116 protein-coding genes and 1 tRNA gene (2 of these 117 cut by a window edge) are annotated in these 115,343 nt (G+C 48.1%); 97 read left to right on the top strand and 20 right to left on the bottom strand.

Features of this window, described 5'->3' with window-relative positions:
• The 5 genes in view from DHU66_RS01160 to DHU66_RS01140 are tightly spaced (at most 5 nt apart) and all read left to right on the top strand, a layout consistent with a single transcriptional unit that may run on beyond the window.
• Positions 1 to 19 carry the final stretch of a lysylphosphatidylglycerol synthase transmembrane domain-containing protein gene (locus DHU66_RS01160; RefSeq protein WP_108774072.1) on the top strand. Its footprint begins 1,097 nt before the window's first position, so 19 of the gene's 1,116 nt are visible here — the last part of the coding sequence; the start codon falls outside the window, past its left edge; the stop codon is at positions 17 to 19.
• Entirely contained in the window at positions 16 to 2,013 is a 1,998-nt protein-coding gene (locus DHU66_RS01155) for a glycosyltransferase (protein WP_108774071.1), read from the top strand. The genes DHU66_RS01160 and DHU66_RS01155 overlap by 4 nt, the downstream gene beginning before the upstream one ends.
• Positions 2,006 to 2,950 carry a 3'-5' exoribonuclease YhaM family protein gene (locus DHU66_RS01150; protein ID WP_108774070.1) on the top strand — a complete coding sequence of 315 codons (945 nt, stop codon included), beginning with the start codon at positions 2,006 to 2,008 and terminating at the stop codon, positions 2,948 to 2,950. The genes DHU66_RS01155 and DHU66_RS01150 overlap by 8 nt, the downstream gene beginning before the upstream one ends.
• Before the next feature lie 5 nt (positions 2,951 to 2,955).
• Positions 2,956 to 4,272, top strand: a complete 1,317-nt coding sequence (locus DHU66_RS01145) for a Mur ligase family protein (RefSeq protein WP_108774069.1) — start codon at positions 2,956 to 2,958, stop codon at positions 4,270 to 4,272.
• Positions 4,263 to 5,009: a type 1 glutamine amidotransferase gene (locus DHU66_RS01140; protein WP_108774068.1), complete on the top strand. Its 747-nt coding sequence runs from the start codon at positions 4,263 to 4,265 to the stop codon at positions 5,007 to 5,009. The genes DHU66_RS01145 and DHU66_RS01140 overlap by 10 nt, the downstream gene beginning before the upstream one ends.
• Before the next feature lie 24 nt (positions 5,010 to 5,033).
• Here the strand turns inward: DHU66_RS01140 and DHU66_RS01135 are convergent, their stop codons facing one another.
• The 4 genes from DHU66_RS01135 to DHU66_RS01120 form a co-directional block, all read right to left on the bottom strand.
• Positions 5,034 to 5,537 carry an NUDIX hydrolase gene (locus DHU66_RS01135; RefSeq protein WP_108774067.1) on the bottom strand — a complete coding sequence of 168 codons (504 nt, stop codon included), beginning with the start codon at positions 5,535 to 5,537 and terminating at the stop codon, positions 5,034 to 5,036.
• A complete protein-coding gene (locus DHU66_RS01130; RefSeq protein WP_108774066.1) occupies positions 5,537 to 5,932 on the bottom strand; it encodes an HIT family protein in 396 nt (131 codons plus the stop codon). The genes DHU66_RS01135 and DHU66_RS01130 overlap by 1 nt, the downstream gene beginning before the upstream one ends.
• 124 nt (positions 5,933 to 6,056) lie before the next feature.
• Positions 6,057 to 7,010, bottom strand: a complete 954-nt coding sequence (locus DHU66_RS01125; protein WP_108774065.1) for a peptidylprolyl isomerase — start codon at positions 7,008 to 7,010, stop codon at positions 6,057 to 6,059.
• Positions 7,010 to 8,065, bottom strand: a complete 1,056-nt coding sequence (locus DHU66_RS01120; protein ID WP_108774064.1) for a peptidylprolyl isomerase — start codon at positions 8,063 to 8,065, stop codon at positions 7,010 to 7,012. Before DHU66_RS01120 ends, DHU66_RS01125 begins: the two co-directional genes overlap by 1 nt.
• A 217-nt stretch (positions 8,066 to 8,282) precedes the next feature.
• Between DHU66_RS01120 and sufC the strand changes: the two genes are divergently transcribed.
• The 8 genes from sufC to DHU66_RS01080 all read left to right on the top strand — a co-directional run bounded on the left by sufC (position 8,283) and on the right by DHU66_RS01080 (position 14,965).
• Positions 8,283 to 9,125 (top strand): Fe-S cluster assembly ATPase SufC, encoded by an 843-nt coding sequence (gene sufC, locus DHU66_RS01115; protein WP_108774063.1) that lies wholly within the window; start codon positions 8,283 to 8,285, stop codon positions 9,123 to 9,125.
• Entirely contained in the window at positions 9,122 to 9,928 is an 807-nt protein-coding gene (locus tag DHU66_RS01110; protein ID WP_108774062.1) for a SufD family Fe-S cluster assembly protein, read from the top strand. Before sufC ends, DHU66_RS01110 begins: the two co-directional genes overlap by 4 nt.
• Complete coding sequence (locus tag DHU66_RS01105) at positions 9,916 to 11,136, top strand: aminotransferase class V-fold PLP-dependent enzyme (RefSeq protein WP_108774061.1); 1,221 nt, start codon at positions 9,916 to 9,918, stop codon at positions 11,134 to 11,136. Before DHU66_RS01110 ends, DHU66_RS01105 begins: the two co-directional genes overlap by 13 nt.
• 12 nt (positions 11,137 to 11,148) lie before the next feature.
• Entirely contained in the window at positions 11,149 to 11,604 is a 456-nt protein-coding gene (sufU, locus tag DHU66_RS01100; protein WP_108774060.1) for a Fe-S cluster assembly sulfur transfer protein SufU, read from the top strand.
• Entirely contained in the window at positions 11,601 to 13,019 is a 1,419-nt protein-coding gene (gene sufB, locus DHU66_RS01095) for a Fe-S cluster assembly protein SufB (RefSeq protein ID WP_108774059.1), read from the top strand. Before sufU ends, sufB begins: the two co-directional genes overlap by 4 nt.
• Complete coding sequence (locus tag DHU66_RS01090) at positions 13,012 to 13,560, top strand: 5-formyltetrahydrofolate cyclo-ligase (RefSeq protein ID WP_108774058.1); 549 nt, start codon at positions 13,012 to 13,014, stop codon at positions 13,558 to 13,560. The genes sufB and DHU66_RS01090 overlap by 8 nt, the downstream gene beginning before the upstream one ends.
• 10 nt (positions 13,561 to 13,570) lie before the next feature.
• A tRNA-Val gene (locus DHU66_RS01085) sits at positions 13,571 to 13,642 on the top strand.
• Between the two features lie 102 nt (positions 13,643 to 13,744).
• The gene (locus tag DHU66_RS01080) at positions 13,745 to 14,965 is read left to right on the top strand and encodes an MFS transporter (RefSeq protein ID WP_108774057.1); all 1,221 of its coding nucleotides are present in this window, start codon (positions 13,745 to 13,747) and stop codon (positions 14,963 to 14,965) included.
• Between the two features lie 170 nt (positions 14,966 to 15,135).
• Here DHU66_RS01080 and proC read toward each other — a convergent pair whose 3' ends face one another.
• Genes proC through proB form a run of 3 tightly spaced genes read right to left on the bottom strand, consistent with a single transcriptional unit; the run spans position 15,136 to position 17,965 of the window.
• A complete protein-coding gene (proC, locus tag DHU66_RS01075) occupies positions 15,136 to 15,948 on the bottom strand; it encodes a pyrroline-5-carboxylate reductase (RefSeq protein ID WP_108774056.1) in 813 nt (270 codons plus the stop codon).
• Positions 15,945 to 17,186 carry a glutamate-5-semialdehyde dehydrogenase gene (locus DHU66_RS01070; protein WP_108774055.1) on the bottom strand — a complete coding sequence of 414 codons (1,242 nt, stop codon included), beginning with the start codon at positions 17,184 to 17,186 and terminating at the stop codon, positions 15,945 to 15,947. Before DHU66_RS01070 ends, proC begins: the two co-directional genes overlap by 4 nt.
• Positions 17,183 to 17,965 (bottom strand): glutamate 5-kinase, encoded by a 783-nt coding sequence (gene proB, locus DHU66_RS01065; RefSeq protein WP_108774054.1) that lies wholly within the window; start codon positions 17,963 to 17,965, stop codon positions 17,183 to 17,185. The genes DHU66_RS01070 and proB overlap by 4 nt, the downstream gene beginning before the upstream one ends.
• Positions 17,966 to 18,051: 86 nt before the next feature.
• Here proB and priA point away from each other — a divergent pair, with 86 nt between their 5' ends.
• From priA to DHU66_RS01025, 8 genes are read left to right on the top strand one after another with little or no spacing between them, the layout of a single operon-like run.
• Positions 18,052 to 20,220, top strand: a complete 2,169-nt coding sequence (gene priA, locus DHU66_RS01060) for a replication restart helicase PriA (protein ID WP_108774053.1) — start codon at positions 18,052 to 18,054, stop codon at positions 20,218 to 20,220.
• Between the two features lie 2 nt (positions 20,221 to 20,222).
• Positions 20,223 to 21,443, top strand: a complete 1,221-nt coding sequence (gene rsmB, locus DHU66_RS01055) for a 16S rRNA (cytosine(967)-C(5))-methyltransferase RsmB (RefSeq protein ID WP_108774052.1) — start codon at positions 20,223 to 20,225, stop codon at positions 21,441 to 21,443.
• Positions 21,444 to 21,466: 23 nt separating this feature from the next.
• Entirely contained in the window at positions 21,467 to 22,510 is a 1,044-nt protein-coding gene (gene rlmN, locus DHU66_RS01050; RefSeq protein ID WP_108774051.1) for a dual-specificity RNA methyltransferase RlmN, read from the top strand.
• A complete protein-coding gene (locus DHU66_RS01045; protein WP_108774050.1) occupies positions 22,510 to 23,259 on the top strand; it encodes a Stp1/IreP family PP2C-type Ser/Thr phosphatase in 750 nt (249 codons plus the stop codon). Before rlmN ends, DHU66_RS01045 begins: the two co-directional genes overlap by 1 nt.
• The gene (gene pknB / locus DHU66_RS01040) at positions 23,256 to 25,100 is read left to right on the top strand and encodes a Stk1 family PASTA domain-containing Ser/Thr kinase (protein WP_108774049.1); all 1,845 of its coding nucleotides are present in this window, start codon (positions 23,256 to 23,258) and stop codon (positions 25,098 to 25,100) included. The genes DHU66_RS01045 and pknB overlap by 4 nt, the downstream gene beginning before the upstream one ends.
• Position 25,101: 1 nt before the next feature.
• Positions 25,102 to 25,959 carry a ribosome small subunit-dependent GTPase A gene (rsgA, locus tag DHU66_RS01035; protein ID WP_108774048.1) on the top strand — a complete coding sequence of 286 codons (858 nt, stop codon included), beginning with the start codon at positions 25,102 to 25,104 and terminating at the stop codon, positions 25,957 to 25,959.
• A gap of 1 nt (position 25,960) precedes the next feature.
• Complete coding sequence (rpe, locus tag DHU66_RS01030) at positions 25,961 to 26,608, top strand: ribulose-phosphate 3-epimerase (protein ID WP_108774047.1); 648 nt, start codon at positions 25,961 to 25,963, stop codon at positions 26,606 to 26,608.
• The gene (locus DHU66_RS01025; RefSeq protein ID WP_108774046.1) at positions 26,605 to 27,210 is read left to right on the top strand and encodes a thiamine diphosphokinase; all 606 of its coding nucleotides are present in this window, start codon (positions 26,605 to 26,607) and stop codon (positions 27,208 to 27,210) included. Before rpe ends, DHU66_RS01025 begins: the two co-directional genes overlap by 4 nt.
• Positions 27,211 to 27,256: 46 nt before the next feature.
• Here the strand turns inward: DHU66_RS01025 and rpmB are convergent, their stop codons facing one another.
• A complete protein-coding gene (gene rpmB, locus DHU66_RS01020) occupies positions 27,257 to 27,475 on the bottom strand; it encodes a 50S ribosomal protein L28 (RefSeq protein WP_108774045.1) in 219 nt (72 codons plus the stop codon).
• Positions 27,476 to 27,634: 159 nt separating this feature from the next.
• On the opposite strand from rpmB, the gene DHU66_RS01015 reads away from it, so the two are divergent.
• The 21 genes from DHU66_RS01015 to DHU66_RS00915 all read left to right on the top strand — a co-directional run bounded on the left by DHU66_RS01015 (position 27,635) and on the right by DHU66_RS00915 (position 48,222).
• The gene (locus DHU66_RS01015; protein ID WP_108774044.1) at positions 27,635 to 28,900 is read left to right on the top strand and encodes a cell division protein FtsA; all 1,266 of its coding nucleotides are present in this window, start codon (positions 27,635 to 27,637) and stop codon (positions 28,898 to 28,900) included.
• Positions 28,901 to 28,915: 15 nt separating this feature from the next.
• Positions 28,916 to 30,043 carry a cell division protein FtsZ gene (gene ftsZ, locus DHU66_RS01010; protein WP_108774043.1) on the top strand — a complete coding sequence of 376 codons (1,128 nt, stop codon included), beginning with the start codon at positions 28,916 to 28,918 and terminating at the stop codon, positions 30,041 to 30,043.
• A gap of 57 nt (positions 30,044 to 30,100) precedes the next feature.
• Positions 30,101 to 30,373 carry a hypothetical protein gene (locus DHU66_RS01005; protein WP_108774042.1) on the top strand — a complete coding sequence of 91 codons (273 nt, stop codon included), beginning with the start codon at positions 30,101 to 30,103 and terminating at the stop codon, positions 30,371 to 30,373.
• A gap of 198 nt (positions 30,374 to 30,571) precedes the next feature.
• Positions 30,572 to 31,855: a hemolysin family protein gene (locus DHU66_RS00995; protein ID WP_108774040.1), complete on the top strand. Its 1,284-nt coding sequence runs from the start codon at positions 30,572 to 30,574 to the stop codon at positions 31,853 to 31,855.
• 20 nt (positions 31,856 to 31,875) lie between these two features.
• The gene (locus DHU66_RS00990; protein WP_108774039.1) at positions 31,876 to 32,613 is read left to right on the top strand and encodes an RsmE family RNA methyltransferase; all 738 of its coding nucleotides are present in this window, start codon (positions 31,876 to 31,878) and stop codon (positions 32,611 to 32,613) included.
• Complete coding sequence (mtaB, locus tag DHU66_RS00985; RefSeq protein WP_108774038.1) at positions 32,594 to 33,871, top strand: tRNA (N(6)-L-threonylcarbamoyladenosine(37)-C(2))-methylthiotransferase MtaB; 1,278 nt, start codon at positions 32,594 to 32,596, stop codon at positions 33,869 to 33,871. Before DHU66_RS00990 ends, mtaB begins: the two co-directional genes overlap by 20 nt.
• Positions 33,868 to 35,337 (top strand): UDP-N-acetylmuramoyl-L-alanyl-D-glutamate--2,6-diaminopimelate ligase, encoded by a 1,470-nt coding sequence (locus DHU66_RS00980; RefSeq protein WP_108774037.1) that lies wholly within the window; start codon positions 33,868 to 33,870, stop codon positions 35,335 to 35,337. Before mtaB ends, DHU66_RS00980 begins: the two co-directional genes overlap by 4 nt.
• The gene (gene deoC / locus DHU66_RS00975) at positions 35,324 to 35,959 is read left to right on the top strand and encodes a deoxyribose-phosphate aldolase (RefSeq protein ID WP_108774036.1); all 636 of its coding nucleotides are present in this window, start codon (positions 35,324 to 35,326) and stop codon (positions 35,957 to 35,959) included. Before DHU66_RS00980 ends, deoC begins: the two co-directional genes overlap by 14 nt.
• A gap of 68 nt (positions 35,960 to 36,027) precedes the next feature.
• Entirely contained in the window at positions 36,028 to 36,210 is a 183-nt protein-coding gene (gene rpsU / locus DHU66_RS00970) for a 30S ribosomal protein S21 (RefSeq protein WP_108774035.1), read from the top strand.
• Between the two features lie 68 nt (positions 36,211 to 36,278).
• Complete coding sequence (locus tag DHU66_RS00965) at positions 36,279 to 37,244, top strand: PhoH family protein (RefSeq protein ID WP_245309309.1); 966 nt, start codon at positions 36,279 to 36,281, stop codon at positions 37,242 to 37,244.
• Positions 37,245 to 37,481: 237 nt separating this feature from the next.
• Positions 37,482 to 38,924: a transposase gene (locus tag DHU66_RS00960; protein ID WP_108774034.1), complete on the top strand. Its 1,443-nt coding sequence runs from the start codon at positions 37,482 to 37,484 to the stop codon at positions 38,922 to 38,924.
• Between the two features lie 301 nt (positions 38,925 to 39,225).
• Entirely contained in the window at positions 39,226 to 39,468 is a 243-nt protein-coding gene (locus DHU66_RS11990) for a hypothetical protein (protein WP_135358279.1), read from the top strand.
• A 51-nt stretch (positions 39,469 to 39,519) separates the two neighbouring features.
• Positions 39,520 to 40,344 (top strand): hypothetical protein, encoded by an 825-nt coding sequence (locus DHU66_RS00955; protein ID WP_108774033.1) that lies wholly within the window; start codon positions 39,520 to 39,522, stop codon positions 40,342 to 40,344.
• Positions 40,345 to 40,376: 32 nt separating this feature from the next.
• A complete protein-coding gene (locus DHU66_RS00950) occupies positions 40,377 to 41,243 on the top strand; it encodes a hypothetical protein (protein ID WP_108774032.1) in 867 nt (288 codons plus the stop codon).
• Positions 41,244 to 41,255: 12 nt separating this feature from the next.
• Positions 41,256 to 41,813: a hypothetical protein gene (locus DHU66_RS00945; RefSeq protein ID WP_108774031.1), complete on the top strand. Its 558-nt coding sequence runs from the start codon at positions 41,256 to 41,258 to the stop codon at positions 41,811 to 41,813.
• A 37-nt stretch (positions 41,814 to 41,850) separates the two neighbouring features.
• Positions 41,851 to 42,696 carry a hypothetical protein gene (locus tag DHU66_RS00940; RefSeq protein WP_135358278.1) on the top strand — a complete coding sequence of 282 codons (846 nt, stop codon included), beginning with the start codon at positions 41,851 to 41,853 and terminating at the stop codon, positions 42,694 to 42,696.
• 5 nt (positions 42,697 to 42,701) lie between these two features.
• Positions 42,702 to 43,361 carry an ABC transporter ATP-binding protein gene (locus DHU66_RS00935; protein WP_108774029.1) on the top strand — a complete coding sequence of 220 codons (660 nt, stop codon included), beginning with the start codon at positions 42,702 to 42,704 and terminating at the stop codon, positions 43,359 to 43,361.
• A gap of 164 nt (positions 43,362 to 43,525) precedes the next feature.
• Positions 43,526 to 44,869, top strand: a complete 1,344-nt coding sequence (locus tag DHU66_RS00930; RefSeq protein WP_108774028.1) for a replication-associated recombination protein A — start codon at positions 43,526 to 43,528, stop codon at positions 44,867 to 44,869.
• Positions 44,870 to 45,009: 140 nt separating this feature from the next.
• Complete coding sequence (locus tag DHU66_RS00925; RefSeq protein WP_108774027.1) at positions 45,010 to 46,038, top strand: LacI family DNA-binding transcriptional regulator; 1,029 nt, start codon at positions 45,010 to 45,012, stop codon at positions 46,036 to 46,038.
• A 94-nt stretch (positions 46,039 to 46,132) separates the two neighbouring features.
• A complete protein-coding gene (locus tag DHU66_RS00920; protein WP_108774026.1) occupies positions 46,133 to 47,311 on the top strand; it encodes an ABC transporter ATP-binding protein in 1,179 nt (392 codons plus the stop codon).
• Positions 47,312 to 47,385: 74 nt separating this feature from the next.
• Complete coding sequence (locus tag DHU66_RS00915) at positions 47,386 to 48,222, top strand: HAD family hydrolase (protein WP_108774025.1); 837 nt, start codon at positions 47,386 to 47,388, stop codon at positions 48,220 to 48,222.
• Here DHU66_RS00915 and DHU66_RS00910 read toward each other — a convergent pair whose 3' ends face one another.
• Entirely contained in the window at positions 48,223 to 49,587 is a 1,365-nt protein-coding gene (locus DHU66_RS00910) for an MATE family efflux transporter (RefSeq protein ID WP_209451708.1), read from the bottom strand.
• Positions 49,588 to 49,771: 184 nt separating this feature from the next.
• Between DHU66_RS00910 and DHU66_RS00905 the strand changes: the two genes are divergently transcribed.
• The 11 genes from DHU66_RS00905 to ltrA all read left to right on the top strand — a co-directional run bounded on the left by DHU66_RS00905 (position 49,772) and on the right by ltrA (position 60,083).
• Positions 49,772 to 50,209: a hypothetical protein gene (locus tag DHU66_RS00905; RefSeq protein ID WP_108774023.1), complete on the top strand. Its 438-nt coding sequence runs from the start codon at positions 49,772 to 49,774 to the stop codon at positions 50,207 to 50,209.
• A 106-nt stretch (positions 50,210 to 50,315) separates the two neighbouring features.
• Positions 50,316 to 50,564 (top strand): TM1266 family iron-only hydrogenase system putative regulator, encoded by a 249-nt coding sequence (locus DHU66_RS00900; protein ID WP_108774022.1) that lies wholly within the window; start codon positions 50,316 to 50,318, stop codon positions 50,562 to 50,564.
• Between the two features lie 17 nt (positions 50,565 to 50,581).
• Positions 50,582 to 51,037 (top strand): rRNA maturation RNase YbeY, encoded by a 456-nt coding sequence (gene ybeY, locus DHU66_RS00895; protein ID WP_108774021.1) that lies wholly within the window; start codon positions 50,582 to 50,584, stop codon positions 51,035 to 51,037.
• Entirely contained in the window at positions 51,027 to 51,371 is a 345-nt protein-coding gene (locus DHU66_RS00890) for a diacylglycerol kinase family protein (RefSeq protein WP_167836196.1), read from the top strand. Before ybeY ends, DHU66_RS00890 begins: the two co-directional genes overlap by 11 nt.
• Complete coding sequence (gene era / locus DHU66_RS00885; RefSeq protein WP_108774019.1) at positions 51,368 to 52,261, top strand: GTPase Era; 894 nt, start codon at positions 51,368 to 51,370, stop codon at positions 52,259 to 52,261. The genes DHU66_RS00890 and era overlap by 4 nt, the downstream gene beginning before the upstream one ends.
• Entirely contained in the window at positions 52,254 to 53,000 is a 747-nt protein-coding gene (recO, locus tag DHU66_RS00880; RefSeq protein WP_167836195.1) for a DNA repair protein RecO, read from the top strand. Before era ends, recO begins: the two co-directional genes overlap by 8 nt.
• 57 nt (positions 53,001 to 53,057) lie before the next feature.
• A complete protein-coding gene (locus tag DHU66_RS00875; RefSeq protein ID WP_108774017.1) occupies positions 53,058 to 54,440 on the top strand; it encodes a glycine--tRNA ligase in 1,383 nt (460 codons plus the stop codon).
• A gap of 22 nt (positions 54,441 to 54,462) precedes the next feature.
• Positions 54,463 to 56,229, top strand: coding sequence for a DNA primase (gene dnaG, locus DHU66_RS00870; protein ID WP_108774016.1), 1,767 nt, complete (start codon positions 54,463 to 54,465; stop codon positions 56,227 to 56,229).
• A complete protein-coding gene (rpoD, locus tag DHU66_RS00865; RefSeq protein ID WP_108774015.1) occupies positions 56,210 to 57,499 on the top strand; it encodes an RNA polymerase sigma factor RpoD in 1,290 nt (429 codons plus the stop codon). Before dnaG ends, rpoD begins: the two co-directional genes overlap by 20 nt.
• On the top strand, positions 57,496 to 58,173 hold the full coding sequence (locus DHU66_RS00860; protein ID WP_108774014.1) for a tRNA (adenine(22)-N(1))-methyltransferase: 678 nt from the start codon (positions 57,496 to 57,498) through the stop codon (positions 58,171 to 58,173). Before rpoD ends, DHU66_RS00860 begins: the two co-directional genes overlap by 4 nt.
• Positions 58,174 to 58,775: 602 nt before the next feature.
• A complete protein-coding gene (ltrA, locus tag DHU66_RS00855; RefSeq protein WP_108774013.1) occupies positions 58,776 to 60,083 on the top strand; it encodes a group II intron reverse transcriptase/maturase in 1,308 nt (435 codons plus the stop codon).
• A 117-nt stretch (positions 60,084 to 60,200) separates the two neighbouring features.
• Here ltrA and rpsT read toward each other — a convergent pair whose 3' ends face one another.
• A complete protein-coding gene (rpsT, locus tag DHU66_RS00850) occupies positions 60,201 to 60,464 on the bottom strand; it encodes a 30S ribosomal protein S20 (RefSeq protein WP_108774012.1) in 264 nt (87 codons plus the stop codon).
• Positions 60,465 to 60,614: 150 nt separating this feature from the next.
• Between rpsT and fmt the strand changes: the two genes are divergently transcribed.
• The 14 genes from fmt (at position 60,615) to tyrS (ending at position 74,477) form a co-directional block, all read left to right on the top strand.
• Positions 60,615 to 61,556, top strand: a complete 942-nt coding sequence (gene fmt / locus DHU66_RS00845) for a methionyl-tRNA formyltransferase (RefSeq protein WP_108774474.1) — start codon at positions 60,615 to 60,617, stop codon at positions 61,554 to 61,556.
• On the top strand, positions 61,553 to 63,376 hold the full coding sequence (gene lepA, locus DHU66_RS00840) for a translation elongation factor 4 (protein WP_209451707.1): 1,824 nt from the start codon (positions 61,553 to 61,555) through the stop codon (positions 63,374 to 63,376). Before fmt ends, lepA begins: the two co-directional genes overlap by 4 nt.
• Positions 63,369 to 64,469 carry a radical SAM family heme chaperone HemW gene (gene hemW / locus DHU66_RS00835; protein WP_108774472.1) on the top strand — a complete coding sequence of 367 codons (1,101 nt, stop codon included), beginning with the start codon at positions 63,369 to 63,371 and terminating at the stop codon, positions 64,467 to 64,469. The genes lepA and hemW overlap by 8 nt, the downstream gene beginning before the upstream one ends.
• A gap of 1 nt (position 64,470) precedes the next feature.
• On the top strand, positions 64,471 to 64,872 hold the full coding sequence (locus tag DHU66_RS00830) for a hypothetical protein (RefSeq protein WP_108774011.1): 402 nt from the start codon (positions 64,471 to 64,473) through the stop codon (positions 64,870 to 64,872).
• 109 nt (positions 64,873 to 64,981) lie between these two features.
• Positions 64,982 to 65,248, top strand: coding sequence for a 30S ribosomal protein S15 (gene rpsO, locus DHU66_RS00825; protein ID WP_108774471.1), 267 nt, complete (start codon positions 64,982 to 64,984; stop codon positions 65,246 to 65,248).
• 46 nt (positions 65,249 to 65,294) lie between these two features.
• Entirely contained in the window at positions 65,295 to 65,948 is a 654-nt protein-coding gene (locus DHU66_RS12395) for a GIY-YIG nuclease family protein (RefSeq protein WP_245309306.1), read from the top strand.
• Between the two features lie 154 nt (positions 65,949 to 66,102).
• Positions 66,103 to 68,334 carry a polyribonucleotide nucleotidyltransferase gene (gene pnp, locus DHU66_RS00815; protein WP_108774009.1) on the top strand — a complete coding sequence of 744 codons (2,232 nt, stop codon included), beginning with the start codon at positions 66,103 to 66,105 and terminating at the stop codon, positions 68,332 to 68,334.
• A 53-nt stretch (positions 68,335 to 68,387) separates the two neighbouring features.
• The gene (trmB, locus tag DHU66_RS00810; RefSeq protein WP_108774008.1) at positions 68,388 to 69,053 is read left to right on the top strand and encodes a tRNA (guanosine(46)-N7)-methyltransferase TrmB; all 666 of its coding nucleotides are present in this window, start codon (positions 68,388 to 68,390) and stop codon (positions 69,051 to 69,053) included.
• A 15-nt stretch (positions 69,054 to 69,068) separates the two neighbouring features.
• Positions 69,069 to 69,767 (top strand): hypothetical protein, encoded by a 699-nt coding sequence (locus tag DHU66_RS00805; RefSeq protein ID WP_108774007.1) that lies wholly within the window; start codon positions 69,069 to 69,071, stop codon positions 69,765 to 69,767.
• Positions 69,768 to 69,849: 82 nt separating this feature from the next.
• Positions 69,850 to 70,743, top strand: a complete 894-nt coding sequence (locus tag DHU66_RS00800) for a hypothetical protein (RefSeq protein ID WP_108774006.1) — start codon at positions 69,850 to 69,852, stop codon at positions 70,741 to 70,743.
• Positions 70,744 to 70,921: 178 nt separating this feature from the next.
• On the top strand, positions 70,922 to 71,296 hold the full coding sequence (locus tag DHU66_RS00795; protein WP_108774005.1) for a hypothetical protein: 375 nt from the start codon (positions 70,922 to 70,924) through the stop codon (positions 71,294 to 71,296).
• Positions 71,289 to 71,978 carry an MlaD family protein gene (locus DHU66_RS00790; RefSeq protein WP_108774004.1) on the top strand — a complete coding sequence of 230 codons (690 nt, stop codon included), beginning with the start codon at positions 71,289 to 71,291 and terminating at the stop codon, positions 71,976 to 71,978. Before DHU66_RS00795 ends, DHU66_RS00790 begins: the two co-directional genes overlap by 8 nt.
• The gene (locus tag DHU66_RS00785; protein ID WP_108774003.1) at positions 71,975 to 72,967 is read left to right on the top strand and encodes a LacI family DNA-binding transcriptional regulator; all 993 of its coding nucleotides are present in this window, start codon (positions 71,975 to 71,977) and stop codon (positions 72,965 to 72,967) included. The genes DHU66_RS00790 and DHU66_RS00785 overlap by 4 nt, the downstream gene beginning before the upstream one ends.
• A gap of 262 nt (positions 72,968 to 73,229) precedes the next feature.
• Complete coding sequence (gene tyrS / locus DHU66_RS00780) at positions 73,230 to 74,477, top strand: tyrosine--tRNA ligase (protein ID WP_108774002.1); 1,248 nt, start codon at positions 73,230 to 73,232, stop codon at positions 74,475 to 74,477.
• 66 nt (positions 74,478 to 74,543) lie between these two features.
• Here the strand turns inward: tyrS and murC are convergent, their stop codons facing one another.
• Positions 74,544 to 75,962, bottom strand: coding sequence for a UDP-N-acetylmuramate--L-alanine ligase (gene murC, locus DHU66_RS00775; RefSeq protein ID WP_108774001.1), 1,419 nt, complete (start codon positions 75,960 to 75,962; stop codon positions 74,544 to 74,546).
• 130 nt (positions 75,963 to 76,092) lie between these two features.
• On the opposite strand from murC, the gene DHU66_RS00770 reads away from it, so the two are divergent.
• From DHU66_RS00770 to DHU66_RS00760, 3 genes are read left to right on the top strand one after another with little or no spacing between them, the layout of a single operon-like run.
• Complete coding sequence (locus tag DHU66_RS00770; RefSeq protein ID WP_108774000.1) at positions 76,093 to 76,611, top strand: hypothetical protein; 519 nt, start codon at positions 76,093 to 76,095, stop codon at positions 76,609 to 76,611.
• A 3-nt stretch (positions 76,612 to 76,614) separates the two neighbouring features.
• Entirely contained in the window at positions 76,615 to 78,174 is a 1,560-nt protein-coding gene (locus DHU66_RS00765) for an MATE family efflux transporter (protein ID WP_108773999.1), read from the top strand.
• Positions 78,171 to 78,863 (top strand): pseudouridine synthase, encoded by a 693-nt coding sequence (locus tag DHU66_RS00760; RefSeq protein WP_108773998.1) that lies wholly within the window; start codon positions 78,171 to 78,173, stop codon positions 78,861 to 78,863. The genes DHU66_RS00765 and DHU66_RS00760 overlap by 4 nt, the downstream gene beginning before the upstream one ends.
• Here DHU66_RS00760 and ispH read toward each other — a convergent pair.
• Entirely contained in the window at positions 78,838 to 79,740 is a 903-nt protein-coding gene (ispH, locus tag DHU66_RS00755; protein ID WP_108773997.1) for a 4-hydroxy-3-methylbut-2-enyl diphosphate reductase, read from the bottom strand. The genes DHU66_RS00760 and ispH overlap by 26 nt on opposite strands.
• A gap of 53 nt (positions 79,741 to 79,793) precedes the next feature.
• On the opposite strand from ispH, the gene DHU66_RS00750 reads away from it, so the two are divergent.
• From DHU66_RS00750 to DHU66_RS00705, 10 genes are all read left to right on the top strand, one after another.
• Positions 79,794 to 81,161: a DEAD/DEAH box helicase gene (locus DHU66_RS00750; RefSeq protein WP_108773996.1), complete on the top strand. Its 1,368-nt coding sequence runs from the start codon at positions 79,794 to 79,796 to the stop codon at positions 81,159 to 81,161.
• On the top strand, positions 81,158 to 82,039 hold the full coding sequence (locus tag DHU66_RS00745; RefSeq protein ID WP_108773995.1) for a deoxyribonuclease IV: 882 nt from the start codon (positions 81,158 to 81,160) through the stop codon (positions 82,037 to 82,039). Before DHU66_RS00750 ends, DHU66_RS00745 begins: the two co-directional genes overlap by 4 nt.
• A 114-nt stretch (positions 82,040 to 82,153) precedes the next feature.
• The gene (locus DHU66_RS00740) at positions 82,154 to 83,653 is read left to right on the top strand and encodes an amino acid adenylation domain-containing protein (RefSeq protein WP_209451706.1); all 1,500 of its coding nucleotides are present in this window, start codon (positions 82,154 to 82,156) and stop codon (positions 83,651 to 83,653) included.
• A 14-nt stretch (positions 83,654 to 83,667) separates the two neighbouring features.
• On the top strand, positions 83,668 to 83,907 hold the full coding sequence (locus tag DHU66_RS00735) for an acyl carrier protein (protein ID WP_108774469.1): 240 nt from the start codon (positions 83,668 to 83,670) through the stop codon (positions 83,905 to 83,907).
• 4 nt (positions 83,908 to 83,911) lie between these two features.
• Positions 83,912 to 85,495, top strand: coding sequence for an MBOAT family O-acyltransferase (locus DHU66_RS00730; RefSeq protein ID WP_108773994.1), 1,584 nt, complete (start codon positions 83,912 to 83,914; stop codon positions 85,493 to 85,495).
• A gap of 14 nt (positions 85,496 to 85,509) precedes the next feature.
• Positions 85,510 to 86,553 (top strand): SGNH/GDSL hydrolase family protein, encoded by a 1,044-nt coding sequence (locus DHU66_RS00725; protein ID WP_108773993.1) that lies wholly within the window; start codon positions 85,510 to 85,512, stop codon positions 86,551 to 86,553.
• Positions 86,554 to 86,568: 15 nt separating this feature from the next.
• A complete protein-coding gene (gene asnB, locus DHU66_RS00720) occupies positions 86,569 to 88,413 on the top strand; it encodes an asparagine synthase (glutamine-hydrolyzing) (protein WP_108773992.1) in 1,845 nt (614 codons plus the stop codon).
• Between the two features lie 14 nt (positions 88,414 to 88,427).
• A complete protein-coding gene (locus DHU66_RS00715; RefSeq protein ID WP_108773991.1) occupies positions 88,428 to 89,447 on the top strand; it encodes an immunoglobulin-like domain-containing protein in 1,020 nt (339 codons plus the stop codon).
• A 14-nt stretch (positions 89,448 to 89,461) separates the two neighbouring features.
• Positions 89,462 to 90,019 carry a hypothetical protein gene (locus tag DHU66_RS00710; RefSeq protein ID WP_108773990.1) on the top strand — a complete coding sequence of 186 codons (558 nt, stop codon included), beginning with the start codon at positions 89,462 to 89,464 and terminating at the stop codon, positions 90,017 to 90,019.
• A gap of 22 nt (positions 90,020 to 90,041) precedes the next feature.
• Positions 90,042 to 91,256 carry a transglutaminase domain-containing protein gene (locus tag DHU66_RS00705; RefSeq protein ID WP_108773989.1) on the top strand — a complete coding sequence of 405 codons (1,215 nt, stop codon included), beginning with the start codon at positions 90,042 to 90,044 and terminating at the stop codon, positions 91,254 to 91,256.
• A gap of 70 nt (positions 91,257 to 91,326) precedes the next feature.
• Here the strand turns inward: DHU66_RS00705 and ispG are convergent, their stop codons facing one another.
• On the bottom strand, positions 91,327 to 92,403 hold the full coding sequence (gene ispG, locus DHU66_RS00700; protein WP_108773988.1) for a flavodoxin-dependent (E)-4-hydroxy-3-methylbut-2-enyl-diphosphate synthase: 1,077 nt from the start codon (positions 92,401 to 92,403) through the stop codon (positions 91,327 to 91,329).
• A gap of 92 nt (positions 92,404 to 92,495) precedes the next feature.
• On the opposite strand from ispG, the gene rpmG reads away from it, so the two are divergent.
• The 3 genes from rpmG to DHU66_RS00685 all read left to right on the top strand — a co-directional run bounded on the left by rpmG (position 92,496) and on the right by DHU66_RS00685 (position 94,499).
• Entirely contained in the window at positions 92,496 to 92,648 is a 153-nt protein-coding gene (gene rpmG / locus DHU66_RS00695; protein ID WP_108773987.1) for a 50S ribosomal protein L33, read from the top strand.
• 37 nt (positions 92,649 to 92,685) lie between these two features.
• On the top strand, positions 92,686 to 93,297 hold the full coding sequence (locus DHU66_RS00690; RefSeq protein ID WP_108773986.1) for an MBL fold metallo-hydrolase: 612 nt from the start codon (positions 92,686 to 92,688) through the stop codon (positions 93,295 to 93,297).
• Positions 93,298 to 93,446: 149 nt separating this feature from the next.
• The gene (locus DHU66_RS00685; protein ID WP_108773885.1) at positions 93,447 to 94,499 is read left to right on the top strand and encodes an IS1595 family transposase; all 1,053 of its coding nucleotides are present in this window, start codon (positions 93,447 to 93,449) and stop codon (positions 94,497 to 94,499) included.
• A gap of 84 nt (positions 94,500 to 94,583) precedes the next feature.
• On the opposite strand, the gene DHU66_RS00680 is transcribed toward DHU66_RS00685, so the two are convergent.
• The 4 genes from DHU66_RS00680 to DHU66_RS12390 form a co-directional block, all read right to left on the bottom strand.
• A complete protein-coding gene (locus DHU66_RS00680; RefSeq protein ID WP_108773985.1) occupies positions 94,584 to 95,306 on the bottom strand; it encodes a PrsW family intramembrane metalloprotease in 723 nt (240 codons plus the stop codon).
• A 62-nt stretch (positions 95,307 to 95,368) separates the two neighbouring features.
• Entirely contained in the window at positions 95,369 to 96,280 is a 912-nt protein-coding gene (locus DHU66_RS00675; RefSeq protein WP_167836194.1) for an RluA family pseudouridine synthase, read from the bottom strand.
• Positions 96,261 to 97,637, bottom strand: a complete 1,377-nt coding sequence (rlmD, locus tag DHU66_RS00670; protein WP_167836193.1) for a 23S rRNA (uracil(1939)-C(5))-methyltransferase RlmD — start codon at positions 97,635 to 97,637, stop codon at positions 96,261 to 96,263. Before rlmD ends, DHU66_RS00675 begins: the two co-directional genes overlap by 20 nt.
• A 39-nt stretch (positions 97,638 to 97,676) precedes the next feature.
• Entirely contained in the window at positions 97,677 to 97,967 is a 291-nt protein-coding gene (locus DHU66_RS12390; RefSeq protein WP_245309304.1) for a hypothetical protein, read from the bottom strand.
• Here DHU66_RS12390 and DHU66_RS00665 point away from each other — a divergent pair.
• The 8 genes from DHU66_RS00665 to DHU66_RS00630 all read left to right on the top strand — a co-directional run bounded on the left by DHU66_RS00665 (position 97,966) and on the right by DHU66_RS00630 (position 106,655).
• Positions 97,966 to 99,009 carry a BMP family lipoprotein gene (locus tag DHU66_RS00665; RefSeq protein WP_245309302.1) on the top strand — a complete coding sequence of 348 codons (1,044 nt, stop codon included), beginning with the start codon at positions 97,966 to 97,968 and terminating at the stop codon, positions 99,007 to 99,009. The genes DHU66_RS12390 and DHU66_RS00665 overlap by 2 nt on opposite strands.
• 127 nt (positions 99,010 to 99,136) lie before the next feature.
• Positions 99,137 to 100,684: an ABC transporter ATP-binding protein gene (locus DHU66_RS00660; RefSeq protein ID WP_108773981.1), complete on the top strand. Its 1,548-nt coding sequence runs from the start codon at positions 99,137 to 99,139 to the stop codon at positions 100,682 to 100,684.
• Positions 100,681 to 101,811, top strand: a complete 1,131-nt coding sequence (locus tag DHU66_RS00655; RefSeq protein ID WP_108773980.1) for an ABC transporter permease — start codon at positions 100,681 to 100,683, stop codon at positions 101,809 to 101,811. The genes DHU66_RS00660 and DHU66_RS00655 overlap by 4 nt, the downstream gene beginning before the upstream one ends.
• Positions 101,808 to 102,749: an ABC transporter permease gene (locus tag DHU66_RS00650; RefSeq protein ID WP_108773979.1), complete on the top strand. Its 942-nt coding sequence runs from the start codon at positions 101,808 to 101,810 to the stop codon at positions 102,747 to 102,749. The genes DHU66_RS00655 and DHU66_RS00650 overlap by 4 nt, the downstream gene beginning before the upstream one ends.
• A 69-nt stretch (positions 102,750 to 102,818) precedes the next feature.
• A complete protein-coding gene (locus DHU66_RS00645; protein ID WP_108773978.1) occupies positions 102,819 to 104,036 on the top strand; it encodes a class I SAM-dependent rRNA methyltransferase in 1,218 nt (405 codons plus the stop codon).
• 62 nt (positions 104,037 to 104,098) lie between these two features.
• On the top strand, positions 104,099 to 104,557 hold the full coding sequence (locus DHU66_RS00640) for an NINE protein (RefSeq protein WP_167836192.1): 459 nt from the start codon (positions 104,099 to 104,101) through the stop codon (positions 104,555 to 104,557).
• 76 nt (positions 104,558 to 104,633) lie between these two features.
• The gene (locus DHU66_RS00635; protein ID WP_108773976.1) at positions 104,634 to 105,152 is read left to right on the top strand and encodes a CarD family transcriptional regulator; all 519 of its coding nucleotides are present in this window, start codon (positions 104,634 to 104,636) and stop codon (positions 105,150 to 105,152) included.
• Between the two features lie 3 nt (positions 105,153 to 105,155).
• Positions 105,156 to 106,655, top strand: a complete 1,500-nt coding sequence (locus DHU66_RS00630) for an alpha-amylase (protein ID WP_108773975.1) — start codon at positions 105,156 to 105,158, stop codon at positions 106,653 to 106,655.
• Between the two features lie 47 nt (positions 106,656 to 106,702).
• Here the strand turns inward: DHU66_RS00630 and DHU66_RS00625 are convergent, their stop codons facing one another.
• Together DHU66_RS00625 and DHU66_RS00620 are read right to left on the bottom strand one after the other, a co-directional pair.
• Entirely contained in the window at positions 106,703 to 107,434 is a 732-nt protein-coding gene (locus DHU66_RS00625) for an NAD-dependent protein deacylase (protein ID WP_108773974.1), read from the bottom strand.
• The gene (locus DHU66_RS00620; RefSeq protein WP_108773973.1) at positions 107,431 to 108,417 is read right to left on the bottom strand and encodes a helix-turn-helix transcriptional regulator; all 987 of its coding nucleotides are present in this window, start codon (positions 108,415 to 108,417) and stop codon (positions 107,431 to 107,433) included. Before DHU66_RS00620 ends, DHU66_RS00625 begins: the two co-directional genes overlap by 4 nt.
• Positions 108,418 to 108,513: 96 nt before the next feature.
• Here DHU66_RS00620 and DHU66_RS00615 point away from each other — a divergent pair, with 96 nt between their 5' ends.
• The 4 genes from DHU66_RS00615 to DHU66_RS00600 are packed head-to-tail and all read left to right on the top strand — an operon-like array spanning position 108,514 to position 111,682.
• The gene (locus DHU66_RS00615) at positions 108,514 to 108,996 is read left to right on the top strand and encodes a hypothetical protein (RefSeq protein WP_108773972.1); all 483 of its coding nucleotides are present in this window, start codon (positions 108,514 to 108,516) and stop codon (positions 108,994 to 108,996) included.
• A complete protein-coding gene (locus DHU66_RS00610) occupies positions 108,993 to 110,177 on the top strand; it encodes a cation diffusion facilitator family transporter (protein WP_108773971.1) in 1,185 nt (394 codons plus the stop codon). Before DHU66_RS00615 ends, DHU66_RS00610 begins: the two co-directional genes overlap by 4 nt.
• Positions 110,174 to 111,082: a DMT family transporter gene (locus DHU66_RS00605; RefSeq protein WP_108773970.1), complete on the top strand. Its 909-nt coding sequence runs from the start codon at positions 110,174 to 110,176 to the stop codon at positions 111,080 to 111,082. The genes DHU66_RS00610 and DHU66_RS00605 overlap by 4 nt, the downstream gene beginning before the upstream one ends.
• A 42-nt stretch (positions 111,083 to 111,124) precedes the next feature.
• Positions 111,125 to 111,682 carry a hypothetical protein gene (locus DHU66_RS00600; protein WP_108773969.1) on the top strand — a complete coding sequence of 186 codons (558 nt, stop codon included), beginning with the start codon at positions 111,125 to 111,127 and terminating at the stop codon, positions 111,680 to 111,682.
• A gap of 149 nt (positions 111,683 to 111,831) precedes the next feature.
• Here the strand turns inward: DHU66_RS00600 and htpG are convergent, their stop codons facing one another.
• Complete coding sequence (gene htpG / locus DHU66_RS00595) at positions 111,832 to 113,850, bottom strand: molecular chaperone HtpG (protein ID WP_108773968.1); 2,019 nt, start codon at positions 113,848 to 113,850, stop codon at positions 111,832 to 111,834.
• Between the two features lie 159 nt (positions 113,851 to 114,009).
• Here htpG and DHU66_RS00590 point away from each other — a divergent pair, with 159 nt between their 5' ends.
• Together DHU66_RS00590 and DHU66_RS00585 are read left to right on the top strand one after the other, a co-directional pair.
• Positions 114,010 to 114,516 (top strand): helix-turn-helix domain-containing protein, encoded by a 507-nt coding sequence (locus DHU66_RS00590; RefSeq protein ID WP_108773967.1) that lies wholly within the window; start codon positions 114,010 to 114,012, stop codon positions 114,514 to 114,516.
• 50 nt (positions 114,517 to 114,566) lie between these two features.
• Positions 114,567 to 115,343: the 5' portion of a fumarate hydratase gene (locus DHU66_RS00585; protein WP_108773966.1), read on the top strand. 63 nt of this gene lie beyond the right edge of the window; the window shows 777 of its 840 coding nt (coding positions 1–777); its start codon is at positions 114,567 to 114,569; the stop codon falls past the right edge of the window.

The raw sequence follows: 115,343 nt of genomic DNA, 5'->3' as shown, positions 1-115,343 counted from the left end.
CAAGGAGGAAGAGCGATGAGAATCGGTCTGTTTACAGATACCTATCCGCCCGAGATCAACGGTGTTGCCAACAGTACTTACATCCTGCGCACACAGCTTGAAAAGATGGGCCATGAAGTTTATGTCATCACAACCAATTCCTCTGGCAAAGTAGCATCTCACTGGGAAGATGACGGCCATACACTGCGGCTGAAAGGAGCAGAACTCAAGTTCCTCTACGGCTATGTGGCAACGTCACCTTTTCATTTTCTTGCCCTGCAGGAAATACGCAAACTGAATCTGGATATCATCCATGACCAGACCGAATTCGGGGTAGGCATCTTTGCCCATATCTGTGCCATGCAGTTAGGCATTCCGCTTGTGTCCACATACCATACAACCTATGAAGACTACACGCATTATGTCAATTTCATCCATTCCAGAACGGTAGATTCCTATGCAAAAAAAGGTGTTGCCAAAGTATCACGTCTGTATGGCGATGCTTCCATCTCCGTTATTGCGCCATCCCAGAAGACAAAGGACATGCTGATTGGGTATCATATCCGCCGTGATATTGATGTGATTCCTACCGGTCTGGATCTGGATGAATTTCATCCATCTCTCCATGATGCTCGCAAAACAGCTGAAATCCGCACAAAATATGGCTTTTCTGCTGATGATACCGTAATTGTATCAGTTGGCCGCATCGCCCAGGAGAAATCTCTGGATGTCGTCATGCAGGGATTTGCCAATACAGTCAAAGCAGGATTGTCTGTCAAAATGCTGATTGCAGGGGATGGCCCTGACTTTGGCCGCATGAAACAGATGGTTGCAGATCTTGATCTGGAGAAGGATATCGTCCTGGCTGGTGCTGTACCCAGAAAAGACATTCCGTCACTGTACCGCGCCTGTGATCTGTTTGCGTCTGCTTCACTGAGTGAGACACAGGGCATGACATTTATTGAAGCCCTTGCATCTGGTCTGCCATTGCTGGTGCGCTATGATGAAGTGCTGCAGGATCTTGTCAGCGAAGGGGAAGACGGCTGGTTTTTCAAAGATCCGGATGACTTTGTGACCAAGCTGAAAGTGTTCCTTTCTTTGTCAAAAGAACAGAAAGCGAAGATGACCGCTTCTTCCCTGAAACATGTGGAGCCTTACAGTGCCCGGATTTTTGGCGAAAAAGTGTATGCTGTCTATGAAAAAGCCATTGAAATGTATCATGATGTCAGCACAATCGATGATGTACAGGTAAAAGATTCCTTTGTGCAGCTGTATCTGATCAATGGCCGCAAGGAAGAGCTGCGTCTGCAGGTGACAATGGATGACTATGCCAACCTTGGTCTGCGCAAAGGCGGTACAATTGCCAATACGACCGTAAAACACCTGCAGGAAAAAGAAGCTGGTGTCAGGGCATACCAGGGCTGTGTGCGCCGGATTGCGATCAAAGACCGCACCCGCAAGGAAGTGTATGACTGGCTGAGTCAGGAAACGCCATGTGATATTACGACGATTAATAAGATCGTTGAGAAGCTGGAGAGCAGGGGCTATATCGATGATGAGCGCTACTGCCGTGATGCGGTTCACAGCATGCGTGCTTCGTTAATGGGTACAGACCGGATTGTGCGCAGTTTGATGAATAAGGGACTGCCTGCCGCCCTGGTCCACCAAGTGATCGAGGAAGAACCGGATACATCCATGGAAGACTGCATGCTGGCAGCACAGAAAATGGCTGGCTCGATGAAGCATGACTCGATCCGGAAGATGAAATATACGCTGTCTGGCAAGCTGGTCCAGCGCGGCTTTACCCGTGAGCAGGCAGAAAGAGCGATTGCATCGCTGGATCTGGGCCGTCAGGAAGAACGGGAAATGGACAATCTCAAGCACTGTGCAGCCAAAGCAAAGCGCCGCTATCAGAGTAAATACAGCGGCACAATGCTGCGCAACCGGGTATTCCGGTACTGTGCTGCCCAGGGCTATGACGGTGATGATATTTATGCCGTCATGGATGGAATGGAGTGGAATCAGGATGACTAAAATCAAGGATTTTAAACCGCAGGAGCGCTATGCAATTCCCCTGCTGATCAAAGATGTTAAAAATGGAACAACGAATAAAGGCGCAGCGTATCTTACCATTACAGTGGCAGATAATACCGGCATGATCGATGGTAAATTCTGGGATGTCAAGCCAGAGGATACAGCTGTTATCCATGTCGGCCATGTAGAAGAAATCTCCTTTGAAGTGCTGGATTACAAGAACAGCCTGCAGCTGCGTATCAATCATGTGCAGGATCTGGACCAGTCAGCAGTGGATCTGGAGTCATTTGTGGCCGCGAGTACCAGATCGCTTGCAGACAGGCAGGCAGAGGTCAAAAAGTTTGTCTACAGTATTCATAATGAAAACCTGCGCAAACTTGTGGTCGGTGTTCTGCGGATGACAGCAGACAAATACTTTACATACCCGGCTGCCTCTAAAATTCATCACAACTTTCTGGGCGGTCTGTCTGAGCATTCTTTGTCCATTGCCGAAATGTGCGAGGAAGTATGCAAACACTATCCCCAGCTGAATCGGGATCTTCTGATTGCCGGGGCATTGATTCATGATGTTGGCAAGACTATCGAAATGAGCGGACCGATCACAACAGAATATACACTGCAGGGACGTCTGGAAGGCCACATTTCCATTGCCAATGGGATTCTCAGTGAAGTAGCAGACTCTCTTGGCATGGAAGGCAGTGAGGAAGCTGCGCTGCTACACCATATGATCCTGAGCCACCACGGTCACTATGAATACGGTTCACCGGTACTGCCGATGGTGCAGGAAGCGGAAGTATTGTCTTTGATGGACAATCTCGATGCCCGTATGAACACACTGAAGCAGGCACTGGATTCTACCGCTGCAGGAAACTGGACGGGCAAACTGTTTGCCCTGGATAACAGGCAGTTCTATAAACCAACACTGAAAAAGGAGTGATGCATATGGATATGCGGCTTGCACTTGTGAAAGGTGTCTCCTCTCTGCTGAAAAAGGCAGGCAGGGGAGGTTCTTTTCCCGGCACCCTGGCACTCAGGATGGATCCGGATTTCATTGCCCGTTTCCAGATGCCGGAAATTGTCATTCTGGTAACCGGCACCAATGGTAAAACAACAACCCAGAATCTGATTGCCCAGTCATTGCGCGCAGCCGGCCTGAAGGTCATCAACAATGCCCGCGGTGACAATCTGAATGTGGGCATTGCCTCTTTGCTGGCAGCCAACAGTGATATGCATTACCGCATCAAAGCAGATGCTGCGGTCATTGAAGTCGATGAGCTGACCCTGTACCGGCAGTTTTCCCATCTGCATCCCACTGCACTTGTCGTGACGAATTTCTTCCGGGATCAGTTGGACAGAGCAGGAGAAATGGAAACGATCATCCGGAAAATCATGGCTGTCACAAAGGACTTTACCGGGGATCTCATCCTCAATGGCAATGATCCCAATGTTCTGCGAATCGGCCTGCATGCAGAAAAAGCCAGAAAACATTACTTTGCCGTAGACCGCTGCTCCATTTCACAACAACAGACCAATGAGGCAAGTGAAGGCAAATTCTGCCCGGTCTGTGGAAATCGTCTGCACTATGAATACTATCAGTATTCCCATATTGGAAAATTCTGGTGTGAACATGATGGATTTGGCAAAGTGCCATATGATATTGAAGTTACGGATATTGATTTCCAGCATGGTACCTTTACTGCAGACGGCAATTCCTACAAGTCGTTTGTCAATACGATTTACGGTGTGTATAACTGTGCTGCTGTATTAACGGCGCTGAAGGTGTATCATATTGATCCTGCCTGTGCCAACAAGGTTTTTGGCAGCTTTGTGATGAAAGAAGGCCGCAATGAGCTGTTCAAGCTGTCTAAGCCATGCATCATCAATCTGGCCAAGAATCCGACTGGTACCAATGAAGTACTGAAGTATATTCTCAGCCGTCCCGGTGACAAGAACATTCTGATTCTGCTCAATGACAATGACCAGGATGGACATGATGTGAGCTGGATCTGGGATGCTCATTTTGAACGGCTGAATGTGCCGGAGGTAAAGAGGATTGTCTGCAGCGGTACACGTGCCTATGATATGGCTCTGCGGCTGAAGTATGAAGGTCTTGAGGACCGCATACATGTGGAAGAAAATGCCGAGAAAGCTGTGAAATGGCTGGATGATGCCAATCTGGACAGCTATGTGATCTCTACGTATACCGCTCTGCACAGTACCAGGGCACTGCTTGCAAAGGAGGCACAGAAATGGAACTGAGAATTTTGTGGATGTACCATGATCTGATGGACCTCTATGGCGATAAAGGCAATGCTGAAGTGTTGCGTGTAAGAACGGAGAAAAGAGGTATTCAGTGTACGATTGATACGTGCACAATCGGTGAGAAAAGAAATATTCCGGATTATGATATCTTCTTCATGGGCGGCGGTGCTGACCATGAGCAGGAATTGATCTATCACGATCTTGTCCAGCGCAGGGATCAGATTGCCGCTGCCATGGATGCGCATACGGCATTTCTGCTGATCTGCGGCGGATATCAGCTGTTTGGAAAGTATTACCGCGATCAGGATGGCGGTATGATCCAGGGTCTTGGCTTCTTTGACTACTACACGGAGGCGAGTGACCGTGACCACCGCTGCATCGGCAACATTGCCATCCAGGCAGCGATGGATGGTGAAACCTTTGATGCCGTTGGTTTTGAAAACCATGGCGGCCAGACCATGCAGGTATCCACACCGTTTGGAAAAGTATTAAAAGGCCATGGCAATACATATGACGGCGGCTGGGAAGGCTTTGTCAATGATGATGTCCTGGCTACATATATGCATGGGCCGCTGCTGCCAAAGAATCCTAAGATTGCGGATCATATCATTGCCAGAGGCTTAAGAAAACGGTATGGCAGCGTGAAGCTGGCTCCGCTGGATGATACACTGGAAAACAAGGCAAGAGATGTGATGCTGGAACGGCTTGGCGTCAAAGAGAAGGAAGACAAATGAAAAGAGGACGATGGTCCTCTTTTTCTATTGCAGGAATGATGGCTGCGGCAGCGTAACTTGCAGGTTCTTCTTCAGCAGGTAATATTCCAGAATCTCCTGGTGGGTAATTGCAAACTGATAATCAGGCAGATCCTGAGGATCAACCCATCGCAGCTCAATAGAGCCTTTTCCTACTGTTGTTTCTGGGATTTCATCCAGATCTGCAAAGAAGGCAAACGAGACAATACGGTAAATATTGCCATCCAGGAAGGAAACGATACGGCTCGGATCATCAAATACCTTCAGCTCATTGAGCTGATCATGGTACAGATGAATGCCGGTCTCTTTGATTGCCTGGCGGATGGCACAGTCACGGAAGGTTTCAGTGTCATGCAGATCACCGGAGACAATACCCCAGCGGAAATTGTCTGCCCGCTGTTCCAGAAGAATCTTGCCTTTGGCACAGATCACCAGAGCAGAACCAAAGCGGGTAGGGCAGTTGGGATCCGGAGCAAAAGGATCATGCAGGTAATAGAGTGCCGTAGGCATTACCCCTTGACCTCTTTGAGTACTTCATCCAGATCCTGCGGTGCACTCTTGCCGAACGTGAAATGGCACGCATCATCCTTGCCATAGCGCGGAATGATATGCACGTGCATATGATCAACCGACTGACCGGCAGCCTCACCAGTGTTATTCAGAATGTTCACACCAACAGCACCTGTATTTTTCACAATCTGGCGGGCTAATTTTGCCGTTACAGCCATGACCTTGGCAACGGTCTTGTCATCTGCCTCCAGAATATTTCTGACATGCTTTTTCGGCATGACAATTGTATGCCCTCTGGTAACCTGAGAAATATCCAGAATCGCAATCACATCCTCATCTTCGTATACAACTTTTGATGGAATCTTATGGGCAATGATATCGCAGAATACACACATAATTCATTTCCTCCTGGCTTTTATTATAACATTCTGCCTGCGTGTTGATATGCATTCATGGCATATGAATGCCATCCGCGCAACAAAAAAACAGGAAGTGAAAACACTTCCTGTCTGGTCATGCTCAATTGCTGGAAGATGCGGAAGCAGAAGCACTTGCGCTGGCAGAGAAGGAAGCCTCCGCAGAAGCAGTAGATTCTGCCATATCCTGAACCAGATTATCAGGGTAGGATGCCTTGATCGCATTGTACAGCGTAATGTCATAGACATGGAACTTATACTTGCGGAAGTAGTATGTGGTCGCATCAGAGCTGACATTACTGATGGAAGACAGCGCAGAGACGATGTCATCATGCATGCTGTCTGTATCATTGCTGTCTACCTTGACCAGGTAATAGGTACTTCCATCAGAGCCTGTGACTTCATTCCAGCCATCATCCGGCGTCAGGGAAGACAGAATCGCTCTGACCATGGAATCAAGAGAAGAAGACTGGGTTGTATAGATCTCTGATGTACCATCAGAAGAACTGTTGTGGTTGGAAGCCGCAGTAGCCGCATCGGATGTACCGGCCTTGAGCTCATCCAGAGCCGCATTGGCATCATCAAGACTTGTAAAAGACAGCACCGTTGCCTTGCAAGGCTTGTACATACTGATCAGATCATCCCACTTGGCTTCAATGTACTTGTCCGTCAGCTGGGAAGCGAGCAGAGAAGGAATCAGATAGTCATTCAGGTAATCATCCTCGCTCATGTTGGACTGTTCCAGATAAGAAGTGAAGGTGTCACCATACATGGACTTATATGTATTCAGTGTAGACTCGGCCTGGGCTTTGATGTCATCTGTAATTTCAACTTCCTGGGATGCAATGGTATTGGTCGCATTGTTGATGGCAGTGGAAGCACCGGCCATGTTTACCATCGTCTCATACACATTGCCTTTGGTAACTTTCTTTTTGCCAACCGTAAACAGGACGGTAGAGCTGTCCTTCAGCTTTGCACTTGCATCTTTGCAGCCGGCAAGTGTCAGGGCCATTGCCACAGCGGCACTGGCAAGGATTGCTTTTCTCATTTTCAGCATCAGTTTGTACCTCCTGCACTGGCAGATGCCGATGCACTTGCAGATGCAGAAGCTTCCGGAGAAGCAGTTGCACTTGCATCAGAAGAATCATCTTCTACACCATAGGCAGCCTTGATCTCTTTCTCCAGATCATCGTTGCCATTGAAATCAATGCCAAGCTCCTGTGCCTTTGCCCAGATGGCAGTATTCTGCAGGGTTGTATCGTATGTTGAAACAAGAGATTCATACGGAGAGTCAACCTTGCCATTTGACTCGAGTGTATCTGCTGTCGAAGCATCACAGTAAATCTTGAAGTAGCCAAAGCTGCTGGACTTGACCCAGTCAGATGTCTCGCCCTCGTTCAGTGCAAGGGCAGCTGACAGGAATGCAGAATCAAGCGATGTTGTGTTCTTGTCGATGACACCAAGCAGGCCGCCGTTGCTGGCAGTGGAAGTATCTTCGGAATACTGGGTTGCCGCATCAGAGAAGCTTGTGCCGCTGGACAGAGCCTGATCGACTGCATCCATGCGGGACTGCTCATCATCGGTTGGCGTATCCGTGACATTGCTGGAATCCGTGAACTTGATCAGGATATAGGATACTTCCCGGATCTGCAGATCATCGAAATGATTGGCAGCATATTCACCGGATACTTTGTTCAGCTTGATCTGGGTAATCAGATAGTCAGTCAGATCAGTGTAGCCGGTGGAAGCCAGATCGCTGGCCAGCTGGGTTTCTGAACTGGAACCATAGCTGGAACTGTAATTGGACTTGATGGATTCAGCCTGCGACTCTGCCTTTTTCTTGATCTCCTTGGTTGTCTTATAGGAACTGTCTGCCACAGCCTTCTGGAACAGTGACAGGGCAGCGTTATTGCCGCTTGACTTGTACAGATCATCATAGAACTGAGAAGCCGTCTCATCGGTATCATTTACCGAATACACAACGTCTTCACCATCGGAAGTCTTTCCTTTCAGTTTTCCCTTGTTCGTATCGTAAATGTAATACACACTGATGCATGCAAAAATCACAATGATCAGTGCTACGAACCAGTTCTTTTTCAAGAATTTGCCCATAGAGCCTCCTTTAATTCATTATGAAAAAAACGCTAGATCATTATAAAATAGCGTATATCTTTTTGCAATTTTGCCTGTCTGAATTTTCTTTCACATTACACGTTCCAGAATGTATGAAAAAGCAGGACAAAATGCCTGAAAAAGGGCATAAAGCGTCTGCCAACATTTCCTAGTAAATTGATGTTATAATCATGCACGGTTGAAAACAGGAGGAATTATGAGAACTCTCGAGATAAAAGATCTTCATGTTTCCGTTGAAGATAAGGAGATTCTGAAAGGAATCGATCTGACGGTAAATGAAAAAGAAGTACATGCACTGATGGGCCCGAACGGCAATGGCAAGTCCACACTTCTTGCCGCGATCATGGGCCATCCGAAATATAAAGTGACACAGGGATCCATTACATATGATGGTAAGGATGTACTGGCAATGCCGGTGGATGAAAGATCCAAGGCAGGCCTGTTCCTGGCCATGCAGTATCCACAGGAAATCCCTGGTGTTACCAACAGCGACTTTTTGAGAGCGGCCATGAATGTACGCCGTGACAAGCCGGTCCCTCTGTTCACATTTATCAAAGAAATGGAGAAGACCATCAATGATCTGCAAATGAAGCCGGATCTTGCCCATCGCTTCCTGAATGAAGGCTTCTCCGGCGGTGAAAAGAAGCGCAATGAGATTGTCCAGATGGAAATGCTCAAGCCAAGCTTTGCCATGCTGGATGAGCTGGATTCCGGTCTGGATGTTGATGCATTGCGGATTGTTTCCGATGCCATCAACCGGATGCACAAGGAAACAGGCATGTCGCTGCTGGTTGTTTCCCACTATGAAAGATTCTATGAGCAGATTCAGCCGCATTTCACACATGTCCTGGTGGATGGCCGCATTGTCATGAATGGTGAAGGCGACCTGGCTGGAAAGATTGACCAGGAAGGCTATGACTGGATCTATGCTGAGACAGGTGCCCAGCCTGCAGCTGAGGTTGAAGAAAAGAAAGTACAGCCTGTATCACTCGGTACATGTGCGGTTCGTCAGGCCGCCGAAGGAGCTGCGCGCAAATGACGCCGATCCATGTCAATATGGATATCGCCCTGCAGCCTGGCTACAGTGCTTATGAGATTGATTCAGACCGTGATCTGGAGATTACATTCCGCGGCAGTGAGCAGAGTGATGTCTTTGTGTCTGTGAAAAAATGCGGTGCTCTGCGCATCCGCACTTATGCTGCAGCCGGTGCAAAAATCTCCTATCTCTTCTGGAACAATACAGATCAGAAGCTGAGCGTCGATGAATCACACGAAGTCATGGGTAATGGAGATCTGACGGTTGCCTATGGCGAGTGCAATCAGGCTGAAACAGACCGCAATGTGTATGTTGCCCTGCGGCAGAATCATGCCAGGGCATTGCTCTCCAGTGCAACCCTGGTCAACTGCCGCAAGAATTACAATATGCAGGTTGTCAACTATGCACCGGATACCTATGGCGATATCAAGAACTATGCGGTTGTTCTGGAAAAAGGAAATCTGATGATTGATGCCATTGGCAAGATCGTCAAGGGTGCCCATGGCGCCCAGTCCCATCAGACAAGCCGTGCCCTGGCATTTGCGCAGGGACAGCGTGCTGAGATTCTGCCGGAGCTGCTCATTGATGAAGATGATGTGCAGGCAAGCCATGCTCTGAGTATGGGAACCGTGGATGAAGACCAGATGTACTACATGATGAGCCGCGGTCTGAGCCGCTCACAGTGCACCTCTCTGATTTCTTCCGGCTACCTGATGCCGATTGCCAGAACGCTGGATAATCCGCAGCTGCAGGAGATGCTTGCCAAGGAAATGGAAAGGAAGATGAACGCATTATGTTCGATGTAGAGAAAATCAGAAGAGACTTTCCGATGATCGTGAACAATCCCGATCTGATTTATTTCGACAATGCGGCAACTTCCCTGAAACCGCAGTGTGTGATTGATGCCGTAACGGATTACTATACGAAGCATACATCCAATGTACACCGCGGCGACTATGCCATTGCGGCTGAAAACGACCGACTGTATGATGGTGTCCGCAAGATCATTGCAAAATTGATTAACTGTGATCCGGATGAAGTTGTGTACACACACAATGTCACCCAGTCTATGAACCAGATTGCCTGGGGCCTTGCCCATGACTTTTTGAAAAAGGGTGATGTGGTGCTGATCTCGGAAGCAGAACATGCCTCCAACGTGCTGCCATGGTTCCGCCTGCAGCAGGAAGCCGGCATCCGCTTTGAATATATTCCGACTGATAAGGAAGGCCGTATTCACCTGGAAGATTATGAGAAGTGCTTCCATGAAGGAGTCAAGGCTGTCTCTCTGGCTGAAGTGACCAATGTGCTTGGCTCTGTGCAGCCGATCAAGGAAATGAGTGCCATTGCACATAAACATGGTGCTTATATGATCGTGGATGGTGCCCAGAGCGTGCCGCATATGAAGGTGGATGTCAGGGATGCAGATATTGACTTCCTTGGCTTTTCTGCCCATAAGATGTGCGGCCCCGGCGGGGTTGGCATCCTCTATGGCAAGAAGGAACTGCTGGACAGAATGAGTCCGATGTTAATGGGCGGTGATATGAATGCACGTTTTGCCAATGATGGTTCCTGCATCCTCAAGGAAACACCGGTCAAGTTTGAAGCCGGCACACCGAATATTGAGGGTGTCATCGGCACTGGTGCAGCTGCCAATTATCTGATGGATATCGGCCTGGATCATATCCATGCCTATGAAAAAGAGCTGCGTGCCTACTTCTGTGAGAAGATGCAGAAGCTGGATAACATTATTCTCTATAATCCTGACAATGAATACGGCCCGATTGATTTCAATGCTAAGGGCGTCTTTGCCCAGGATGCGGCCGGCTATCTGGCAAGTAAGAATATTGCGGTGCGCAGTGGCAATCACTGTGCAAAGCTGCTGCACAATATCATCGGAACGGATCAGACGATTCGTGCTTCGCTGTATTTCTACAATACAAAGGATGAAGTAGACCGCTTTGTGGAAGAGGCTAAGAACATCAACCTTGAAAATGCGGTTGGTATCTTCTTTTAAGAGGTGAATGTCATGAGTGATGAAAGCAGTTTGTTAAATGATCCGGAAGTTCTGCGCGAGCTGATCATGGATCACTATCAGTATCCACATAATCATGAGCTGACCAAGGATGCTGGCTATCAGTCCAGACATATGGCCAGTGACAGCTGCATTGATGATATTACCGTCCAGAGCAAGATCAAGGATGGTGTGATTCAGGATATCCGTTTTGACGGCATTGCCTGCACGATCTCAACGGCAAGCACAAGCATGATGACGGATCTGCTCAAGGGCAAGAGTGTCAAGGAAGCTGAGAAGATCATTGCCAATTACTTTGCGATGATCGAAAACAAACAGTATGATCCGGATGTTCTGGAAGAGGCGGTTGCCATGAAGAATGTTTACAAGCAGGCTAACCGCATCAAGTGTGCGACAATTGGCTGGAAAGCCATGCAGGAAATGATTGAAGAAAGTGAGGCGAAGAAATGAGCGAAGCCAATCGCAATAACGAGGCCATTTATTCGCAGGATGATTATAAATACGGATTCCATGACGATGATGTCAAGGCCGTCTTTGATACTGGCAAAGGCCTGAATGAAGACATTGTCAGAAAGATCTCTGCCTATAAGCATGAACCGGAATGGATGACAGAATTCAGAGTGAAGGCCTTCCATACTTTTGAAAAACTGCCTATGCCCAAATGGGGACCGGATCTGTCTGAGATTGACTTTCAGGATTTTACATACTTCAAGACGGTCTCCAATGAAGCTGAAAAAAGCTGGGATGAAGTACCGGAAGAAGTCAAGAATACGTTTGAAAAGCTTGGCATTCCTCAGGCAGAGCGTCAATATCTGGCTGGTGTGACAACCCAGTATGAGTCTGAGGCTGTCTATCATAACATGCTGGATGAAGTGCAGCAGAAGGGTGTCATCTTCCTTGACATCGATTCCGGCCTGCGTGAATATCCGGAACTGTTCAAAAAGTACTTTGCGACCATTGTTCCACCGACGGATAACAAGCTGGCTGCCTTGAACAGTGCTGTCTGGTCTGGCGGTTCCTTCATCTATGTACCAAAGGGTGTCAAGCTGGAGAAGCCGCTGCAGTCCTACTTCCGGATCAATTCGGAATCCATGGGACAGTTTGAGCGTTCCATCATCATCGTGGATGATGGCGCAGAGTGCTCTTATGTAGAAGGATGCACAGCACCGCAGTATTCCAAAGATTCCATGCACGCTGCCGTTGTCGAAGTATTCGTCGGCAAGGGGGCAAAGTGCCGCTATTCCTCTGTGCAGAACTGGTCCGGCAACATCCTGAACCTTGTTACCAAGCGTGCCAAGGTAGATGCCCATGGCACCATGGAGTGGATTGACGGCAACATCGGATCACGCATTTCCATGAAATATCCTGCCTGCATTCTGGCAGGTGAGTATGCCCATGGCCTGTGCATTTCCATTGCCGTTGGCTCTCACAACCAGTTCCAGGATACCGGTGCCAAGATGATTCATCTGGCGCCTCATACATCCAGTTCCATTGTCTCCAAGTCGGTCTCCCGCAATGGCGGTGTGACCAACTTCCGTGACTGGATCCGCTTCAGTAAGAAAGCAGACTTTTCCAAGACCAAGATTGAGTGCGATACACTGATCCTGGATGAGAAGAGCCGGAGTGATACGATTCCGCTGAATATCAATGAGAATGCGACCAGCACCATTGAACATGAAGCAACCGTATCCAAGATTTCTCAGGATGAGCTGTTCTACCTGGAAAGCCGCGGTCTGAGCGAAGCGCAGGCTACGGAAATGATCGTCATGGGCTTCCTGGAGCCATTTACACGTGAGCTGCCGATGGAATATGCAGTCGAGCTGAATCAGCTTCTGAAGATCGACATGACAGACTCCATTGGATAAACAGACTGCCAGGAAAACGGGCCTGCAGGCCCGGAAAGCACTGTCATCCCGGGAAAGAAAAGCGATGAGTATGGCAATTGTTCAGAAGCTGCTGCCATATCTTGATGACATTCACTCCATTGGCGTCTATCTGCCAATGAAAGAAGAAGTGGATATCAATCCGCTGATCCAGACATGCTTTGCCAAAGGCATTCATGTCTTTGCCCCGGTCGTGCGCAAAGGCACCCTGATCTTCCATCAGATCACATCGAATACGGTTTACGCGACATCCAGGTTCGGTGTTCAGGAACCAGTTGATACATCGATTCAGGATGTGGAGAACATCGATCTGTTTGTTGTGCCGCTGTCTTCTTTTGATGCAGCGTGCCACCGGACAGGATACGGAAAAGGGTACTATGACAGTATTCTCAATCGTGTCAGACACAAGATTGGTGCGGCCTATTCTGTGCAGCAGGTGGATGAGATTGCCGTAGAACCGCATGATGTCACGCTGGATGGGATTGTGACAGAAAAGGGTTCCATATTTGTGAAACCATGGTAAAATAGTCAGCGGAGAATTAGCTCAGCGGGAGAGCATTCGCTTCACGTGCGAGGGGTCATGGGTTCGAACCCCATATTCTCCACTGATGATGAGGATTCATGAATCGGAAAGATTGATGAATCCTTTTTGTGCTTGCAGGGACTCTTTGGGAATCATAATATATATGTCTGTTTGAGGTGAGGCTATGACACAAGTACAGAGAAAAGGACCGACATTCCGCTACGGTGTGATCCAGGCAGGTTTCTGGATTGACTATCTGATTATCAACAGTTTCGCTGCTGTCTTTCTTTCCGGCCGCGGTTTTTCTACCGCAGCCATCGGCGGCATCACATCAGCCGGCGCACTGGCAAGCTGCGTGCTGCAGCAGGTATCCGGCGATATTGCAGACCGCTCCAAACGGCCTTTGAAGCATATGATTGCAGGCTTCTTTCTTGCCTGCACCGCATGCTTTGCACTGCTGAAAGTTTTCCCTGAAGTCTATGCATCCACACTTGTTTTCTATACAGTGGCGTTTACACTGCAGTCAAGCATTGCACCATTGCTCAACTCATTATGCCTGCAGTTTACCAACCGCGGTTATGACATGAACTTTGGTTTAGCCAGGTCCATGGGATCCTTTGGCTATGCGACCGGCGCCTTGATCATGGGACAGGTGACCGAGCATTATGGTGCCGAGATTATCTTGCCGATTTACATGGCAATCTACCTGATTCTGCTGCTGGTACTGGCAAGCATTCCGGTACCTGCTGCCGCAGTAACCAAACCAATTGCCGGCAATGAAATCCTGAAAGATGAAAAGCCAAGCACCATGAAGGAATTCTTCCACAAGTACCACCGCTTTGAACTGCTGATGGCAGGCTTTGTGCTGGAATGGTTTTTGAACTCTCTGCTTGGCACCTACATGATTTACTTCGTGAGATACTTTGGCGGCGGGCAGGCAGACATGGGACTTGCCTTTGCGGTCATGGCATATTCTGAAATACCGGCTGTGATGTTTGGCACCAACCTGATGGGCCGCATCGGTGCCGATACGATGCTGCGGATCTCCGGCTTCGGCGGCATCCTCAAAGCCATTCTGTTCCTGGTTTCACCAAACATCCATTTCTTTGTCTGGTGCAACATCGCCCATCTGCTGTATTCCGGTTTCTATCAGGTCGCCGCTGTCTATTATGTGTACCGCATCGTTGGTGTCGGCGATATCGCCAAAGGGCAGGCAATCATGGGTATTGCGACCGGCGGTGTCTGCATGATGCTGGCAAACCTGATCGGCGGCTTCCTGCTGGAAAGGGTGTCGATCCCGTTTATCCTGACCATCGGCCTTGTGGCAAATATTGCAGCATTTGTTCTGATTTATCTTGCGACTGATCCAAAGCGGTTCCCGAACGAAAAGATTCGTTCTCTTTGATGAGATGCCTCCTGCCTTCATGCAGGAAAAAGAAAGGCGGCTGACCCAGCCTAAACGTCTTTTACCGCTATAGACGGGGTATGCGCCGCAATAAAATCAAACAGAAAAGCCGTCATTGTGATCACTTTACTTTGGATCCAATGGCGGCTTTGTGTGTATTCCCGTGATTTTCAATGGGACAGTTCTTCGGCACGTTTGACGCACTTTTCATCTGCTTCATGAATGATGGAAGCCAGGTTCAGTTCTTTGAACGTGTTGATCGCTTCAATGGTAGTGCCGCCCTTGGACGCCACTTCATTGATGAACTCTTCAATGGGCTTGCCGGCATTCTGCTTGAGAAGATTGCCGGATCCAATCACGGTCTGCACCAGCAGGGCACGGGCAGCTTCCTCATCAATACCGCGTGACACGGCATCCTTGAGAATGCACTCAATGAAGTAATATACGTACGCAGGCACAGAGCCATGAACAGCCACAATTGCATTCATCTGGTCCTCCGGAATGGTGCGGGCAACACCCATGCCGGCAAACATCTGGAATATGAAGTCATACTCATCGGCCTTGCAGTTTTCTGATTTGCACAGGGCAGTGGAACCTTCACCAATCTGCAGCGGTGTATTCGGCATGGCACGGATGACCTGTGTATCCTTGCCAAGAATGGACTGGATATGGGCAATGGACAGACCGGTCACAATGGACAGCAGGCACTCCGGCTGATGTTCCTTGAGCTTTTCCAGAACAGCATCGGCCTGGGTGGGATTGACTGCCAGCAGGACGATATGGGCATTTTCAGCCACATCAGCCTCATCTTTGGCCAATCCAAAGCGCTCTCCTTTGGCTGTCTTCATATTGGTGTCATGGTGGTCATACACAACCAGCTGGTATCTTTCCAGATACTCCTTGGCAACAGCACCGCGGGCAATTGCCATGCCCATGTGGCCGCAGCCGATAAAACCAAGCATGTACTTCTTCGTCGTTCTCATCTGATTTCTCCTTTCCCTTCCAGGTGATATGTATAAGTCGTCAAAGCCTCCAGTCCCATAGGACCGCGGGCATGCAGTTTCTGTGTGGAAATACCGATCTCAGCACCAAGCCCAAACTCAAAGCCATCTGTAAAGCGGGTAGAGGCATTGTGATAGACACAGGCACTGTCAACGCCGGCAAAGAACAGCTCTTTTTCAGCATCACTTTCCGTAATGATGGCATCAGAATGGTGGGTGCCATGCTTTTCAATATGATTGATCGCTGCCAGCGTGTCATCCACAATCCCGACATTCATGATGAGATCATTGTATTCCGTATCAAAGCTGTCTTCCTTTGCCGGCAGAATCAGATCACTCAGTGCACAGCATTCTGAATCACCATACATGGTCACAGCATGTTCCCGCATGATTGCGGCAATATGGGGAATGTAGGATCTGGCAATTTCTTTTTCCACCAGCAGCGTCTCCATCGCATTGCATACAGAAGGGCGCTGGCATTTGGCATTGACAATAATTCTGTCTGCCATCTCCGGCTGTGCAGTATTTTCCACATACACATGACAGATGCCGGCACCTGTTTCAATGACCGGCACCTTTGCATTGGCAACAACTGCCTGAATCAGTCTTCTCGATCCCCGGGGAATCAGTACATCGATCGACTCACGTGCCTGCATCAGGGCATCCGTCTCTTCATGAGAGATCGGATCACACAGCATGACGCTGTCCTGACTGACGCCATTGTCCTGCAGTGCTTTCTTCATGGATGAAATGATCGCATGGGAAGAACGCCATGCCTCTTTACCGCCCTTGAGCACACAGGCATTGCCGGATTTGATGCACAGTGCCGCACAGTCAGCCGTCACATTGGGGCGTGCCTCATAAATGATCGCAACGACGCCAAGCGGTACGGAAATCTTCTGCAGATGAATGCCGCTTTTCAGCGTTCTTTCTTCCAGTATCCGGTTTAATGGATCTTCCAGATCGATCAGATTTTCGATGCCGACGGCCATCTGTTCCAGCCTGGGGGCATCCAGGCTGAGCCTGTCCAGCATAGACTGGCGCATGCCGTTTGCTTTTGCATCCTGGACATCTGTTTTGTTTGCATCAAGAATCACGGACATGTCATAGCGCAGATTGACGGCAAAATCTCTGAGAATCTGATTGCGAACGTCAAGAGGAAGCTGGCGTACTTCCCGGGAAGCCTTTTTTGCCCGTGCTGCGGTTTCCAGTGCTTTCATTGTGCATCTCCTATCTCAAACAGCGTACCGCGCTGATGGCCGTCACTGATGTCATACAGAATGTGCGGATCTTCACCAGAGGCAATGATGACCGGAATGTGCTGCTTTGCGGCAATGGAAACGGCATGCAGCTTGGTCACCATGCCGCCGGTGCCGTTTTCCGTATGAGAACCGCCGGCTGCATTGATGACAGCATCCAGATCATGCACAACCGGAATCAGACGTGCTTCCGGATGGACACTTGGATCCGCTTCATAGAGGCCTTCAATATCAGAAAGAATGATTAAAAGATCTGCATCACACAGACATGCCACAACAGCAGACAGCGTATCGTTGTCACCATAGACAATTTCTTCTGTTGCAATCGAGTCATTCTCATTGATGATCGGAATAGCATGGGTCTTGAGCAGTTCCTGGAAGGTCGCAATGACATTGCGGCGTGCTTCTTCATTCTCCGTAACATCCTTTGTTAACAGCAGCTGTGCTGTCGTAGAACCGTACTCCATGAAATAGCGGTCATAGATGGACATCAGCTCACACTGGCCGATTGCTGCGGCAGCCTGTTTGCCAGCCATCGTTGCCGGCCGTCTGCCCCAGCCGATTTTATGGGCACCGACCATGATGGCACCGGATGTCACCAGAATCACATCATGGCCTTCATTTTTCAGATCTGTCAGAATTCTGGCAAAACGCTCAATTTTGCGCAGATTCAGCGTGCCGTCGCTGCGGCAGATTGTAGATGTACCGACTTTGACGACAATACGTTTCCATGCTTTCATGAAATACCTCTTTCCTGTCTGTCTTATTATACACACCTGCCTGAACCACCTGTGCAGAGTCTTTGCAAAAATAGTAAGATAAGGCCATGAGAATACTGGAGTGCTGGATCGAACATCCCGTTCGTTCCATCGATCGAACATTTACGTATTTATGCACAGAAGAAGTGCAGCCCCTGTGCCGGGTGATGGTTGATTTCAACCACCGCCGTACCATTGGCTTCGTGGAAAGTGTCCAGGAAACAGATGAGACACCGGATGAGATCGCAAGACGGCTGGGCTACCAGGTCAAGATGGTTTCTTCAATACTGGACCATGAACCGCTGCTGTCAGAAGAACTGCATGATCTGGCATTTGCCATGAAGGAAATGACGCTGTCTCCTACCATATCCTGTTTCGCATGCATGCTGCCGGGGATCATCAAGCCGTCTCTGTCTTCCAGTGAGAAAAGGGCGGTCACAGAGCGCTGGGTCAGCGTTTCAGATCAGGAGACATCTTTGACGCCAAAGCAGCTGGAAGCATGGCAGTATGTGCAGGCTGCCGGCCGGATGCCATACCATCAGCTGCGCAGGAAATATCCCAATCAGGCCAGGAAACTGATTGAACTGGGCGCTCTGCGGATCGAAGAACGGCAGCGTCAGAGCGAAGAAATCGATGTGCAGTGCAAGCCTGGTCTGCAGCTGACACCTGCCCAGCAGAACGCAATGGATCAAATTCTCTCTCATCCGGAGGGCGTAACTCTGCTGCGGGGGGCCACCGGCTCAGGCAAAACCGAAATCTATCTGCATCTTGCCGCAAAACAGTTATCCTGCGGCAGACAGGTATTGATCCTTGTGCCGGAAATCTCTTTGACACCGCAGATGGTAGAGCGGGTCACATCACGCTTTGGCAATGCCGCAGCCATCTATCACAGCGGTCTCAATGCCCAGCAGAAATACGAGCAGTATCTGAAAGTCAGATCCGGCAGGGCAGGAATTGTTGTCGGTACGCGCAGTGCCGTCTTTCTGCCGTTTGCCAATCTTGGCCTCATCGTGATGGATGAAGAACATGACGGTTCCTATAAACAGGACAGCATGCCTGCCTATCACTGCCGCGATATTGCCATATGGCGGGGAAAGTATCATCACTGCATGGTCCTGCTTGGCTCAGCGACACCGTCTCTGGATTCCTATGCCAGAGCACTGCGCGGGGTATATCATCTTGTTGAGCTGGATGAGAGGATTAACCAGACACCTGCCCGTGTATCCATCATTGATATGAAACAGGAAATCAGAAAGGGCGGCGATGGCATCATTTCCCGTCCTCTGCAGGAAAAGATGGCAGCCGTGCTTGCTGCAAAAAAGCGGGTGATTCTGATGTTGAACAGAAGAGGCTACAGCCCGCAGCTGCGCTGCCGTTCCTGCGGGGAAGTCATCCTTTGCCCGCATTGCGAGCTGGCCATGGCATATCACCGTGATGAACGTCTTTTGAAATGCCATGCCTGCGGCACCGTGATGAAAGTGCCGCCGCGCTGTCCATCATGCAAAGCACAGGACGGGTTCATGACCTACGGCTTTGGCACAGAAAAACTGGAAGAAGAAGTGCACCGGCTGTTTCCTGATGCCCGCACCATCCGCATGGATGCAGATACAACTTCACACAAGGATGCCCATCAGAAACTGCTGGCTGCCTTTGGCAGGGGTGAGGCAGACATTCTGCTTGGCACCCAGATGATTGCCAAAGGACTGGATTATCCGGATGTGACGCTTGTTGGTGTCATTAACGGCGATGCCGGCATGGCCCGCAATGATTTCCGCAGCTGTGAGAGTGCATTTGATCTTCTGATGCAGGCTGCCGGCCGCAGCGGGAGAGGCGAAGATGCCGGCGAAGCCGTGTATCAGGTCTTTGATCCGGACCATTATGCTGTGCAGTGTGCTGCCAGGCAGGATTACCGTTCCTTCTTTCAGCATGAGATGCAGTTCCGCCATGCCGGCCAGTATCCTCCCTACACCTATCTGATTTCACTGACAGTGGCCAGTGCCAATGAACGCCAGGCAATGCAGGATGCTGTATGGCTGCGCGATCATCTGCATGGAAACTATAAAACGATCGGGGTGATATCACTCTTGAAGCTGCGGGATCTGTTCCGCTGCCGGGTGATTCTCAAGGGAAAGAATCTGGATGAAATGCGGCATGATACAGCGGCTTTGCTGCAAAGTGACGGCACGGGCCGCATCAACCGCATTAAAGTGGATGTCAATCCGCTTGTACTGGAGTAGATATGGACACAAGAAAACAAGCATATGAAATACTCTGCCGGGTAGAAAAAGACAATGCCTATGCCGGCCTGCTGTTGCGGCATGTACAGGCCGATGCCAGGGAAACAGCCCAGATCACAAACCTGGTATATGAAACACTGCGCAATCAGATTCTGCTGGAGGCACAATGGCAGCCTTATGTACAGCATAAAGTGCGCAAAGAAACAGCAGTTCTGCTGAATCTTGGTGCCTGCCAGCTGTTTTTCATGGACAGCGTACCTGCCTATGCTGCGATTAACAGCACGGTATCTCTGGCAGCCAGAAAAGAGCGCGGCTTTGTCAATGCTGTTCTGCACAAAGTGCAGCAGGCCGGCCTGGTTCTGCCTGTGGATGACTTTGATCATACCGGCATCCGCTACAGCCATCCGCAGTGGCTGCTGGCGATGTGGAAGGCACATTATGGCAAAGAGAAGGCACTGGAAATTGCAAAGGCAGACCAGCAGGCATCCCGCGTATATGGACGGATCAATACCCTCAGGCATGGAGAAAAGCTGCGCAGTGATTCCCGCTGCCACTTTGTCAATGAGCTTTCCTTCACAGCTGATTTCTCGCCCGCGGCTGATCAGATGCTGAAAGAGGGAACGTATGTGATCCAGGATGTGCACTCAGCAATGGTACCGCTGTTATTGGATGTACATCCGGGCATGAAGGTGCTTGATGTATGTGCTGCCCCTGGCACCAAGACACAGGAAATTGCGATGCTGATGGAAAACAGGGGAGAGATCACGGCCTGTGATCTGTATCCTGCCCGCTGTGAACTGATTGATGAACTGATGAAACGCACCGGTGTCAGTATTGTAAAGACAGTTGTGCATGATGGCAGAACGGCATGGGATGAAAAGCAGAAATTTGACCGTATTCTGCTGGATGCCCCGTGCTCGGGCTTAGGCGACCTGTCCCATAAGCCGGAGATCCGCTATCGGGTGAGTCCGCAGAGCCTGGATGAGATTGTGCAGATCCAGCAGGAAATTCTTGATGCCATGGCACCATCCCTTGCGGATGGCGGCATTCTTGTCTATAGTACGTGTACATTGAATCGCAAGGAGAATGAAGGACAGATTCATGCCTTCCTGAAACGCCATCCGGAATATCATCTGTTACAGGAAAAGACCTGGTTTCCGGGTGAAGGGGATGGCTTTTATGGCGCAAAGTTAATCAAAGCAGAGAAACGGAAAAGATCATAAAAAAGATGGTAAAATAACGGTGTATGCAGACAATATATGATTTTGATTTAAAAGGACTGGAAGAGATGCTTGGCACACTTGGCCAGAAGCCATATCGTGCAAAGCAGCTTTTTATGTGGCTCTATCGTAAAAGAGCAAAGACATTTGATGAAATGACGGACCTGCCGGCAGCGTTGATTGAGGAGCTGAAGAAGCGCTTTGTCATCATGCCATTGAAGGAGATTGATCGGCAGGTAGCCCATGACGGCACGATGAAGTTCCTGTTTGAAATGCAGGATGGCTCCAGTGTGGAGAGTGTTCTGATGCACTTTGCCTATGGAGAGAGTCTGTGTGTTTCTTCACAGGTTGGCTGCAATATGGCCTGCACATTCTGTGCATCAGGCCTTTTGAAAAAGCAGCGCAGCCTGACAGCAGGAGAGATGGTTGGTGAGGCGATGTTTGTACAGGAACTGCTGGATGAGGATCAGCGCAGACTGGACAACATTGTCATTATGGGGACGGGTGAACCGTTTGATAACTATGACAATGTGATGCGCTTCTGTGCCATCATTAACAGTGATCATGGTCTGGCTATTGGTGCCCGCCATATTACAATCAGCACCTGCGGCATTGTGCCCCGCATCAATGATTTTGCGGATGCACACCTGCAGTACAACCTGGCAGTTTCCCTGCATGCAAGCAATGATGCCCTGCGAAGGAAACTGATGCCGATTGACAAGGCATATCCGATGGATCAGCTGATGGCAGCTCTGAAGCGTTACAGTGAGAACAATCACCGCCGGCTGACCTTTGAGTACATTCTGCTGCGCAATGTCAATGATCATGATGAAAATGCGATTGAACTGGCCAATCTGATCCGCGGCATGAATGCTTATGTCAATCTGATTCCCTATAATGAGGTTAACGAGAATGGCTACCGTACAACCGATGCCAGAACTGCCCTGCATTTCTATGATGTGCTGATGAAGCATGGCGTCAAAGCAACTCTGCGCACAAAGCATGGTGAAGATATTGATGCGGCATGCGGACAACTGCGGGCAAAGCATGAAAGGGAAAAAGAAGCATAATGAAGTATTACGGCATGACCGACCGCGGCAAGATGCGGAAAACCAATCAGGACAGCTATGTCATCGCCTGCAATGAGGCAGGGGATGTTTTCGCGCTTGTGTGTGACGGCATCGGCGGCAATCTCGGAGGAGATGTTGCCAGCCGCATGGCGGTCAGCTGGTTTTCGGTTGCGTTCTCTGAGAATAAAGGCTTTGCCAGCGAGGAAGATGCCCGTGCATTCATTGCCAATGGCATCCGTATTGTGAACAAGCAGATCTATGATCTGGGCCAGGCCCGCCAGGACCTGCATGGCATGGGTACAACCCTGTGCGGCGCGATGCTGACAAGAGTGGGCAGATTCATCGTCAATGTCGGTGATTCTCGTGCCTATGGGTTCAAGAATAATGGCGAATTCCGCCAGCTGACCATGGATCATACACTGGTCAATGACATGATCATGCATGGCGAACTGACGAAGGAACAGGCCAGGACCTTTCCCCGTAAGAATGTTCTGACCAATGCGGTTGGCGTATGGGACAGTGTGCGCAGCGATATTGATGTACACCATGAGGACCTTAATGGGATTCTATTGTGTTCTGACGGCCTGCATTCGTATGTCGATGAAAAAAAGATCCGCTCGATCGTTCTGGACAAGGAATTTGATCCTGCCCTGCGGTCACGCAAGCTTGTAAAAGCAAGCCTGGATGCGGGTGGATTTGATAATGTGACAGTGATTCTGATTGATCTGGAGGAGGGTGACATGATATGAGCGGCAAGAATATGATTGCCAACCGGTATGAAGTGATTCAGCATATTGGCCAGGGCGGCATGGCAGATGTCTTCCTTGCTATTGATACCATTCTCAACCGGCAGGTTGCCATCAAGATTCTGCGAGCCGACCTCTCCACAGATGCGGTCAGTATCCTGCGCTTTGAGCGGGAAGCACAGGCAGCAACTGCCCTTGCCCATCCCAATATTGTGGAAATCTATGATGTTGGTGATTACAAGGGACATCATTATATCGTCATGGAATATGTTCCCGGCAAGACACTGAAACAGATTATCCGGGAAAGAGGACCGCTGCTCAATGAAGAAACAGTGGACATCATGAAGCAGCTTGTCAGCGCTATTTCAGAAGCGCACAGCCGCGGCATTATCCACCGTGATATCAAACCGCAGAATGTGATCATCAAATCAGACGGAACCCTGAAGATCCTGGATTTCGGCATTGCTACTGCCAAAGGATCCATGCAGCTGACCCAGGCCAACAATGTCATGGGATCCGTGCATTATCTGGCTCCGGAGCTTGCCAAAGGCGAACCGGCAACGGTGCAGTCAGACATCTATGCCCTTGGCATCGTCATGTTTGAAATGCTCACCGGAGATGTGCCGTTCAAAGCAGACCAGGCAGTACAGATTGCATTGATGCATATGCGTGATCCGCTGCCCAATGTCCGCCAGATCAATCCGAATGTGCCGCAGCCGATGGAAAACATCATTCTCAGGGCAGCTGCCAAGAATCCGGCAGACCGCTATCAGAGTGCGGCTGATATGCTGGCAGACCTTTCGACATGTCTTGATCCGGCAAGGGCCAATGAACCAAGAATTGAAACAAGGCCTTTTGCGGATATCAAGATGACACAGGGGAAGAGTTTTGATGAAGGCAGACCGACAGATGAAGACGATGACGATGAGGAGGAAGAGGATGATGATGCACTGTTTCCTCATTTCCATCACAAGGAGAAACAGAAAGAAGAAAAGAAGAACAAGCCTGAAAAGAAACATCGTTTTCTGCCTAAATTCCTGATTATTCTGGTGATATGTGCTATTGCGGCAGCCGGTGTATATGCGGCTGGACGCAAAGGGTATATCTCACTTGGGTCCGCGACTGTTCCGGATCTTACCGGCATGAGCCTGGAAGATGCTGCCGCGGCCTGTGAAAAGAGCGGCCTCGTTCTGGACCAGGACAATGTGACTTATCAGCTGACTGAAGATACGGAAAAGGGTATCATCCTTTCCAGTGATCCTTCCTCTGGGACAAAGGTAGACCGCAAGAGCACAGTTACCGTAACCGCATCCAGCGGCATTGGTAAAAAGATGGGGGACTACACGGGACAGGATGTTGATCAGGCAGCCGAAGAATTACAGAAATACTCCCATCTGACTGTGAAAACAGAAGCCAAAGACAGTGATGAAACACCAGGCACTGTCATTTCACAGGAAGGCATTGCGGCAGGTGACCTGTTTGATCCGGATCAGGACAATACAATCACGCTTGTCTATTCCGCTTATGACAGCTTTGTCATTCCAACTTCCATCATTGGCATGGATGTCAATTCGGCAGCTTCTCTGCTAGAAAGCATGGGTGCCCAGGCATATGCCTCCGAAATTGATCCCTCTACGCTGTCTGATGATGAACTGAACGATATTTCCAAAAACAATCTGGTTGGCACAGTCAAGTATTCCAGTCCCTCTGCGGGCAGCACCTATACGCAGAAGGGAAACAATGCCATCACGCTGTATTACTATTCTTATCAGGATGTAACAACCTCTGATCAAAACCAGACAGGCAGCAGTGATGCCTCCGCTTCGCAGACAGATGGGAACTAGCATGCAGGCAAGAATCATCAAAATCGTATCCCGTGAGTATACCCTGTATACAGAAGAAGGCATGCGGGTAAAAGCAGTTCTGGCTGGCAAGATCCGCCTGCAGACAAAACCGGTTGCCGGCGATCTGGTCGAATGTGAAGAAATTTCAGGCCAGTGGACCGTGCAGAAAATTCTGCCCAGAAAAAGCTATCTGATCCGGCCGGCATGTGCCAATGTCGACCAGGCACTGATTGTCATGAGCACGCATGATCCGGAGTTCTCTTCTGCTCTTGTGGACAGGCTGTCCTTTCTGATTGTACAGGCAGGCATTACGCCGGTGCTGATTGTCACCAAGTGTGATCTTGGCATGTCGGATGAAACAAAACGGGCCATTGAAGAATATGAGCAGGGCCCGATCCAGGTGATCCGCTCCCAGAAGAATTATCTGGAACCGGCACTGGCTGATGTGCTTAAAGGAAAAATCTCCGTGCTGACCGGACAGAGCGGTGCCGGCAAGAGCAGTCTTCTCAACCATCTGGATCCTTCTTTCCATCTGGCAACACAGGAAATTTCCAAGGCACTGGGAAGAGGAAAACATACAACCCGTCACAACGAACTGCATGCCGTTGCCGGCGGTCTGGTCGCGGATACGCCTGGCTTTTCATCGCTGGATTTCAGCCGCATGGACAAACATGAACTTGCCCAGTGCGTCCTGGATTTCCGTCCCTATCTCGGCCAGTGCCGCTTCAATGACTGCATTCATGAAAACGAGCCTGGCTGTGCGGTGAAAGAGGCTGTGCAGGCAGGAAAAATCCCGGCCAGGCGCTATCAGAATTATCTGGATGTTCTGAAACTGATTCAGACAAGAAGGGAGTATTAATATGATTGTATCACCGTCTGTTTTATCACTTGACTACAGCCGTTTTCCCCAGCAGATTGATGAACTGAACAAATCCGGTGCACAGTGGCTTCACTTTGATGTCATGGACGGCCACTTTGTGCCGAACCTGACTTTTGGACCAGATATCCTCAAAGCTTTTGTGCGCACCTCGCCGCTGTGCAAGGACGTGCATCTGATGGTCACAGATCCTGCCTTTTTTGCGGATGTCTTTCTGAAAGCAGGTGCTGATCTTGTGACGTTTCATTATGAGGCAATGGACGACAAAGCAAAGATGAAGGAACTGGCAGCACATATCCACGAAGCCGGGGGAAAAGCAGGCATTGCCATCAAGCCGGCAACCGATGCGGCTGTATTGAAGGATCTGCTGAAGGATTTTGATCTGTTCCTTGTCATGTCTGTCAATCCAGGATTTGGCGGTCAGAAGTTCATGCCCCTGGCCCTGGATAAGATCCATACCCTGCGCACATGGCTCAATGATGTTAACCCAGATGCCCTGGTGGAAGTGGATGGCGGCATCAACGCACAGACCGGTGCCCAGTGTGCCCAGGCCGGTGTGGATGTACTGGTGGCAGGTTCCTATGTGTTCAAGAATGATATTACGACGGCTGTCAGGAGCCTTCAGAAATGAAAAAGGTACTGATTGCTTTGAAGCTGGCAGATCAGCTGCCAGCAGAAAAAGCAGATCTGATCGGATGTGACAAAGGAGCACTGACGCTGGCACAGCAGCATCGTCATATGGTGTGTGCCGTTGGTGATTTTGATTCGGTCAGGGAAGAAGACATTAGTCTGATTGCACAGTGGTGCGATCAGATCATCCGCCTGAACCCGATCAAGGATGATTCGGATTCCGAGCATGCCGTCAAAACGGCCATTGATCTTGGATACGACCACATTGTGATGTGCGGTGCCTTTGGCGGCAGGGCAGACCATGCCCTGGTGAATCTGCGCCTGCTCTGGAAGTATAAAGACTGTCTGGAATTATGGGATGCAGAAAATGATGCCTATGTAATCGGACCGGGCAGATATGAAATCAGGAAAAACGGGTATGACTACATCTCCTTTTTCACATGGGAAGATGCCGCTGTCACACTGTCAGGTTTCAAATATCCTCTGACAGACCGCACCCTGACACCATCCGATCTGTATACGGTATCCAATGAAATTCTCAAAGATGAGGGAATTGTGGAAGTGAAGAGGGGCCATGTCATGGTTCTGCAGTGCAAAGACTGACAAATGCAAAAAAAAGAGAATCCGTCGGGATTCTTTTTCTTCTTGCTTATTCAGCAGCAGCTTCAGCTGTCTTTGCCTTCCTGCCTGTTCCCTTCAGTGTCTTGAGAGCACGGGCAGAGATCTTAACGGTCACAGGCTTTCCATCTACGACCATATGAACCTTCTGAAGGTTAACGTTCCACTTGCGGCGAGTTGCGCGCAGGGAGTGTGAACGTCTGTTTCCTGACATAGCTTTCTTACCGGATACGGCACAAACTCTGGACATACCATAACCTCCTTCACATAATGCTAAAATACTTTATCATGCTTCAATTTCATTTGCAACAAAAAACAAAGTGTACGACTGGTTGACAGGGAAAAATCCTAGGCCCTGTGAAGGAAGTGTGATAATATAACTTTTGTTAAGGAAGGGAGCGGCTGGCAAGTGAACGATAAACAGATTTTTGCGGCAGTTGAAGTCAGCGACCATGAGGTGCGCCTGATTGTCGGTGAATTCTTCAATACCCGTTTTAATATTATTAAAGTAGAACGCGTCGCCTGCAGCGGCTTTGATGGGGTAAAGATTACGGATCCCGCTGCCGTGACCAGTGCCGTGAAGCAGGCAGTGGATAATGCACATAAAATGATTGGCGCGTCAATCAAGAGTGCCATCCTGGCAATGCCGTCGTATGGCATGAAGCGCTACAGCTTCAAATCAACGGTTGATATTACCGGTATTGACCAGACAGTGACAGTGCAGGATGTGCGCAATGCAATGGCAAAAGCGCAGAATATGGATATTGGCAAAGACTATGCGCTGATCCAGACTGTCAATGTGCGCTATACCGTCAATGGTATTTCTACCCGTCGGATTCCGATTGGTGAAAAGTGCTCATCGCTGTCCGTCGATATTGATCTGCTGTGTGCAAACCGTACGCTGTCCTATGAAATGTGCAGCTGCGTAGAAAAGGCTGGCATCAAGATCATGGATATCTTCCTGGATGTCTATGCGGCCGGCAAGGAGGCGGCGCTGTTTGAACAGTCAGTCAATCAGCAGATGATTGTGCTGAAGGTAGAGCGCCAGTCCACATCACTTGGCTTACTGCGCAAGGGCAGGCTGACAACTGCAATGGTGATGCCGATTGGTATTGGAACCATTGCCGGATCTTTGACAGATCAGTATGGGATATCGCCGGAAAATGCCGTTGAACTGTTTAAATACAGTGCTGTTCTCAACAATCCGAACCCATCTGACAATCCGGTACATATCTGGTCAGCAGGCGGAAAAACACATACAATTACGGAAAAGGAACTGATTGACTGTGTGATGCCAGGCGTAAATGCATGGGCCTCCTATATCCAAAAAACGTGCGCCCCGATATTGCAAGCGGGCCAGACTGCTGTTATTATTACAGGCGAAGGCGGCGAGACACAGGGGCTTGCAGAAGTGCTTGGTACTAAGCTGCAGGTCAATGTCCGCAGCTATGTGCCTGATACTCTGGGGGGCAGAAACGCCGGGCTGACGACAAGCCTTGGATTGTTCTATGCATATCAGGATCGTCTGCCGATCACCGGCTATACCGATGACAGCATTGATATGGATGCATTTATCAAGGCTGTATCCTACAGAGATAAGAAAAATGAAGGGAACGTTAAAGAGGACACTTTGACAAGTAAGCTCAAGGGCCTGTTCCTGGATAATAAAAGGTAATGTGAGGTAGAATTTATGGCAGACTTAACGTATAACCAGGTAGCAAAGATCAAGGTTTTCGGCATTGGCGGTGCCGGCGGAAATGCAGTGAACCGGATGGTGCAGGAAGGTGTTCAGGGCGTTGAATTTTATGTAGCCAACACTGATGTACAGGCTCTGGATGTTTCGCCTGTCGCCAATAAGATTCAGCTTGGCAAGGAAGGCCTGGGCGCTGGCGGCAATCCGGATAATGGACGCAAGGCAGCTGTGGAGAGTGAAGATGCAATCCGCAAGGCACTGGAAGGCGCTGATATGGTATTCCTGACAGCAGGTCTTGGCGGCGGCACTGGTACAGGTGCTTCTCCTCTGTTTGCCAAGATTGCGAAGGAACTTGGATGTCTGACAGTTGGTATTGTTACCAAGCCGTTCTCCTTTGAAGGCAAGCGCAGAATGGTACAGGCTGAGCAGGGTCTGGAACAGCTGAAAGAGTATGTGGATTCCCTGATCATCATTTCCAATAACAAGGTACTGGATGTGATCGGACACATTCCGTTCGAAGATGCATTCAAGGAAGCAGACAATATTCTGCGTCAGGGTGTGCAGACCATTACAGATCTGATTGCAGTTCCGGCAATGATCAACCTCGACTTTGCGGATATCAAGAGTGTCATGCAGGGACAGGGCTCTGCACTGTTCGGCATTGGCATGGCAGATGGTGAGAACAAGGCTAAGGAAGCTGCTGAGCGTGCCATTCAGTCACCGCTGCTGGAAGCACAGATCAAGGGTGCCAAGAATGCCATCATCAACGTAACTGGCGGTGCCAGCATGTCTGCATATGATGCCAGTGAGGCAGTTGACTATATCCGTGAGGCAGCCGGCAATGATATCGATATCATCTTCGGTGTTGCCATCAACGACAAGATTGGTGATTCCATCATCGTTTCCATCATTGCGACCGGCTTCGATCTGCCGCGTCCGGAAATGATTGAGAGTGACAAACCGGCCAAGGATACGCAGCCGATTATCGGTGCCAAGCCTGCTGATCCGGGTGTTGTTCCGGAATCCAATGATGATGATAACCTGGGCTTCAATTCCTCTTTTGACAGCAATGCCAAAGAAGAGGATGACGATGACGGTATCCCGGGTTTCTTCAAGAGAAACTGACATGAACCGGCTGCGGCCGGTTTTCTTTTTCTCTGCGCTATGCCCAGGAAGGAGCCAATGTCAAGAAGACTGAACAAGCTGGAAGAGCTTGCCCAGGATGCTGAAAAGCGCGGCTTTGCCGTAAAGATCACACCGGTGAAGCGAGACGTGGATACAGGTGCGATCTGGACCGTATTCTGGATGAGGCTGTATCCGCTTATGGAACGGTTGACATTCTTGCCTTCCTTGCCAGTGAACAGGGATCCTGCATCAATGGTCAGATCATTGAGATCGGCGGCGGCATGGGCCAGGTCAGCCCAGCCACAATCATGGCTGCCTTTGGTGCCATGAAGAAGGATTGAATGAGATCAAGAGGATCTTCCGCAATGCAGGCAGATCCTTTTCTTATGCTTCTGTATCAGCACTGGCTGGTTTGCCTGTCAACAGCCATAATGCTATAATTGCACCACTGAAAGGTGATGCAGAAAATATGGATGATTCTTCCTGTTGTCCGCTTTGTTGGAAGCTGAAAATGAAAGGGTGGCAGAAATGAGCAAAACAAGTGAGTATCTACTGGCACTGATTGTACTGATTGCCTTGTCAGGTTTGTTTTCTGCCATTGAGACTGCTTATTCCAGCGTGAACCGGATCCGTCTGAAAAATATGGAAAATGACGGCAATGCCGAGGCTGGTGTTGTTCTGGAAATTCTGGATCATTTTGACCGTTTTCTGACAACGATTCTGATTGGCAACAATATTGTCAATATCGCCTCTGCAACTATCGGTACACTTCTGTTTACAAGCTGGCTGGGATCTGGAAACGGACCGACGGTCTCAACGATTGTGATCACAATTGTGGTGCTGGTATTTGGCGAGATCATGCCAAAGACACTGGCAAGCCGCATTCCTGAGCGGATTGCCGTACATACGGTAGGATTTGTTCATTTCTGCGAATTTATCTTCACACCGCTGTCGTTTCTCTTCAACCTGCTGCAGAAATTGATGTCGCACTTTATCAAAGTCAAAGATGATGATTCTGACTTCCAGGATGAACTGATCACGATGGTGGATGAAGCTGAAAAAGACGGCGATCTGGAAGAGCATGAGAGTGATCTGATCTCAGCGGCTATTGAATTCAATGATCTGGATGTCAAAGATGTTCTCACCCCGCGGGTAGATGTACTTGCCATTGACATCACCACACCGCCCAATGAGATTGAAAAGACATTCCGCTACAGTTCCTTTTCACGCCTGCCGGTCTATGAGAATTCCATTGACAACATTGTCGGCGTGATCCATGAAAAGGACTTCTATGCCCAGATGAAGTATGAGCACTGCCCGATCCGCAAGATCATCAAACCGGTGATTTATACAAGTACCAATGTCAAGATTTCCACTCTGCTGAAACAATTGCAGGGTGCCAAGCTGCATCTTGCCGTTGTGCTGGATGAATACGGCGGCACCCAGGGTATCATCACACTGGAAGATATCATTGAGGAACTTGTTGGTGAGATCTGGGATGAGCATGATACCGTCAAGGAATATTACCAGAAGATCGATGAGACAACATATCTGGTCAAGGCAGACGCAGATGCGGATGATATGTTTGAGCGCTTTGGCGTCGATGTGGATGACGATGAAGACGATGATGACTATATCACGGTATCTGGGTGGGCCATTCACGAACTGGAACATATTCCCCGGGTTGGCGAGCAGTTTGACTTCAAGAATCTGCATGTCACCATCACCAAAGCTGATCAGCGAAAAGTCATTGAGCTGAAGGTTGAAATCAAAAATCCACAGAAGAAACAGGAGGAACAGGAAAAGGAATAATCCTTTTCTTTTCAGTCAGTATGCAGCAGTATTTTGCCAATGTGCCGCTTGCCGCAGGAAAGCCGTATTTCTTTACAAAAGAACAGGCCCATCATGCCAGTGATGTTGTCCGCCTGCATGAAGAGACAGTGCGTCTTGTCTATGAAGGAAAGGCCTGGTTTGCCCGCACTGCCAGGGTGGATGGACAGTTTGCGGCGATCGTGGAAAAGGAAGATCCGCAGATACATGAATGTGCCTGTGAAATGACTTTATGCATGGCTTTGATACGCCGGGAGAAATTTGAACTTGTTCTGCAGAAAGCAAGTGAAATCGGCTTTTCCAGAGTGGTGCCGTTTGTATCAAGCCGCTGTGTTGTCAGGGAAAAACAGGATAAAAAGGAGCGTGTTGCTGCCCGCTGGCAGACGATTCTGCTGGAAGGGGCACAGCAGTGCAAACGCAACATCGTTCCTGAACTTGCAGAGACGATTCCCTTTGATCATCTGGATCGGGTGCAGGCAGAATTAAAAGCAGCTGCCTATGAAAATGCCTATGGCACATCGGCACGGCTTTCCCATCTGTACCATGGCCAGAAAAGCGCTGCTGTTGTCATCGGCCCGGAGGGCGGTTTCAGCCCTGATGAGGTACAATGGCTCATGGACCATGGCTATCAGGCCGTGACACTTGGATCCAGAATACTGCGGGCAGAGACGGCTGCGATCTATGCCGGCAGTGTGCTGAGTGAGGCAGCAGGAGATCAGAATGAAGTTTTCAGTATGTAATTTAGGCTGCAAAGTGAATGCATTTGAAGCAGAAAGCATTGCCCACACGCTGGAAGAAGAAGGCTGGCAGAGAGAACCTTTTGAACAGAGTGCCGATGCTGTGCTGATCTTCACCTGTGCAGTGACCAACATGGCTGCACAGAAAAGCAGAAAGATGTTGCACCGGGCAAGGCGGATCAGCCCCAATGGTGCCATTGCCATGATCGGCTGTTATGCCGAAGTGGCAGATGAAGCCCTCCAGGATGCGGATCTTGTCATTGGCACCCGTGAAAAGAAGAATGTGCCGCAGCATTTGAAGGAATACATGGAAACACACCGTCGCATTTCCCTGCGCGGCGGTCTGGATCATCTGACGTTTGACAACCTGCAGACAACCCAGTTTGAAAATCACACCCGGGCCTATCTGAAAGTGCAGGATGGCTGCTGTCAGTTCTGCTCCTACTGCATTATTCCCTATGCCCGCGGCAAAGAAAGATCCATGGCACCAGATGCGGTGACCGCCGAGGCAAAGCGTCTCAGTATCCATTATCCTGAGATTGTGCTGGCTGGCATTCATACCGGCCGCTATGGCAGAGAATATGGCGTGACGCTTGCCCAGTTGATGAAGCGTATTCTGCAGGAAGCACCGGATCTGAAACGGCTGCGGATTTCTTCCATTGAACAAAATGAAGTCACAGATGAACTGATTGAACTGATCAGGGAAGAACCGCGCATTGCCCGCCATCTGCATATTCCTCTGCAGAGCGGCAGTGATTCTGTTTTGAAACGGATGAGAAGACCCTATGACACAGCTGCCTATCTTGCCAAACTGGAAAAGATCCGCAGCGAGATCCCGGACATTGCCATCTCCTGTGATTTGATTGCCGGCTTCCCGGGAGAAACAGAACAGGAGTTTGACGAAACACTGGCCTTCCTGCAGAAGTGTCAGTTCTCATTCATCCATGCCTTTCCGTACTCCATGCGCCAGGGCACGGTGGCAGCCGGGATGAGGGATCAGATCGATCCGCGCATTAAAAAAGAGCGTACCCGCAGAGTCCTGGAACTTTCCCAGAAACTCAGTGATGCGTATCAGCAGCAGTGGATTGACAAAGATGTACAGGTGATTGTGGAAACGCATAAAGACGGATATTCTGTTGGCCATGCGTCTCAGTATTTTCCTGTCAGTATCAGAGGGAGCCTGCCAAGAGGCATGTATGATGTACATGTGCAGGCATATGAATCGCATGCCTTGTATGGCTGCGCGAAGGAGACCATATGAAACTTTCAGCATTATTTGAGAATGTACCAGATATTGAGATCAAGAGCCTGATGGCAGATTCCCGTACCAAACGGCCGGATTCCATCTTTTTCTGTGTCAAAGGCATTATGAGCGACGGTCATAACTTTGTAGACCAGGCCATTGCCAATGGCGCAAAAGCAATTGTCTACAGTGAACCGCTGGACCACATGCGTGATGACATTGTCTATATCAAAGTCAAGGATGTCACTGCTGCTTTCAATGCCGTGGCAGATGCCTTCTATGGCTACCCGAGTCATGATCTGCTGATGTTTGGCGTGACCGGCACCAATGGCAAGTCATCCATTTCCTGCATCATCCGCGATATCATGAATGAGATTGAGCCAACCGGCTATATCGGCACCATCTCGATTGAATACGGCAATGTCAAACTGCCGCCGCTGCTGACAACACCGAACATCGATGATCTGCATGGCATTCTGCGCGACATGGTAGATGCCGGCATGAAGTCATGTGCTCTTGAAGCAAGCTCCATCGGCATTGAACAGGGCAGGGTAGATGCCATTGACTTCGATGTCGCGGTTTTTACCAACCTGACTCATGATCATCTTGATTATCATGGCACCATGGAAAAATATTTCCTGGCCAAGAAGAAACTGTTTGACCATCTCAAACCAGATGCCATTGCCATCACCAACGTGGATGATCCCTATGGAATGCGTATTGTCAAAGACTGCCCGGCCAGAGTGATTACCTATGGCGTCAACCATAAGGCAGACTACCAGGTAACCAAGTACCAGCTGCTTGCGGACAAGACAAGAATCACACTGAAAATCGGCGACATGGAATATGAAATTGAGACAAATCTTGTCGCAAAGTTCAATGTCTACAACCTGGTTGCGGCTATTGCAGCATGCCACAGCAAAGGCATTTCAATCGAAATGATGCTGCCGCAGATCCGCCATCTCAAGCAGATTGAAGGCAGAATGGAACGTATCGATGAAGGCCAGCCCTTCAACATCATCGTTGACTTTGCCCATACACCGGACGGCATTGAGCAGGTATGCCAGTTTGCCAGTGCCATCACGCCAAAAGGAAAGCGTATCATTGCCATTACCGGCAGTGCCGGCAAGCGTGATACGGAGAAGCGCCCTCAGTTTGGCGAGATTCTGGACCGCTATACGGACATGATTATTCTGACGGAAGATGATCCCCGTGATGAAGATCCGATCGAAATTGCGCATGAAATTGCGGCTGGTATCAAGAAAACGAATTATATTATCATTGAAGACAGATATGATGCGATCCGTCAGGCAGTTGAACTTGCGGATCCCAACGATACGATCATCATCTTAGGCAAGGGAGATGAAAAGTTCATCTACCGTGAATTCGGCCGTGAACCTTATGAGGGAGATGATGCCATCGCCCGGGAGGTTCTCCATAAATACTATTTCACTCAGGAGGGAGAAGAAAATGAAGAGAAGTAAGTATATCGATCACACTCTGCTCAAGCCGGACACAACCAAAGAACAGATCATTCAGTTGTGCAAAGAGGCAAAAGAATACGATTTTGCGTCTGTATGCGTCAATCCATGCTGGATTGAAACAGCCAGAAAAGAACTTGCAGGCAGTGATGTCAACGTCTGTGTGGTGATTGGATTCCCGCTTGGTGCCATGACCAGTGCTTCCAAGGTATTCGAAGCAAAGGATGCCATTGAAAGAGGCGCAGATGAAGTTGATATGGTACTCAATGTCGGCTGGCTGAAAGACGGGGATGATGCAGCTGTCACCAACGAGATCAAAGCTGTCAAGGAAGCAGTTGGCAGCCATGTTCTCAAGGTAATCATCGAAGCATGCCTGCTTACCAATGATGAGAAGGTCAGAGCATGTCAGGATGCAGAAAAAGCTGGTGCAGACTTTGTCAAGACAAGCACGGGCTTCTCAACAGGCGGTGCTACAGTGGAAGATGTTGCGCTGATGAAGAAGACGGTTGGTGACCGTCTGAAGGTAAAGGCAGCAGGTGGTATTCGCACAAAGGAAGCCATGGATGCCATGATTGCGGCTGGTGCTGAAAGAATCGGCACAAGCAATGGCACCAAACTGATGTAAAAATCATTTGCTTTCAAAATGAAGCTTTGCTATAATCGGAACGTTGAAACAGAGAGGGGGTTTGGAAGATGGCTAGAGTTGTCGTAAAAGAAAACGAGAACCTTGATGATGCGCTGCGCCGTTTCAAGCGTCAGGTATCCCGCAATGGAACCCTCGCTGAAGCTCGCAAGAGAGAGTATTATGTCAAGCCGGGCGTCAAGAGGAAGCTGAAGTCTGAAGCTGCACGCAAGGCACGCAGAAGAGGTAAGTAAAAGATGAAGCGAAAGCTTCTCTTTTTTTATACAATTGAAGCAGGTGAATTGACAGGAGGCATACAGCTTTGAAAGAAAAGAGAACACTGGCAGTTGAGGATCTGGGCGCGGATGAAGCAGCAGCTCTGCTTGGGGCAAATGACCGCAATCTGCAGATCATCAGTGATGCATTTGATACAAGAGTGAGTTTCCGGGATCATACCTTCATGCTTGATGCATGCGAACATGATACCCTTTCGCAGATTGAAAAGGTGCTGCAGGCTCTGCGGCAGATCAGCAGTTCTGGAAAAGAAGTCAGTGAGCAGAATGTGCGCTATGCCATCCGCCGCATCCAGTCACACCAGGATGTCCAGTTTTCCAACTTTGAAACCGTGACCGTATGCCGTACATTTTCCGGCCGTCCCATTTATCCCAAGACCCAGGGACAGTACGACTTTGTCAAAGCTATGGCAGAAAAACCGGTTGTTTTTGCCATCGGGCCTGCCGGTACCGGCAAAACGTTCCTGGCAGTCAGTGCTGCCGTTGCTGCACTGAAGAAGGAAGAAGTACGCCGCATTGTCCTGACCCGTCCGGCTGTGGAAGCAGGTGAAAGCCTTGGCTTTCTTCCTGGTGATCTGAAAGAAAAAGTCGATCCGTATCTGACACCGTTATATGATGGTCTGCATGAAATGCTTGGCAATGAGCAGACAGAAAGACTGATGGAAAAGGGAACCATTGAAATTGCTCCGCTGGCCTATATGCGCGGCCGTACCCTCAACGATGCCTTCGTTATTCTTGACGAGGCACAGAATACAACAAGTTCCCAGATGAAGATGTTCCTAACCAGACTTGGTTTTCATTCTCATATGGTCATCACAGGTGATGTCACCCAGATTGATCTGAATGAAAGAGTGGAGAGCGGTCTTCTTTCAGCACGGAGAATTCTGTCAGGTATGGATGATATCGCCATCCTTGAACTCAGTGCTGATGATGTCGTCCGGCATCCACTGGTTCAGAAAATCATTGAAAGGTACAGCCGCTTTGAAAGGCATTAAGTCAAGCTGAAAAGATTTGATATCTCATCATTCATTTGTACCAGCAGGAAAACAAATGTATTCCCCCCATGATTCCTAGAGCGTTGTCGAAAACTCTTAGGAGTACAGGCAACGCTCTTTTCTCTGTGCTCCTCATTTCATAATCCCCCCACTTTTTCGCTGTCAACTCTTGACAAAATTTCAAGCGTGCCCTGCTCGCTTCGCTCGCTTTTCTTGAAAAGGTGGGAGGTGAGTGAAATGCTCAAACATATCTCTTCGTCCCTGGAATATCGTGCTTTCCTTAGGGATGAAAAAGATCATCTTGGTTATGCTCAGCTTAAACGACTGGATACTTCTAAGTTCCATTCTGCTTTGCATAAGCTTCGGAAGCTGGACGTCGATCTTGCCGTAGATGTTCTGTTTCCTCTCTACTCTGTTACCGGCCGTCCGGCTCATGACCCCGCTGTGCTCATCCGGTCCTTCATTCTCATGCAGCACCTCGGGTATTTGTCCATTCATAACTGGTGTGCAGATCTGTCTTCTGATTTTCTGCTTCAATGGCTGATTGGCTCTTTCTCTCCGCCTGGTCCTGCTTCTCATTACGACTTTATCAATCGTTTAACGCACTCAGATCCACATCTCTCTGATCTGCTGCAGCAGGGTTACTATACGAAGCCTTCTCAAAAGAAACCCAAGAACCATGACAAGCTGATTAACTATTCACATTCCGAAACCTTATTTCTCGCTGACAAATATAAAAACGGCGCCGAATGGGATCGGGATCGGATGATCTACACACTTCAGTCTCTCTTCAATGCACTGGCTGTGATTCCTTCTTCCGACATGGGATTCATTGAGTCGAATAATCTCATCTTGTCCGGAGAGGGTTCTTCGCTTCACATCCACGCCTCTCCATTTGGCCACAAAGTCAAATTGGATAAGGATGGAAATCCTCTCGTCCGCTATTCTGCACCTGACGCTGACATCGGATGGGACAGTGATCTTGAGTCCTACTATCTCGGCTACACTCTTTACAACATCTCGTACCACAATCCCCATAGATCAGTAGACTTGCCTATCTATATCGATCTTGAGAAAGCCTCACGGCACGATGCTTTGACCACCATATCTGCCTCAGCACGTCTGTTTGACATGAATCCCGATATCCACCCGCGATACATGTGCTTTGACGCAGCTTCTGACAGTCTTGCCATCTTTCAGTTCTTCCGTCACAAGAATATTATTCCAATCATCGACCGCAATCAACGGTCTGCTGGGGACAATCCCTTTGATAAGTTCAAGCTGAATGAGAATGGCGTGCCTGTTTGTCCGAATGGAACACCGATGTATGACTATGGCTACGACATTCAGAGAAAGCGCAGAAAATTCCGCTGCCCACTCAGGATGAATAAGATTTCCTCCTGTCCATTTGCGAATGAGTGCAGTTCTTCCGCTTATGGAAGAACGATATACGTCAATGACGGTGATGACATCCGGCTCTTCGGACCTGTTCCATACAGGTCTGAAAAGTGGAAAGAGATTTACCGGAACAGAACTTCGACAGAAAGAATGAACACCAGAATCCTGAACGACTATCATCTTCACCAGATGAAAATCCGTAATGGATCCAAGCATGCTTTCTTCGCAATCTTTGCCGGCATCAATATCCATCTTGATGCCTGGATAAAGGATGAGCTGTAAGCATTGAAGATTCAGTTTTGAAAGAACGAGTTCCAAAGTTGTTTTTATTGCGCCTTGGCCGCAATTTTTTATATCTCCGGCTTCTCAGCCGTCAGATACCTATCAGTTGCCTTCCGGGTTTTCGACACTACTCTCCTATTCTTGCAGCATTGAAGATGCATATACTGAAATAATTTAATGGCGAACAAAAAAACGATCTTACGTTGTTGAATGTATCCGGTTACATTACTATACTAATTAGTAAATCAAGGATTTCTGTAAAAATGTAAAGGAGATTATTATATGATGGGGCGATACAAGAATGGAGACAGGGGCTATTGGCGCATATAACATTACAAGAACCAGGATGGCTTTTTCAATTTTTTATCTAACAGATAGTGCAGGTTTACCCACAATCATGCCAGAAGCCTCAAAAGAAAACGGTTATTCTACTGCTGGAGTTTATGGTTATAATCAATCTTCTGCAGGCACTGCATCTGGCTACTGGAGTCCTGACAGTGTGTATGAATCTGGCGTATTACCAGCATCTGACTATCTGAAGTAAGAATATAAGGGCGGTGTTTTCATTGCCCTTGTTTTTGCAAAGGAGGCTGTGATGAAAAAGAAAAACAATGTCATATTTATTATGGCTGGGATCTTTCTGCTTTGCGTCTTTGCCTATGTAAACCGCTCCTTTCTCAAAAACAGTCTTTTATCATTAATTCCATCGAAGACTGCCAAAGCCATAGAGCCTACTCCATATCCTGAAGATCACCTGTTAGAGTCGATACATAACGGTTATCTGGAAGTGATGAAGAATCCCAAAGCGGGAATCAATCAATATGAAAACAAAGCGATTCAACGGATCTATGAAAGAGACAAGAACCTTAACGAATATGAAGCCAAAGATTTTTCGGATGTGCAGACAGGCAATCTGCAATTGAAAATCATCGATTATTTTGTGAGCGACAATATGGAAGAAGCCAGTGATGGAAAAGTTACAGGTGAGGGGTTAAATAAACATTCCTTTGGTTATAACATGGCATTTGATGACGATGGCAGGCTGAAGCCGCAATATACATTACTGACGGTAGATATGGATATAACAAATACAGGCGAAATCGTTCATTATATGTCGACGTATTGGGATTTTCTGACGGTATATATTCTGGATGATCAGGGAGAATGGTATTATTGGAATAAAAAGAGTTCATACCTTAGAAAAGAAGAAGACAGCTTTGTGGAAATGGGACCAAATAATTATGTGATCTATGATTTGCAGAATGGCGAAACGAAAACGGTACGCTACATATTTGCTATTCCCAAAGAAGTGTTTGATACCGGTCTCCATATCGGCTTGTTGGCAACAACATCGGCTCCTTTAATGGAAACCCATGATGAGGATGCATATACGATGTGGATGCTTAGAGGAATTCAATGAGAGTTTTGATTCTTCAGCCAAGGAGTGTAATCATGGAAAAGCTATTGAAAATTGACTTGAAACGGATTCTTCACAGCAGGCGTTTCTGCATTTTGATATTGGTTGAGATTGCAGTTGTTGTGCTCTCATATGTTTGGAATACATATCCCTATGGACAAACGCTTTGGAATGTGGCGAAACAGCCTTTTGCACCGGCACCGGAATTTCATGTGAGCTGGCTTGAAGCTTATTATCCTTTTACCTGGTATGATAAATGGATTGGCGCTGGTATGGGGGATTCGATTTTGGACCATTTCTATTTCATTGCGATGCCGCTGTGCGCGGCTTTTGCCATGGGAGACTATGTCACAAAAGACCATACGACAGGATATGTGAAACAAGTGTTCCTGCACGTTGGCAGAAAACAATACTATGCGGAAAAGGGAGTATGCAGTTTCCTTGTTGGTGGAATTACCATTCTGATACCGCTGATTGTTAACATTTTCCTGAATGCTGCTCAGTTTTCTTCTCTTGTACCGATGGTGGAACAGGGATTTGGGGTAGTCGTCCATGGGCATGTATTCAGCAGGCTGTACTATTCCCATCCGTTCATTTATATTCTGATTTATCTTTTCAACAGTTTTATGTATGGCGGTGCATTCTCGGTGCTTGCCTGTGCGGTTGGAATATTTGTTTCCAATGCATTTATTCCTCTTCTGTTTCCGTTTCTGGTCTATTTATTTCAGAATTCTCTGATGACAGCCCTGCAGCATCCTGAATTTGCGTTTGATGCATTGATCACAATGAATCGCGCCTATATCAGTTCTTATCTGTTTTGTCTGCTGGGGGCATTGTGTATTCTGGTACCTGGAATTCTGGGACTTGTTTATGCAGGCAGAAATGATGAGACGATCGGATAGGAGGCAGAACAAATGCTGAAGAAAATCATTATTGGTGTTGTGACAGTATTTTTTGCCTTTTGTTCCATTCTGATTGTGAAGCAGCATATTCGTTATCCCAGGGGCACGCAGGTGGTGTATGCAATGCAGGAACCATTTACAATCGGACCCTTTCAATTGGAAGTGACTGATGTTGAGGGACTTTCATTGACGGAATTTTGCGATTTGTATGACCTGCATATGAAAGAAGAGGACTTTGAGGCTTCTTATAATATACAGGTGATCCTGGCGAGACTGCGGGTGACAAATCAATCCGAGAATGAACAGAATGTTCCTTTTTCAGGCGTGATGATCAGCTCGCCGGATTATGCCAACAGTATAGAATTATTCTCGTCTATGGATATTAACGATATTGGGGAGGAGGGGCTTGTTTTGCAGCCGCAGGAAACAAGGGAAATCCTGCTGCCCTATATTGAATATGGTGATAATTATGGCGTAGCTGAGGGGAGTCTTCTGGATCAGGTTCCTCTGCGTCTGAGTTTCAGGCTCTATCCTGAAAAGACGGTGGTAAAGCTGAATGACCTTTGGTGAAATTATGCATAAAGGAAAAAGTTTTGGGCAGGAAATTTTGAAATTATCATCGCGTGACATCCGCACCGGCATCTATCAGAACAGATGGAAATATCTTTGGGCAATTCCGTTGATTCTCATTTTCTTCTTTAATTTCCGTGAGCATGTCAATGGTTTCTTTAGCTATTGGCCGCATCAGTTTGAACCCAGCTATATGGATTTCTGCCTGTACCTGTTCAAAGGAAAAGTGTTTACACTGCCGGATCCACATGTAAAGTATGAAATACCGATCATGTGGCTGACGACACAGATGTATGCCCTGTATATCATTGGCAGCTATCCAAGCGATGACAGAACCAGGCTGGGACAGCAGTATCTTCTGCGGTGCACCCATTCGACAAGCTGGTATCTGGCGAAGATGATTTACGGCCTTGTTTCTATCGGTTTATTTTATCTGGAAATTCTTGTCATCGCGTTTTTACTGACAGTTCCGATATCAAAAGAAGTATTTACAGCACATCCTGAGCTTGTGCGGATGTGCTCCAATATCCATCTGGAAAGACATACAGCTTTGGATCTGTACCGGAGCGTCTTTGTGATGCCGTGGCTGACGGCGGAAACGATGGGACAGGCATATATCTTCCTGCAGCTGTTAATCCGGCCCGCCTATGCATTTCTGGCATCACTGTTATATATCCTTTGCTCGGATTTCTATATGTCCAAATTTCTGATCGGGAACTATTCCATGATTGTAAGAAATGTGCAGGAAAATACCTTTGACGGTATGACAATGGATAGCGTGGATCCGGCTGCCGGCATATGGATTGAACTATTGTGTATAGCAGTTTTCTGGGCTGTCGGGAAGTTTATTCTGAAGAAATACGACTATCTGGAAAGAGAGTGAGAGAGATGACGCGGATCAATGTAGTAAACTATAGCAAAATCATCAAAGGCAGAGTCATTCTGGAAGATGTAAATTTATCTCTGGAAAGCGGCAGAATCTATGGCCTGAAGGGAGTAAATGGCAGCGGCAAGACGATGCTGCTGAGAGCACTTTGCGGGCTGATCTATCCAACCAGCGGCTATGTGGAAGTGGATGGCGAAAAGCTGAGGAAAAATATCTCTTTCCCGCGGTCTGTAGGTGCCCTGATTGAATCACCTGCTTTTCTTGACAACTTTACCGGATATAAAAATCTGGAAATGATTGCCTCTCTCAAGGAAATTGCTTCCCGACAGGACATTGAAGAGGCTTTGGCAGAGACAGGGCTTGATCCTCATGATGCAAGAACATACAAAAAGTATTCACTTGGCATGAAGCAGAAGCTCGGTCTGGCGTGCTGCTTCATGGAGAAACCGGATATCATCCTGCTGGATGAACCGTTTAATGCCCTGGATGAGGAAAGTGTTGAGAAAATCAAGAAAATCATGATCAGGCATAAGGAAAGGGGTGCATTGATTGTCCTTGCCTGCCATGATGGCCAGTCTTTACTGTCATTGTCGGATGAGATCTACAATGTCGTGGAAGGAAGGGTAACCAAAGCAGACAAGGATACTTCTGGTCAGGACTGAATGCAGGAAGGATGCGGGCGTGATCCTGTACCTTCCTGTTTTCTTTTGGAGAAGTTACACGCTTTGAGCCAGATTGACTACAATGAAGAAGAAAAAGCGATGAAAGATGCACGGTGTCATGTATCTGCCTGCGTGATTGCATCGCTGAAGGAGTTATGAATTCTATGGAACAGCAGTCTCTCTTTGATGATACGAGTTCCTCCAGACCGCTTGCCGACCGTATGCGGCCATCGGATTTATCAGAATATATAGGCCAGCAGCAGCTGCTTGGCAAAGGAAAAATCCTGCGCAGGATGATTGAGACTGACGAGGTTCAGTCCATGATTTTCTGGGGACCTCCCGGCACTGGCAAAACAACGCTTGCCCGCATTATTGCCCATTCCACCCGATCAGATTTTATCAATTTTTCTGCTGTTACTTCCGGTATTAAGGAAATCCGCCAGGTGATGGACAAGGCAGAGCAAAGCAGGAAAATGGGCAGAAAGACCATCCTGTTTGTAGATGAGATTCATCGTTTCAACAAGGCCCAGCAGGATGCGTTTCTTCCCTATGTAGAGCGCGGTTCTGTCATTCTGATCGGAGCTACCACGGAAAATCCTTCTTTTGAGCTGAATAACGCTCTGCTGTCCCGCTGCAGGGTATTTGTGCTGGAACCATTGTCAAAAGAAAGTCTGGTGCAGATTGAAAAGCATGCCCTGACGGATGAAAGGGGATTTGGCACATGGCAGGTGACGATCGATGACAGCCTGCTTGAATTGATTGCCTCTTATGCAAACGGAGATGCCAGAACCGCTTTGAATACCCTGGAGCTTTCGGTCATGAACGGTGCCGGTTCAGGCAGAGAGTCCGTTGTGACTAAAGAGATTGTCGATCAGTGCATTCAGGAAAAGACACTGCTGTATGACCGCAATGGCGAGGAACACTATAATCTGATTTCTGCACTTCATAAATCCATGCGGAATTCGGATGCGGATGCAGCTGTCTACTGGCTGGCAAGAATGCTGGAAGCGGGAGAAGATCCACAGTATATTGCCAGGCGTGTTGTCCGCTTTGCCTCAGAAGACATCGGCATGGCAGATTCGGGAGCACTCACCGTTGCGATCAATGCCTATCATGCCTGTCAGTTTCTTGGCATGCCGGAATGCTCTGTCCATCTGACCCATGCTGTGGTGTATTGTGCCATTGCCCCCAAATCAAATGCTTTATACCTTGCGTATACAAAAGCTGCCCAGGATGCCAGACACATGGAAGCAGAACCGGTTCCTCTGGCTTTGCGCAATGCCGAAACAAATCTGATGAAGAATCTTGGCTATGGGCGTGATTACCAGTATGCCCATGACTACAAGGAACATATTACCGGTCTGCAGTGTCTGCCGGATTCTCTGGAGGGGATCCACTATTATGTTCCGACAGACCAGGGACTTGAAAAGCGTGTGCAGGCACGCAAGCAGGAACTTGACCGTCTTCGCATGGAGATGCGGAATAACCAGCACCAGAAGCCGCATTGAAGCATCTGAGGAAAACAGCTTTATACCAGAAATTGATACGCTGCCATGTCAAAAGTGATTGACAATCTGGCAGCGCTTTCATAGAATAATAACTGTAAACGTTTCCGGTAATGTTTACAACGGTTAGACAGGAGGCCCGGATGACAACAATCAAGGATATTGCAAGGCTTTCCGGGTACAGTATCGGGACAATCTCAAGAGTGCTGAACAATCATCCTGATGTATCGGAAGAAACACGTAAAAAGGTACAGGAGGTCATTGAACGCGAAGGCTATCAGCCCAACAGCAATGCCAAGCTGCTCAAGCAGAGAACGTATTCCAGTATTACGATTCTGGTCAAAGGACGCATGAATGTCTTCTTTGGATCCATTGTTGAAAACATTCAGACACTGCTGAGAGAGAATGGCGAAGAAGCAGTGGTGGAGTACATTGATGACTTTGCCAACGAAGTGCTTGCGGCAGTGCAGATCTGTCTGGAAAGAAGGCCGAAAGGGCTGATCTTCCTTGGCGGCAACATCGAGTATTTTCGCCATGATTTTGGCAAGATTGAGGTGCCGTCGGTACTGCTGACTAACAGTGCGGCAGGTCTTGGCTTCGATAACCTTTCATCCTTCACAACGGATGATACGGCAGCTTCTCAGGAAGCCATCGATTATCTGATCCGGGCAGGACATACACGGATCGGCATCATCGGTGGTTCCGCCAATGAAACAGATGAAGGCCACATCGACTTCCAGAGACTGGCAGGCTGTGAAAAAATCTTTGCCCGCCACAAGATCCCGTTTGATCCTGCACTGCAGTATCAGCCATGCAGATTCTCTCTGCGCGACGGCTATGAGGCTGCTGATATTCTTCTGCACCGTGATCCGTCTTTGACGGCAATCTTTGCCATGGGCGATATTATTGCCCTTGGTGCCATGCGGGCTGCTGTTGACAGCGGCCGGCGCATACCGGATGATCTGTCACTGATCGGCTATGATGGCATTTCCTATGCCAGGTATTCCATTCCGCGTCTTTCGACCATTCGCCAGGATGCGCAGAACATTGCCCGCAGGGGCGTGGAAGACCTGCTGCTGAGAATCAATTACGACCGCAGACCTGTTCATGAAACGGTTGGGTTCAGGGTCATCGCCGGTGAGACAGTCAAGCCATTGAAAAAGGCTTACTGAGGGAAGGAAGAACCCTCTGCCAGCAAACGGAAAGCAGGGCATTTGTCGCGGACCGTTTCAAAATTCTTTCACTGTTTGAAAGGGGCAAAAAAACATGTCAACAGTAGAGTTAAAGCACATCGAAAAAATCTATCCAAACACCGAAGGCAAGAAGAAACATCATCATGAGAAGAAGACAAATCTCAAGGTGACAGAAGAAGGCGTTGTTGCCGTTGAAGACTTCAACCTTTCGATCGCGGATCATGAGTTCATTGTTCTGGTCGGTCCTTCCGGATGCGGCAAGTCCACAACCCTGCGTATGGTTGCCGGCCTTGAGGAAATCACCAAGGGTGATCTTCTGATTGACGGCAAGAGAATGAATGATGTTCAGCCTAAGGACCGTGATATCGCCATGGTCTTCCAGAACTACGCACTGTATCCGCATATGACGGTGCGTCAGAATCTGGAATTCCCGCTGAAACTGCGCAAACTGCCGAAGGATGAAATTGATAAGAAAGTCAATCAGGCTGCTGAAACGCTGGGCATCACCCAGTATCTGGACAGAAAGCCAAAGGCTTTGTCCGGCGGCCAGAGACAGAGAGTTGCCATCGGACGTGCGATTGTCCGTGATCCGAAAGTACTGCTGATGGATGAGCCGCTGTCCAACCTCGACGCCAAACTGAGAAACCAGATGCGTGCTGAGATCATCAAGCTGCGTCAGAGAATCGATTCCACCTTCATGTATGTCACCCATGACCAGACCGAAGCCATGACCCTCGGCGACCGTATCGTCGTCATGAAGGATGGCCGCATCCAGCAGGTTGGCACACCGCAGGAAGTCTATGATCATCCGCGCAACCTGTTCGTTGCAGGCTTCATCGGCATGCCGCAGATGAACTTCTATGATGGCCGTCTTGTCAAGGATGCCAATGGCAAATATGCTGTAACGGTTGGTGCTGCCAAGGTTGTTCTTTCTGAAGACAAGCAGAAGAACCTGGCTGCTCACAATGTGGCAGAACAGGATGTCACCGTCGGTGTCAGACCGGATCATATCTCTCTTGAGAATGTACCGGGTGCCATGATTGAAGGCAAGGTAGATGTTTCGGAAATGATGGGCTCTGCTTACCATCTGCATATCAATGCGGAGGGCCATGACAGCATCATCATTGTGCCGACTCTTGATCTCGATGGCAGACACTATCAGCTTGGCGATACCGTTGCCTTTACATTCTCCGGCAACGTTGTCCATGTCTTTGGCAAAGAATCCGGACTGAATCTGGAATTCGCTGACTGAAAGCACTATACTGACAATCACAAAGTCAGGGAGCACGTTGATGGCGTGCTCCCTTTTCAAACAAGAGGTGTTTTATGCGGCAGTACGACAATTATATTTTTGATTTCTACGGCACCCTGGTGGATATCCTGACAGATGAAGAGAGCCAGGACCTGTGGCGGCGCATGGCTGAATTCTACAGCTGCTATGGCGCTGACTACAAGCCAAAGATCCTGCATGAAGAATATCTGATGATGGTTCATGATGAAGAAAACATCCTGCGCAGAAAGAAACAGTGCAATGATGTCGAGATCAATCTTGGCCGCGTTTTTGCAAGACTGCTGCTGGAATCCCCGTTCAATCATTACGTATCGCTGTCTGTCTGCGGCAGAAACGTCTATGATCTGCGCCGCCGGGCACACTCAGAAACGATTGATGAAATTGCAGGCAGCGAGTGGGCCATTGCGGTCGGCAACTTCTTCCGCATCCTTTCACGCAAACATCTGCGCGTATATCCCCATACATCTGCCGTATTGCGCAATCTGAAACGGCGTGGAGCCAGAGTCATCCTGTTTACCAATGCCCAGTCTTTGTTTACAATGCCTGAGATCGATGCCTCCGGCCTGAAGCGCTATTTTGACGCCATTTATATCTCATCTGACTATGGCCTGCGCAAACCAGCAGCTTCCTTCCTGCAGCAGCTGGTCAAAGAACAGGAACTTGAGACTGCCAATACGCTGCTGATCGGCAATGAAGTGGATACGGATATCCGCTGTGCCCTGTCAGAAGGCATGGATACTGTCCTGCTTCATGGCTCTCATGAGGATGAAAAAAAGCTGCGCAGTCTTCTGGGGCAGATGACAGGTACAGTGCCCATGGTGAAAACGGCAGCCGATATCAGAATTCTTGAAACAGAAAAATCAGAACAGTGATTACTGTTCGATAACAGCAGTGCTTTCAGCGGATCCGCCGGGCACTGCTTTTTTCATGATGAGCCAGGAAATGACAGCACTGAGTGCTTCACTCACCCAGAAGGCATGGAAGACACCTGCCGCGCCAAACAGATGTGACAGAAGGAAGGCGAGCGGCACAATCAGAATCACATACCGGAATAAAGAAATCCACAATGACTGGGTGCCCTTGGATAAACCTTCCAGAGCACCAGAGGCGGTCACGGAAACAGCCGATACAATGAAGCCTGCAGCAATGATGCGCAATGCCTGGCTGCCAGCCCGGATGGTTTCTGTATTGGATGTAAACAGGCCCATCAGCCAGTCAGGATATGCCATGAAAAGGAACGTGCCGGCACCCATCAGAATCAATATCATGACCAGCACAATCGAGATGATCTTCTTCACACGGTCATATTCTTGGGCACCATAGTTAAAGCCAAGCAGGGGCCGCATACCCTGAATGATGCCGGAGGAAGGCAGATAGAGGAATGTCTGCAGTTTGTAATAAATGCCAAGCACCAGAATATAGACCGGCGCAAACCGGGCAAGAATGCCATTGAGGCACGTGATCAGAAGGGATGGAAGCGCCAGATTCAACGTGGCCGGAATACCCACAGCATAGATTCTTCCGGCCATCTTTGCATCGTCTTTGCAGCGGTGCATGCCAACATGTACAGGCAGCGGGCGGCGGTGATTGCGGATGATGTAGATCAGCAGGCTTACCATCTGGCCAAGACCGGTTGCCAGAGCTGCACCTTCCATGCCCATTCTGGGAAAGAAGCCAATGCCAAAGATCAGGACAGGATCCATGACGATATTAAACAGACATCCTGCTGCCAGGGATACCACTGTCACATTCATCTGTCCCACAGCCTGGAACACTTTTTCAAAGGCAATGCCGCTGTTACTGACAAAGCTGAAAGCAAACGCCACAACGGCATAGCGCACACCATAAGAAATAATCTGCGCATTGTCTGTAAACATGGCCAGAAACCCTGGCATGACAAGAGTTCCCAGTATGCCAAGTACAAGGCCGTGCACAACCGAAAGCCGCATGCCAAGTGAAGCAGCCTGATCTGCCTTTTTCTGCTTTCCGGCACCAAGATAAAACGAAATGATGGCATTGATGCCGACACCATAGCCAATCGCAGCAGCCCCGATCAGGTTCTGGATGGGATATACCAGTGATAATGCGCTCATTGCATCCTCACCCATCTTCGCCACAAAAAAACTGTCGACAATGTTATAAAGACTGTTAACCAGCATTGACAGCATCATCGGAATGGTCATGGTCAGTATCAGCGGTACCAAAGGCCGCTCTTTCATTGTATTTCCCTGCATCATATCCCTCCTTTTGGCCAAAAAAAATCCACATGGCCTGATGTCGTGTGGCGAAAAGGTGATTGTTCATCCGGAAAAATCCACTCGTGTTTTTTCGGCTGTATTATACAAAATGAAGCTGGTGTGTCAAGGCATGCTTGCACCGCACATCAGGAAAGCATACCATACATGCAAAGGAGAGCAGTGTATGCACAAGATTGAACTCAAAGAAGAAGACAGCTCCATGGCAGTCGGCGTACTGACCGCCGGTATTTTTACGGTTATTTTGGTCATGTACCTGTTCAGCTCAAAGGAAACCAAAGAGGCAGCAGGCGCCATGATCTGGCTGGTACTGACTGTTGCGCTCATCGGCTGGGGACTGATTTATGATCATTATAAATCCGGCATGATCTTTGAAGAGGATGGGATCCGCCTGGTACAGGCATTTGGCAAAAATCACTACTGGGCATATTCTGATGTCAGTGAAGTGATTGCCAGAAAAAAGATGTTCATGATCTATGATGCCAGCGGCAGGCGGGCAGCCGTTTTCGGTGCCCGTCTGGACAAACATCCGGAAATTGTGGATCTGCTGGAAGAAAAACATGTGCCGCTGCAGATGCTGGATGTGCATACGAAAAATCAATAAATCCTGTTTTGCATCCGGGTTGATGGGCAACAGTGCGCAGGAAGGAAACAGGCAGCTGTGCTATCATTAAGAAAAGCAGATATCTGCATGGGAAGAAGGAGAGAATATGGAAGAGAGCAGAATTGCAATGCTTGCCATTGTCGTAGAAGACACCAACCAGGTCAGCAGCCTGAATGAAATCCTGCATGAATACAGTCAGTATATTATCGGCCGGATGGGACTGCCTTATCCCAAACGGAATATTTCACTGATCTCAATTGCCATGGATGCGCCGGGTGATGTCATTTCTGCACTGTGCGGCAGACTGGGCAATCTCAGCGGCATTACCGTCAAAGCAGCATATTCCCGTTTGTAAGCATAGAGGGAAAAATCATGGAAATTACGATTTATAACCGTACCAATGAGGATGTGCAGGGATACCAGGCACTGTTTGAAAAGATTGGTGCAGCAGCTGAGAAACAGCTTCATCTGTCCCAGACATGCGAGATCAGTGTGACTTTTGTACGCTCTGCCGCGATTCATAAGATCAACCGGGATTACCGCGGCATTGACAGGCCGACAGATGTCATCAGCTTTGCCATCAATGACAGTCCGGATCTGATTGATGATGGTGAAAAAGATCTGGGCGATCTGTTCATCAATATCAACTATGCCCGCCGCCAGGAAAAGGAATACGGCCACAGCCTGAAGCGGGAAGTCTGTTTCCTGTTCACACATGGCCTGCTGCACTGCCTTGGCTATGACCACATGAAGCCGGAAGATGAAAAGGTCATGTTTGCCCTGCAGGAAAAGATTCTGGATCCGATTGTGCCGCGCGATGATCAATAAGTTTAAAGCTGCTTTTGCCGGTATCGCAGACGGCCTTGGCCACCGTTCTGTCCGTATCCAGTATGAACTTGCGGCATGTGCACTTGCGGCAGGCTGCATCATGAAACTGACTGCCGGGGAATGGGTGGCTGTCATCATCTGTATCGGCATGGTGATCACAGCTGAAATGCTCAACACATGCATCGAAAAAATCTGCGATATGTACAGCACGGAAATTGATGCACGCATCAAGGTAATTAAAGATATTGCGGCAGGTGCTGTGCTTGCGGCATCTGCGGCAGCCCTTGTGACGGCGATGGTCATTCTGGCAGTACATTTGAAAGGAAACATATGAGAAGTGGATTTGTTGCCCTGGCTGGCAGGCCGAATGCCGGCAAAAGTACTTTGATCAATGCCCTGGTCAAAGAAAAAGTAGCGATTGTTTCACCCAAGGCACAGACAACACGCTCTGAGATCAGAGGCATCTATACAGACTCTGACTGTCAGATTGTTTTCACGGATACACCCGGTATTCATAAGGCCAAGGACAGACTTGGCGCCAGAATGAACCGCGAATCCGCCGATGTCATCCAGGGCGTCGACCTGATTTATCTGGTCGTGGATGGCAGTGCACCATTCTCTTCCGGAGATGCCTATGTTCTCAACATGGTAAAGCAGGCAGGCGTACCTGTCTTTCTGATCCTGAATAAGGTAGATATGATGTCAAAGGAACAGATACTGCAGATTCTTGGCCAATGGCAGCAGCGCTATGACTTTGCCCAGTATTTTCCACTCAGTGCGAAATTTTCTTCCTCCTTTGAGGATCTGATCAAGACAACGGCATCCTATCTGCCTGAGGGCGGTCTGCTGTATGATGCCAAAGAAGTCACGGATGAACCTGAGAACTTCCGCATTGCGGAAATCATCCGTGAGAAGGTGCTGGAATGCACGGAAAAAGAAGTCCCGCATGCCTCTGCTGTCATTGTTGAAAGCAAGAAATTCACAAAAAAAGGCTGTGAGATTCAGGCTATGATCCTGGTGGAAAGAGAAGGCCAGAAGGGCATCATGATCGGCAAGGGCGGATCGATGCTCAAAAAGATCGGCTCCATGGCCAGAGTGGATCTGGAGAAGCTGCTGGGTGTCCATGTCTATCTGACACTGTTTGTCAGAGTAGAAAGCGAGTGGCGCTCCAAGGACGCCCGTATTTCTGAATACGGCTATGGCGGTGCCTTCCGCGATGAATGACCGTTTGGACGTCATCATTCTCAAACAGAGTGATTACCGGGAAAAAGATGTGCTTCTCAGCGTGCTGAGCAGAGAATATGGCAAGATCAGTTTTTCGGCGCCCGGTGCCCGGAAAATCACCAGCCGCAACGGTGCTTCACTGCTGCCATATACCTCTGCCAGCTTTCTTTTTGACTACCATCCCGGCAGGACCATGTTCCGGCTGCGCACAGCGGAAACCATTGCCCTGCGCCGCCATTTGCATGAAGACCTGGATGCTTCAGCAGGGGCTGCCGTGCTGTGTGAATGTGCGGATGCCTTACTGCTGCCAGGCGAGCAGAGCCTTTCTTCACAGATGTATGATCTGCTGAAACAAAGCCTGGACATGCTGGATCACGGTGATGACATGACGGCTGTGCTTGCTTTATATCTGGCTGATGTGCTGCGCATTTCCGGCATGGCACCGGACGTCGATGAATGCACGGTATGCGCAAAGAAAGAAGTCAGTGCCCTGTCCGTGCAGGCAGGGGGCTTTTTATGCCGCGATGATGCCGCCAGGCTTGGCGTGCCGCTTTCTCCAGCCGCTGATTTAAAGCGTTTCCGCCTCATCTGCAAAGCTGGTCTGCATCACTATGATGCCGTAATGCAGGCAGGGGGTGCCAGCTGGGATGATGTCACCACCCTGGTGGACTTTCTGCACCAGTACGGCGGCATCACGCTGCGCTCTTTTGCATTCCTGCAGGAGCTTTATGCACATTGAAAGGTAAAGAGGGAAGTGTTAAACTGTTAGCGTTTAACAAAATTTCAGGAGGATAGCATGGAAAAGGAAAAAACGTTTGATCTCATTGTCTCACATGCAAAAAATACAGGATTTGTATTTCAGGGATCCGAGATCTACGGCGGTCTGAGCAACACATGGGACTTTGGCCCCTATGGCGTCATGCTCAAGGATAATATCAAGCGCGCATGGCAGAAGAAGTTTATTCAGGAAGATCCCAACAATGTTGAGATTCAGGCAGCGATTCTGATGAATCCGAAGGTCTGGGAAGCATCCGGCCATCTCAAGGGATTCTCTGATCCGCTGATGGACTGCCGCGAGTGCCATACAAGACACCGCGCCGACCAGCTGATTGAAGAATGGTCCAATGGCAAGGTCAGCTGTGAAGGCTGGACCAATGAACAGATGGAAAAGTTCATTGAAGACAACAAGATTCCGTGCCCTGACTGCGGCAAGCATAATTTCACACCGATCCGTCAGTTCAATCTGATGTTCAAGACATTCCAGGGCACTGTCGAAGATGCCAAGAGCACCGTTTATCTGCGTCCGGAAACAGCCCAGGGCATGTTTGTTGATTTCAAGAACGTACAGCGTGCCTACCGCAAGAAGCTGCCGTTTGGCATCGGCCAGATCGGCAAGTCTTTCCGCAATGAGATTACACCTGGCAACTTTATTTTCCGTACCCGTGAATTTGAACAGATGGAAATGGAATTCTTCTGCTATCCGGGAGAGGATGACAAGTGGTTCCCTTACTGGCGGCAGTTCTGCATGGACTGGATCCTGTCTCTGGGCGGAACGAAGGAAATGCTGCGGTTCCGTGATCATGCCAAGGAAGAGCTGAGCTTCTATTCCAAGGCCACAACCGATATTGAGTATAAGTTCCCGTGGGGCTGGGGCGAGCTTTGGGGCATCGCTGACCGTACAGATTACGATCTGGGACGCCATCAGGAAGCTTCCGGCAAGGATCTGACCTATCTTGATCCGACCACCAATGAGAAGTTTTTGCCGTATGTCGTGGAACCGGCTGTCGGTGTGGAAAGACTGTTCTTCATGTTCTTCACTGATGCATATGATGAAGAAAAGCTGGAAAATGGCGATACCAGAATCGTCATGCATTTCCATCCGGTTCTGGCACCGGTCAAGGCAGCTATTCTGCCGCTGAAGAAGAAAGCACACAGTGAGAAGGCACAGGAGATTTACCGCTCTTTGTCCTATGATTTTGCTGTTGCATATGATGATGCTGGTTCAATCGGCAAACGCTACCGCCGTATGGATGAAGTAGGAACGCCTTACTGCATCACGGTGGATGATCAGACGATGGAAGACGGTACGGTAACCATCCGTGACCGTGATACCATGGCACAGGAAAGACTGAGCGTAGAGGAGGTCCGTTCCCGCATCAACAAGGCCATTCGTTTCTGATACTGATTAACAAAGGGGGCCCATGGCATATCTTTCTGAAGATGAAATCAATGCTGTTCGCGCCAAAGCAGATATCGTAGATGTCATTTCCCATTATCTGCAGGTACACAAACAGGGCAGGATGTATAAAGCAGTCTGCCCTTTTCATGATGATCATGATCCTTCCCTGAACATCAATCCTGACATGCAGATCTATAAATGCTTTGTCTGCGGCGCCGGCGGCAATGTCTTCTCCTTTGTACAGCGCTATGAGCATGTCTCCTTTCCAGAAGCTGTTGGAAAAGTGGCCGACATGATCGGCTTCCCACTGTCTTCATCACCGGTAAAGAAAAAAAGGGAGGTTGATCCTCATCGTCAGAAGCTGTATGATGCCCTGCAGGAAACCATCAACTACACGATGTATGAACTCAACAGCACCGATGGTGCTGCTGCCCGTAGCTATCTGAAAGGCCGCGGCATGGATGACCATACACTGGAGCGGTTTCAGATCGGCTGGAATCCGGAAGGGGATTCCCTGACCCGTTTTCTGCATGCCAAGCACTATGAAGATCAGACGCTGACGGCAGTCAATGTCTCACGGATTACTTCACAGGGCATGCAGGATGTCTTTGCAAGCCGTATCACCTTTCCCATACACGATGCCTATGGCAATCCGGTTGGCTTCAGTGCACGTACGATGGACCCTGACAATCCAGCCAAATATATCAATACGACGCAGACCGAGATCTATGTCAAAGGCCAGCTTGTCTACAATGCCCATCAGGCAAAGGAAGAAGCACGCCGGGCAGGCAGAATCTATATCTGTGAAGGCGTGACAGATGTCATTGCCTTTGACAGAGCAGGCATTGCCAATGCAGTCTGTACACTGGGCACTGCCTGTACCCAGGAACAGATCCGTCTGATCCGCCATCTGGCACCGCTCCTTGTGTTCTGCTATGATGGCGATCAGGCAGGCCAGAATGCGACCTGGCGCGCTGTCCAGATGGCCAGAAAAGAAAACTGTGAGGTTGCGGTCATCGACAACCGCACCGGCAAGGATCCGGATGAAATCCTGCGGCAGGACGGGAAAGAAGCACTGCAGAATCTGGCTGCGAAGGAAATTTCCTGGATGGACTTCTATCTTTCCTACATGGAAAAGCGCACCAATCTGAATTCCTATCTGGAGAAAAAAGAATTCATTACCCAGGCCAGCCAGATTGCGGAAACCATCACCGATGAAATGGACCGGAAATATCTGCTGGATCAGGCATCCAGAATCACCGGAATCCAGGCGGTCTATACCCCCAGGCAGGAAGAGATCAGCGTACCGATGACATCATCGCAGCTTCATGTTTCCCATGTGGCGCCGGCCGCAGGCAACGACAAGGCTGAGGAGCAGATTCTGATGATGATGCTCAAATATCCCGGGGCATCCAGAATCTTTGAAGATGAACTTGGCTATCTGCTCAATCCGCAGCGCCAGACCCTGGCTGTGATGATTCTGGAAATGGTGCACCAGCAGGGCAAAGCCGATCCGCAGGTATTGATGGATCGCACCCAGGATCAGCAGATTCGTGATCTGATCAGCGCGCTTGTGTGCAGCGAGGCCTATGAGATGGACTTTGATGCAAGCATGTTGTCAGGCGCGATCCGCCGCGTGAAAATTACCTATCTGCAGAATGAAGCAGATGCCTATAAACAGCAGCTGCTGACGGATCTGAATCCGCAGAGCAGAGCGCTGCTGATGAAGCAGTATACAGAATGTGTCAGCCAACTAAGGAGGTACCTGGATGAAGAAAACAAGCAGTGAGAAAAAAACGGACAGTGCAGCCCGCCATGGCGCTGCTTATGGAGGGGCATCTTCTGCAAAGAAGAGCGGCGTCATTGATCCCTATGTGCATGAAGCAGGCGGCAGCCGGATCAAAACACTTGATGAACTGAAGCAGGATTATGCCGCAGTCTACCAGCATGACGGCGTGCTGTATCAGAAAGATGTCATGGCCTCTTTGGAAAATCTGGATCTGGACGATGATGAGATTGACAGCCTGTGGACATGGTTTGCGGACAATGACATTGATGTCGCTGAAGACGATGATATTGGCGATGAACTTGCTGAAGAAGAGGAAGATGCGCCTGACTCTCTTGGCGATGATGAGGAAGAAGGAGATGTTGAGGACCGCGATCAGATCGGGGAACTTCTGAAAAAGAAATATGCTCCGGAAGAGCTCGTCAATGCCAGTGCGGCAACGCAGCTGAATGATCCTGTCAAAATGTATCTGAAAGAAATCGGCAGAGTGCCGCTGCTGAAGCCGGAAGATGAGCGCGAAATTGCCAGGCGTGTGGAAGAAGGCGATGAAGAAGCACGCAATATTCTGATCTCCAGCAACCTGCGCCTTGTTGTTTCCATTGCAAAAAAGTATGTTGGCAGAGGCATGCTGTTTCTGGATCTGATCCAGGAAGGCAACATGGGACTGGTCAAGGCAGTAGAAAAGTTTGACTACCGCAAAGGCTTCAAGTTTTCAACATATGCTACCTGGTGGATCCGGCAGGCAATCACCCGTGCCATTGCGGATCAGGCCAGAACCATCCGTATTCCTGTCCATATGGTAGAAACCATCAATAAGCTGACCAGAGTGCAGAGACAGCTCGTGCAGGAACTGGGCCGAGAGCCAACTGCTGAAGAAATCTCTGCCAAGATGGACGGCATCTCACCAGCCAAAGTCCGGGAAATCCAGAAGATCGCTCTGGAACCTGTTTCGCTGGAAACACCAATCGGTGAGGAGGATGACAGCCACCTTGGTGATTTCATCGAAGACAAGGATGCCATGAGCCCGGATGAATATGCCAACAATCAGCTGTTGAAAGATGAGATCGACAATGTCCTTTCGGGCCTGACTGACCGTGAAGAGAAAGTGCTGCGGATGCGGTTCGGCCTGTATGACGGCAAGCCAAGAACACTGGAAGAAGTTGGCAAGGAATTCAATGTGACAAGGGAGAGAATCCGCCAGATTGAAGCAAAGGCACTGCGCAAACTGAAGCATCCGAACCGTTCCCGCAAACTTAAGGACTTCATGGAATGATGAAGCGCCTGCAGGTACTGACAGATATGGTGCCTTCCGGGCTGGTCACTGCCGATATTGGCACAGATCATGCCTGGCTGCCTGTTATGCTTGTCGAACAGCACAAAGCCGCACGTGTCTATGCATGTGATGTGCGCAAGGGCCCCCTGCATCAGGCGGCTGCCAACATTGTCGCAAACCACATGGAGAAAGAAATCACGCTGGTTTTGAGCAATGGGTTTGCCAACGTGCCGCAGGATGCACAATGTGCGGTCATTGCCGGCATGGGTGTGCATACGATCATTTCCATTTTGGATGCAGACGCAGACAGGACAGCACAGTTTGCCATGATTATCACAGAAGCCAATGATGATCCCATCACCATGCGCAGGTGGATTGCTGCAAAGCAATACAAAATCACGGATGAACGGGTGCTCAGTGAAAACAGGCATGACTATACAGCCATTGCTTTTGTGCCAAAGAAGACAGATGTGCCATATACAGAAGAAGATCTGATTCTTGGCCCCATCCTGTCACAGCATCCGGAAGAAGGCTATATCAGCTTTCTCAAACGGCGTACACAGAAGCTGCATTACATCCTGTCATTGCGCAAAGATGAAAGCAGCGATACAAAAAAGCTGCGCGCAGAAGCATCGATCATGGATGCCTTCCTGCAGGATGCAGACATTATATGAAAAAACGGCTGGGGGTTATTCCTCAGCCGTTTCATAGTGTGTCGGGCATGGCACACATCTAGCCTGCAATAGAGGCAGGCCGCGGGTATTTGTCGCCAAGCGAAGTGAACTACCAGCCGAGGGTGAATAACCCAGAGCGAAAGCAGTAGCTAGCATATTTCTGAGCTTACGTACAGAAACCTGATTGAGGCCATAAGGCGGATAAGGCTGCTATGCAAGCTGAAGTCCAAAAGACAAACGTAAAGCCGACCGGTAAATCAGGAAGCTATGGAAATTACAGATGTGTGTCTTACCCCGAGAGATCCTGCGGACAGATGAACCTAAACACAGGGAAACCGAGACGCTTTTAAACAGCTATCGTTATCATCTGGTCGGATAAAGGTCTATCGCAGGAAGTCAGCTGAGGTCATAGTAGTGATGAAGCTTCTGTAACGGAAGTGGAGCGAAGGACCTAATGTTTGTATAGTGTGCCCCACTATACGCAATGTTCGGATAGTCCGAAAGGGAGGATAAGCCTACAGCAGAGGATCGTAACCTCTGACGGCAAAGGGCCCCGGGATGATTCTGAATAATCTACAGATAGAAAGGAATGGCACAGCGGTATGGAATTAATTGAAGTGATTCTGAGTGACGAAAACTTGGAAGAAGCGATCAGAAGGGTTAAGAGAAACCGTGGCGCGGCCGGCGTGGACGGCATGAAAACCAGTGAGCTGGATGAGTATTTCTCTAAACATAAAGAAATAATCAAACAGCAGATCCGGAACATGCAGTACAGACCGAAACCAGTCCGCAGGGTCTATATACCCAAGCCCAATGGCAAGCAAAGGCCATTAGGTATTCCGTCAGTCGCAGACCGGGTGGTACAGCAGGCAGCAGCCCAGGTACTCAGCGGCATCTACGACAGCACATTCAGTGACCATAGTTATGGATTCAGGCCAAACAGAAGCGCACATGATGCGATGAAGGATGTCCTGAATAATCTGAACAGCGGATACGACTGGGTGATTGATCTCGACATCGAAAAGTATTTCGATACGGTGAATCATGACAAATTAATCTCCATTTTGAGAGAAAAGGTAAACGACAAGAGAACGTTACACCTGATCCGGTCCTTTCTGAAGGCTGGCGTCATGGTGAACGGACTCGTATCACCAACTGAACTAGGCGTTCCGCAAGGCGGACCCCTCAGTCCGATACTTAGCCTTATTTATCTCGATAAATTTGACAAAGAACTGGAGAGCAGAGGACTGCATTTTGTGCGGTACGCAGATGACTGCGACATCTTCGTGAAGAGCGAAATGGCGGCAGACAGAGTGATGAAGTCGGTAGCCTCATGGCTGGAACGAAAGCTGTTTCTGAAGGTCAGTCCAACCAAGACAAAGGTGGTCAGGCCAACACACAGCGAGTTCCTAGGCTTTACGTACTGGAAGGCAAAAGACGGATGGCACTGCAAACCGAGTGATGACAGAAAGAAACGGCTGATGGCGAAAACCAAGGCTGTCCTGCAACGCAAGGAAGCAATATCCAGACCTCTGGCCGTCACATTCACAAAACTGAATCAGATCGTCAGAGGATGGATCAATTATTTCATCATCGGAGATATGAAGGCTTTCCTCGATGAATATGGACAGTGGATGCGGCACAAAGTCAGAGTCATCATCATCAAGCAATGGAAGAAACCGAAGCGTATAGACACAAATCTCCAAAGGCTTAACGCTATGTTCCATTGTAATTTCACCGATGAAGATACATACAAGGTAGCCAACTCACGCCTAGGATGGTATCGGAGGAGTGGAATGGATGTGGTAAATTACGCTCTCAGCCCGAAAGTACTGGCCCTGCCAAGTAGGAAAACAGGTCGACCAGGACTGGTCAACCCGTTGGAATACTACCTCAATAATCGTAAGTAAATACAAACGTAGCGCCGTATACGGAAAACCGTACGTACGGTGCAACGGGAGGGTCGAGCCGCTAACGCGGCTCACTCTACCCTATTACAAAAAAGAAGACCGCAGTCTTCTTAATTATCAGGCGATGTTATTAACAGCTTTCTGCAGTCTGGATTTCTGACGGGCAACATAATTCTTCTTCTTGAAACCACTGACGATTGCCTTATCAAGAAGTTTATTTGCCTGGTTCATAGCTGTCACGGCTGCATCCTTGTCATTTGCAGCAGCTGCAGTCTTGACTGCCTTGATTGCTGTTTTCAGAGCACTCTTTTCACCAGCGAGGGCATTCTGTCTCTTCAGATTTGTGAGTGCACGCTTTTTCTGCGACTTAATATTTGCCATTTATAACACCTCCGTTTCTTCAAGCAGATGGAATTATAACAAAGCGGTTTTCAAATTGCAATGAAAACAGCAGCCATGCTGTATTTTGTGAATAAGATGTGCTTTAATGGCAAATTTAGTATAATTGGCGGGACAAAGGAGGACATCCTCATGTTTAACGAAAGAATTGTGTTCTTCGGTACATCTGAATTTTCACGCGGCATTCTGGAAACACTTGTAAACGAATCATACAATGTTGTGGCTGCTGTTTCTCAGCCGGACCGTCCTTCCGGACGCCATCATGTCCTGAAGCCTACGCCGGTTCATGCCTTTTGTGATGCCCATGGCATCTGCTGCCTGCAGCCACAGTCTTTGCGCAAAGAATTTCAGCAGGTACTCGATACAAATCCGGACCTCATCCTGACATGTTCCTATGGGCAGATGGTTCCAGAGGCGGTTCTGAAGGCACCGCGGCTTGGCTGCCTGAATATTCACCCATCGCTTCTGCCAAAATACAGAGGCGGTGCACCAATGCATTTTCCTATTTTTAATGGTGATACAGAAACCGGTGTCTCTTTGATGGAAATGGTCAAAGCTATGGATGCCGGCAGAGTTTATGCCCAGGTGCGGGTTCCGATCGGCCCGGATGAAACCGAAGCGCAGCTGGAAAAGAAACTGCTTGAGACTTCGATTCAGATGGTAAAGGATGATCTGCCTGCCTATCTGGAAGGAAAGCTGCCGGGTACACCCCAGGATGACAGCAAGGCAACATATTGTTCCAATATTCCGCCGGAAATGGAAGAAGTTCATTTCCGCACTGAACCCATTGATGCTTTATACAATCACATCCGTGCACTGATTGACTGGCCGATCCCATATGGCCGCATTGAAGGCAGACGGGTCAGAATCTTTGCGGCTGGCAAAGAGAAAAAGGAAGTGTCTGCAGAACCGGGCACCGTACTTGGCTTTGCGGATCATGCCATGCTGGTGGCAGCCAATGGCGGCATCATCCGCATCTATGAACTGCAGATGGAAGGCCGCAAACGGATGAGCGCAGATGCCTTTGCCAATGGCTATGCGCGCGAATTGACAGGAAAGAGATTTGATGCATGATTGATCAGTCACATATCAGAAATTTCTGTATTATTGCCCATATTGACCATGGCAAAAGTACACTTGCTGACCGCATTCTGGAAATGACAGATACGGTCAAGGAACGCGACATGAAAGCACAGATCCTGGATGACATGGATCTGGAAAGAGAGCGCGGCATTACCATCAAGCTCAATGCCGTGCAGCTTTCCTATACAGCAAAAAACCATGAAACGTATCTGTTTAATCTGATTGATACGCCAGGTCATGTCGATTTCAGCTATGAAGTATCACGCTCCCTGGCTGCCTGTGAGGGCGCTGTCCTGGTCGTGGATGCTACCCAGGGCGTACAGGCACAGACCCTTGCCAATACGTATCTTGCTTTGGACAATGACCTGGAAGTGATTCCTGTCATTAACAAGGTAGACATGAATAATGCCAGACCCGAAGAAACAAAGCGTGAAATCGAAAATATCATCGGCCTGGACTGCTCGGATGCCCCTGAGATTTCAGCCAGAACCGGTCTGCATGTACAAGATGTTCTGGAACAGATCGTCGCAAAGATTCCAGCACCATCCGGATCACCGGACAAACCTCTGCAGGCACTTGTCTTTGACTCTTTCTATGATCCTTACCGCGGCGTGATTGCCTTAGTCAGAATCAGGGAAGGACAGCTTTCCGTTGGCGATCATATCCGCTTCATGGCAACCGGCGGGGAATATGAGGTTGTGGAAGCAGGTATCCGCAATCCAAAGGAAGTACAGGTACATACGCTTGTCTGCGGTGATGTCGGCTGGTTTGCGGCAAGCATCAAGGATATTCACGATGTCCGTGTCGGCGACACCGTTACGGATGTCAATCATCCTGCTGATAAACCATTGGCAGGATACAAGAAAATGAATCCAATGGTCTACTGCGGCCTGTATCCAAGTGATGCGGCCAAGTACGAAGACCTGCATGAAGCACTGGACAAACTGCAGCTCAATGATGCATCCCTGCAGTATGAACCCGAAACATCCCAGGCCCTTGGCTTTGGTTTCCGGGTTGGCTTCCTCGGCCTGCTGCACATGGATGTTGTCCAGGAACGCCTGGAAAGAGAATACAATCTGGCTCTGATTGCCACAGCCCCATCCGTAATCTATCACTGCTATCTGTCTGATGGCACCGTGGTGGAAGTGGATAACCCGGCAAGAATGCCGGATGCCACCCGGATTGACCATATTGAGGAACCCTTTGTCAGGGCAGAGATCATGGTGCCGGATGCCTACATCGGCGGTGTCATGGATCTGTGCCAGCATAAGCGCGGCATCTATAAAAGCATGGATGTCATTGATGAAGGCCGCAACACATTGATTTATGAACTGCCGCTGTCTGAAATCATCTTTGATTTCTTTGACCGGCTCAAATCCTGTTCCAGAGGCTATGCATCCCTGGATTATGAAATCATCGGCTACCGCAGAGAGGATCTCGTCCGTATGGACATTCTGCTCAATGGAGAAATGGTCGATGCCCTCAGTGTCATCGTCCATCGTGATGATGCCTACAGCCGCGGATCTCTGATTACCAGAAAACTGAAGGACCTGATTCCCAAGCAGCAGTTTGAGATCCCGGTGCAGGCAGCCATCGGCGGCAAGATCATTGCCCGCACCAACATCAAGTCATTGCGCAAAAATGTGTTAGCCAAGTGCTATGGCGGTGATATCTCCCGTAAGAAAAAGCTGCTGGAAAAGCAGAAAGAGGGCAAGAAGAGAATGAAGGCCGTTGGTTCGGTTGTCATTCCGCAGGAAGCCTTTATGGCAGTCCTGTCAGTAGATGATGAAAATGGAAAGCGCAATGGCTGAATCACTTTACGTGCATGTGCCATTCTGTACTTCAATCTGCTTCTATTGTGACTTTGCCCATGTGGTATATCAGAAAAATCTGGTGCAGCAATGGCTCCATGCGCTTTCTGCGCAGTTATCACACATGAAGATCAACCACCAGCTGAAAACCATCTATGTGGGCGGCGGTACACCGGGATGCCTGCATGATGATGAGCTTGCAGCACTGCTGCAGATGCTGGATCCCTATTGCCATGAAGTGCAGGAATATACGGTAGAATGCAATCCTGAATCCCTGACGCTGGAAAAGGCTGCCTTGTTGGCAAAACATGGCGTCAACCGTGTATCCCTTGGCATGCAGAGTGCAGATGACAGGCTGCTGGCATCCATCGGCCGCCATCATACCTTTGCGGATACATGCCGTGCTGTATCTTTGTTAAAACAGGCAGGCATCCATAACATCTCACTGGATCTGATGTATTCACTGCCGCACCAGACAATGAAGGATCTGCAGGATTCCATTGCCGGGGCAATCGCCCTGGAACCGACGCATCTGTCCCTGTACTCTTTGACCGTTGAAAAGAATACGGTATTTGGCAGAAAGGGCATCCAGCCATTGGATGATGATACCGAAGCAGACATGTATGAATATATATGCCGCGAGCTTCCCCGCCATGGCTACCGGCAGTATGAGATTTCCAATTTCTGTCTGGATGGTTATGAATCCAGGCATAATCTTGCCTACTGGCACTATGATGACTTTTATGGTGTCTCGTGCGGGGCAAGCGGGAAAGAAGGACTGCTGCGCTATGACAATGAGAAGAATCTGATGCGATATCTGCAGAATCCCATGGCAAGGAATGAGATTCATCTGGACCGGCAGGACGCTCAGTTTGAGATGATCATGATGTCGCTGCGGCTGAAAATGGGACTGGATCTTTCTGCTTATCAGCACCGCTTCCATCATGCCTATGAAGAAGACTATGGTTCAAAAACAGAGGCATTGATCAAAAGGGGATGGCTGGAAGAAAGTGATGGCTATGTGCGCTGCAGTGATCAAGGCTATGAAATATGCAATACGGTACTGGAAGAATTGATGCCGGAGGGAGAATAAGATGGCAAATGGAATGAAGAAAAACAACAAGGTGCACAAGGTCAGTGAGCGTGCTCTGGAACAGCAGAGAGAAAAGGCTGAGGAAGAAAAGAAGAGACAGGCAGCCCTGGCAAGAAGGAATGAAACCAAAGAGACTTTCAAGTCGGCAATGATGTCATCAATCGGCGGTCTGCTGACCTTAGTCTCCTTACTGCTGGGAATGTATGGACTTCTGTCCATTCCAGCCATCATACTGTGCTGGATCGGCTTGAAGAAAAACAAAGACTATGGCTGGCGGGGTATCATTATTCCGCTCATCTGCATCATCCTGAATATTGCCTGGATCATTTTCCAGATCGTGATGATCTTTTCGCCAACTGTCCGCGTTGGCTTCTATAATATGGTCAAGTCGATGTCAAACTGATTGCTTGGAAGGCTTTGATGTGTTAACATAAAAAAGATTTCAGGCTGGATCCACCGTATCCTCAACGGAGAGCTGGACTGGAATGACAGAAAGAAAGAGGAAGAATAAAATGCTGGAAAAAGAAGTTGTAGCACAGATTGTCAAAGAGTATGGCCGCAAGGAAGGCGATACAGGTTCTGCTGAAGTGCAGGTTGCCCTGCTGACAGAGCAGATCAAGCGTCTGACTGAGCACATGAAGGCCAACAAGAAGGACTATGCTTCCAACCGTGGTCTGATGAAGATGGTTGGCCGCAGAAGAAACATGCTTGAGTATCTCAAGAGAACGGATGTCAACCGTTACAGAGAACTCGTCAAGAAGCTGGGTCTGCGTAAGTAATTGCAAGTCATACAAACTGGCAGGACATCCTGTCAGTTTTTCATTTATGGGTGAGAAGAACTGGGTATACATCCTGCTTTGTGAAGATGGCAGCTATTACACAGGATGGACCAATGATCTTACGGGGCGTTATCAGCGACATTGCCAGGGAAAAGGTGCAAAATATACTCACAGCCATCATCCTCTGGCAATTGCATATGCAAAATGCTATGATTCTCGTAGAGAGGCAATGAGTCAGGAGTGGCATTTGAAACAATTGAGCCATGCAGAGAAGAAGAATCTCATTGCTGCATATGAGGCTGAAAACAAAGGAGAAAAGATCATGGAAGAACTGAAGATTTACCGCTGCCGCAAGTGCGGAAAGATTGTCATTGAAACACATGCATCCGGCTGTGTGCCGGTATGCTGCGGCGAAGAGATGGAGCTGCTGAAGGCCAACACAACAGATGGTGCTGCTGAAAAGCATGTACCGGTTGTTGTTCGCGAAGATGGCAAGGTCATTGTCAACGTCGGCTCTGTTGACCATCCGATGCTGCCGGAACACTACATCGAGTTCATTGTTCTGCAGAGTGAGAATGGTTTCCGTGTTGTCAAGCTCAACCCGGGTGAAAAGCCGCGTACAGAACTGTATGCAGATGAGCCGGTCAAGGCCGTCTATGAGTTCTGCAATCTGCACGGACTTTGGAAGACAGAAATCTGATTTCAGTCAAAAGATGCGAACAAAAGCCCTGCGGGGCTTTTTTCGTATGTGCTGCCTGCCCATTTTGCAGTTTCCCATCATTTTTCCATGTGCTATGATAAAACAGTTGATAAATTAAAGAGATTGTTAAAAGAAAGAGAAGATTGCATTCAAAATGGAAAAGTACAAAAGAAGTTGGGACTTCCATGGCCATACGCTGACTGTGGAAAACGGAGAAATTGCCAAACAGGCAGGCGGCTCCGTCTTGATCCGCTATGGGGATACGGTTGTTCTGTCAACAGCTACTGCTTCCTCCCAGGCCAAAGACACGGACTTTTTTCCGCTGACCGTTGTCTATCAGGAAAAGATGTATGCCAATGGTGAAATCCCAGGCGGCTTCCTGCGCCGTGAGGGAAGACCGACAGAACATGGCACACTGACCGCAAGACTCATTGACCGTCCGATCCGTCCGCTGTTTGCAGAAGGATTCCGCAATGAAGTACAGATCGTCAATACTGTTCTCTCCAATGATCCGGACTGCTCCAATGAAATGGCCAGCCTGTTTGGATCCTCCCTGGCTCTGTGTGTTTCCGATATCCCGTTCAATGGACCGGTAGCCGGTGTCAAGGTAGCCAAGATCGGTGATGACTACATCATCAACCCGAGTGTGGAGCAGATGGAACAGGCTGAAATTGACCTGACCGTTGCCGGTACAAAGCAGGCCATCAACATGGTTGAAGCCGGTGCCAAAGAAGTATCCGAAGAGGATATGCTCAAGGCTTTGATGGTCGGACACGAGGCAATCAAGGAACTGTGTGCGATTGAGGAAGAAGTCATCGCTGCCTGTGCCAAGGAAAAGATGGAAGTTGTTCTGTACCAGATTGATCCGGTTGTCAAAGATTATATTGATGCCCATGGTGCCCAGCGCATTCGTGAGGCTGTTTCCATCAAGAGCAAGCTGGAACGCTATCATACGATCGATGAAATCATCGATGAGATGGCAGATGACATCGGCAATATGGAATGGCCGGATGAAAAAGCCTGTGACAAAGCTGTCAAGCAGGCTCATGAATATGGTGTTGAAGTAGAGGCTCAGGAAGTGCGCCGTCTGATTTCTGAAGACAAGATCAGACCGGATGGCCGTGCTCTTGATGAACTGCGGCCGCTGGATTCTCAGGTGGATCTGCTGCCGCGTGCCCATGGCTCTGCCATGTTCACACGTGGTGAGACGCAGGTCATGTCCATCACAACCCTTGGCCCGCTGTCTGATGCCCAGACCATTGAAGATCTGACACCAGTCAAAGAAAAGAGATTCATGCACCAGTATAACTTCCCGCCGTTCTCTGTTGGCGAGGTTGGCCGCATGGGTTCACCGGGCAGACGTGAAATCGGCCATGGTGCTCTTGGTGAAAGAGCGCTGCGCCAGGTACTGCCGTCAGTAGAAGAATTCCCGTATGCAATCCGTACATGTGCCGAAGTACTGGAATCCAATGGTTCCTCTTCCCAGGCATCCATCTGTGCAGGTACGATGTCCCTGATGGCTGCTGGTGTACCGATCAAGGCAATGGTAGCCGGTGTTGCCATGGGTCTGATTACCGTTGGCGATACCTATTCCATTCTGACAGATATTCAGGGTATGGAAGATCATTACGGTGACATGGACTTCAAGGTTGCCGGCACCCGCAAAGGTATTACAGCTCTGCAGATGGATATCAAGGTAACAGGCATTTCCGAAAAGATCCTTGCCGAGGCACTGGCTCAGGCACACAAGGGCAGAATGCAGATCCTCGATAACATGGAAGCGACCATCTCTGCACCGCGTGATCATGTTTCCAAGTATGCACCGAAGTTTGGCAGAATGACGATTCCGACCGATAAGATCCGCATTGTCATTGGCAAGGGCGGTGAGCAGATCGACAAGATCATCGCCGCATGTGACGATATCAAGATTGATATCGATGATGACGGCAATGTCGTGCTGTATCATACATCTCAGGAGATGATCGACAAGGCCATGAATATGATCCGTGATCTGATCCGTGAGGCACATGTTGGTGAAGTTTATGATGCGACAGTTGCGGAAGTCAGACCAAGCTTTGCCTTTGTAACACTGTTCCCTGGCACAGATGCCTTGCTGCATGTATCTGAGCTCAGCTGGACAAGAACCGATGATATTCAGCAGGCACTGCATGTCGGTGATACGATCAAGGTCAAGGTGATCTCGATCGATGATGCCGGCAAGGTCAAGGTATCTGCCCGTGAATTGCTGGAAAAGCCGGAAGGCTATGTGGAGAAGAAACCGCTGCGTCCGCAGCATGGTGCCCGCGGTGACCGTGACCGTCATCATGACCGCGATCATGAAGGCGGCAACGTGGAAAAGCGTGTCTTCCGCAGAAAGAGTGAATAATCCAGAAAAGAAGGCACCTGCCTTCTTTTTTGGAAGACGAGGAAACAGACACAATGAGAATGAGAAAGAAAAAGTGGGCTGAGCCATACCTGCAGGCCCATACTGACTACGCCCTGGACAATCCGGAAGAAAACAAAGGAAAATGGAGAGAAGTGCTGCATGGACAGAAACTGCATGTCGAGATCGGCTCAGGCAAAGGCGGATATCTGCTTGCTATGAGCAATGCCAATCCGGCTGATGCCTGGGTTGGCATTGAAAAGGACCGCAATGCGGCTGCCGTGGCTGTGCGCAAACAGCTGGAAGATGAGCAGCAGCCGGGCAACCGCTGCATGATCGTCGGGGAAGCCGAAGATCTTGAAAAGTGGTTTGCACCCGGAGAAATCGATGTCATCCATCTGAACTTTTCGGATCCCTGGCCCCGCAAGCGCACGCATAAGCGCCGTCTGTCCGCACCTGCCTTTCTGGATAGCTATCGCAAACTGCTTGCAAAAGACGGATATATTGCCATGAAGACCGATAACAAGGATCTGTTTGAAGACAGCGTGATCTGCTTTGTCAATGCAGGCTATGTATTCATGGATTTCTCCGTGGATTTCCGCCGCAATCCTCATCCGGAGGATGCCATTACCGAATATGAGCAGAAGTTCATGGATCTCGGGCAGCCGATTTATCAACTGACAGCACGGCCATGCAAGCCGGCAGGCGATATGCTAAAATAGTGACGGAGGCAGTTCATGAAGAAGCAAATTGGCTGTATCTTATGCCTGTGCACAGTGCTTATGAGCGGCTGCAGCAAAGAGCAGTCATATCAGAATCTTCTGAATGAACGGATTGCGGATGCTCTGGCTGTGCCGCTGACATCCACGGATACCTGTATCAAATACTATTACAGCTATCAGCTGCCGCGCAGTGTCGGAAGCTTGCAGGCAGATGATCTGTCAGTGCTGTTTGACTATGAAGGAACCAGATTCATCATGAATCTGGACACATCCGGCATTCTGCAGGATCTCTATTATCAGCAGGATGACCAGACGGATGCAGACCCGCTGGCATCTTTGACACCTGTGCTGAAGGATGATGGTATCTGTGCCAATGCTGCATCAGGAGAATACACGTATGCCATCCGCATTTATCAGGTGGATTCCATGTATCTGACCCGGGTGACAGTCGGACATATGATCTTTACTGCCATCAGTGATCTGTCTGCAGCCATCAATGTGAGCAATGCCATGCTGCGGATCGGACGCAGTGTCAGTATCAAAGAAAGCCATGTGATTGATGCCTTTGCCAACCGCAGTGATACGGTATACCGCGCCGAAAAGACAGCTCTGTTTGAAAACCTTGCACCAGTGAATGGCACGGTTGCCGATCTGTTGAAAAAGGGCGGGCAGACCAATGCGGATGCCCAGGCAAGTGTCGCTCCATCGGAGTGAGAACAACGTAAATATGCAAGGAATCTTAACAAGATTCAAAAAATAGCATAGAATAGTAACGTATGTAAGAAAGGATGAAGTTATGCTTAAGAAACTGCAGAATCTCTTATTCGAAGATGATGATGACGATTATCTCGATGATGAGGATGAGGAAGAAACGGTCAGTGCGGCGCCTGTCAAACCTTCCGCAGTGAAACCGGTGGCAGCGCAGCCCAGAAGAGTTGATTCTGGAAAGCCGGTTCAGGAAAGAAGGGAAGCGCCCTCCGTACAGCCCGCTGTGGAACAGCCTGTTCATACAGCACCGCGGGTCAGCCGGATTGATGTGACACAGGATATCCCGGTACAGAACAGCAAGCCTGCACAGCCGGTATTTCCGCAGATGCCGCCGCGCGAGGAGAAGAAGCCTTCCGGGCTTGGCATAACGGCAGATGATACAGATTACCATCAGCCTGTCCGTCAGAGAACGGTCAAGCCGGCTGTTCCCAAGACACAGAAGCCGAAGAAGCCTTCTAAGCCTGCCTATCAGTTCCAGCCGGTCATCTCGCCGATCTTTGGTGTGGATGAGAAGGATATGACGGCACTGAAAAATACAGCGAAGAAAGCAGCAGAGGCTATGGCTGAAAACGATGAGGACGATGGCAATATCACACCGGTGATTTCACCGATTTATGGCTCTACAGAGCCGCTTGCTGCCAAGAAAGCTGAAACACATGCAAAGGCTGCACCTGCCCGCAAAGAAGAGCCTGTGGCAACGGCCAATCCGACAGCCGATGAGGAGATCCCTGATTTCTCACTGGATGATATTCTCAAGGTACGTGATGAACAGTACGATGATCATGATGATTCACTGTCTGATACAGCACCGCTGTTCCCGGATCTGAACTTCCCGGATGATCCGGTTCCGGACGCAAAGCCTGCAAAACCGGAAGAAGAACCGGATCAGACCATGATCCTGAAGAAGCCGCTGACCAAGTAAGCAATTCCGGAAGATTTATGTCAATTGACCTGCAGATCGTTTCTGCAGGTTTTTTTACGCTGCTGTTTGTCCTGACTTTGATAAAATCCCTTGTTTTGACAGGAGTAAAGCGCTATCATCCACATTGTAAAACTTTTCATTATGTTTTATAATCAAACGAAGAAGAGAGGAATTGTATATGGACGCATTGTTAACGGACCTGCAGAATGTCTGCACACAGCTGCTGCCGATCCTTGGTGCGGTGGCACTTGTCTTTCTCTGCATTTTCATCAAGAAACTGTGGCAGATGGTGGATACCGGAAATGAGAGGTTAAAACAGCTTTCATCTACGCTTGATAAAGCGGACCTCAGCATGGAAAAGATCCAGGCACCTCTGGATACTGCCGTCAAGCTTTCTCATTCCGTAGATAAAGTACAGGATAAAGCTGAACAGGCCTTTGGAAAAATGACAGATTTTACAACTGACAGCCTCAATAATTTAAAGGATTTTGCTGCCAGAAAAAAGGAAGAGAATGAACAGGAAGGCACAGAACAGGTGAAGAGCGATGAGTGAAGAAAAGGATAATGGCACGAAGCGGGATGAGAGCCGTGAGCCGATTGAAGACATTGAAAAGACCGTCGAAGATCTGAAAAAGAAGATTATGGAGATTTCTTCCGAAGAAAATGAGGAAAACGAGGAACCTGAAGCCAGCATTCCGCAGTTTGCCGAGGCAAAGAAGAAGATTGCCGAGATTCGGGATAATGCAGTGAAATCGGTCAATAAGAGCATTGAGGAAGCGAAGAATGCGGCTGCGGAAAAGAATTCGCAGGAAGATCTGAAGAAGACACTTGCCTATATCCGTGAAAATGCACGGAAGGTTGTTGATGCTGCCCAGGACAAAATGGACGCATTGAAGAATGATCCTAAGGTCCGCCAGAATGTCGAGGGGGCAAAAGAAGCTGCTGCTGATGCACTGTCCAAGGCATCTGATGCAATGAAACAGGCAGCAGGCAATACAAAGAACTATCTGGATAACAGGCTGAGTGATGATCAGAAGGCACAGCTGAAAGATGCCGGAGACAAGGTCGGAGCTGCGCTGAATGAGACCAAAGAACATGTATCCAAAGCAGTAGAAGATTTCAGGAACAATCCGCAGGTACAGGAGTTCGGCCGCAAGAGTGCTGATGCTGCACAGAAAGGTGCCGAAGCACTCCGCGGACTGTTTGATCATAAGGATGGAGGCGACGACAGATGAAGCGGGTCACAATCTATGATGTAGCCAAGGAAGCAGGCGTTTCCCTTGCGACGGTTTCCCGTGTGATCAATGGTTCCAACGTTGTCAAGGAACCTACCAAAGAGCGTGTCCAGGCAGCTATTGACAAACTCGGCTATAAGCCGAATGCCATTGCCCAGGGGCTGGCTCTGCAGAAGACAACCGTCATCGGTCTTGTCATTCCGGAGGCATCCTTCACGTATACCGGCCAGATTATCAACGGCCTTCTGGATGTTGCCAAAATCTATAATTACAACATCATGCTGCATACAATTACAGCAGGCATTACCGATATCAATGACGTCATTGAGGATATCATCAAGTCCCGTGTGGATGGCGTAATTGTCTATAATGCCAAGCTGCAGATGGATGAGATGGAAGAGCTGTCCAAGTACAATATTCCGATTGTCATCATCGGCAATAAGGTCAAAGGTGAAAATGTTGCTTCGGTCTATGTTGACATTGAGAAAGCTATCTATGAACTTACTGCCAAGTATCTGGAAGAGGGCAAGGAAGATATTGCCATCATTGAGGACCGCAAGAATCCGTATACATGTGCACAGATGGTCAAGGGTGCCCAGCGTGCCTTTGAAGCAAAGGGCAGAAAGTTTGACAACTTCCTGAAGATTCCGCCGGAAAGCCGTACAAGCTATGCCTTCCTGTCCGACTGGTTCAAGGATCATAAATATGATCTGGTCATTGGCAACCGTGATTCCCAGGCAATGGCAGCACTGAACGCTGCCCGTGAGAATGGTATTTCTGTACCGGATGACATGGAAATTGTCTGTGTCATTGATACCAAGTACAATGCCATGATGCGGCCGGCCATTTCATCCTTCTCGATTCCAAGCTACGATCTTGGTGCAGTCTCCATGCGGGTCATGACCAAGATGCTGCAGAGCGGAGATGAATCGGATAAGGCAATGGAACTGAGCTATCTGTTTACGCCGCGTCAGACAACCAAGGATTGAATTCAAAAACCTGCTGTGTTACAGTAGGCATGCATGGATCGGGCTTACTGGCATCTGTCAGACTGATATCAGAGACATTCCGGATGGTGCAAGGAATGCAGAAACAGATGTGAATTACATCCCGGGAGCACTCCGCTTATGCGGACGTATGCCGGCGTTAGCGGCTAGAGTGCACGCAAGTGAACTAAGGTGGTACCGCGCAGAAGGCGTCCTTAGATATGAGGATGCCTTTTTTATTTGCATCAAGAGAAGAGGAGAATATATGAACTTTATTGAAGAACTGAAATGGCGTGGTCTTGTCAAAGACTGCACAGACATGGAAGGACTTGTCAAACGTCTGGAAAGCCCGGCCACAATTTACTGCGGCTTTGATCCAACTGCAGACTCTCTGCATGTCGGACATCTGCAGCAGATCCTGCTGCTGCGCAGATGGCAGAAAGCAGGCCATACACCGATTGCCCTCTGCGGCGGATTTACCGGCATGATCGGTGATCCAAGACCTACAACAGAAAGAAAACTTCTGAGCCACGAAGAAGTGCTGCACAATGCGGAATGCATCCGCACCCAGCTGGCAAAATTTCTGGACTTTGAAGGTGACAATGCGGCCATCATGGAAAACAATAACCACTGGCTTGGCAGTCTCAGCCTGCTCGACTTCCTGCGTGACTATGGCAAGCTGTTCAATGTTGCCTACATGCTGCAGAAGGATACCATTAAAAAGAGACTCGACAGCGGCCTGTCCTACACCGAATTCACATACACGATCCTGCAGGCAATTGACTTTCTGAACCTGCACAAGCTGTATCATTGCGATGTGCAGATCGGCGGTTCTGACCAGTGGGGCAATCTGACCAGCGGCATTGAACTGATCCGCAAGGTGCTCGGTGATGATGAAAAGGTATTTGGCATCACCTCACCATTGATTACCAAGAGCGATGGCACAAAGTTCGGCAAGTCAGAAGGAAAGAATATCTGGCTGGATCCTGCCAAGACAAATGCCTATGAATTCTACCAGTTCTGGCTGAATACACCGGATGCAGATATTGTGGATTACCTCAAGCGTCTGTCCATGCGCACACCAGAAGAGATTGAAGCTCTTGCAGAGAGTCTCAAGAGCGAGCCGGAAAAGCGTGCCTGCCAGAAAGCACTGGCCCAGGAGCTGACCGAGATTGTGCATGGCAAAGAAGGACTTGCCAAGGCAGAAAAAATCACGGAGACATTCTTCCATGGCTCAATCAAGGACCTGTCGGCATCAGAACTGCGGGAAGGACTCGCAGATGCACCAAAAGCCCATATCGAAGACGGACAGCTGCTGGTGGATGCCCTTGTCTCCAGCGGCATTTCCAAGTCCAAGCGCGATGCCAGAACCCTGATTCAGCAGGGCTCCATTCAGGTTAATGGCGACAAGATCACTGACACAGCCTATGCAATGTGCCGTGACTGTGCATATGATGGTTCCTTCTCCATCATCCGCAAAGGCAAGAAGAACTACTTCGTTCTGGAATTCTGAACAACAAAAAAGCCATATCCGCTTCACGGCAGGTATGGCTTTTAATATACACAGATTGGTAATAACTCAGGCTTTTTTCTCATCCTGCGGATATTCATAATGGAAATTCGTGAGATTGTCCGCAATCTTGTAAACATCACCACCGCCCATGGTGACAAACAGATCATTTTCACCACAGTTCTTTCTTGCCCAGTCTTCAATTTCCTCAAACGTATGGAAGACATGGCACGGTGTGCCAAGTGCCTCAACCTTCTTTGCAAGATCCTGTGAAGAAATGCCAAGGTTATCTGTTTCCCTTGCCGGGAAGATCTCAGTCAGTACAACAAGATCCGCCTCATGCAGTGCCTTGGCGATGTCATCCATCAATGCCTTGGTACGGGAATACGTATGCGGCTGATAGCAGGCAATCAGTCTGCGGTGAGGAATCTTGGATGCTGCATCCAGCGTGACAGCAACTTCAGTCGGATGATGGGCATAGTCGTCTACAATCTGGCAGCCATTGATCTTGCCCTTGAACTGGAAACGTCTGCCGGCACCCTTATACGCACGCAGGGCGTCCGTAATGCTTTCCGGCCTGACACCGCACAGATCACAGGCAGCCGCTGCTGCCAGAGAATCCCAGATAAACTGCTTGCCCGGCACTTCCAGCACAATTTTCTGGCTCTGGCCATGCCGGCGCACAAGTGTATAGCTTGCTTCAGCAAGTTCATTGTACTTGATATCCGTGGCATAATAGTCAGCCTTTTCATGATTATCGCCAAAGTAGATGACTTTGCATTTAAGACCATTTGTGATCTCATCAAGGTCTGGAATTTCAGTATTGATGATCAGCCAGCCATCTGCCGGAATGTTTTCGGCAAACAGACGGAAGCTGTGGCGTACATCTGCCAGATCCTTGAAGAAATCAAGATGATCAGCCTCGATATTGGTAATGATGCCAATCCGCGGCTTCAAAGACAGAAAACTGTTGGTATATTCACATGCCTCCGCAACAAATTCATCTGATTTGCCAAGCCGGTAAGAAGTATGCACACTGTTGAGCACACCGCCGATCTGCATGGAAGGATCCTTGCCGTCACGCAGCAGAATCTCTGAAATGAAGGAAGTTGTGGTTGTCTTGCCATGGGTGCCGGCAATGCCGATAGACATCGGGAACTGTGCCATAATCTGGCCAAGCAGCTCGGCTCTGGTCAGATGCGGAATGCCAAGGTTCAGCACAGCCTGATATTCCGGATTTGTTTTCGCAATGGCTGCTGTAAAGATGGCACAGTCAATATCTTTTGTAATATTCTCAGCTTTCTGGCCGATGATGACATGAACACCGTCTTTTTCTGCCTGAATCAGGGCAGGGGACTTGGCAATGTCGCTGCCCCAGACATCAAAGCCTATTTGTTTCATCATGCCAGCAAGACCGCTCATGGACGAACCGCCGACGCCGCAGAAGTAAAGTTTTGCTGCAGGATGCTTGAAATCGATCTGATACATATGGGTCCTTCTTTCTTTGTACGGTGCTATTATAGCGGAATTGATCCCAAAATGCAGAGAACCAACATCCGGCTTCCACTGATGCAGAAGCCATCATAATTGGTATAATGAAGAAGCTGACAGGTACGCTATGAGAAAAAGCAACTTAAACCGGGTGCTCGCCGCTGTGATTCTGCTTGCAGGATGCGGCAGCAGCACGCCCTCAACAAAGCTGAAAAACTACCAGACCTATTACCAGGCCGTCATGGATCAGATCCATTTTACGGCAGAATCACGCTTCTATACGCTCAGTGCAGAGATGGAAGAAGTCAGTGAAGGTACCTACAGCTACTACATTGTGCTCGATGAACCAAAAATCGCCATGTACAATGTGGTCATGATTGCAGTGGCCAACGATACTCAGCTGCAGGATGCCACCACTATGATGCCGAGCATCGGTATTTTTGACGGACCATATTCTCTGATTCCCAACCAGGTCAATTCAGATGATGGTTTTGTCAAGGGAATGGTCATCAGCGGCAGCAGTGATACGGATGAAGTGTCACTGAAAATGCTTGTCGAATGGCAGGATAAAAACGGAGAGAATATTCAGCGGGAATATCATCAGATCACGCTGAATCAGAGTGGAATGCAGTATGTGGAGTCATAAACAATGAGTGAACGAAAGGAACAAATACCGGGTTTTTCTGCCGGCGGCGCCGTGTGCCGCCTGGTGGAACGTTTGATAGAAATGATCGTCATCATCCCGCTGACGATGCTGGCAGGGGCAGACAGTGCCCTGCTTGCACCAGTGATGGTGCTGTATCAGATTGTCTTTGAGGCAGCCTGTGCAGGGGTGCCTTTTGGCATCGCTGTTATCATTTCCCATTACAGCCGCCGTAAGAAATACAAGAATGTCATGGCAGTTTTTCATGATACTGCCATTGCCGGCTTTGTCATCGGCGCCATCCTGGCTTCTCTACTAATGATCCTGGCTGCACCGCTTTCTGCCTGGATTCTTGGCAGAAGCGCAGATACCAGTGATATTGCAGCCATGACAGCAGTATTGCGTTGCTTTGCATTGTTTGCCGTCAGTGAAGGCATGCTGGCAGGATTCCGCAGTGTAGATCAGGGCATGAGACGGCATCATGACTATATGCGCGGCGTCCTGGCGGAGCAGGGACTGCGTCTGGTGCTGACCATTCTGCTTGCATGGCTGTGTGTCAGAAAGCTGCAGAAAGCATCATCCTCTGCCATCATGATGTGCACGCTTGCCGGCGTATTAGCCTCTGCAGCCGTACTTGCCTACTACATCCATCAGTCACATGGCCTTGGCATGCGCACAAATGCAGTGGACGAAAGCAGAATTCAGAAACAGATCCTGCATGCCAGCCGGCCATATCTTATACAGGCTGTTCTCAGCAGTCTGTGGATCTTGTTTGATCTGTTTGTATCTGGATATGCAGGCATCCATTATGGTATTGCTGCCGCAGACATCAAATCTGCACAGGGCATCATCTTTGTACAGGGATACGCACTGTGTGCATTGCCGCTGCTGCTATCCTGCGTTGACTGCTTCACGCGCCTTCCTCAGATTGAAGAAGCGTTTGCCAATGGAGATGGAGACCGGATTGAACAGCATGTCAACCGTGCCTTTGCATCCTTCCTGATCGTAGCAATGCCCCTGGGAACATTTGCATTCCTGCACAGCGATGCCATTGTTAAAGCATTATTCCCATCGATCTATTCTGCCTATACAGCGTCTGTATTCAGATGGACCGGACCGTTAGCAATTCTGTTTGGCATGGGTATTCTGTGCATGTATCTGCTGTCTGCACTGCAGCTGCACAAGCAGCTTGGCACCTATCAGCTGATCGCCTTTGTGATCAAAGCAGCGCTCCTGTTCCCGTTGGTAAAGAAATGGGGCATGAAGGGAATCCTGCTTTCTTCAATTCTCTATTTTGCGGCCTTGGTATTTCTCTCGCTGGCAAGAATCCGTACAAGGGCACTGGTAGAATATGGCAGAACCGGCATTGTCCTGCTGAAAGCACTGGCCGGATGTCTTTCCATGCATGGTGCCATGTATCTGCTGTCATTAGCCGGTATTGATGCCGGTGCAGCAGACAGCGGTATTCTCAAGCAGTTCATCCTGATGATGGCTGCCGGTGCAGCAGCCTATTATATGACAGGGGATGTGCTGCGGCTGTTCCCGAAAAGAAGGAAGCGGCAATGATCCGGCTGGATAAAGCACTTGCCTCAATGGGAGAAGGCACCCGCACGCAGGTAAAGCAGATGATCAAGGCGGGTCTGGTACAGGTCAATGGCGTCATCATCCGCAATCCAGATACAAAGATTGCGGAAGACAGTGAGATTGTGCTGGATGGCAGGCCGGTTGTATACCAGAAATATGTGTACTGGATGCTGAATAAACCAGCAGGCTATATTACGGCAACCGAAGGCAGGGAACCGGTTGTCATGGACCTGATTGATCAGCAGGTACATGGCGTTTATCCGGTTGGCCGGCTTGATAAAGATACAGCCGGTCTGCTGCTTTTGACTAATGACGGGCCGTTAGGACATCAATTGCTGTCACCAAAGCATCATGTCGAAAAAGAGTACTATGTCAAAGTAAAAAATCCTGTCAGTGAACAGGATATTGAGAAAATGAAGGCGGGGATCAAAGAAGGAGAGGACCTCTTTCTGCCCGCCGTCTATCATCCGCTTGATGAAACAAGCGGACATATCATTCTCCAGGAAGGAAAGTTTCATGAAGTGAAGCGGATCTTTCTTGCCCTGGATAATGAAGTGCTGTATCTGCAGAGAGTGAGAATGAAGAATCTCGTTCTGGATCCGGATCTGAAAGAAGGAGAATATCGTCCTTTAACCAAAGAAGAGATCAGAGGACTTCAGGATCAGGACTAACATGGGGCAGAATGCCGGTATTGGCATATGTCTGCAGGCAGTCAATGACCTGTTTGGTCAGCGCATTGGGGGTGGATGAACCGCTTGTTACCGCAATGCGCTTTTTATGATGAATCATGTCTTCTTTGAGCTGGCTGGCACTGGAAAGCAGCAATGCATCCGGAATGCCAGCTTTCTTTCCTGTTTCTGCCAGCATACGGGAATTGTTGGAACGGGGATCTCCAACCACAATGAGCAGATCTACATCTTTCAATGCCATGACCGCTTCCTGGCGGATTCTGGTCGCATTGCAGATTTCCTCGGCCACAACAGCATCCGGGAAGCGCTTTTTGCATGCGGCAATGATCTGCTGTGCATCCAGCAGAGAAAGAGTCGTCTGGTTTGTGATCAGCACATTGTGCAGCTCTGGCAGGGCAGCCACATCATCCATGCACGTGACAAGATGAATGCGCGGGGAAAGCGATACGGTTCCTTCCGCCTCCGGATGATGCTTTTTGCCAATGTAAATCACATCACCGTCCTGGACATGTTCCTTGACAAGAGTATGCGTCTTCCGCACATCCGGACAGGTCGCATCCACGCAGATCAGACCTTTTCTTTCTGCTTTTTCACGCACGGCATCACTGATGCCGTGGGCAGTGAAGATCACCACACCATCATCAATTTCATCCAGCAGCTGCTCTCTTGTTTTCAGCGGATCCTCAATAAAATGAATTCCTGCTTTCCGGCATGCATCCACAACAAACTGATTATGCACGATCATGCCAAGCATCGTTACTTTCTTGTCAGGATACTTTTTGACGGTTTCTTTTGCCAGCATGATCGCCCTGACAACCCCCTGGCAGTATCCGCGCGGGACAACACTGATGATTTCCATTCGACATTCCTACCTTTTTCGTTATAATTCCATATGCAATTATAGGTGAGAATATGAAAAAATTTGAGGAATATAACCTGAAGGAAAAAACAAAAGCATTTATCCGGCGCAATGGCTTTACAGAGCCAACGCCGATCCAGGCGGAAGTCATAGGCAATATGCTGCGGGGAAAGGATGTCATCGGTCTGTCCAAGACCGGCACCGGCAAGACACACGCCTATCTGATTCCGCTGATGGAAATGGTCGATCCATCGATTGACCATCCCCAGGCAGTGATCACTGCGCCAACCCGTGAACTTGCGGCACAGATTTTTGAGAAGGCAAAGGTCATGAGTGAAGTTGATCCGTCTCTGCGCATCAAGCTGCTGATCGGCGGCCGTGAACGCTCCAAGGATGAAGCCATGCTGGCAAAAGAACAGCCGCATATCGTGATTGGAACACCGGGCCGTATACGTGATCTGTTTCTCAATGGCGGCAGTCTGCGTCTGGACCAGGCGGGCATTCTGATTGTGGATGAAGCTGATATGACACTGGAGTATGGTTTCCTGGATGATGTGGATGCCTTTGCCGGCAGGATGGGAGAACATCTGCAGATGCTGGCATTTTCGGCAACGATGCCGGATCAGCTCAAACCGTTTATCCGTAAATATATGCATCATCCGCTGACGATCGAGATCGGTGATCATGTGCGCTACAACCCGAACGTCAAACACGTCCTGGTGCCATGCTATCATCATACCTATGCGGAAACGATTCTGAGCATTCTGCCGGGCTTTCAGCCTTATGTATGTCTGATTTTCTGCAACACAAGGCAGGAAGCAGCCCAGATTGCGGAGAGTCTGCGGAATGCGGGTGTAGATGTTGGTGAACTGCATGGCGATATGACCAGCCGCAAGCGCAAACAGGCCATGAAGAGTCTGGAACTTGGCATGCACAAGTATGTTGTTTGCACGGATCTTGCGGCCAGAGGCATTGATATCGACATGGTCAGCCATGTCATTTCCTGTGGTCTGCCGCAGGATCTGGAATACTATGTGCACCGGGCCGGCAGAACCGGCAGAGCCGGTAGCAGCGGTACATGCTATACGCTGTATCATGAAAGTGATGATGCCGCAATCCGGTCTTTGATGAAGATGGGCATTCACTTTGATCATATGCGCTGGCATAAGGACAGCTGGCAGCAGCTGCATCCATATGGACAGCGCCGCATGAAGCCAGATGATGAGCTTGAAAAGAAGATTGCCATGATCTATACCCGCAAGAGCCAGAAGGTTAAACCTGGCTATAAGAAGAAGCGGGCAAAGAAGATTGAGATGATTCACCGCCACCAGAAGAGAGATCTGATCCGGGCAAAGATCCGTGAGGAAAAGAAGGCAATGTATAAAGAACGGCAGATTGCCAAAAACAAGGAGAAAGCATGATTCTTGGATGCCATGTGCAGATGAAGGCACCGCTGTATCTGGAAGGCAGTGTCAAAGAAGGACTGAGTTACGGCTGTGATGCCATGATGGTCTATACCGGTGCGCCGCAGAATACGGTACGCAAAGATATTGATACGCTTCATATTGCCCAGGCACAGGAACTGATGAAAGAACATCATCTGCCTATGGAGAGGCTGATCATTCATGCGCCGTATATCATCAATCCAGCCAACAGTGTCAAGCCGGAAGTGGCAGAACTTGCCAGGCAGTTTCTGCAGCTGGAACTGGAACGCACCGCGGCAATCGGGGCAAAGTATCTTGTTCTGCATCCAGGGTCTTATACAACTACGGATCTGGAAACAGGCATTGCAACAATTGTCCGGCAGCTCAATGCGATTGAATATGATCCGTACGATGTGATTGTCTGTCTTGAAACAATGGCAGGCAAGGGCAGTGAAGTTGGATTCCGGTTTGAACAGCTGGCAGAAATCCTGTCAAAACTGCGCCATCCTGAACATTTCGGTATCTGTTTGGATACCTGCCACATATGGGATGCAGGCTATGATGTAAACTACTTTGATGATGTTCTGGACACCTTTGATCATGTGATTGGTCTTGAAAGACTGCATGTGATTCATCTCAATGATTCCAAGAATGTGCAGGGTGCAAGAAAAGACCGCCATGCCAATATCGGTATGGGCGAAATCGGATTTGAGGCTTTGCACAAAGTGACTGAAAACAAAAGAACGGAACACATAGCCAAGATTCTGGAAACACCCTACATTGACAAGAAACCTCCATATAAGCAGGAAATTGCCATGCTGCGAAGCGGAAAGTTTAAACCGATTGCATCCCAGCACGCAGATTCTGCGAAGTAATGGATAATTTTATCAAAACATTTATGACAGTGGTTACTTACTGTCAATGATTTCAACCGCAATCATTCAGAATCATTCTTGACGATAAAGCGCTTACACGGTAACATCGATTACATGATTACAAATGTGCTTACATATCTTGACAGAATTGTAAAAGAAGTACCGGAAAAAACGGCTTTTGCAGATGTCCATCATTCATTAACTTTTTCACAGCTTTATCAGAATGTAAACAGTATTGGCACGGCTCTTCATCAGGAAGGATATTATCGTGAGCCGGTGCTTATTTACATGGAAAAATCAGCCGACACGATTGCTGCTTTTTTTGGCGTGATCAGGAGCGGCTGTTTTTATGTGCCTATTGATGCAGAAATGCCTGCTTCCAGAATTGAGCTGATCATACAGAATTGTCATCCACGGGCCATGATTTACGATGAAGATACAAAAGATTCTGCTGATCGGTTGCCTTTTGAGGGAAAGCGTTATTCATTCTCCAAGTTGAAGAACACGATTGTTGATGCAGAAGCGTTGAAAGCAATTGAAGCACATGCGCTGGATGTTGACCCAATATACATTGTCTTTACTTCCGGCTCGACCGGTGTGCCAAAGGGTGTTACTGCCTGTCATCGATCTGTGCTGGATTATGTTAATCAGTTATCTGAAACTCTGCATTTTAACCGTGACACCATATTTGGAAATCAGACACCTCTGTATTTTGATGCATGCTTGAAGGAAATCTATCCGACGATCATGTTTGGAGCTACAACATGGCTGATTCCGAAGGAATTGTTTTCAACCCCAAAGTATCTTGTTCAGTTCCTCAATGAGAAAAAGATTAATACAATCTGTTGGGTTGTTTCTGCACTGACGATGATCTCTGCGTTCAATACATTCAAGTCCATTAAACCAGAATATCTGAAAACAATTGCTTTTGGCAGCGAGGTTTTCCCGATCAGACAGTTCCGCAGATGGCAGGACGCATTACCTGATGCCGACTTTACAAATCTTTATGGTCCGACAGAAGGCACTGGCATGAGTTGCTACTATCATGTGCCTAAGAATTTCAATGGAGATTCGATTCCGATTGGTGTTCCGTTTAAAAATACAGAGGTTCTGCTGTTAAAAGATGACAATACGCTTGCCGAACCTGGTGAAGAAGGGGAAATCTGCCTGCGAGGAACTTGTGTGACGCTTGGTTATTATAACAATCCTGAAAAGACGAGAGAAGTGTATGTTCAAAATCCTCTGAATCATGTCTATCCGGAGATTATTTATCGCACAGGAGATATGGGAAAGCGGACTGAAGATGGAAATCTGATGTTTGGTTCCCGCCGCGACTATCAGATCAAGCATATGGGACATCGAATTGAGTTAGGCGAGATTGAAGCTGATGTCAATAAGATTGAAGAGGTAAAAATGTGCGGCTGTGTCTATGATCACAAGCGCAGTCTGATCAAGCTGTTTTATACAGGCGATATTGAACCTGCTGAGCTGACGGACCGGTTGAATACATTGTTACCGCGATATATGATGCCAAACCGTACGGTGCATCTGACAGAAATTCCTTTTACCGCAAATGGTAAAATTGATCGGAAAGCATTGGAAAATATGCAATGAAGGGGGAAAATCACATGTCTGCAAACACAAGAGAAACATTACTGGAAATTCTGAAGAATCTTCATCCTAACATCGATTTTGAGTCTGAAGATAAACTTATCACCAACAAGGTGCTGGATTCATTTGATATCGTGACTCTGGTAACAGATCTTGGTGAAGAATTTGATGTGGATATTGATTCGGATGATCTGATTCCTGAAAACTTTAACAGTGTTGATGCAATGGCTGCTTTAATCGATTCCAAACTCGATTGAATATATGCTGTTTACATCATTTACATTCATTGGCTTTGTCTGCGTACTATTCCTGCTTTACTATGCGCTGCCAAAGAAGTGTCAGTGGCTGATTCTGCTGGCAGGAAGCCTGGCGTTCTACATGTGGGGCGGCCCGAAGTATATTATTTACCTTCTGGTCACTTCCTTTACAACGTGGTTTTCTTCCATTCAGATTACCAACAGCTGGGTGAGACAGAAAAAGTGGCTGCGTCATCATGCACAAGCTGACCGCAAAGAAAAAAACCAATATAAGAATAAAATGTCATCTAACCGAGTCAGGTGGATGACTCTTTGTATTGTTCTGAACATTGTGGTTCTTGCCGTCGTAAAGTACAGCAGCTTTGCGCTGGATAACATTAATCATCTGCTTGCCAATGCCCATGCTGGATACCGTCTGACATTCATTTCACTTGCCCAGCCTATGGGAATATCTTTCTATATGTTCATGGCAATCGGCTACCTGGTTGATGTCAAAAAGGATAAGTTCAAAGCTGTGAAAAATCCTTTAAAACTGCTGCTTTTCCTGTCTTTCTTTCCTGCGATCGTACAGGGCCCCATCAACCGCTTTGGCGATGTCAGCGAATCCATGTTTTCTCAACATGATTTTTCTGTAAAAGAAGTTACCTACGGCGTTGAGAGAATGCTGTGGGGATTCTTTAAAAAGATGGTTATTGCAGACAGACTTGCAGGCTTTGTTGCAACTGTTACAGGTGATCCATCTACATACACAGGCGGCTGGGCACTTGCTGGAATGATTCTCTACACCATTGAATTGTATGCTGATTTTACTGGTGGTATTGATATCACAATCGGTACTGCTCAGTTATTTGGCGTTAAGCTGCAGGAAAACTTTATTCGTCCTTATTTTTCACGCTCGCTTAAGGAATACTGGCGCAGGTGGCACATCTCAATGTCTTCCTGGTTCAGAGACTATATGTTTTATCCAATTTCCATGAGCCGTAAGATGCAGCATTTCTCACGCTGGCTGCGTAAACACGTAGGGGAAAATATTGGTAGAAAACTGCCAGTCTATTTATCTTCTTTCATTGTATGGCTGGCAACCGGTATCTGGCATGGTGCCAGCTGGAACTTTATACTCTGGGGTGTTCTGAATTTCCTGGTTCTGATGATTTCCGAGGAACTCGAACCGCTCTATGATAAATTTCATCAAAAGGTTCCGGTTACCCGTGCGTATGAAGGATTTGAAATCATCCGTACCGTCTTATTGATCGCAATCATGAATATGTTTGACTGCTATGCATCAGTGAGAGATACAGTTCATTCCTTTTTCTCTATCTTCAGCGGAAAGAATTATTGCATTCTTGCAGATGGAAGTTTCTTTACAGCAGGATTGAGCGCTGTAGATCTGCTGGTTGTTGCACTTGGATGTCTGTTAATGTTTATGGTCAGTATGAAACAGCGCCGCCAGCCGGTACGCGATCAGATCGCTGTAAAACCTGTTGCTGTACAATTACTGATCTGGTGCAGTTTGTTCCTTGTGATTGCCGTCTTTGGTGCTTATGGCATTGGTTATGATGCCAGCCAGTTTATCTATAACCGCTTCTGAAAGGAGAAAAATCCATGCATAAGAAAAGAAATATTGCGTTATTTCTGTGCAGCATCCTTTCTACGGCTGTTGTTCTCTGGTTGCTGCAGCGCTTATTCATGCCAAAATATGTAGATGATGTGCTGGAAGGAACCATGACGCAGGAATATTACGATGAAGAAAATAAAGATTTTGATGTAATGTTCATTGGAGATTGTGAAGTTTATGAAACATATAATCCAGTCGAACTCTGGCAGAAGTATGGGATCAACAGCTATATCCGCGGCAATGCAGAACAGTATATCTGGCAGTCCTATTACATGTTAAAGGAATCTTTGCATTATCATATTCCAAAAGTGGTTGTATTTAATGCGCAATCACTGCAATTCAATGAATCGCAGAATGAAGCATATAACCGCATGGCTCTTGATGGCATGAAATGGTCACGTGAAAAAGTAGATGCCATCAATGCATCAATGAAAGAGAATGAACACTTTATTGACTATGTCTTTCCATTCCTGCGTTATCATTCCCGCTGGTCCGATCTGAAAGAGACAGATTTTACTTACATGTTCAAACATGCGCATCATTGTTTTAATGGCTATTACATGCGTGTTGATATTTTGCCGGCAGATAATGTGCCGGATCCGCGTCCATTAACAGACTATACATTTGGTGATAAAGCCTGGGAATACATGGATAAAATAAGAAAATTGTGTGAAGAAAACGGTATTCAGCTGATTCTTGTAAAAGCACCATCGCTATGGCCGCACTGGTATGACGAGTACAACCAGCAGGTAAAGGAGTATGCCGATCAGTATGGGCTCCCATATTATAACTGGCTGGAGTATAAGGATGATATCGGGCTGGACTATTCCACGGATACTTATGATGCGGGTCTGCACCTTAATCTGTCTGGTGCTGATAAGATGTCGGATTATTTTGGACAGATTCTGGTTGATCAATATGGTGTTCCAGATCGGCGGAATGAGACAGCACTTGCATCTTCTTGGCAGAAGGTTGCCGATGCACAGAATGCCGAGATTGAGAATCAGAAAAAGAAATACAATCTGAATTAAGCAGGGGGAAAGTTTATGTGTGGCATATGTGGTATTTATAATTTTGAAAATGATAAAGCATTTGATCCGGGTATTATCGATCATATGCTGGCAAAGCTCAAACATCGCGGCCCTGATGGGCAGAACAGCTGGCATGACCGCAGGATTTCTCTTGGCTTTACCAGGCTGAGCTTCATTGATTTAAAGGGTGGTATGCAGCCGCTGTTTAACGAGGATTGCTCCATTGCAACAATTGTAAACGGTGAGATTTTCAATTACCAGGAACTGAAAGCTGATCTGATCAGGAAAGGGCATTCCTTTCGCACAAAGACTGATACAGAGGTCGTTGCCCATCTCTATGAAGAATATGGCTTGGATTTTCCCATCCATATCAATGGACAATTTGCCATCGCACTGTATGATGCAAAGAAGAACATGCTCGTATTGATCCGTGATCAGTTTGGCATTTGTCCTCTCTTCTATACGATAAAAGATGGACGGATTATTTTTGGCTCGGAAATCAAGGCAATTCTGGAATATCCTGGCATGCCCCGCATTCTCAACATGAAAGCTGTTGATCAGCTGATGAATTTTCCTGGTATCGTTGCACCGGTTACTTTCTTCAAGGGAATCAATGCTTTGGAAGCCGGTAAGATGATGATCTTTCAGGCAGGAAAGGAACCTGAAAAGAAGACATACTATGAAATGCTGTATCATCCGGTAACGGAAGATCTTGGTCTGGATTACTATGTTTCTCATCTGAAGGAACTGCTGGTGAAGGCAATTTCCAGAAGGTTGATTGCAGATGTTCCAATTGGCTTTTATGTATCAGGAGGTCTGGACAGTTCGATTGTTGCATGCTATATCGGTAAATTCCTGCTGAATTCCTATTATTCTTTCTCTGCAGAAATTGGTGAGGGAGACCTGGATGAGAGCAATTTCCAGGCGATGGTAAAGGAGTGTGTCAAATCAAAGCATTATAGTACGGTGATCAATGATGAGGTCATCTGGAAGTGTCTTCCTGATGTGATATACCATACCGAAACAGCAGTGAAGGAATCTTACGATACGGCTGCATATATGCTTTCCAGTCTGGTACAGGCTTCGCCAGCAAAGGCGGTTCTTACTGGACAGGGCAGCGATGAATTGTTCTGTGGGTATATTGGCTATCTGATTGATAAATTCCGCAATATGAACAAGGAGGCCATTTCTCCTGATGAACAGGAATTAAATGCACGTCTGTGGGGGGATCCGAATTTCAGGTTTGAGAGAGATCATCTGGCTGAAAGAGAAATTCAGACGAAGATCTATTCTCAGGATATTGTTGCAAATTTGCCTCAGTTCTCTGCATTGCAGGAAAGTCCGATTAATCTGGATGCAGTAAAAAATGTGACGACCCAGCAGCGCCGCAGTTACATAGACTTCCATCTTCGCTTACAGGATCACCTGCTGATCGAACATGGCGATCACATGACTTTTGCTCACAGTGTTGAAGGCCGCCATCCGTTCCTTGATCCAGAGTTAGTCTCTTTTGTAATGACTATTCCCGATAAATACAAACTGCATGGTACAAATGAAAAATACATCCTGAAAAAAGCTGGGATCGGTATTGTACCTGACCCAATTCTGAAGCGAAAGAAGTTTCCATTCCAGGCACCGGGTATGTCTTCTATGATCAAGCATCCATCAGAGAACAATTATCTTGATGATGCTCTGATCCGCAAATATGGCATCTTTGATCCCGAATATGTCAGCCATATGAAGGAAGTATATGCTTCGGATGATTTCAAACTTATGGGTGCTTATAAGATTGACTATCTGATGATTGTTCTTACCGTAACAATGCTCTGTGAAACCTATCAGATGAAGATTGAAATCTAAGGTGGTACAGATATATGGGGAAGCAATATTCAAGAAGAAAATCTACGATTGCAGTGGCGGTTATTGGGGGTGTTCTGGTACTGATAACGATTCTGATTAGAAAAGGTGTTCCAACGTATATCCGTCTGCGCTATTTTAATCGTGTCAAGCCAGAAGTAACAATCGAAGCTGGCAGTCAGTTGGATCCATCCATGTTTATGAAAGATGGATATCAAGGATTTGTGAGTGATGAAGGGGATGAATACAATACCAAAACACCGGGTACTTATCATGTAAAGATTGAGTCAGGAAACTATTTGTATCCGACAGTATTAAAGATTACAGATACAACGCCTCCGGTCATTACTGGCAATAATTTTGAATGTACTGCCGGAGACACCATATCTTACAAAAAACAGGTTACGGTAACGGATAATTCAGGAGATGATGTAGATATACAGGTAGATTCAAGCGCTGTTGATATTGATACACCTGGCACATATCCGATTATCTATACCGCGGCGGATTCTTCTGGCAATACATCCTCAATTACTTTGCAGCTCACTGTTGATAAGAAAATTCCAACCACACCTCAGGAAATCAACGATGCCATGGCAGATGATATCCTGACAGAGCTTGATATCAGTTCCATGTCGGACCGTGAGAAGATCACTGCGATTGGCAACTGGGTTTATTATAATATTCGGTATGCAGAGAAGCATGTTGAAACCAATCCACCTGTTAGTGAGGTATATCTTGGCCTGTACTACCGTGTGGGTGACTGTTATGTCGCATGCTATACAGCACAGGAACTTCTGAATCGTGCAGGAATTGAGAATATGGTAGTTCATCGCCTAGATACGTATGGCCTTGGTCCGCATCTGTGGCTGATCGTGAACATTGGAGATGGATGGTATCATTTGGATTGTATGCGTGGAAGACCAGACGGAACAATCTTCATCTATGTTCCGACTTCTACTCTGGCAGTTTATGATCAGACACATCCTGGTTACTACCAGTTTGATCCATCACTATATCCGGATATTACGGATTGACAAAGGGAGAAAATATGAAAAAGAAAATCTTTATGGCGATTGTCACTGCTGCCTTGCTTGCCGGCTGTGTCACAAAGGTTGATGAGACAGCATCAGAAAATGCAAGTGTTGCACCATCTGCTGCGAGCGAAACAGCATCATCCAGCCAATCTGAAACAACCAGTGAATATGTCTTTGATGTCAATGGCGGTACACTCAAAATGGATGAAAACATGGAAGATGCTCTGAATCTTCTCGGCAAAGAAAACAGCTATTATGAAGAAGCAAGCTGTGCCGGACAGGGTGGTTTGTCAAAAATCTATACGTATTCAGATTATGAAATCACCACTTATGAGAAAGATGGCAAGGATCTGATCTGCTATGTTGATCTGAAGACAGATAATGTGGCTACTCCTGAGGGTATTGACTTGTCCAGCTCTAAAGATGATGTCATCAAAACATATGGGAGTGATTATGAAGAACGCGGAGCCAGCCTTGAATATACGAAAGGCAATTCACGCCTGACATTCTTCTTCAATGATGATAATTCCATCCAGCAGATTGAATATTCATCAGTTGATGCATTTGCGTAATAGAATGATTTACAACAGGAATATGAGAAAACTGAGAAAAGTCTGGAAAGTTATTCTTCCTGCAGCAGTTGTCTGTGCTTCATGCGGTATTGGATTCAAGATACATCGCAATAACGTACTGGCAGAGGAAAAAGCAGCTGCCGAAACTGCTGCCTCCTTTACCTGTGCTTTGAAAGCAGGCAGTGAAGTGCAGGAGTATGCGCCTGATACAACACTGAATGTGTTGTCTTTGGTAGAAGCAGGCAATGGCAAATATACCTACCAATATGAGCAAGATCAAACTATTTCAGGAAACTCAGACTTTTCAGTGACCGCCGAACCGGATACGATTGATCTTTCGGTACCTTCTGAGACAGAAGTGATCTATACACTGCATGATGTTGACGCAAAAGGAAATAAAGTCAGCAAAGATTTTCCTCTTATCATTACAGTCAAAGATACGCAGCTGCCGGTCATAACCATGTCATCTGAATCTGTTTCCATTGAAAAAGATCAGGATTTTGATCCTGCATCTTTGATCAGTTCCGTCAAAGATCCAGTTGATGGTGATCTGATAAAAGTTGATACGGAACCTGCAAAGAACGAAAAGGGATTCTATGATAGCGGATGGTACACAATTTCTGGCAATGTCGATGCAACGCAGCCTGGAGAATATACTGTTACGGTACATGCAGTAGATAAAAACGGCAATGATGCGGATGCCTCTGCTGTAGTTTCGGTGGTGGAAACAGTGCAGACAGTACAGCAGGCATCTTCACAGTCTGTGTCAGATACAGGTGCCAACACAGCAATGACGGCTGGTGATACCGGAAACGAAAATCTGAATTCAATCGCTGACAGCATCCTTTCAGGCATTATCAATGATTCCATGGATGATTATCAAAGATGCTATGCGATTTATCAGTGGACGGAAAATAATATCCGTTACAAGGCGACTCCAGACAGTTCTGACTGGCGCGAAGCAGCTATTTATGGACTGACCTATTACACAGGTGATTGTTACAATTATTATGCAGTGGGAAGAGCACTCTTGTGCAGAGCTGGATTTGAAACGCAGGAATGTAAGCTTCCGAACGATGGCCATTTCTGGGTAAAGGTTCTATACAATGGACAATGGCTTAACTGGGATGCAACAACTGGCTGGGGTGCAGAAAGATTTCTTTGGACAGATGATCAGTTATATTCGTATTCCTATACAAATCCAAGTAGCGGCTACACGATCAGCTATAATTATTGATCTGATGTAATTTCTATACAGAAAAGGTGCCAGTTACAGGCACCTTTTCGAATACTCCGGCTGTTATGGATTATGATTGCTTTTTCTGTTTCTTCTCGGCAATGAAACGCTGGATTTCTTCAATCAGTGCTTCTTTGATCTTATCCTGCGGAACCGTTCTGATGATTTCACCATTGCGGAACAGGATGCCTGAGTTATAGGAACCGGCGATGCCGATATCCGCACGGCCGGCTTCCTGAATGCCATTGACCGGGCAGCCCATGATCGCAACGGTGATGTCTTCATGGATGGTGCCAAGATAGTCTTCCATCTCTTTCACCAGTGGCAGCATATCGTACTGGATTCTGCCACAGGTAGGGCAGGCAATCAGGTCTGGTACATTCTTGATCAGGCCAAAGCATTTGAGCAGCTGTTTGCCAATGATCAACTCATCCTTCGGCGGTGCCGAAACAGATACACGGATGGTGTCGCCAATGCCTTCATGCAGCAGGGTACCCAGGGCGGCAGAAGATTTCACTGCACTTTCTGTAAAACCGCCGGCTTCGGTCACGCCAAGATGCAAAGGATATGGATAATGCTTTGCGGCAAGCTCATAGGCAGCAATGGTCAGTTCGACATTGCTCGATTTAAAGGACAGGCAGATGTCATGGAAATCCATGTCTTCCAGAATTTTGACATGGCGGTCAGCAGAGGCAATCATTGCCTCGGCAGACAGGCCATATTTCTCCAGAAACTGTTTTTCCAGAGAACCGCCATTGATGCCAATGCGGATCGGCACATGCTTTTCCTTGCATTTTCTGACTACAGCTTCTGTATGCTCACGGGAGCCGATATTGCCAGGATTGATGCGGATTGCATCGACACCGCCATCCAGGGCAGCCAGAGCTAGCAGGTAGTTGAAATGAATATCTGCGACCAGCGGAATGTGAATGCCTTTCTTGATTGCCGGAATTGCCTTTGCATCGTCTTCATCCAATACGGCGATCCGGATGATTTCACAGCCGTGGTCTTCCAGTTCATTGATCTGGGCGATTGTTGCGTCAATATCCTTGGCCGGCACATTGGTCATGGACTGCAGGATGCAGCGGTTCTGACCACCAACCTGGACATTGCCAACCATGATTTTTCTTGTTTCAGTTCTCTTCATAGCTTCCTCCATCTCCCATTATTGCATAAATTGTTGGAAAAGAATGATGATTCTGGTATAATACCAACGCAAATAGACATCAGGAGGTAACCATGGCAAGAGAGAATATTTCTTTCAAGTGCTCAGTCTGTGGGGAAGAGAATTATATCGGAACCAGAAACAAGCGTAAGCATACAGAAAAAATGGAAATCAAAAAATACTGCCCGCGCTGCAACAAGATGACTCTGCACAAGGAGAAGAAATAAGATAACCTGGTATCAGGTTATTTTTATTAGGTAATGTATGAAGATTACAACACTTCCAATCGGACTGTATGGTGAAAACAGTTATGTGCTGCATGATCATGGCCATGTGCTTTTGATTGATCCCGGAGCCTATGCCAGACGCATTCAGGCCGAAATCGGGGATGATGAAGTGACAGATGGCATTGTGCTGACACATGGCCATGAAGACCATACGGGTGCTGTCGACGACCTTGTGGATATTTACCACTGTCCGGTATTCATGGATCAACGAGATCTTGCTCTGGTAGATCCTGCTTCCAGGGCAGGATATTGTTCACCCGTGTATAGTAAGATTCTGCCAATGCAGAAAGAAATGGATGTTGGAACATTCCATCTGATTATTTATCATACGCCGGGCCACACAGAGGGCAGCTGCTGTATCCAGTACCGCAATGTCCTGTTCAGCGGTGATACGCTGTTTGCCGGCAGCTGCGGGCGCACCGATCTTTTTGGCGGCAGTCAGGAGGAAATGTCCGCTTCTCTGCGCTTTCTGAAACAGCTGCCAAGAGATCTGAAAGTCTATCCCGGTCATGGACCTGCTACGACCATTGGCCAGGAAGCAGATACCAATCCGTTTATGGCGGGTGATTGCCTGCGGGGATACTTCTGAGTTTTCAGGCATCAGTTCCTTGAACTGATGTTTTTTTTTTTTTTTTTTTTTTTTTTTTTTCGCTATTTTCAAATAAATAGTTGATGTACCCGAACAAGTACATCAAGTTAATATCTATAACTTATCATGACTTCAGTTGAGGTGATGATATGCTCGTTAATCAGAATTTCCTGAATTCTTTATCTCCTGTCGAAATTGAATTCATTCGTGTTGGTTTAGAAAAGCTATTCAGAGAGAAAGTAAACTGTACGACAACAAATTACGAGAATCTCTCTTTGCATGTTGAGAAATGTCCTCATTGTGGTTCAACTCACTTTGTTAAGAATGGCTTTAACCCACATAATCGTCAGAAATACAGATGTAAAAAATGCAAATCTGTTTTTATGGCAACAACAGGTACGATGTTTACTCATTCCAGAACAAGCTTTGATATCTGGACTACTTTTATCTCTGGCGAGCTTAACGGAATGACTCTGACTCAGCAGAGTGTAGCTACAGGCTTATCAGTTACTACCTGCTTCAACATGCGTCACAAGTTATATCAGGCTGCAGCAAAGATTCAGAATAATGTGGTCTTAAGTGGAAATGTTGAATTGGATCCTACTTATACCAAAATCAACCTGAAAGGGACCAGGAAGGATAAAATGCCAAGATTCAGCAAACAGCGTGGAAAGCATCGCCGTCATTCAACCAAGCGTGCTTTACCTGGCACCAGCCATCACAAGATCTGCCTGGTAACAGCTATTGATGAGCATGACAATATTCTCTTTAAAATTGGAGGATTAGGCAGAGAGAGTGCAGAAATTCTGAATCAATACAGCTCTCACTTCGCAGCGCATTCAACAATTATCAGTGATGACAGCCATAGCATTCAAACTTTCGTGGGCGATAATCACTTCAACAGTGACATTATTCCATCTAACGGTTATTTAACACCAAAGGGCAATACAGTATCTGAAGTAAACGAGCTTCACTCTGAGCTAAAAAACATGATCAGGCAGAAACATGGTATCAGCACAAGACATCTCCAGGGTTATTTGAATTGGATCGTCATGAAGAAATATTTAAAGTACAGGCTGGACATGCGCAAATGGAAATCAGAAGCATACATGGAAACAATGTTTGAACAGATTCCATTTACCTGTGCGGAGATCCCAAAGCTTAAAATGCCAATTAACCTCTATGAGGCATATAGCTCATGATATTTTGGTGTTTACAGCCTCATCAACTAAATCTTTGAAAATAGCGTCATGCGTTAAAAAAAGAAATGCATTTCTGCATTTCCATCAAACGATCCGATCATTGGCAGCTTCATGCTTGACCAGACGGAACACGATGAGATAGATCACGATAATGATGATGAAGAAGACAATCGTCGAAGTATCCGAACCAAGCATGGCACAATAGTCATAAGCACCATGCAGACCGACTGCGGCAAGATAACCGATGGCCTGCATCAGAACAGCTTCGCCATGATGACCGCAGTCTTCCTTCAGTTTGGCACGGCCATAGAAGTAACCCATCAACACGGCGAATGACATATGGCCAGGGATGGCAAGCAGGGCACGGCTTGGGGCAACGCCCAGGCCATAGGAGAACACATACTTGATATTCTCAAATGCCGCAAAGCCAAGGGAAGCAAAGACGCAGTAGACAATACCGTCAAATCTTGTTTCAAAGTAGGGGTTGTGCCAGGTGTCTTTGCGCATGAAGAAGAACTTTGTTCCTTCTTCGACGACACCGACAATCAGGAATGCCAGAAAGGCAAGATAATTTGGTGAATTGGCCAATGATGAACTGTTCAGCAGGCTTTCACCAATCAGCTCCAGCACCGTTGCTGCAAGCGCGGCCAGTACGCCATCCCATACAAGCCTTACCAGCAGACCGGTAGGCTGTCGGTGCATCCTTGACTGATTGTATACATACAGCATCAGAAAGATGGCCGGCAGCACCGCTGCCAGAACATACAGCAGCAGGATGTTCGTAATTGGACCCATCAGCAGAAACATAACGATTCCTCCTTATTGCTTTTTCAAAGTATAAGAATTTATCCATGCTTTGTCATGAACAATTAGTACTGGATGTCATCCAGCGGAAAGAAATGAAAGGCGGGATTGTCAAGATCATGAATCTTATGCCGCTTATTGGTGATCGGATCATGGAAGGTGATGCTGCAGGCCCAGAGACCAAGCCCCTCAAAATCAGCAGACCGATGTCCATACAGCGGATCATTGACAAGCGGCCAGCCATGGCTGGACAAATGCACCCTGATCTGATGGGTACGGCCGGTATCCAGCTGACACCCAAACAGCAGATAATTACCTTTTCTGGCAAGACATGTCACTCTCGTACGGGCATCTTTCCCAGAAGCAGAAACAATGTACTGACCGCTGTGATGACGGTCACGTCCAATCCGGTCATCAATCACAAAGGATGTGCCAACCGGAATCTGTTTGCCTGTACAGATGGCAAGATACTGGCGGGAAATGCGGTGGTTTGCCATCTGTTCATCAAGGCCAGCCTGAAACAGAGGAACCTTGCTGTACAGAACAAGACCAGACGTATCTTTATCCAGCCGGTGCAAAGGTCTGACAGGTGTCTGGTGGCCTTTTTCCTGCAGCCAGGCAGCTGCCTGTCCATTCAGGCAGTCTGCACTTCTGACATCATCATAAATGATGGTTCCAGCATCTTTATGCACGACATAGACAAAGTCATTTTCATACACAACCTGACAGGGATGATCCGCACAGGGCCAGTCAATCTGCTCAGGCGGGACAACCAGAGTAATCCTGTCATCTGAATTCAGAAATTCTTCTTCGCTTTTGACTTGTCGGTCATTGACCAGCATATGGCGCTGCTGTATGAGGGCATAGCGCATTGGTCTGCTTAAAGAAAGATCATCCAGAAACCTGCGTACTTTCTGATGGGAATACTTTGATCCGGCTTCAATCACAAAGCCATTTTCAGTTCTTTGGTAATGCATGCTTTCTGCCTCTTTTCTTTCTGCGGTTCTGCTTCCCGCTGGAAACGCCATTGCGCATCAATACCGTGATGCTTTCCACGTGCGGCGTATTGGGAAACAGATCAAACGGAATGATTGTCAGAATCTGATACTCCTTTTTCAGCTCCTTCAGATTCTTTGCAAGGGTGGCAGGATTACAGGAAATATAGACAATCTTAGGAATGGAGGAAGAGAGAATTGTGCGGATCATGGCATCATCCATGCCTGCCCGGGGCGGATCTGCCAGCAGTGTATCCACAGTGCCTTCCTGCAGGATCTGATGCAGTGTCTGTGCAGCATCCCCACAGATAAACTCACAATTGTCAATCTGGTTGGCAGCCGCATTGGCACCGGCATTGATGATCGCTTCCTCAATGCTTTCAATCCCGATCACTTTCTGGGCCTTCTGACTGGCAAGCAGACTCATCGCACCAACCCCGCAATATGCTTCCACAAGTGTTTTGCATGGATCTACTTTACTGACTGCCATGGCATACAGCTTTTCAGCCTGTGCTGTATTGAGCTGAAAGAAGGAGCGGGGAGATAACTGTAGCTGCAGGCCATTCATCTCTGCCGCAAGATTCTTTTTACCACCCAGCAGCACTGGCGAAGAGCCAAAGAAATCAACACCCGTGCGGGCTGTGTTGACAGACTGATACAGGGAACTGACATGGTCAACGGCCAGAATTTCTTTGACTAGATCAGAAGGCAGCTTGTTCTGACCGGTAATGATCGAAATCTGTGTCTGATTCTGCAGTGTGCGCAGAATCAGATACCGCAGGCCGGTGCGGGAGGAAGGATCATAGGCTTTCTGATGATACTTGTTCAGGATTGCCATTACCTGAGAGCGTACCTCTTCCAGAACCGGATCCTGGATCACGCAGTGATCAACCGGTACAAAACGATTGGAACCGGTTTGATAGAAACCTGCCATCAGTTTTCCCTGTACCATGGCAAGCGGCATCCTGGCCTGATTGCGATAGCCAAGGATCTCTTCACTGCCATGCATATCACGCACCGCGGTATCCCTGATGCCTGCATACTTCCAGAGTGCTTCTGTTAACAGCGCTTTTTTCTGCATACACTGTTCTTGGTAATCCATTGCCATCAGGGCACAGCCGCCGCATCTGTCAGACACAGAACAGGCAGGCTCAATCCGGCAGGGGCTCTTTTCTATGACACGCACACAATGGCCAATCGCATAGCGTGCATCTTCATGATCAATCTCATACTGTACGGTTTCACCAATCAAAGCACCTTTGATAAAGACAGGCTTATGATGTTCATAGCCGATGCCTTCACCATTGATGCCGGTTTTAATGATTCGAATCTGTTTCATATACTCATCCTTCATAAATGCACGCAACATTATACACAATTACCAAGTTGAAGCAGAAAGATTTGAGATTTTGAAAATTGTTTCACTATTAGACAAATATTGTTCAGTATACATTACGAATGTAAAGCACATATTGCAAACGCTTTCAGATTTACCTAAAATATTAATAGCGTGTATACACGTCAGGAGGAAAGAAATGAAAAAATTCTTATCAGCAGCTCTGGCGGGCGTAATGAGTATTTCTCTTGCGGCCTGCGGCTCATCAAGCAGTGGTACTGCAGCAGCCTCATCATCTTCAGCAGCTTCTGGATCTGACGATTCATCAGACATGAAAGTGGCAATGATCACTGACTATGGTGACATTACCGACCAGTCCTTCAACCAGACAACCTATGAGGCATCCAAAGCATGGGCAGAGAAAAATGGTGCCAAGTTCAACTACTACAAGCCGGCAACAGATAATGATGCTGACCGTGAAGCTTCCATTGAACAGGCGATTGAGGAAGGCTACAACATCATTGTGATGCCGGGCTATGCATTCGCAAAAGCAATTGTTGATGAAGTAGATAATTATCCGGATGTCAAATTCATCGGCATCGATGTTTCCCAGTATGATCTGGATACCAACTCCAAGACGGACGGCTGGTCAAAAAACAATGCATATACAGCTGTCTATCAGGAAGAAATGCCTGGCTACATGGCTGGCTATGCAGCTGTAAAGCTTGGTTATAAGAAGCTTGGCTATCTCGGCGGCATGGCCGTCCCGGCTGTTGTCAGATATGGTTATGGCTATGTGCAGGGAGCAAATGAAGCAGCTAAGGAACTTGGTCTGAGTGATGTTGAAATCAAGTATGTCTATGGCGGTGCATTTCAAGGCAATGCCGATGTAACAGCTGCTATGGATACATGGTTCTCCGGCGGTACAGAGCTTGTCTTTGCGGCTGGCGGTTCGATTTACACATCTGCAGCAGAAGCTGCTGCCAAGGTCAATGGCAAACTGATCGGTGTGGATGTCGACCAGGCTGCTACAATCGATGGCAAGTATGGCGAAGGCATGACGGTGACTTCTGCTATGAAGGGTCTTGCAGCAACAGTCAATGCCGTTCTTGATGGTATCAAGGCAGGTGAATGGGACAGCACGTATGCTGGCAAGGCAGATAATCTTGGCCTTGTTTCCGGAACCGATCTGACAAAGAACTATGTACAGCTGGCGGATTCCACACAGTGGGGCGATGGCTTTACAGAGGATGATTACAAGGAACTTGTCAGCAAGCTGTATAGCGGAGATCTCAAAGTTGATAATGATGTCAATGTAGATCTTTCCAAGTACGACGGCGTTGTCAAGGTTGATTATCAGGGAAGCCTCAAGTAATTTTGCATCATTACGAATGATGAAAGACTGCGGAATGAAATCTGCAGTCTTTTTTCATTGTTCGCCGGGTTCGATTTGCATTACAATAGAATAAAAGGATTTACCAGAAGAAAGGAGATCTATAATCATGGCGGATGAAACACCGTATGCAGTAGAAATGCTGCATATCACGAAGAAATTCCCGGGTATTATCGCCAATGATGATATTACTCTGCAGCTGAAAAAAGGCGAGATTCACGCGCTGCTTGGTGAAAACGGCGCCGGCAAATCAACCCTGATGTCTGTTTTGTTTGGCCTGTATCAGGCTGAAGAGGGTACCATCAAAAAGGATGGAAAGGTCGTTGAGATACACGACCCTACCGATGCCAATCGTCTTGGTATCGGCATGGTCCATCAGCACTTCAAACTTGTGCAGTGCTTTACGGTACTGCAGAACATTATTCTCGGTGTGGAGGATACCAGACATGGCATCCTGCAGACCGATGATGCAAGAAAGAAAGTACTTGCTCTCAGTGAAAAGTACGGCATGCAGGTTGATCCGGATGCTTTGATTTCCGACATTACTGTCGGCATGCAGCAGCGCACTGAGATCCTCAAGATGCTGTACCGTGACAACGACATCCTGATCTTTGATGAGCCAACGGCTGTATTGACACCGCAGGAAATTGACGATCTGATGCACATCATGAAAAATCTTGTCAAAGAAGGCAAGTCCATTCTGTTTATCAGCCATAAGCTGAATGAAATCATGGAAGTGGCAGACAGAGTCACTGTCTTGCGCAAGGGCAAATGCATCGGTACAGTCAATGTCAAAGACACCAACGAGCAGGAACTGTCCAGAATGATGGTCGGCCGTGATGTTCAGCTTGTCGTTGATAAAACACCGGCAAAACCCGGGAAAACCGTTCTTTCCGTCAAGAATCTGGTCGTGCCTTCCCGCAAGCACAAGAACAATGCCGTCAAGGGTGTTTCCTTTGATGTGCATGCCGGTGAGATTGTCTGTATTGCCGGTATTGATGGCAATGGCCAGACCGAGCTTGTCTATGGCCTGACAGGTCTTGAACAGACCAGCGGCGGCACGATTACGGTAGATGGCAAAGACATTACGCATGATACGATCCGTCAGCGCAATCGTGTCGTGTCCCACATTCCGGAGGACCGCCAGAAACATGGCCTGGTACTGGATTTCCCGCTGGATTACAACATTGTTCTGCAGCGCTACTTTGAACCGGAATTTACCAATAAAGCAGGATTCCTGAAAACCGGTGCCATCCGCAGCTATGCCAACAAGCTGATCAAACAGTACGATATCCGTTCTGGTCAGGGTGCGGCAACGATTGCCCGCTCCATGTCCGGCGGCAACCAGCAGAAAGCCATTGTCGCAAGAGAACTTGACCGCCAGCATAAGCTGCTGATTGCGGTGCAGCCAACCCGCGGCCTGGATGTTGGTGCGATTGAATATATTCATAAACAGCTCGTTGCCCGGCGTGATGCCGGTGATGCCGTCCTGCTTGTCTCACTGGAACTGGATGAAGTCATGAATCTTTCTGACCGCATCCTGGTCATGTATGAAGGTGAGATTGTTGGTGAAGTTGACCCGAAGAAGACGTCTGTCGAAGAACTTGGCCTGTATATGTCCGGTGCCAAGCGCGATCATCAGGAGGCCCGTTCATGAAGAAGACAACAAGTTTCTGGAAAAAGCCTGGTGTACAGGCCGTCTGTGCTTCCTTGATCTGTATTGCCATTGGCCTTTTGATCGGCTATATCGTTCTGCTGATCATTTCACCTTCCGGTGCGGGGAAGGCCATCATCATCATCCTGACCAACTTCATGAGCCGCAGCTCCGGTCCGGCAAGACTCAAAGCCTTGGGCAATACGCTGATCAAGACAGCACCACTGTTAATGTGTGCGCTGAGCATCTGCTTCTGCTACAAAGCAGGTCTGTTCAACATTGGTGCAGCTGGTCAGTATGAAGCAGGAGCAGTTGCAGCTCTGAGCTGCGCTATCTTCCTGCATCTGCCATGGTATGTATGTACACTGGCGGCAGCTGCAGCCGGTGCTTTACTGGCCGTCGTTACCGGTGCTTTGAAAGCATACCGTAACGTCAATGAAGTCATCTCCGGTATCATGCTCAACTGGATCATGCTGTATCTCACCAACACAGTGCTTGGATCCGGCAGTGCCAAGGATCCATCTTCTCCGTATACAGTCGCACTGGACACCGTTTCACCATCTTCCCTGATTCCAAGCGGCGGCCTGAGTGCCTTGTTTAACAACAACCGCAACGTGACCATCGCGATCCCGCTTTCGATCATCATTGCCATCCTGATCTGGATCATTCTGAAAAAGACAAAGTTCGGCTATGAGATCATGGCAACCGGTTTTAACAAAGATGCCGCCAAATATGCCGGCATGAAGGAAAAGAAGAACATTGTTGTGACACTTGCCATCGGCGGTGCACTGGCTGGTATTGGTGCCGCCTTCATGTATCTGTCTGGTTTCTCCAAGTGGGAGACAACCACCGCATCTGTTCCGGCTATGGGCTTCAACGGTATCGCTGCAACCTTCCTTGGCGGCCTGAATCCGATCGGTACGATCTTTGCTTCATTCTTTATCCAGAGCATCACGGATGGCGGTGCCATGATTGACCGTATGGTCTATGCATCTCAGATCTCAGATCTGATCTCCGGCATTATCATTTATGCCTGCGGCTTTGTCTTGTTCTTCAAGTATGTACTGAACAAGATCGGCAAAAAAGAAAAAGGTCAACCAAAGTCTGAGAAGGGAGGTGCTGATCAATGATCCTGCTGTTACAGTACATGTTAATCTTTGCCTCTGTGCTTGGCTTAGTTGCTCTTGGCGGCTGCTTCTCTGAGCATTCCGGCGTCATCAACCTCGGTCTGGAAGGCATCATGGTACTGGGCGCCATGGGCGGTGCACTTGCCATGAAAGTCATGCCGGCTTCTACACCAGCATTCTTCATGATTCTGGTTGTTTGTCTTGCTTCAGCAGCGTTCGGCGCACTGTTTGCATGCCTGCTTGGCGTTGCCTGCATCAACTTCAATGCAGACCAGACACTGATCGGCACTGCCATGAACCTGCTGGCAACAGCAGTGGCATCTGTCATTGTCAGAACCTATAACACGGCACATAATTCCTCTGATGTCAGTACCATCCTGGCCTATGTTGATCAGAAGAAAAAATTCCTGATTTACTTTGGCAGCTTCGAATTCAGCTGGTTCATGGTCATCGCATTAGCAGCCTTGATCATCTCCTTCATTGTTCTTTACAAGACAAAATTCGGACTGCGCTTAAGAGCATGCGGTGAAAATCCACAGGCTGCTGACTCCGTTGGCATCAATGTTTACAAGATGCGCTGGGCGGGTGTACTGATCTCAGGCGTCCTGGGCGGACTGGGCGGCATTGCCTATATCACGGCCGGTGTCTCTGAATGGAAATTTGAAGTTGGTGTTGCCGGCTTTGGCTTCCTGGCATTGGCTGTCATGATCTTCGGTCAGTGGAAACCATGGCGCATTGGTTTTGCGGCACTGCTGTTTGGCTTCTTCCGTGCACTTTCCAATGTCTATACCGGCATCCCGTTCATGCGGGCACTGAATATCCCAAGCACGGTATACAACATGATGCCGTATATCATTTCACTGGTCGTGCTTGCCTTCACGTCTGCCAATTCGGCGGCACCGAAAGCAGAAGGCATTCCTTACGACAAGGGAAGCAGATAAGCAAATCGAGTGTTTCTTCGCGGAAACACTCTTTTCTTATGCTACGATATTTGCTGGGAGTAAAAATATATGAAGATGGAAAGAACATACCCAAGGGCTATTGTGACCAAAAAACAGGCTAACCGCATTCATGACGGGCATCCCTGGGTATATGAAGATGAGATTGTTTCACAGGAAGGAAATATTACAAACGGCTGTCTGATTGATGTCTTTGGCAGCCGTGACAATTACCTTGGCACAGGTTTCTACAGTGAACAGAGCAAGATCCGCATCCGGCTGCTGTCCCGCAATGCCAATGACGTATTTGATCATGCTTTCTGGGCCAGAAGGGTGAAATATGCTCTGCAGTACCGTCTGGATGTCATGGCGGATGATTTCAGGGCATGCCGGCTGATCCATGGCGAAAGTGATGAACTGCCAGGGCTGACGGTAGACCGTTATGAAGATATTCTCGTCAGTGAAGTTGCCAGCTATGGCATGGAACAGGTCGTAGGCGTCATCTATCAGGAACTGATTGACCAGCTTGCGAAAAAAGGAGAAGTGATCCACGGCATCTATGAGCGCAATGAAGGTGAACTGCGCAAAAAGGAAGGTCTGCCGCAATACAAGGGATGGTATGGTGAAAAGCATCCAGCATCACCGATTGTGCATATTCATGAAAACGGCATCGAATATGAAGTGGATGTAGAAAATGGTCAGAAGACCGGCTTCTTCCTGGATCAGAAATACAATCGTCTGGCTGTGCGCCATCTGGCCAAGGACAGAACAGTGCTGGACTGCTGCACGCATACAGGTTCTTTTGCGATGAATGCTGTGATCGGCGGGGCAAAGCATGTGACGGCCATGGATATCTCACAGGAAGCACTGGACATGGCAGAAAAGAATGCAGTGCTCAATCATATCGAAGACAAGATGGACTTCTTACAGGGAGATGTCTTTGAAGTGCTGCCAGAGCTTCGTACAAAGCATGCCTTCTTTGATCTGATCATTCTGGATCCACCAGCCTTTACCAAAAGCAGAAAAACCTACGGACATGCCCGCAACGGCTATACATCTATCAATGCGATGGCCATGAAACTATTGCCAAGGGGCGGCTATCTGGCGACATGCTCGTGCTCACACTTCATGCCAACCGAAGCATTCAAGGATATGCTCAAAGATGCCGCAAAGGAAGCAGGCGTACAGGTACGCATCGTGGAAGAACGGCATGCGTCCATGGACCATCCGGTCCTGGTATCTGTGCCCGAAACAGACTATCTCAAATATTTCCTTGTTCAGATCATCTAACCTATTCTTAAGAATGAAAACATCACAGATATGCTATGATCACTTAAATGGAGGTAAACCATATGAGCTGGAAAGTATTGAAAGTTAATCAGGAACGCGGAATGGTATCACTTGGCAGCCATCATAACAATACTTTGAAGGAACTGCCCCTGTCTGCCTTCAACTTTAGCCCGATGCAGGGTGATCAAGTGGATGTGTATGAAGGGGATGGCAAAGTTATGGCTGTCCTGCATGATGGGCACTCAGAACGGGATACGATCGATGAGGCTTTTGCCCGTGAAAGTGATACTGTTACAGTCAATGCGGCTGTCTATGCACTGCTGGCATTTCTGTTTGGCATCTTTGGTGCGCATCACTTTTATGCCGGTGACAGCAGCCGCGGCCTGAAGTATCTGTTATTGACACTTTTGCTGGGGTGGACAGTCGTGATTCCGATCATTCTGTATGTCAAATCCATCATTTCAGCTGTCAAGGTTCTGAGTCAGCCATCTGTAAATGGCATGACCGAGCTGCATCGCTGACGGCCGATCATACCCGTCACCTGGAAAAAAAGCCCTTTTTATGCTATAATGTCAGTTAGCGAAAGGGGTGATAACCGTGGATCAGAAAAGATATAAGAAGGGTGACCTCGTTGTATACCGCCGTGATGTATGCAGGGTTGTCCGGATTGCGAAGAGTGACTTTACAGGTGAGCAGTGCTACATTCTTGTGCCCTACCTCAAACCGGATGGGTCGGTGAAGATGCAGGTCCCGGTTTCCAACAAGGGAGGGCATCTGCGCGACCTTGTCACCCGTCAGCAGATCCGTGAGCTGATTGACAATACGTCGGAGATTGAGACACTTGTCAGTAAGCCTGCCAACATGAAGAGCCAGTATGCGACATTGATGAAGGGCGATGATATTGAAGATCTTGTCAGGATCATCAAGACATCCTATGCCCGCAATGAGGAGCGCATTGCCAATCATAAGAAGCTGGCATCGATTGATGATGAGTATCTGCAGAAAGCAGAACGCTATCTGTATGATGAAATCGGTGCTTCTCTTGGTATGAGCTTTGATGAGTCAAAAGCATACTTCGAAAAGGAAGTACAGAAAGCTTCCGCCCAGAAAGAGTAACTGATGTCACAAACGAGCAATGATACAATTCTGCAGTGCTTTGAGTGGTATCTGAGCGATGATGGGTCATTCTGGAAGAAGGCTGCAGCACTTGCGCCTTCTTTTTCTTCACTCGGCATCACGATGGTATGGCTGCCGCCAGCCACCAAAGGACAGGCAGGCATACATGATGTTGGCTATGGTATCTATGATCTGTATGACCTTGGCGAATTCAACCAGAAGGGGACCGTCAGAACAAAGTACGGCACAAAGCAGGAATATCTCGCTGCCGTAAAAGCCATGCACCAAAATGGCATGAAAGTGCTGGCAGATGTGGTTTTCAACCAGAAAATGGGCGCAGATGAAACCGAGGAAGTAGAAGCCATTGAAGACAATCCAAGCAACCGGGAACAGGATATCTCCGGCACGGAGATGATCACTGCCTGGACAAAGTTTACCTTCCCAGGCAGACAGGGAAAATACGATCCGTTTATCTGGGACCATACCTGTTTCAATGGCACCGACTGGGATGAAAAGAGCCATCGCTCTTCGATTTTCCGCTTTGTTGGCAAGCAGTGGGATTCTGAGGTAGATACGGAAGATGGCAACTTTGACTACCTGATGGGCTGTGACCTGGATATGACAGATCCCAATGTCATCGAAGAACTCAACCGATGGGGCAGGTGGTATTACGACCTGGTCCATCCGGACGGGGTCAGACTGGATGCCGTCAAACACATCCACTTTGATTTTTTCCGTGACTGGCTTGCCAATATGCGCAGCTATGCCAGGAAAGATCTGTTTGCATTAGGTGAGTACTGGAATGGTGATGATGGCAGACTGCTGCATTATCTGGATGTCACCAACAATACGATGTCACTGTTTGATGTACCGCTGCATTACCGCTTCTATGATGCGTCCCATGGCTGGGGCAACTATGACATGGGTTCCATCTGGAACAACACCCTTGTCCAGCAAAGACCATCTCAGGCAGTTACCTTTGTGGATAACCATGATACCCAGCCCGGACAGGCATTGCAGTCATGGATTGAAGGCTGGTTCAAGCCGCTTGCCTATGCCCTGATTCTTCTGACAGACAAAGGCATTCCATGTGTATTCTATGGCGATCTCTATGGCATTCCACATGATGGCTATGGACCGGTGGCAGAACTGCCTGCACTGATCCAGATCCGTTATCTGCTTGCCTATGGCCAGCAGACAGATTACTTCGATGATGCCAATGTCGTCGGCTTTACAAGAGCAGGCGACAATGACCATCCAGACAGCGGCATTGCCGTTGTCATGAGTGACAATGCCGGCGGTACCAAACAGATGTATGTATCAAAGGCACTGGCAGGACAGACCATGGTGGATGCGCTGGGACATATGCACGATGAAGTGAAGATCAGCCAGGATGGCACCGGTACGTTTGCCTGTGATGGAGGATCTGTATCTGTGTACATCAGAAAAGATGCACTGCCGTTGCTCAATCAGAAAGCATCAGATCAATCAATCAGAACATAACAAAACCGCAGAGGCTGCACCCAGCTTCTGCGGTTTTATGACATTTCTCAGATCTTGATCTTTGGCAGGACATTGGCAAAGGTATCCTGAATCAACAGGTCTGCCTGCTGGTCGTACGGTGTAACAGACTTGTTGATCAGAACAAGATGATTGCCTCGGTAATACCGCAGCAGTCCTGCAGCCGGATAGACAACCAGACTTGTGCCAAGCACAATCATCACATCAGCCTGCTCAATGGCATCCACTGCACCTTGGACCACTTCTTCATCCAGTCCTTCTTCGTACAGCACAACATCCGGCCGGATGATACCGCCGCACTTGTCGCAATACGGAATCCCTTTGCTCTGGGCAACATATTCTGCCGAGAAACGCTTGCCGCACTTTGTGCAATAGTTGCGCAGCGTAGAGCCATGCAGCTCCCAGACATGCTTACTGCCGGCTTTCTGGTGCAGGCCATCAATGTTCTGGGTGACGACGCCAAGCGATTTGCCTTTTTCTTCCAGCTTTGCAATAAATTCATGCGTGTAATTGGGCTTTGCGTCCAGGTGAAGCATCTTGTCATGATAGAAACGATAGAACTCATCAGGATGTTGATAAAAGAAGGAGTGGGACACAATCTCCTCCGGCGGATAGGCATACTTCATCTGGTACAGTCCGTCCTGCGAGCGGAAATCAGGAATACCGCTGTCTGTTGAAACACCGGCTCCGGTAAAAAACACAATCTTCTTGCCTGCATCAATGATCTTCTGCAGGGCTTCAATCTTTTCAGGATCGCTCATTTCTCTGCCTCCTGCTTCTTATTATAGGTTTTCTGAATGCCATCAGCGATGTCAATCATCTGATCAATCAATGACTGCGGTTTTAAGACATGTACTTTATCACCAAACTGCAGCAGCCATGCCGTCAGGGTAGGGGTGACAGCAGTCCGGATGGATGCCGTAAAGTGATCTTTGTCCTGATGGGAGATAATGATATCCATCCCGAACTGGTCAAACAGCTGCTGGGCCATACTGTTGTCAAAGACAGCTGTCACGGTGTCGGCATCACCTGTATAGGCATGGAAGGTTTTGCGCATCCATTCCTGCGGATCAAAGCGTACCGGATCATGAATCTGATCCAGCATGATGGCATTCTCCATCTTATCAATGCGGTAAGAAGAAAAATCCTGATATTTATCACTCCAGAACACTGTATAGTAGCGGCCGTCATTGGCATACAGCCACACCGGCATCATGGTATAAGCTTCACCGTTTCGCCGCATCTTTTTCTGCTTACCCGCAGTCAGATCATAATAGCGGAACGAAACCAGATGGCAGGAGGCAATCGCATTGATCAGCAGGCCGATTGTTGTCAGAACCTGGCTGTTTTCCGTTCTGTCTTTGACATGATTCACCATCGGCAGCATTCCTCTTTCCCGGAATGACAGAAGATCCTTGAGCTTTTCATAAAAAGTCTTCTTATCTTCACTTGTCAAAGACGCAGAAGAACTGATGGCATCTACCAGAACAAATGCCTCTCCCAGCGAAAAGCGATGATCCAGATAATACGTATAGGCATTATGCTTATGTATGCGCACAAGCGGATATCCTGCTTTCTCCATAGCATGCAGCGTCCGGTAAACAGGCCGCCGCTCAGCACTGATGCCATGATCACTCAGATATGACTGCATCTGGGCCAGGGAAATCGGACTTCCGGCATCACTTTCTTCACGTAAGAACTGCAATAATAGCAACGCAATATACTCTCTGTCTCTCTGCTGCATAATTTCTCCTGTTTGCTTTATTGTACGCGAACACGTACAGCAACTCAAAAAAATTTCTGTATCATCATACCTGTCAAAAGAAAGAGGGGATGAACCATGACAAAAAAAGACCAATACAGGCTGATGATGACAGGACTGATGTTTGCCTTTGGCATGGCAGCGCAGTACCAGACCGTACCGGCATTACTGTTCTCTGCCGCTATGCTTGCCGTATCTCTTACAGGAATGAAGAAGGAAGAAATTGTGCCATCTATTGTGGGGATCATCATCATGGAAGGCTATCTGCTGCTGTGCGGACTCTTCTTCACAGAACCGGTGTTTATCCTGCTGACCATTGATGCTGTCCGCGTTTGTATGAAATATCTCTGGAATGAAGACAGCTGCCTGAAAACAGGGATTGTTTTCTGCGCTGTCTATGCTGTGATGAGAATCATTGCCATGGCAGTACTGGAGCCATCCTGCACTTCCATTCTTGACCTGCTTTTCATACCTGTGGCTGCCGGAACCGCAAAACAACTGTTTTTTGCAAAAAGGAGACATGGCAGAAGGAGGACAACCGGTGTAGAATACCAGTTATGACAAAATGGCTGGTGCAAAAACTGATTCCAGATTCCAATGACACAAAGAAAGAGAGTGTAAGGCTTGCTTATGGCACGCTTGGCAGCGTTGCAGGCATTGTATGCAATCTGTTCCTGTTTGCTCTCAAACTGACCATTGGCATGATGATGCATGCCATGGCCATCACTGCAGATGCCCTGAACAATCTTTCTGACTGCATTACCTGCATTGTCTCGCTGGCTGGCTATCACATGGCCGCAAGACCTGCTGACAAAGATCATCCTTTTGGACATGGCCGCATGGAATACGTGATTAGCTTCGGTGCCTCTATTCTGATCTGTCTTGTTGCTGTTGAACTGTTCAAAAGCAGTATTGCCAGTGTCTTTCATCCAGAGACAATCACATTTTCACTTCCGCTGTTTTTCATTCTGCTGGCATCGGTATTAGTCAAAGTATGGATGGCAGCTTTCTACAGATACCTTGGCAAAGCAACCGATAATACAATCCTGCTTGCCAGTTCCCAGGATTCCAGAAGCGATGTACTGACAACCAGTGTCACACTACTTTCTATTCTTCTGTCACTCATATGGAAGAATGCTCCTGTGGATGGCATCATGGGTGCACTTGTTTCCATCCTGATCCTGAAATCCGGCTTCTCGCTGGCAAAAGAGATCGTTGACAGGATTCTTGGCAGACCGGTGGATGCCCAGCTGACCAGCCGCATTGAAGCGATGATCCTCGCCCATCCGGAAGCTCTTGGCGTCCATGATCTGATCATTCATGACTATGGTCCGGGAAAGAAGATCGGATCTGCCCACGTGGAGCTGGAAAGCACTATGAGCTTTGTCGGTGCCCACCAGCTTGCGGATGCATGTGAGCAGGAAATCCGTGATCAGCTCCATGTGGATATGACTCTGCACACAGATCCGGTAGATACTGAAGATCCACAGCGGCAGCACTACCGCCAGGAAATTCTCGATCTGCTCAAAGAAATGAATGCCGGTATCACCATGCATGATTTCCGCATCGACCATGATGAAGAAAAAATTATCCTGATCTTTGATCTTCTGGTTCCGTTTGAATGCCCATTATCACAGCAGGAAATTACCAACAGAATCAACAGTGAACTTAAATGCGATCCTGCCAGCCTGGAAACGCGCATCACGTTTGACCATGCCTTTACCGAAGGAGAGCCATCATGAAAAACAAAGGAAGTTTCCTGCTGCTATTAACAGCATTCATCTGGGGCATGGCCTTTGTTGCCCAGAGTGCCGCTATGGACAATGTAGGTCCATGGACCTTCAACTGTGTGCGATCCATCATCGGCGGACTCACATTACTGGTACTGATGCCGTTTCTCCATAAGCTTGTTCCACCTGTTCATTCTTCAACGAAAGAACTGCTCAAAGGCGGCATTGCCTGCGGTCTGCTGCTTGGCACCAGTTCCATGCTGCAGCAGGTAGGTATTATGAGCACAGCGGTAGGCAAGGCTGGCTTTCTCACCGCCCTTTATGTTGTATTTGTACCGCTCTTTCTTGCTTTCGGAGGCAGACATATCCAAAAGCGCATCTGGTTCAGTGTTGTTCTTGCCGTAGGAGGCCTGTACTTCCTGTGCATGAACGGATCTTTCCGCCTGGCAAAAGGAGATATTCTATTGCTGCTATGTGCCTGCGGATTTGCCCTGCATATCATTACCGCTGACCACTTTACATCCCATACCGATGGCATCTGGCTGAGCTGTCTGCAGTTTTTTACAGCAGGACTGCTGTGCGCAGGACCAATGCTCTTCATTGAAAAACCATCACTTCATGATCTGCTCAATGCGGCAGTGCCAATCCTGTATGCCGGCATCCTGTCCAGCGGAGCAGGATATACCATGCAGATCATCGGGCAGAAAGACACCGAGCCAGCCATTGCTTCTCTGCTGATGTCGCTGGAATCTGTCTTTGCATGTATAGGAGGATTTCTGCTGCTGCACCAGGTATTGACCATCCGGGAAATCTTTGGCTGTATGCTGACCTTCAGTGCAGTCATTCTTGCTCAGCTGCCATTGGATAAAAAGAAGGAAACACTGCCGAAAACATCTGCCAGCCGGAATGATTCCTGATTCCAGATATATGTTTGAAAATGTTAAGCTTGTTTCACCAAATTGTGTAACTGCACCAGAACAGGTACAACAACTCCAGCTTTCCTGGTTATCATTCTCTGCATAAAGCTCTATCAGAACAGGACAACGACATCAGATGTTGAGATCAGCTATGATGCGATCAATCCCGTGGACTTTCAGCAGGCGGAGAATGTGATTCTTGCTCAGGGAACCTCACAGTATCCCCATGATGCACTGAGCTACCTTTTGCTGGTTGATAATGAAGGACAGATTGAGAAGATCTATTGTCTTGATGGGCAGTATGGTGCAATTGCATTCAATGATCAGACAGGTGAAGTGGTTGTGCTTGGGGAGAAAAATGTGCTGAGAATTGGGACGTCTGTGACGCAGGAACAGGATGCCAATCCACAGTTTCTTTCGCAGCAACGCAGTGACATCTATTTTAGCAGGAACCGTATCTATGTGAATTCGCAGCCAGTGAAGGATGAGAGGCTTGGCTTTACGCCGAAGCTAGGCTATGCAGGATTTGTGGATCTTTCTTCTCTTGGTACCGATCTGCATATGATGCCGGTTGGTGTAGTGATTATTTCGGGAAAATAGATGATTGTAACAATATGGCAGCAGGGGATTTGAAGTGATCTCCTTATCGGGTGCAAAAGCCTGACAGTTTAAGAGGTTATAGGATTAGCATAGACTAATTTCTTTCATATGAAAAAGACGCATTGTCATGATGCGTCTTTTCAAGGGTGTTACTGATTGTCAGCAGTTTCCTCTTTTTCCGTCTTTTCTTCGGTTTCTGCCTTTTCAGTTTCTGCTGTTTCGCTGTTTTCTTCTGTCCTGGCAGGTTCGGCAGGATCTTCTTTGCCTGCGTTGCTTCCGGCAGCTTTCAGCATCAGCTCAGTTACTTTACGGGTATAAGCAACCGGATCATCAACCGGCAGACCCTGGATTAACATTGCCTGATCATACAGCACACCGGCATAGTCTTTCAACTGTGCCTTATCATTCTTGTAGGCATCCTGCAGAACTTTGAAGATCGGATGATCAGGATTGATCTCCAGAATCTTTTCAGCCTTGATATGCTGGTTCATTGGATCCTGGGACATATACTTCTCCATCTCCAGGGAAACACCTTCATCGGAAACAATGATCACCGGATCATCCTTCAGACGGGAAGAAATACGCACTTCCTTGACCTTGCCATCCAGATCATCCTTGATGGCTGTAAGCATATCCTTGTTCTTCTCAGCCGTCTCCTCCTTGGCTTTCTTCTCTTCCTCTGTATCCAGGTCCAGATCACCCTTGGAGATATTCTGGAACGGCTTATCCGCATACGACTGCATGATACCAGAGAAGAACTCATCACGCTCGTCCAGGAAGTACAGAACTTCATAACCCTTGTCAATCACCTTGGCAAAGATCGGAGAACGCTTGATCTCTTCAATCGAACTGCCGCAGGCATAATAGATTGCCTTCTGTTCCTTCGGCATTCTGTCTGCATATTCCTTCAAAGTGACATACTTGTCTTCCTTGCTGGACTTGAACAGAATCAGATCCTGCAGTTTTTCTTTGTTTACGCCATAGTCGCGGTATACACCATACTTCAGATTCAGGCCGAAGTTGTCAAAGAACTTTTCATAACCGGCCCGGTCATTCTTGAGCATATCCTCCAGGGCATTGTGAACCTTGGTTTCAATTGACTTGGCAATGGCCTTGACCTGACGGTCCTGCTGCAGCATCTCTCTTGAGATGTTCAGATTCAGATCATCACTGTCGACAAGACCTCTGACAAACCGGTAATACTCCGGCACCAGTTCCTTGCACTTATCCAGGATAAACACACCCTTGGAATACAGCTGCAGGCCTGGTTCATAATCGGAGTAATAGAAGTTGTACGGTGTCTTGGAAGGAATGAACAGCAGGGCGGTGTAAGATACATTGCCTTCCACATGATAGTGGATGACTTTTTGCGGATCTTCCCAGTCACCAAACTTAGCCTTGTAGAATTCGTTGTATTCCTCCGGCTTGATCTCATTCTTGTTCTTCTTCCACAGCGGTACCATCGAGTTCAGTGTCTGCATCTCTGTGGTTGTGATTGTCTTGTCCTTATCTGTTGGATCCGGAATGCTCTTTTCACACTCCATCTCGATCGGATAGCGGACATAGTCACTGTACTTCTTCACCAGATCACGGATCTTGTACTCCTGCAGATAATCAGAATACTTCTCATCATCTGTATCATCCTTGAGATCCAGCGTAATTCTGGTGCCGGGTCCATCCTTTTCAATCTTGGAAATCACATAGCCGTCTTCACCGGAAGAACTCCAGGAATAAGCCTGATCACTGTGGACACTCTTTGTCTCTACCAGCACATGCTTGGCAACCATGAAGGCAGAATAGAAACCAACACCAAACTGGCCGATGATATTGGTATCCTCATCTGCTTTCTCCATTGCCTGACGGAACTCAGCGGAACCGGATCTGGCAATCGTGCCAAGATTCTTCTCCAGTTCCTCATCCGTCATACCGACGCCATTGTCTTCAATGACCAGCTGACGGGTATCCGGATGGCGCTCAATCGTAATCTTGAGATCCTTTGCATCATCCGGATGATCATGATCCGTCAATGATAAATAGTGGCGCTTATCCAGCGCATCACTGGCGTTGGAAATCAACTCACGCAGGAAGATTTCCTTATTGGTGTAAATGGAATTGATCATCAATTCCAACAGCCGCTTTGATTCTGCTTTAAACTGTCTTTTTGCCATAACCAACACCTCCGCTTAGCACTCTTGCTTTTAAACTGCTAATGTATATTAGCACTCCTATATGACGATTGCAAACGGTATCTGACAGTATGCAAACAGGCCTGTTCCATTTATAATGGCAAAGTAGATGAACAGATAATCAATTGCGGAGGTGTAGAAATGTCTAGCAAAGATCATAGACAGAATCATGACAGAAAGCAGGAAGAAAGCCTGCACAGGGTGAATCTCAATATGAGAAAGCTGCGGATCAAAGCAGGAATGACACAGCGTGAGCTTGGCGAGAAGATCGGCCTTGACCACCGCAGCATTTCTGCCTATGAAAACGGGTATTATGAACCCGGGGCATCGGTCATCATCAAGTACTGTGATGTCTTTCATATCACACCGGATGAACTGCTTGGCTATCACACACATGAAGAGGATGCCAGATATTTCCTGACACCGGATGAGATCAATATGGTGATGGCATTCCGGCGCCGGCCTGAATACGTACAGGCGTCCGTCAAGACACTGTGCCTGCATGGATACCGTTTTCTGAGTGAAGAGGAAGATATCCGCCAGGACATGGAATGGGTGGAAAACCGCAAAAGACAGATGAAGATTCAGAAGAATATGGAGAAGTGGGCACAGAATGTTAAGAAATCCGGTGAAAGTCAGAAAGGATGAATGGGCTGCTCAAGATAGAAAACAAGGCTTGTTTGTACTAAAATAATCCTATGAGAGAAATTGAAGCTGCGCAATTGGTTCCATTGATTTCTGATGCATGCGGCCATATGGCCGTCTATTATCAGCCGGATGTCTATCAGTCCCTCAAGGATGCCAGGAGTCAGGAAACCGGCATCTCAGCCCAGGTCATGGATATCCTGCTGGAAAATGCGGATGTGGCTGTCAGAGAACATCTGCCCATCTGTCAGGATACTGGCCTTGTGACTGCCTATGTCACACTTGGACAGGATATCCACATAGACGGTTCTCTTGTTGAAAACATCCAGAAAGGTGTTTCACAAGGATACACAAAGAATCATCTGCGTGCCTCTGCTGTGGATGACCCGCTGTTTGCGCGCCATAATACCGGTGACAATACACCTGCCATCATCTATACCACTGTTGTGGAAGGAGATACTTTCCAGATTGATCTGATGGCAAAGGGCTTTGGCTCAGAGAATATGTCAGCACTCAAGATGCTGAAACCTGCCGAAGGACTGGATGGTGTCAAGCAGTTTGTGCTGGATACGATCAAGGCAGCCGGTCCCAATGCCTGCCCGCCGATGGTTGTCGGTATCGGCATCGGCGGCACCTTTGACTACAGTGCATATCTTGCCAAGAAAGCACTGCTGCGTCCATTGTCGCAAAGCAATCCGGATCCACAATATGCAGATCTGGAAAAGCAACTGCTGCGTGAAGCTAACAAACTTAATATCGGCCCCATGGGCCTGCATGGACACACTACTGTACTGAAAGTACAGGCAGAGTATTATCCAACCCATATTGCC

It is taken from the genome of Lactimicrobium massiliense (genome assembly GCF_900343155.1).
Lineage (GTDB): Bacteria > Bacillota_I > Bacilli_A > Erysipelotrichales > Erysipelotrichaceae > Bulleidia > Bulleidia massiliensis.
This window is presented reverse-complemented; position numbering and strand designations above follow the sequence as displayed.

Coding starts and splice junctions, on each gene's coding strand:
- DHU66_RS01155 (WP_108774071.1), top strand. CDS start 16: ATGAGAATCGGTCTGTTTACAGATACCTATCCGCCCGAGATCAACGGT.
- DHU66_RS01150 (WP_108774070.1), top strand. CDS start 2,006: ATGACTAAAATCAAGGATTTTAAACCGCAGGAGCGCTATGCAATTCCC.
- DHU66_RS01145 (WP_108774069.1), top strand. CDS start 2,956: ATGGATATGCGGCTTGCACTTGTGAAAGGTGTCTCCTCTCTGCTGAAA.
- DHU66_RS01140 (WP_108774068.1), top strand. CDS start 4,263: ATGGAACTGAGAATTTTGTGGATGTACCATGATCTGATGGACCTCTAT.
- DHU66_RS01135 (WP_108774067.1), bottom strand. CDS start 5,537: ATGCCTACGGCACTCTATTACCTGCATGATCCTTTTGCTCCGGATCCC.
- DHU66_RS01130 (WP_108774066.1), bottom strand. CDS start 5,932: ATGTGTGTATTCTGCGATATCATTGCCCATAAGATTCCATCAAAAGTT.
- DHU66_RS01125 (WP_108774065.1), bottom strand. CDS start 7,010: ATGCTGAAAATGAGAAAAGCAATCCTTGCCAGTGCCGCTGTGGCAATG.
- DHU66_RS01120 (WP_108774064.1), bottom strand. CDS start 8,065: ATGGGCAAATTCTTGAAAAAGAACTGGTTCGTAGCACTGATCATTGTG.
- sufC (WP_108774063.1), top strand. CDS start 8,283: ATGAGAACTCTCGAGATAAAAGATCTTCATGTTTCCGTTGAAGATAAG.
- DHU66_RS01110 (WP_108774062.1), top strand. CDS start 9,122: ATGACGCCGATCCATGTCAATATGGATATCGCCCTGCAGCCTGGCTAC.
- DHU66_RS01105 (WP_108774061.1), top strand. CDS start 9,916: ATGTTCGATGTAGAGAAAATCAGAAGAGACTTTCCGATGATCGTGAAC.
- sufU (WP_108774060.1), top strand. CDS start 11,149: ATGAGTGATGAAAGCAGTTTGTTAAATGATCCGGAAGTTCTGCGCGAG.
- sufB (WP_108774059.1), top strand. CDS start 11,601: ATGAGCGAAGCCAATCGCAATAACGAGGCCATTTATTCGCAGGATGAT.
- DHU66_RS01080 (WP_108774057.1), top strand. CDS start 13,745: ATGACACAAGTACAGAGAAAAGGACCGACATTCCGCTACGGTGTGATC.
- proC (WP_108774056.1), bottom strand. CDS start 15,948: ATGAGAACGACGAAGAAGTACATGCTTGGTTTTATCGGCTGCGGCCAC.
- DHU66_RS01070 (WP_108774055.1), bottom strand. CDS start 17,186: ATGAAAGCACTGGAAACCGCAGCACGGGCAAAAAAGGCTTCCCGGGAA.
- proB (WP_108774054.1), bottom strand. CDS start 17,965: ATGAAAGCATGGAAACGTATTGTCGTCAAAGTCGGTACATCTACAATC.
- priA (WP_108774053.1), top strand. CDS start 18,052: ATGAGAATACTGGAGTGCTGGATCGAACATCCCGTTCGTTCCATCGAT.
- rsmB (WP_108774052.1), top strand. CDS start 20,223: ATGGACACAAGAAAACAAGCATATGAAATACTCTGCCGGGTAGAAAAA.
- rlmN (WP_108774051.1), top strand. CDS start 21,467: ATGCAGACAATATATGATTTTGATTTAAAAGGACTGGAAGAGATGCTT.
- DHU66_RS01045 (WP_108774050.1), top strand. CDS start 22,510: ATGAAGTATTACGGCATGACCGACCGCGGCAAGATGCGGAAAACCAAT.
- pknB (WP_108774049.1), top strand. CDS start 23,256: ATGAGCGGCAAGAATATGATTGCCAACCGGTATGAAGTGATTCAGCAT.
- rsgA (WP_108774048.1), top strand. CDS start 25,102: ATGCAGGCAAGAATCATCAAAATCGTATCCCGTGAGTATACCCTGTAT.
- rpe (WP_108774047.1), top strand. CDS start 25,961: ATGATTGTATCACCGTCTGTTTTATCACTTGACTACAGCCGTTTTCCC.
- DHU66_RS01025 (WP_108774046.1), top strand. CDS start 26,605: ATGAAAAAGGTACTGATTGCTTTGAAGCTGGCAGATCAGCTGCCAGCA.
- rpmB (WP_108774045.1), bottom strand. CDS start 27,475: ATGTCCAGAGTTTGTGCCGTATCCGGTAAGAAAGCTATGTCAGGAAAC.
- ftsZ (WP_108774043.1), top strand. CDS start 28,916: ATGGCAGACTTAACGTATAACCAGGTAGCAAAGATCAAGGTTTTCGGC.
- DHU66_RS01005 (WP_108774042.1), top strand. CDS start 30,101: ATGTCAAGAAGACTGAACAAGCTGGAAGAGCTTGCCCAGGATGCTGAA.
- DHU66_RS00995 (WP_108774040.1), top strand. CDS start 30,572: ATGAGCAAAACAAGTGAGTATCTACTGGCACTGATTGTACTGATTGCC.
- DHU66_RS00990 (WP_108774039.1), top strand. CDS start 31,876: ATGCAGCAGTATTTTGCCAATGTGCCGCTTGCCGCAGGAAAGCCGTAT.
- mtaB (WP_108774038.1), top strand. CDS start 32,594: ATGAAGTTTTCAGTATGTAATTTAGGCTGCAAAGTGAATGCATTTGAA.
- DHU66_RS00980 (WP_108774037.1), top strand. CDS start 33,868: ATGAAACTTTCAGCATTATTTGAGAATGTACCAGATATTGAGATCAAG.
- deoC (WP_108774036.1), top strand. CDS start 35,324: ATGAAGAGAAGTAAGTATATCGATCACACTCTGCTCAAGCCGGACACA.
- rpsU (WP_108774035.1), top strand. CDS start 36,028: ATGGCTAGAGTTGTCGTAAAAGAAAACGAGAACCTTGATGATGCGCTG.
- DHU66_RS00960 (WP_108774034.1), top strand. CDS start 37,482: ATGCTCAAACATATCTCTTCGTCCCTGGAATATCGTGCTTTCCTTAGG.
- DHU66_RS11990 (WP_135358279.1), top strand. CDS start 39,226: ATGGAGACAGGGGCTATTGGCGCATATAACATTACAAGAACCAGGATG.
- DHU66_RS00955 (WP_108774033.1), top strand. CDS start 39,520: ATGAAAAAGAAAAACAATGTCATATTTATTATGGCTGGGATCTTTCTG.
- DHU66_RS00950 (WP_108774032.1), top strand. CDS start 40,377: ATGGAAAAGCTATTGAAAATTGACTTGAAACGGATTCTTCACAGCAGG.
- DHU66_RS00945 (WP_108774031.1), top strand. CDS start 41,256: ATGCTGAAGAAAATCATTATTGGTGTTGTGACAGTATTTTTTGCCTTT.
- DHU66_RS00935 (WP_108774029.1), top strand. CDS start 42,702: ATGACGCGGATCAATGTAGTAAACTATAGCAAAATCATCAAAGGCAGA.
- DHU66_RS00930 (WP_108774028.1), top strand. CDS start 43,526: ATGGAACAGCAGTCTCTCTTTGATGATACGAGTTCCTCCAGACCGCTT.
- DHU66_RS00925 (WP_108774027.1), top strand. CDS start 45,010: ATGACAACAATCAAGGATATTGCAAGGCTTTCCGGGTACAGTATCGGG.
- DHU66_RS00920 (WP_108774026.1), top strand. CDS start 46,133: ATGTCAACAGTAGAGTTAAAGCACATCGAAAAAATCTATCCAAACACC.
- DHU66_RS00915 (WP_108774025.1), top strand. CDS start 47,386: ATGCGGCAGTACGACAATTATATTTTTGATTTCTACGGCACCCTGGTG.
- DHU66_RS00910 (WP_209451708.1), bottom strand. CDS start 49,587: ATGATGCAGGGAAATACAATGAAAGAGCGGCCTTTGGTACCGCTGATA.
- DHU66_RS00905 (WP_108774023.1), top strand. CDS start 49,772: ATGCACAAGATTGAACTCAAAGAAGAAGACAGCTCCATGGCAGTCGGC.
- DHU66_RS00900 (WP_108774022.1), top strand. CDS start 50,316: ATGGAAGAGAGCAGAATTGCAATGCTTGCCATTGTCGTAGAAGACACC.
- ybeY (WP_108774021.1), top strand. CDS start 50,582: ATGGAAATTACGATTTATAACCGTACCAATGAGGATGTGCAGGGATAC.
- DHU66_RS00890 (WP_167836196.1), top strand. CDS start 51,027: ATGATCAATAAGTTTAAAGCTGCTTTTGCCGGTATCGCAGACGGCCTT.
- era (WP_108774019.1), top strand. CDS start 51,368: ATGAGAAGTGGATTTGTTGCCCTGGCTGGCAGGCCGAATGCCGGCAAA.
- recO (WP_167836195.1), top strand. CDS start 52,254: ATGAATGACCGTTTGGACGTCATCATTCTCAAACAGAGTGATTACCGG.
- DHU66_RS00875 (WP_108774017.1), top strand. CDS start 53,058: ATGGAAAAGGAAAAAACGTTTGATCTCATTGTCTCACATGCAAAAAAT.
- dnaG (WP_108774016.1), top strand. CDS start 54,463: ATGGCATATCTTTCTGAAGATGAAATCAATGCTGTTCGCGCCAAAGCA.
- rpoD (WP_108774015.1), top strand. CDS start 56,210: ATGAAGAAAACAAGCAGTGAGAAAAAAACGGACAGTGCAGCCCGCCAT.
- DHU66_RS00860 (WP_108774014.1), top strand. CDS start 57,496: ATGATGAAGCGCCTGCAGGTACTGACAGATATGGTGCCTTCCGGGCTG.
- ltrA (WP_108774013.1), top strand. CDS start 58,776: ATGGAATTAATTGAAGTGATTCTGAGTGACGAAAACTTGGAAGAAGCG.
- rpsT (WP_108774012.1), bottom strand. CDS start 60,464: ATGGCAAATATTAAGTCGCAGAAAAAGCGTGCACTCACAAATCTGAAG.
- fmt (WP_108774474.1), top strand. CDS start 60,615: ATGTTTAACGAAAGAATTGTGTTCTTCGGTACATCTGAATTTTCACGC.
- lepA (WP_209451707.1), top strand. CDS start 61,553: ATGATTGATCAGTCACATATCAGAAATTTCTGTATTATTGCCCATATT.
- hemW (WP_108774472.1), top strand. CDS start 63,369: ATGGCTGAATCACTTTACGTGCATGTGCCATTCTGTACTTCAATCTGC.
- DHU66_RS00830 (WP_108774011.1), top strand. CDS start 64,471: ATGGCAAATGGAATGAAGAAAAACAACAAGGTGCACAAGGTCAGTGAG.
- rpsO (WP_108774471.1), top strand. CDS start 64,982: ATGCTGGAAAAAGAAGTTGTAGCACAGATTGTCAAAGAGTATGGCCGC.
- DHU66_RS12395 (WP_245309306.1), top strand. CDS start 65,295: ATGGGTGAGAAGAACTGGGTATACATCCTGCTTTGTGAAGATGGCAGC.
- pnp (WP_108774009.1), top strand. CDS start 66,103: ATGGAAAAGTACAAAAGAAGTTGGGACTTCCATGGCCATACGCTGACT.
- trmB (WP_108774008.1), top strand. CDS start 68,388: ATGAGAATGAGAAAGAAAAAGTGGGCTGAGCCATACCTGCAGGCCCAT.
- DHU66_RS00805 (WP_108774007.1), top strand. CDS start 69,069: ATGAAGAAGCAAATTGGCTGTATCTTATGCCTGTGCACAGTGCTTATG.
- DHU66_RS00800 (WP_108774006.1), top strand. CDS start 69,850: ATGCTTAAGAAACTGCAGAATCTCTTATTCGAAGATGATGATGACGAT.
- DHU66_RS00795 (WP_108774005.1), top strand. CDS start 70,922: ATGGACGCATTGTTAACGGACCTGCAGAATGTCTGCACACAGCTGCTG.
- DHU66_RS00790 (WP_108774004.1), top strand. CDS start 71,289: ATGAGTGAAGAAAAGGATAATGGCACGAAGCGGGATGAGAGCCGTGAG.
- DHU66_RS00785 (WP_108774003.1), top strand. CDS start 71,975: ATGAAGCGGGTCACAATCTATGATGTAGCCAAGGAAGCAGGCGTTTCC.
- tyrS (WP_108774002.1), top strand. CDS start 73,230: ATGAACTTTATTGAAGAACTGAAATGGCGTGGTCTTGTCAAAGACTGC.
- murC (WP_108774001.1), bottom strand. CDS start 75,962: ATGTATCAGATCGATTTCAAGCATCCTGCAGCAAAACTTTACTTCTGC.
- DHU66_RS00770 (WP_108774000.1), top strand. CDS start 76,093: ATGAGAAAAAGCAACTTAAACCGGGTGCTCGCCGCTGTGATTCTGCTT.
- DHU66_RS00765 (WP_108773999.1), top strand. CDS start 76,615: ATGAGTGAACGAAAGGAACAAATACCGGGTTTTTCTGCCGGCGGCGCC.
- DHU66_RS00760 (WP_108773998.1), top strand. CDS start 78,171: ATGATCCGGCTGGATAAAGCACTTGCCTCAATGGGAGAAGGCACCCGC.
- ispH (WP_108773997.1), bottom strand. CDS start 79,740: ATGGAAATCATCAGTGTTGTCCCGCGCGGATACTGCCAGGGGGTTGTC.
- DHU66_RS00750 (WP_108773996.1), top strand. CDS start 79,794: ATGAAAAAATTTGAGGAATATAACCTGAAGGAAAAAACAAAAGCATTT.
- DHU66_RS00745 (WP_108773995.1), top strand. CDS start 81,158: ATGATTCTTGGATGCCATGTGCAGATGAAGGCACCGCTGTATCTGGAA.
- DHU66_RS00740 (WP_209451706.1), top strand. CDS start 82,154: ATGATTACAAATGTGCTTACATATCTTGACAGAATTGTAAAAGAAGTA.
- DHU66_RS00735 (WP_108774469.1), top strand. CDS start 83,668: ATGTCTGCAAACACAAGAGAAACATTACTGGAAATTCTGAAGAATCTT.
- DHU66_RS00730 (WP_108773994.1), top strand. CDS start 83,912: ATGCTGTTTACATCATTTACATTCATTGGCTTTGTCTGCGTACTATTC.
- DHU66_RS00725 (WP_108773993.1), top strand. CDS start 85,510: ATGCATAAGAAAAGAAATATTGCGTTATTTCTGTGCAGCATCCTTTCT.
- asnB (WP_108773992.1), top strand. CDS start 86,569: ATGTGTGGCATATGTGGTATTTATAATTTTGAAAATGATAAAGCATTT.
- DHU66_RS00715 (WP_108773991.1), top strand. CDS start 88,428: ATGGGGAAGCAATATTCAAGAAGAAAATCTACGATTGCAGTGGCGGTT.
- DHU66_RS00710 (WP_108773990.1), top strand. CDS start 89,462: ATGAAAAAGAAAATCTTTATGGCGATTGTCACTGCTGCCTTGCTTGCC.
- DHU66_RS00705 (WP_108773989.1), top strand. CDS start 90,042: ATGAGAAAACTGAGAAAAGTCTGGAAAGTTATTCTTCCTGCAGCAGTT.
- ispG (WP_108773988.1), bottom strand. CDS start 92,403: ATGAAGAGAACTGAAACAAGAAAAATCATGGTTGGCAATGTCCAGGTT.
- rpmG (WP_108773987.1), top strand. CDS start 92,496: ATGGCAAGAGAGAATATTTCTTTCAAGTGCTCAGTCTGTGGGGAAGAG.
- DHU66_RS00690 (WP_108773986.1), top strand. CDS start 92,686: ATGAAGATTACAACACTTCCAATCGGACTGTATGGTGAAAACAGTTAT.
- DHU66_RS00685 (WP_108773885.1), top strand. CDS start 93,447: ATGCTCGTTAATCAGAATTTCCTGAATTCTTTATCTCCTGTCGAAATT.
- DHU66_RS00680 (WP_108773985.1), bottom strand. CDS start 95,306: ATGTTTCTGCTGATGGGTCCAATTACGAACATCCTGCTGCTGTATGTT.
- DHU66_RS00675 (WP_167836194.1), bottom strand. CDS start 96,280: ATGCATTACCAAAGAACTGAAAATGGCTTTGTGATTGAAGCCGGATCA.
- rlmD (WP_167836193.1), bottom strand. CDS start 97,637: ATGAAACAGATTCGAATCATTAAAACCGGCATCAATGGTGAAGGCATC.
- DHU66_RS00665 (WP_245309302.1), top strand. CDS start 97,966: ATGAAAGTGGCAATGATCACTGACTATGGTGACATTACCGACCAGTCC.
- DHU66_RS12390 (WP_245309304.1), bottom strand. CDS start 97,967: ATGTCTGATGAATCGTCAGATCCAGAAGCTGCTGAAGATGATGAGGCT.
- DHU66_RS00660 (WP_108773981.1), top strand. CDS start 99,137: ATGGCGGATGAAACACCGTATGCAGTAGAAATGCTGCATATCACGAAG.
- DHU66_RS00655 (WP_108773980.1), top strand. CDS start 100,681: ATGAAGAAGACAACAAGTTTCTGGAAAAAGCCTGGTGTACAGGCCGTC.
- DHU66_RS00650 (WP_108773979.1), top strand. CDS start 101,808: ATGATCCTGCTGTTACAGTACATGTTAATCTTTGCCTCTGTGCTTGGC.
- DHU66_RS00645 (WP_108773978.1), top strand. CDS start 102,819: ATGAAGATGGAAAGAACATACCCAAGGGCTATTGTGACCAAAAAACAG.
- DHU66_RS00640 (WP_167836192.1), top strand. CDS start 104,099: ATGAGCTGGAAAGTATTGAAAGTTAATCAGGAACGCGGAATGGTATCA.
- DHU66_RS00630 (WP_108773975.1), top strand. CDS start 105,156: ATGTCACAAACGAGCAATGATACAATTCTGCAGTGCTTTGAGTGGTAT.
- DHU66_RS00625 (WP_108773974.1), bottom strand. CDS start 107,434: ATGAGCGATCCTGAAAAGATTGAAGCCCTGCAGAAGATCATTGATGCA.
- DHU66_RS00620 (WP_108773973.1), bottom strand. CDS start 108,417: ATGCAGCAGAGAGACAGAGAGTATATTGCGTTGCTATTATTGCAGTTC.
- DHU66_RS00615 (WP_108773972.1), top strand. CDS start 108,514: ATGACAAAAAAAGACCAATACAGGCTGATGATGACAGGACTGATGTTT.
- DHU66_RS00610 (WP_108773971.1), top strand. CDS start 108,993: ATGACAAAATGGCTGGTGCAAAAACTGATTCCAGATTCCAATGACACA.
- DHU66_RS00605 (WP_108773970.1), top strand. CDS start 110,174: ATGAAAAACAAAGGAAGTTTCCTGCTGCTATTAACAGCATTCATCTGG.
- htpG (WP_108773968.1), bottom strand. CDS start 113,850: ATGGCAAAAAGACAGTTTAAAGCAGAATCAAAGCGGCTGTTGGAATTG.
- DHU66_RS00590 (WP_108773967.1), top strand. CDS start 114,010: ATGTCTAGCAAAGATCATAGACAGAATCATGACAGAAAGCAGGAAGAA.